General features: G+C 66.2%; 109 protein-coding genes and 3 pseudogenes (2 of these 112 cut by a window edge). 57 read left to right on the top strand and 55 right to left on the bottom strand.

The genetic code is table 11. The features are described from left to right. On the bottom strand, positions 1-392 hold the beginning of the coding sequence (locus tag ISO16_RS20180) for an ADP-ribosylglycohydrolase family protein (RefSeq protein WP_072634143.1). It extends 607 nt beyond the left edge of the window; the window shows 392 of its 999 coding nt (coding positions 1-392); the start codon lies at positions 390-392; the stop codon falls past the left edge of the window. A gap of 76 nt (positions 393-468) precedes the next feature. On the opposite strand from ISO16_RS20180, the gene ISO16_RS20175 reads away from it, so the two are divergent. Beyond that, entirely contained in the window at positions 469-1149 is a 681-nt protein-coding gene (locus ISO16_RS20175; protein ID WP_043802267.1) for an NUDIX hydrolase, read from the top strand. Between the two features lie 18 nt (positions 1150-1167). Here the strand turns inward: ISO16_RS20175 and ISO16_RS20170 are convergent, their stop codons facing one another. The 3 genes from ISO16_RS20170 to ISO16_RS20160 all read right to left on the bottom strand — a co-directional run bounded on the left by ISO16_RS20170 (position 1168) and on the right by ISO16_RS20160 (position 3577). Beyond that, positions 1168-1575, bottom strand: a complete 408-nt coding sequence (locus tag ISO16_RS20170; protein WP_072634142.1) for a hypothetical protein — start codon at positions 1573-1575, stop codon at positions 1168-1170. 80 nt (positions 1576-1655) lie between these two features. Then, positions 1656-2204: a GNAT family N-acetyltransferase gene (locus ISO16_RS20165; RefSeq protein ID WP_230304404.1), complete on the bottom strand. Its 549-nt coding sequence runs from the start codon at positions 2202-2204 to the stop codon at positions 1656-1658. A gap of 131 nt (positions 2205-2335) precedes the next feature. After that, positions 2336-3577, bottom strand: coding sequence for an oxygenase MpaB family protein (locus tag ISO16_RS20160; protein WP_072634140.1), 1242 nt, complete (start codon positions 3575-3577; stop codon positions 2336-2338). Positions 3578-3627: 50 nt separating this feature from the next. Here ISO16_RS20160 and ISO16_RS20155 point away from each other — a divergent pair, with 50 nt between their 5' ends. Then, entirely contained in the window at positions 3628-4257 is a 630-nt protein-coding gene (locus ISO16_RS20155; protein WP_230304403.1) for a TetR/AcrR family transcriptional regulator, read from the top strand. A 92-nt stretch (positions 4258-4349) separates the two neighbouring features. Here ISO16_RS20155 and ISO16_RS20150 read toward each other — a convergent pair whose 3' ends face one another. Together ISO16_RS20150 and ISO16_RS20145 are read right to left on the bottom strand one after the other, a co-directional pair. Next, the gene (locus tag ISO16_RS20150) at positions 4350-5015 is read right to left on the bottom strand and encodes a GAP family protein (RefSeq protein ID WP_072634139.1); all 666 of its coding nucleotides are present in this window, start codon (positions 5013-5015) and stop codon (positions 4350-4352) included. Positions 5016-5246: 231 nt separating this feature from the next. Beyond that, positions 5247-5858 carry a DUF6578 domain-containing protein gene (locus ISO16_RS20145; RefSeq protein WP_230304402.1) on the bottom strand — a complete coding sequence of 204 codons (612 nt, stop codon included), beginning with the start codon at positions 5856-5858 and terminating at the stop codon, positions 5247-5249. Between the two features lie 115 nt (positions 5859-5973). On the opposite strand from ISO16_RS20145, the gene ISO16_RS20140 reads away from it, so the two are divergent. Both ISO16_RS20140 and ISO16_RS20135 read left to right on the top strand, forming a co-directional pair. Then, positions 5974-6618 carry a dihydrofolate reductase family protein gene (locus tag ISO16_RS20140; RefSeq protein ID WP_050034487.1) on the top strand — a complete coding sequence of 215 codons (645 nt, stop codon included), beginning with the start codon at positions 5974-5976 and terminating at the stop codon, positions 6616-6618. A 124-nt stretch (positions 6619-6742) separates the two neighbouring features. Beyond that, positions 6743-7072 (top strand): hypothetical protein, encoded by a 330-nt coding sequence (locus tag ISO16_RS20135; RefSeq protein WP_072634138.1) that lies wholly within the window; start codon positions 6743-6745, stop codon positions 7070-7072. 89 nt (positions 7073-7161) lie between these two features. Here ISO16_RS20135 and ISO16_RS20130 read toward each other — a convergent pair whose 3' ends face one another. Together ISO16_RS20130 and ISO16_RS20125 are read right to left on the bottom strand one after the other, a co-directional pair. Further along, the gene (locus tag ISO16_RS20130) at positions 7162-8394 is read right to left on the bottom strand and encodes an SLC13 family permease (RefSeq protein ID WP_139310938.1); all 1233 of its coding nucleotides are present in this window, start codon (positions 8392-8394) and stop codon (positions 7162-7164) included. A 396-nt stretch (positions 8395-8790) separates the two neighbouring features. Next, the gene (locus tag ISO16_RS20125) at positions 8791-10239 is read right to left on the bottom strand and encodes an amidase (RefSeq protein WP_202917691.1); all 1449 of its coding nucleotides are present in this window, start codon (positions 10237-10239) and stop codon (positions 8791-8793) included. A gap of 124 nt (positions 10240-10363) precedes the next feature. Here ISO16_RS20125 and ISO16_RS20120 point away from each other — a divergent pair, with 124 nt between their 5' ends. After that, positions 10364-11386, top strand: coding sequence for a helix-turn-helix transcriptional regulator (locus tag ISO16_RS20120; RefSeq protein WP_170914018.1), 1023 nt, complete (start codon positions 10364-10366; stop codon positions 11384-11386). Positions 11387-11578: 192 nt separating this feature from the next. Here the strand turns inward: ISO16_RS20120 and ISO16_RS20115 are convergent, their stop codons facing one another. Then, positions 11579-12631 (bottom strand): substrate-binding domain-containing protein, encoded by a 1053-nt coding sequence (locus tag ISO16_RS20115; protein ID WP_072634136.1) that lies wholly within the window; start codon positions 12629-12631, stop codon positions 11579-11581. 86 nt (positions 12632-12717) lie between these two features. Here ISO16_RS20115 and ISO16_RS20110 point away from each other — a divergent pair, with 86 nt between their 5' ends. The 3 genes from ISO16_RS20110 to ISO16_RS20100 all read left to right on the top strand — a co-directional run bounded on the left by ISO16_RS20110 (position 12718) and on the right by ISO16_RS20100 (position 15256). Then, positions 12718-13149 carry a MarR family winged helix-turn-helix transcriptional regulator gene (locus ISO16_RS20110; RefSeq protein WP_006932669.1) on the top strand — a complete coding sequence of 144 codons (432 nt, stop codon included), beginning with the start codon at positions 12718-12720 and terminating at the stop codon, positions 13147-13149. Positions 13150-13263: 114 nt separating this feature from the next. Next, a complete protein-coding gene (locus tag ISO16_RS20105) occupies positions 13264-14565 on the top strand; it encodes an acetamidase/formamidase family protein (RefSeq protein ID WP_230304401.1) in 1302 nt (433 codons plus the stop codon). A gap of 73 nt (positions 14566-14638) precedes the next feature. Then, entirely contained in the window at positions 14639-15256 is a 618-nt protein-coding gene (locus tag ISO16_RS20100; protein WP_072634135.1) for an AmiS/UreI family transporter, read from the top strand. 39 nt (positions 15257-15295) lie between these two features. Here ISO16_RS20100 and ISO16_RS20095 read toward each other — a convergent pair whose 3' ends face one another. Continuing rightward, the gene (locus ISO16_RS20095; RefSeq protein WP_072634134.1) at positions 15296-15745 is read right to left on the bottom strand and encodes a MarR family winged helix-turn-helix transcriptional regulator; all 450 of its coding nucleotides are present in this window, start codon (positions 15743-15745) and stop codon (positions 15296-15298) included. 115 nt (positions 15746-15860) lie between these two features. On the opposite strand from ISO16_RS20095, the gene couN reads away from it, so the two are divergent. The 3 genes from couN to couM are packed head-to-tail and all read left to right on the top strand — an operon-like array spanning position 15861 to position 18168. Continuing rightward, positions 15861-16772, top strand: a complete 912-nt coding sequence (gene couN / locus ISO16_RS20090) for a 4-hydroxyphenyl-beta-hydroxyacyl-CoA dehydrogenase (RefSeq protein WP_029547165.1) — start codon at positions 15861-15863, stop codon at positions 16770-16772. Then, positions 16769-17659 carry a 4-hydroxyphenyl-beta-ketoacyl-CoA hydrolase gene (couO, locus tag ISO16_RS20085; protein WP_072634133.1) on the top strand — a complete coding sequence of 297 codons (891 nt, stop codon included), beginning with the start codon at positions 16769-16771 and terminating at the stop codon, positions 17657-17659. Before couN ends, couO begins: the two co-directional genes overlap by 4 nt. Before the next feature lie 29 nt (positions 17660-17688). Then, positions 17689-18168 (top strand): p-hydroxycinnamoyl-CoA hydratase, encoded by a 480-nt coding sequence (couM, locus tag ISO16_RS20080; protein ID WP_072634132.1) that lies wholly within the window; start codon positions 17689-17691, stop codon positions 18166-18168. A gap of 82 nt (positions 18169-18250) precedes the next feature. Here couM and ISO16_RS20075 read toward each other — a convergent pair whose 3' ends face one another. Beyond that, positions 18251-18808 carry a TetR/AcrR family transcriptional regulator gene (locus ISO16_RS20075; RefSeq protein ID WP_072634131.1) on the bottom strand — a complete coding sequence of 186 codons (558 nt, stop codon included), beginning with the start codon at positions 18806-18808 and terminating at the stop codon, positions 18251-18253. A 101-nt stretch (positions 18809-18909) separates the two neighbouring features. Between ISO16_RS20075 and ISO16_RS20070 the strand changes: the two genes are divergently transcribed. Beyond that, the gene (locus ISO16_RS20070) at positions 18910-19302 is read left to right on the top strand and encodes an SPW repeat domain-containing protein (protein ID WP_072634130.1); all 393 of its coding nucleotides are present in this window, start codon (positions 18910-18912) and stop codon (positions 19300-19302) included. On the opposite strand, the gene ISO16_RS20065 is transcribed toward ISO16_RS20070, so the two are convergent. The 6 genes from ISO16_RS20065 to ISO16_RS20040 all read right to left on the bottom strand — a co-directional run bounded on the left by ISO16_RS20065 (position 19271) and on the right by ISO16_RS20040 (position 25630). After that, positions 19271-21034, bottom strand: coding sequence for an FAD-dependent monooxygenase (locus tag ISO16_RS20065; RefSeq protein ID WP_083662385.1), 1764 nt, complete (start codon positions 21032-21034; stop codon positions 19271-19273). The genes ISO16_RS20070 and ISO16_RS20065 overlap by 32 nt on opposite strands. A gap of 143 nt (positions 21035-21177) precedes the next feature. After that, positions 21178-21567, bottom strand: coding sequence for a nuclear transport factor 2 family protein (locus tag ISO16_RS20060; RefSeq protein WP_072634129.1), 390 nt, complete (start codon positions 21565-21567; stop codon positions 21178-21180). Positions 21568-21644: 77 nt separating this feature from the next. Further along, entirely contained in the window at positions 21645-22808 is a 1164-nt protein-coding gene (locus tag ISO16_RS20055) for an acyl-CoA dehydrogenase family protein (protein WP_072634128.1), read from the bottom strand. A gap of 122 nt (positions 22809-22930) precedes the next feature. Then, on the bottom strand, positions 22931-23572 hold the full coding sequence (locus ISO16_RS20050; protein ID WP_072634127.1) for a 3,4-dihydroxy-2-butanone-4-phosphate synthase: 642 nt from the start codon (positions 23570-23572) through the stop codon (positions 22931-22933). A 78-nt stretch (positions 23573-23650) separates the two neighbouring features. Continuing rightward, a complete protein-coding gene (locus ISO16_RS20045; RefSeq protein ID WP_072634197.1) occupies positions 23651-24103 on the bottom strand; it encodes a flavin reductase family protein in 453 nt (150 codons plus the stop codon). Between the two features lie 252 nt (positions 24104-24355). Then, entirely contained in the window at positions 24356-25630 is a 1275-nt protein-coding gene (locus ISO16_RS20040) for a PucR family transcriptional regulator (protein WP_072634126.1), read from the bottom strand. A 306-nt stretch (positions 25631-25936) separates the two neighbouring features. Here ISO16_RS20040 and ISO16_RS20035 point away from each other — a divergent pair, with 306 nt between their 5' ends. From ISO16_RS20035 to ISO16_RS20015, 5 genes are all read left to right on the top strand, one after another. Beyond that, on the top strand, positions 25937-26509 hold the full coding sequence (locus ISO16_RS20035; RefSeq protein WP_029547159.1) for a VOC family protein: 573 nt from the start codon (positions 25937-25939) through the stop codon (positions 26507-26509). A gap of 55 nt (positions 26510-26564) precedes the next feature. Beyond that, positions 26565-27455, top strand: coding sequence for a fumarylacetoacetate hydrolase family protein (locus tag ISO16_RS20030; RefSeq protein WP_072634125.1), 891 nt, complete (start codon positions 26565-26567; stop codon positions 27453-27455). Further along, positions 27448-29214 (top strand): FAD-dependent oxidoreductase, encoded by a 1767-nt coding sequence (locus ISO16_RS20025; protein WP_072634124.1) that lies wholly within the window; start codon positions 27448-27450, stop codon positions 29212-29214. The genes ISO16_RS20030 and ISO16_RS20025 overlap by 8 nt, the downstream gene beginning before the upstream one ends. 100 nt (positions 29215-29314) lie before the next feature. Continuing rightward, positions 29315-31303: an acetoacetate--CoA ligase gene (locus ISO16_RS20020; protein WP_072634123.1), complete on the top strand. Its 1989-nt coding sequence runs from the start codon at positions 29315-29317 to the stop codon at positions 31301-31303. Between the two features lie 8 nt (positions 31304-31311). Next, positions 31312-31938 (top strand): malonic semialdehyde reductase, encoded by a 627-nt coding sequence (locus ISO16_RS20015; protein WP_006932624.1) that lies wholly within the window; start codon positions 31312-31314, stop codon positions 31936-31938. Between the two features lie 11 nt (positions 31939-31949). On the opposite strand, the gene ISO16_RS20010 is transcribed toward ISO16_RS20015, so the two are convergent. After that, complete coding sequence (locus tag ISO16_RS20010; protein WP_072634196.1) at positions 31950-32426, bottom strand: Lrp/AsnC family transcriptional regulator; 477 nt, start codon at positions 32424-32426, stop codon at positions 31950-31952. A gap of 265 nt (positions 32427-32691) precedes the next feature. On the opposite strand from ISO16_RS20010, the gene ISO16_RS20005 reads away from it, so the two are divergent. The 5 genes and pseudogenes from ISO16_RS20005 (at position 32692) to ISO16_RS29100 (ending at position 37971) form a co-directional block, all read left to right on the top strand. After that, positions 32692-35043 carry a transketolase-like TK C-terminal-containing protein gene (locus tag ISO16_RS20005; protein WP_072634122.1) on the top strand — a complete coding sequence of 784 codons (2352 nt, stop codon included), beginning with the start codon at positions 32692-32694 and terminating at the stop codon, positions 35041-35043. 42 nt (positions 35044-35085) lie between these two features. Next, a complete protein-coding gene (locus tag ISO16_RS20000; protein ID WP_072634121.1) occupies positions 35086-36240 on the top strand; it encodes a 2-oxo acid dehydrogenase subunit E2 in 1155 nt (384 codons plus the stop codon). Positions 36241-36558: 318 nt separating this feature from the next. Beyond that, positions 36559-37044 (top strand): hypothetical protein, encoded by a 486-nt coding sequence (locus ISO16_RS29110; protein WP_072634120.1) that lies wholly within the window; start codon positions 36559-36561, stop codon positions 37042-37044. A 206-nt stretch (positions 37045-37250) separates the two neighbouring features. After that, positions 37251-37394, top strand: a pseudogene (locus ISO16_RS29105) (thiamine pyrophosphate-dependent enzyme); the annotation flags it as partial. Positions 37395-37491: 97 nt separating this feature from the next. After that, on the top strand, positions 37492-37971 hold the full coding sequence (locus tag ISO16_RS29100) for a hypothetical protein (RefSeq protein ID WP_442800802.1): 480 nt from the start codon (positions 37492-37494) through the stop codon (positions 37969-37971). Here the strand turns inward: ISO16_RS29100 and ISO16_RS19990 are convergent. Then, positions 37947-38978 (bottom strand): aspartate-semialdehyde dehydrogenase, encoded by a 1032-nt coding sequence (locus tag ISO16_RS19990; RefSeq protein WP_072634118.1) that lies wholly within the window; start codon positions 38976-38978, stop codon positions 37947-37949. The two genes, ISO16_RS29100 and ISO16_RS19990, sit on opposite strands and share 25 nt — an antisense overlap. A 5-nt stretch (positions 38979-38983) precedes the next feature. Further along, a complete protein-coding gene (locus ISO16_RS19985; RefSeq protein ID WP_006932606.1) occupies positions 38984-40249 on the bottom strand; it encodes an aspartate kinase in 1266 nt (421 codons plus the stop codon). Between the two features lie 175 nt (positions 40250-40424). On the opposite strand from ISO16_RS19985, the gene ISO16_RS19980 reads away from it, so the two are divergent. Beyond that, entirely contained in the window at positions 40425-41627 is a 1203-nt protein-coding gene (locus ISO16_RS19980; RefSeq protein ID WP_072634195.1) for a low temperature requirement protein A, read from the top strand. A gap of 15 nt (positions 41628-41642) precedes the next feature. On the opposite strand, the gene ISO16_RS19975 is transcribed toward ISO16_RS19980, so the two are convergent. Next, positions 41643-42860: a DUF4185 domain-containing protein gene (locus ISO16_RS19975; protein ID WP_072634117.1), complete on the bottom strand. Its 1218-nt coding sequence runs from the start codon at positions 42858-42860 to the stop codon at positions 41643-41645. A 355-nt stretch (positions 42861-43215) separates the two neighbouring features. Between ISO16_RS19975 and leuA the strand changes: the two genes are divergently transcribed. From leuA to ISO16_RS28760, 5 genes and pseudogenes are all read left to right on the top strand, one after another. Continuing rightward, positions 43216-45024 carry a 2-isopropylmalate synthase gene (gene leuA, locus ISO16_RS19970; protein WP_050034480.1) on the top strand — a complete coding sequence of 603 codons (1809 nt, stop codon included), beginning with the start codon at positions 43216-43218 and terminating at the stop codon, positions 45022-45024. Positions 45025-45179: 155 nt separating this feature from the next. Next, entirely contained in the window at positions 45180-45554 is a 375-nt protein-coding gene (locus tag ISO16_RS19965) for an SHOCT domain-containing protein (protein WP_072634116.1), read from the top strand. A 25-nt stretch (positions 45555-45579) separates the two neighbouring features. After that, positions 45580-46362 (top strand): crotonase/enoyl-CoA hydratase family protein, encoded by a 783-nt coding sequence (locus ISO16_RS19960; RefSeq protein WP_072634115.1) that lies wholly within the window; start codon positions 45580-45582, stop codon positions 46360-46362. A gap of 561 nt (positions 46363-46923) precedes the next feature. Next, positions 46924-48030: an ABC transporter substrate-binding protein gene (locus tag ISO16_RS19955; RefSeq protein WP_083662384.1), complete on the top strand. Its 1107-nt coding sequence runs from the start codon at positions 46924-46926 to the stop codon at positions 48028-48030. A 493-nt stretch (positions 48031-48523) separates the two neighbouring features. After that, positions 48524-48691: pseudogene (locus ISO16_RS28760) on the top strand (integrase core domain-containing protein); the annotation flags it as partial. On the opposite strand, the gene ISO16_RS19945 reads toward ISO16_RS28760, so the two are convergent. Together ISO16_RS19945 and ISO16_RS19940 are read right to left on the bottom strand one after the other, a co-directional pair. Then, complete coding sequence (locus ISO16_RS19945) at positions 48688-49209, bottom strand: DUF488 domain-containing protein (RefSeq protein ID WP_072634112.1); 522 nt, start codon at positions 49207-49209, stop codon at positions 48688-48690. The pseudogene ISO16_RS28760 and the gene ISO16_RS19945 sit on opposite strands and share 4 nt — an antisense overlap. An 86-nt stretch (positions 49210-49295) precedes the next feature. Further along, on the bottom strand, positions 49296-50669 hold the full coding sequence (locus ISO16_RS19940) for a potassium channel family protein (RefSeq protein ID WP_072634194.1): 1374 nt from the start codon (positions 50667-50669) through the stop codon (positions 49296-49298). 156 nt (positions 50670-50825) lie between these two features. Here ISO16_RS19940 and ISO16_RS19935 point away from each other — a divergent pair, with 156 nt between their 5' ends. Both ISO16_RS19935 and ISO16_RS19930 read left to right on the top strand, forming a co-directional pair. Beyond that, on the top strand, positions 50826-52079 hold the full coding sequence (locus tag ISO16_RS19935; protein WP_072634111.1) for a Mur ligase family protein: 1254 nt from the start codon (positions 50826-50828) through the stop codon (positions 52077-52079). Then, the gene (locus ISO16_RS19930) at positions 52072-52779 is read left to right on the top strand and encodes a type 1 glutamine amidotransferase (protein ID WP_072634110.1); all 708 of its coding nucleotides are present in this window, start codon (positions 52072-52074) and stop codon (positions 52777-52779) included. The genes ISO16_RS19935 and ISO16_RS19930 overlap by 8 nt, the downstream gene beginning before the upstream one ends. A 260-nt stretch (positions 52780-53039) precedes the next feature. Here ISO16_RS19930 and ISO16_RS19925 read toward each other — a convergent pair whose 3' ends face one another. From ISO16_RS19925 to ISO16_RS19895, 7 genes are all read right to left on the bottom strand, one after another. After that, positions 53040-54464 (bottom strand): IS110 family transposase, encoded by a 1425-nt coding sequence (locus tag ISO16_RS19925; RefSeq protein ID WP_442800833.1) that lies wholly within the window; start codon positions 54462-54464, stop codon positions 53040-53042. A gap of 855 nt (positions 54465-55319) precedes the next feature. Then, positions 55320-56402, bottom strand: a complete 1083-nt coding sequence (locus tag ISO16_RS19920; protein WP_083662381.1) for a porin PorA family protein — start codon at positions 56400-56402, stop codon at positions 55320-55322. 500 nt (positions 56403-56902) lie between these two features. Continuing rightward, the gene (locus tag ISO16_RS19915) at positions 56903-59359 is read right to left on the bottom strand and encodes a bifunctional acetate--CoA ligase family protein/GNAT family N-acetyltransferase (protein ID WP_072634108.1); all 2457 of its coding nucleotides are present in this window, start codon (positions 59357-59359) and stop codon (positions 56903-56905) included. A gap of 69 nt (positions 59360-59428) precedes the next feature. Continuing rightward, positions 59429-60118: a hypothetical protein gene (locus tag ISO16_RS19910; RefSeq protein WP_072634107.1), complete on the bottom strand. Its 690-nt coding sequence runs from the start codon at positions 60116-60118 to the stop codon at positions 59429-59431. Beyond that, complete coding sequence (locus ISO16_RS19905) at positions 60115-61458, bottom strand: phenylacetate--CoA ligase family protein (protein ID WP_230304399.1); 1344 nt, start codon at positions 61456-61458, stop codon at positions 60115-60117. Before ISO16_RS19905 ends, ISO16_RS19910 begins: the two co-directional genes overlap by 4 nt. A gap of 387 nt (positions 61459-61845) precedes the next feature. After that, positions 61846-62247 (bottom strand): PaaI family thioesterase, encoded by a 402-nt coding sequence (locus tag ISO16_RS19900; protein ID WP_230304398.1) that lies wholly within the window; start codon positions 62245-62247, stop codon positions 61846-61848. Between the two features lie 270 nt (positions 62248-62517). Continuing rightward, the gene (locus ISO16_RS19895; RefSeq protein WP_072634105.1) at positions 62518-63609 is read right to left on the bottom strand and encodes an amidohydrolase family protein; all 1092 of its coding nucleotides are present in this window, start codon (positions 63607-63609) and stop codon (positions 62518-62520) included. A 749-nt stretch (positions 63610-64358) separates the two neighbouring features. Here ISO16_RS19895 and ISO16_RS19890 point away from each other — a divergent pair. The 10 genes from ISO16_RS19890 (at position 64359) to ISO16_RS19845 (ending at position 73361) form a co-directional block, all read left to right on the top strand. Further along, the gene (locus tag ISO16_RS19890) at positions 64359-65087 is read left to right on the top strand and encodes an acyl-CoA dehydrogenase family protein (protein ID WP_195886172.1); all 729 of its coding nucleotides are present in this window, start codon (positions 64359-64361) and stop codon (positions 65085-65087) included. 67 nt (positions 65088-65154) lie between these two features. Next, a complete protein-coding gene (locus ISO16_RS19885) occupies positions 65155-65820 on the top strand; it encodes a TetR/AcrR family transcriptional regulator (RefSeq protein WP_230304397.1) in 666 nt (221 codons plus the stop codon). Between the two features lie 245 nt (positions 65821-66065). Continuing rightward, positions 66066-66698 (top strand): TetR/AcrR family transcriptional regulator, encoded by a 633-nt coding sequence (locus ISO16_RS19880; protein ID WP_139310937.1) that lies wholly within the window; start codon positions 66066-66068, stop codon positions 66696-66698. A gap of 45 nt (positions 66699-66743) precedes the next feature. Further along, entirely contained in the window at positions 66744-68279 is a 1536-nt protein-coding gene (locus ISO16_RS19875; RefSeq protein ID WP_072634103.1) for an AMP-binding protein, read from the top strand. Between the two features lie 40 nt (positions 68280-68319). Beyond that, the gene (locus ISO16_RS19870; protein ID WP_206003397.1) at positions 68320-68904 is read left to right on the top strand and encodes a Zn-ribbon domain-containing OB-fold protein; all 585 of its coding nucleotides are present in this window, start codon (positions 68320-68322) and stop codon (positions 68902-68904) included. 23 nt (positions 68905-68927) lie between these two features. Continuing rightward, a complete protein-coding gene (locus ISO16_RS19865) occupies positions 68928-70097 on the top strand; it encodes a thiolase family protein (RefSeq protein WP_072634101.1) in 1170 nt (389 codons plus the stop codon). A 94-nt stretch (positions 70098-70191) separates the two neighbouring features. Then, a complete protein-coding gene (locus ISO16_RS19860) occupies positions 70192-70968 on the top strand; it encodes an SDR family NAD(P)-dependent oxidoreductase (RefSeq protein WP_072634100.1) in 777 nt (258 codons plus the stop codon). A 79-nt stretch (positions 70969-71047) separates the two neighbouring features. Next, positions 71048-71821 carry an SDR family NAD(P)-dependent oxidoreductase gene (locus tag ISO16_RS19855; RefSeq protein WP_072634099.1) on the top strand — a complete coding sequence of 258 codons (774 nt, stop codon included), beginning with the start codon at positions 71048-71050 and terminating at the stop codon, positions 71819-71821. Further along, positions 71821-72396 carry a nuclear transport factor 2 family protein gene (locus ISO16_RS19850; RefSeq protein ID WP_072634098.1) on the top strand — a complete coding sequence of 192 codons (576 nt, stop codon included), beginning with the start codon at positions 71821-71823 and terminating at the stop codon, positions 72394-72396. The genes ISO16_RS19855 and ISO16_RS19850 overlap by 1 nt, the downstream gene beginning before the upstream one ends. Then, entirely contained in the window at positions 72393-73361 is a 969-nt protein-coding gene (locus ISO16_RS19845) for an LLM class flavin-dependent oxidoreductase (RefSeq protein ID WP_072634097.1), read from the top strand. The genes ISO16_RS19850 and ISO16_RS19845 overlap by 4 nt, the downstream gene beginning before the upstream one ends. 102 nt (positions 73362-73463) lie before the next feature. Here ISO16_RS19845 and ISO16_RS19840 read toward each other — a convergent pair whose 3' ends face one another. Both ISO16_RS19840 and ISO16_RS19835 read right to left on the bottom strand, forming a co-directional pair. After that, positions 73464-75155, bottom strand: coding sequence for an FAD-dependent oxidoreductase (locus ISO16_RS19840; RefSeq protein WP_072634096.1), 1692 nt, complete (start codon positions 75153-75155; stop codon positions 73464-73466). Between the two features lie 74 nt (positions 75156-75229). Further along, entirely contained in the window at positions 75230-76282 is a 1053-nt protein-coding gene (locus ISO16_RS19835) for a cytochrome P450 (protein WP_230304396.1), read from the bottom strand. Between the two features lie 248 nt (positions 76283-76530). Here ISO16_RS19835 and ISO16_RS19830 point away from each other — a divergent pair, with 248 nt between their 5' ends. Both ISO16_RS19830 and ISO16_RS19825 read left to right on the top strand, forming a co-directional pair. Next, positions 76531-77220, top strand: a complete 690-nt coding sequence (locus ISO16_RS19830) for a TetR/AcrR family transcriptional regulator (RefSeq protein WP_072634095.1) — start codon at positions 76531-76533, stop codon at positions 77218-77220. Between the two features lie 76 nt (positions 77221-77296). Continuing rightward, the gene (locus ISO16_RS19825) at positions 77297-78076 is read left to right on the top strand and encodes an SDR family oxidoreductase (protein ID WP_072634094.1); all 780 of its coding nucleotides are present in this window, start codon (positions 77297-77299) and stop codon (positions 78074-78076) included. 85 nt (positions 78077-78161) lie between these two features. Here the strand turns inward: ISO16_RS19825 and ISO16_RS19820 are convergent, their stop codons facing one another. Genes ISO16_RS19820 through ISO16_RS19810 form a run of 3 tightly spaced genes read right to left on the bottom strand, consistent with a single transcriptional unit; the run spans position 78162 to position 80697 of the window. Then, positions 78162-78962, bottom strand: coding sequence for an enoyl-CoA hydratase-related protein (locus ISO16_RS19820; protein ID WP_072634093.1), 801 nt, complete (start codon positions 78960-78962; stop codon positions 78162-78164). Continuing rightward, positions 78959-79798, bottom strand: coding sequence for an enoyl-CoA hydratase-related protein (locus ISO16_RS19815; protein WP_072634092.1), 840 nt, complete (start codon positions 79796-79798; stop codon positions 78959-78961). Before ISO16_RS19815 ends, ISO16_RS19820 begins: the two co-directional genes overlap by 4 nt. Continuing rightward, positions 79798-80697, bottom strand: coding sequence for an SDR family oxidoreductase (locus ISO16_RS19810; protein ID WP_072634091.1), 900 nt, complete (start codon positions 80695-80697; stop codon positions 79798-79800). Before ISO16_RS19810 ends, ISO16_RS19815 begins: the two co-directional genes overlap by 1 nt. A gap of 270 nt (positions 80698-80967) precedes the next feature. Between ISO16_RS19810 and ISO16_RS19805 the strand changes: the two genes are divergently transcribed. Continuing rightward, positions 80968-82080 carry an acyl-CoA dehydrogenase family protein gene (locus tag ISO16_RS19805; RefSeq protein WP_072634090.1) on the top strand — a complete coding sequence of 371 codons (1113 nt, stop codon included), beginning with the start codon at positions 80968-80970 and terminating at the stop codon, positions 82078-82080. Between the two features lie 101 nt (positions 82081-82181). On the opposite strand, the gene ISO16_RS19800 is transcribed toward ISO16_RS19805, so the two are convergent. Genes ISO16_RS19800 through ISO16_RS19790 form a run of 3 tightly spaced genes read right to left on the bottom strand, consistent with a single transcriptional unit; the run spans position 82182 to position 85087 of the window. Continuing rightward, a complete protein-coding gene (locus ISO16_RS19800; RefSeq protein WP_072634089.1) occupies positions 82182-83441 on the bottom strand; it encodes an acetyl-CoA C-acetyltransferase in 1260 nt (419 codons plus the stop codon). Positions 83442-83480: 39 nt separating this feature from the next. Further along, entirely contained in the window at positions 83481-84245 is a 765-nt protein-coding gene (locus tag ISO16_RS19795) for an SDR family NAD(P)-dependent oxidoreductase (protein ID WP_072634088.1), read from the bottom strand. A 38-nt stretch (positions 84246-84283) separates the two neighbouring features. Further along, a complete protein-coding gene (locus ISO16_RS19790) occupies positions 84284-85087 on the bottom strand; it encodes an enoyl-CoA hydratase/isomerase family protein (RefSeq protein WP_072634087.1) in 804 nt (267 codons plus the stop codon). A gap of 110 nt (positions 85088-85197) precedes the next feature. On the opposite strand from ISO16_RS19790, the gene ISO16_RS19785 reads away from it, so the two are divergent. Further along, complete coding sequence (locus tag ISO16_RS19785; RefSeq protein WP_072634086.1) at positions 85198-85965, top strand: crotonase/enoyl-CoA hydratase family protein; 768 nt, start codon at positions 85198-85200, stop codon at positions 85963-85965. Between the two features lie 93 nt (positions 85966-86058). Here ISO16_RS19785 and ISO16_RS19780 read toward each other — a convergent pair whose 3' ends face one another. From ISO16_RS19780 to ISO16_RS19770, 3 genes are all read right to left on the bottom strand, one after another. Then, positions 86059-87255: an acyl-CoA dehydrogenase family protein gene (locus tag ISO16_RS19780; protein ID WP_072634085.1), complete on the bottom strand. Its 1197-nt coding sequence runs from the start codon at positions 87253-87255 to the stop codon at positions 86059-86061. Positions 87256-87287: 32 nt separating this feature from the next. Then, positions 87288-88175 (bottom strand): amidohydrolase family protein, encoded by an 888-nt coding sequence (locus ISO16_RS19775; protein WP_072634084.1) that lies wholly within the window; start codon positions 88173-88175, stop codon positions 87288-87290. 62 nt (positions 88176-88237) lie between these two features. After that, positions 88238-89029: an enoyl-CoA hydratase/isomerase family protein gene (locus ISO16_RS19770; protein ID WP_072634083.1), complete on the bottom strand. Its 792-nt coding sequence runs from the start codon at positions 89027-89029 to the stop codon at positions 88238-88240. 89 nt (positions 89030-89118) lie between these two features. Between ISO16_RS19770 and ISO16_RS19765 the strand changes: the two genes are divergently transcribed. The 10 genes from ISO16_RS19765 (at position 89119) to ISO16_RS19720 (ending at position 100733) form a co-directional block, all read left to right on the top strand. After that, the gene (locus tag ISO16_RS19765; protein WP_072634082.1) at positions 89119-90354 is read left to right on the top strand and encodes an acyl-CoA dehydrogenase family protein; all 1236 of its coding nucleotides are present in this window, start codon (positions 89119-89121) and stop codon (positions 90352-90354) included. Next, a complete protein-coding gene (locus ISO16_RS19760) occupies positions 90351-91577 on the top strand; it encodes a CaiB/BaiF CoA transferase family protein (protein ID WP_230304394.1) in 1227 nt (408 codons plus the stop codon). Before ISO16_RS19765 ends, ISO16_RS19760 begins: the two co-directional genes overlap by 4 nt. Positions 91578-91625: 48 nt before the next feature. Beyond that, on the top strand, positions 91626-92660 hold the full coding sequence (locus ISO16_RS19755; protein ID WP_072634081.1) for a hypothetical protein: 1035 nt from the start codon (positions 91626-91628) through the stop codon (positions 92658-92660). Positions 92661-92693: 33 nt separating this feature from the next. Next, positions 92694-93590 carry an enoyl-CoA hydratase gene (locus ISO16_RS19750; RefSeq protein ID WP_072634080.1) on the top strand — a complete coding sequence of 299 codons (897 nt, stop codon included), beginning with the start codon at positions 92694-92696 and terminating at the stop codon, positions 93588-93590. Continuing rightward, the gene (locus tag ISO16_RS19745) at positions 93590-95038 is read left to right on the top strand and encodes a class I adenylate-forming enzyme family protein (protein WP_072634079.1); all 1449 of its coding nucleotides are present in this window, start codon (positions 93590-93592) and stop codon (positions 95036-95038) included. The genes ISO16_RS19750 and ISO16_RS19745 overlap by 1 nt, the downstream gene beginning before the upstream one ends. 144 nt (positions 95039-95182) lie before the next feature. After that, complete coding sequence (locus ISO16_RS19740; protein WP_072634078.1) at positions 95183-95773, top strand: TetR family transcriptional regulator; 591 nt, start codon at positions 95183-95185, stop codon at positions 95771-95773. Between the two features lie 113 nt (positions 95774-95886). Further along, positions 95887-97095 (top strand): amidohydrolase family protein, encoded by a 1209-nt coding sequence (locus ISO16_RS19735; RefSeq protein ID WP_072634077.1) that lies wholly within the window; start codon positions 95887-95889, stop codon positions 97093-97095. Between the two features lie 149 nt (positions 97096-97244). After that, positions 97245-98411: an acyl-CoA dehydrogenase family protein gene (locus ISO16_RS19730; protein WP_139310936.1), complete on the top strand. Its 1167-nt coding sequence runs from the start codon at positions 97245-97247 to the stop codon at positions 98409-98411. Further along, a complete protein-coding gene (locus ISO16_RS19725) occupies positions 98408-99466 on the top strand; it encodes an acyl-CoA dehydrogenase family protein (protein ID WP_072634075.1) in 1059 nt (352 codons plus the stop codon). The genes ISO16_RS19730 and ISO16_RS19725 overlap by 4 nt, the downstream gene beginning before the upstream one ends. 118 nt (positions 99467-99584) lie before the next feature. Further along, positions 99585-100733, top strand: coding sequence for an acyl-CoA dehydrogenase family protein (locus ISO16_RS19720; protein WP_072634074.1), 1149 nt, complete (start codon positions 99585-99587; stop codon positions 100731-100733). Between the two features lie 84 nt (positions 100734-100817). On the opposite strand, the gene ISO16_RS19715 is transcribed toward ISO16_RS19720, so the two are convergent. The 10 genes from ISO16_RS19715 to ISO16_RS19670 all read right to left on the bottom strand — a co-directional run bounded on the left by ISO16_RS19715 (position 100818) and on the right by ISO16_RS19670 (position 111598). After that, positions 100818-101672 carry an acyl-CoA thioesterase gene (locus tag ISO16_RS19715; RefSeq protein WP_072634073.1) on the bottom strand — a complete coding sequence of 285 codons (855 nt, stop codon included), beginning with the start codon at positions 101670-101672 and terminating at the stop codon, positions 100818-100820. 27 nt (positions 101673-101699) lie between these two features. After that, entirely contained in the window at positions 101700-102395 is a 696-nt protein-coding gene (locus ISO16_RS19710) for an SDR family NAD(P)-dependent oxidoreductase (protein WP_072634072.1), read from the bottom strand. A 41-nt stretch (positions 102396-102436) separates the two neighbouring features. Further along, positions 102437-102895: a MaoC family dehydratase gene (locus ISO16_RS19705; RefSeq protein ID WP_072634187.1), complete on the bottom strand. Its 459-nt coding sequence runs from the start codon at positions 102893-102895 to the stop codon at positions 102437-102439. Between the two features lie 81 nt (positions 102896-102976). Further along, on the bottom strand, positions 102977-104473 hold the full coding sequence (locus ISO16_RS19700) for an AMP-binding protein (RefSeq protein ID WP_139310935.1): 1497 nt from the start codon (positions 104471-104473) through the stop codon (positions 102977-102979). A gap of 5 nt (positions 104474-104478) precedes the next feature. Then, positions 104479-105624 carry a thiolase family protein gene (locus tag ISO16_RS19695; protein ID WP_072634070.1) on the bottom strand — a complete coding sequence of 382 codons (1146 nt, stop codon included), beginning with the start codon at positions 105622-105624 and terminating at the stop codon, positions 104479-104481. Further along, positions 105624-106022 (bottom strand): Zn-ribbon domain-containing OB-fold protein, encoded by a 399-nt coding sequence (locus ISO16_RS19690; protein ID WP_072634069.1) that lies wholly within the window; start codon positions 106020-106022, stop codon positions 105624-105626. Before ISO16_RS19690 ends, ISO16_RS19695 begins: the two co-directional genes overlap by 1 nt. A gap of 174 nt (positions 106023-106196) precedes the next feature. Next, entirely contained in the window at positions 106197-107369 is a 1173-nt protein-coding gene (locus ISO16_RS19685; RefSeq protein ID WP_072634068.1) for a thiolase family protein, read from the bottom strand. A 51-nt stretch (positions 107370-107420) separates the two neighbouring features. Beyond that, positions 107421-109040, bottom strand: coding sequence for a class I adenylate-forming enzyme family protein (locus ISO16_RS19680; protein ID WP_170914017.1), 1620 nt, complete (start codon positions 109038-109040; stop codon positions 107421-107423). Positions 109041-109205: 165 nt separating this feature from the next. Next, positions 109206-109949, bottom strand: a complete 744-nt coding sequence (locus ISO16_RS19675; RefSeq protein ID WP_072634067.1) for a FadR/GntR family transcriptional regulator — start codon at positions 109947-109949, stop codon at positions 109206-109208. A 932-nt stretch (positions 109950-110881) separates the two neighbouring features. Continuing rightward, complete coding sequence (locus ISO16_RS19670; RefSeq protein ID WP_072634065.1) at positions 110882-111598, bottom strand: GAF and ANTAR domain-containing protein; 717 nt, start codon at positions 111596-111598, stop codon at positions 110882-110884. 255 nt (positions 111599-111853) lie between these two features. Between ISO16_RS19670 and ISO16_RS19665 the strand changes: the two genes are divergently transcribed. Continuing rightward, positions 111854-112087 carry a hypothetical protein gene (locus ISO16_RS19665; RefSeq protein WP_072634064.1) on the top strand — a complete coding sequence of 78 codons (234 nt, stop codon included), beginning with the start codon at positions 111854-111856 and terminating at the stop codon, positions 112085-112087. Positions 112088-112300: 213 nt separating this feature from the next. After that, positions 112301-112441, top strand: a complete 141-nt coding sequence (locus ISO16_RS19660; RefSeq protein WP_170914016.1) for a hypothetical protein — start codon at positions 112301-112303, stop codon at positions 112439-112441. A gap of 44 nt (positions 112442-112485) precedes the next feature. Here ISO16_RS19660 and ISO16_RS19655 read toward each other — a convergent pair whose 3' ends face one another. The 3 genes from ISO16_RS19655 to ISO16_RS19645 all read right to left on the bottom strand — a co-directional run bounded on the left by ISO16_RS19655 (position 112486) and on the right by ISO16_RS19645 (position 114407). Beyond that, positions 112486-112893 carry a hypothetical protein gene (locus tag ISO16_RS19655; protein WP_072634063.1) on the bottom strand — a complete coding sequence of 136 codons (408 nt, stop codon included), beginning with the start codon at positions 112891-112893 and terminating at the stop codon, positions 112486-112488. A gap of 19 nt (positions 112894-112912) precedes the next feature. Then, positions 112913-113083, bottom strand: coding sequence for a hypothetical protein (locus tag ISO16_RS19650; protein WP_170913967.1), 171 nt, complete (start codon positions 113081-113083; stop codon positions 112913-112915). 130 nt (positions 113084-113213) lie between these two features. Beyond that, a complete protein-coding gene (locus tag ISO16_RS19645; protein ID WP_072634185.1) occupies positions 113214-114407 on the bottom strand; it encodes an RNA-guided endonuclease InsQ/TnpB family protein in 1194 nt (397 codons plus the stop codon). Between the two features lie 25 nt (positions 114408-114432). Here ISO16_RS19645 and tnpA point away from each other — a divergent pair, with 25 nt between their 5' ends. Further along, entirely contained in the window at positions 114433-114903 is a 471-nt protein-coding gene (gene tnpA / locus ISO16_RS19640) for an IS200/IS605 family transposase (protein WP_072634062.1), read from the top strand. Positions 114904-114929: 26 nt separating this feature from the next. Here the strand turns inward: tnpA and ISO16_RS19635 are convergent. Then, positions 114930-115343, bottom strand: a pseudogene (locus tag ISO16_RS19635) (MlaE family ABC transporter permease) (its annotated part continues 108 nt past the right edge of the window); the annotation flags it as partial.

The raw sequence follows: 115343 nt of genomic DNA, 5'->3' as shown, positions 1-115343 counted from the left end.
CCGTTGCCGCCCTTGCGACCGGTCAGCGCGCGCGCGCGGGCCTGCATCGCCGCGGCGCCGGCGGGGCGATGCGAGAGCACGGCGCGGGTCTGGTTGCCGATGTCCTTCGGGCCGGAGTCGAACCACCGCACGAACTGCGCGGCCACCGCGTCGAGACCTGCTGCGCCGCCGAGGTCGACGCCGGTGGCCGCGACCTCGGCGACGGCGACGGCCATCGCGGTGTCGTCGGTCCACTCCCCCGGTTCCCAGCCGAACACGCCCCCGCCGATCATGTCGATCACCGCGTCGGCGGCGGGATGAGTGAACTCGTAGCCGGCACCGAGGGCGTCCCCCGCCGCCGTCGCGAGAAGCACCCCCACCGCCCGGTCACACTGCTGCGCCGTCAACGCCATTTCCCGCTCCCTCCGCCGACCATTTCGATCAAATCTGCGCTATCAACTTAGATCAAAATCACGCTAAAGTGCAACCGTGAGCGACTGGACGGACGGGGCGGGCCGGAAGCTGGCCGAGTACCCGCACCCCTCGACCGCGGTGGACATCGCCGTGCTGACCTACTCCGACGGCGAACTGCGAGTGCTGGTGGTCGAGCACAGTCTCGGAGACCTGGCCCTGCCCGGCACCTTCCTCCACGAACGCGAACGCGCCGCCGACGCCGCCCGACGTGCACTGCGTGACAAGACGAGCCTCACCGGCATCCGGTTCCATCAGATCGGCGTGTTCGACGCTCCCGACCGGGACCCGCGCGGATGGGTGATCTCGATCGCCCACGCCGCGGCGTTGCCTCGCAAGGACCTTCCGGGCGACGCCCACCTCGTGTGCGTGCGCGACGGAAAGGCCGAGCAGCCGTTGGCCTTCGACCATGCCGAGATGGTGGCGGCGGCCGTCGCGGATCTGCGAACCCGCTACGCGCAGCGCGTGGATCCCGACGGACTGCTCGGCGACGAGTTCACCGTCCTCGAGCTGCGGCGGTTGTACGAGGTGATATTCGGCGTTCCGCTGCAGAAGGATTCGTTCCGCCGCCACGTGGTCGACGCTCTCGTCAGCACCGGGCGCATGTCGAGTCCGGGCGCCGGCCGGCCGGCGGAACTGTTCCGCCGCAAGGACGGCGCGCGGTTGCCGGCTCAGGCAGCGGTGTTGTTCACCGGCTGATATGCCCGCGGTGCGGATTCAGAGGATCGGGTAGACGAAGTGTCCCGGCCCGCCGCCCGGCAGACTCGAACCCGTGACGTTCGGCAGATTAGCCGGCAGCCGGATCAGCTTGTGCGGCTGCCCGTTCTGATCGGCCTGCCAGCAGTCGGTGGTCACGCCGTGGAATCCGACGCAGACGATCCGGGTGCCGGTGCCGAACGGTGACGTGAGCCGATTCCGGTTCACCAGCGGATTCCAGTAGTCGAGGTCCGCCGGGGTGAGGAAGTCCTTGGTCTCGAACGGCACCATCGGTGTCGGATAGGACGGAATCTGGGGCCACTCGTCCTGGGCCGCTGCCGGACCGGACGCACCGAGGACGGCCGCGGCCGTCAACAGCAGCGTGGCTCCCGCGCGCCGGGCATGGCGGCCGATACGGATGCTCGTCATCTCGCCTCCTCGCGGAACTCGTCCGACCATGGAAGCACGTCGCCGCCGCCCGCGCCGGGCGCCACGCGGAGACGGACCGGTCAGCCGAGCCGCTTGTGGTAGACGACGACGTCGCACGGGACCGCGAGCAGCGGGACCAGTTCGGGGTACATGACCTCGGGCCCGTCCGTCCGCACCGGCACGTACCCCATTCGCGGATACCACTGCGACAGGAACACCTTCGACGCGTGCTCGAAGTCTCTCGGCTGGATGACCTCGAGCTGCATGATCTCGCTCCCGAGCCGTGCCGCGTGGGCCTCGGCGAACCGCACGAGGGCACGGCCGATGCCGGCGCCCCGCACCTCCGGATCGGCAGCGAGCATCCCGAACTCGGCGACGCGGGCGTCGAGCTGCACCACCTTCACGCAGCCCACGATCCGGTCGCCGAGCGAGGCGACGAAGAGCCGGCCGGCACGGGCCAATTCGGCGATCTCGCTCGCCGAGGTCCGGGTGGCTCCCTCCGGCCACATGCCTTCCTCCGCGACCGCATAGACGGCATTGACGAGGTCGGCGACCACCTTGGCCGTGTCGTCACTGCCGTCGGACGGGCGCACAAGGGGCCCGATGCTCAGCTCTCCGGAGTCCGTCAACGTCCTTCACCCGCTCCACTCGACGACCGCCGCCCGCAGCTCCTGTAGACCGGCGGTCCGGCTTGCCGGGACAAGCCTAGCGACCGGGACGACGCGACCGCTCCGGCCCCCGGCGGGCGGCCGGGAAAAGCTCAGCCGGGCAGCGCGCCGACGGCGGGCCTCGACGCCCCGAACTTCGAGGCGAGTTCGCGCCGTGCGGCCCGGTCGCCGAGCCGCTCGAGGAACCGCCTCCCGGTGCGCGTGCGTGCGACCACTGTGGAGAAGACGACGTTCTTGACCACCACCGGCGGAACCGCCCATGCCGGGGTGACGGGCAGACCCAGCTCCCGCAGGCTCTGCGCGCCGAGGAAGTACCGGAGCATGCTCAGCAGGCGCTGCCGCTCGTACCGGCCGCGCACATCGCCGAACCGGTCGTAGTCGAGGGTGCGCTGGCCCTCCACGAGGGCCCCGGACAGCGCGGCCCCCGCGGGCGTGACGTCGTCCTGCACCAACAGCACGTGGTAGTTGAACACGTGCTGCTCGCGTTCGGTGTCGAACAGCCAGTCCTCGTCGATGCCCATGAGCCATCCGACGTATTTCCACAGGTGCATCACCGCCCGGGACTCCTCACGGGTGACGAAGTAGCCGAGCGCCCGCATGCCGAGCAGCAGCGTGCCGTTGAACAGCCCCAGGGTTGCCGCCTGGTCGGTCTGGTTGATCGGCAGCCCCCAGCGTTCGATGTCCCATCGACCGTTGGTCTCGAACTGGTGGTTGATCAGCGCGTGCATGGCGCGCACGTGCACGGTGAGCTTGAATCCCTCACCGTCCCGGCGCATCCCACCGGGCTCGCCGACCGCCGTACCCCACTTCTGGGTTTCGCCGAGGCGTCGCATCGCGGTCGAACCGGTCAGGCCCCCGGTCTCGACCAGCAGATCCGGCGGCCCACCGAACCGGTAACCGCCGATGAGCGACAGCTGGAGCAGCACGTCGATGCGGCTGCGGCCCATCCGGCGGAAGGCCCGGGCACCCTTCTCCACCAGGTCGAAGTCCACCCATTCGGGGACGTGATCGACCACGGCGAAGAACCGTCGCAGTGCGTCCGGCGCGTCCGGTACCGCGTCGATGCCGTGCTCGAGCGCCCGATGGAACTGCGCCATGGTCACCCGCTCGGCGTTCGTCCGGGGGCGGCGCATCGCGCGCACCAGGTCCGCGCCCACCTCGTCGCGGGCGACCATCCGGCGGCCGATCCGGTCGAGCAGTTCCTCGTCGACGGCACCGATCCGCGCGTAGGCGCGCAGGGGCCGCCCGATGCGCTCGTTTCTGGGTCGGATGCCGGCGTATCGGTGCGGGTAACGCCCCGCCTGCGCGTCCTGTCGAATCTCCTGTGCCACCATGGGCCGATGCTTACACGAGCAATTACTCGCGTTCAATTCGCATCCGGACGGTGCCGGTGAGACCGGCGGAGCAGGGCCGGATGCGCCGCGTACCGCAGCAGCGCCGCTCGCAGGAGATGGTCGAACGCATCGTCGCCGCCGGCCGGGAGGTCCTGCTCGCCGACGGATACGAGGGCGCCTCCACCAATCGGATCGCCGCCGCGGCGGGCATCAGCCCCGGATCGCTGTACCAGTACTTCCCCGGCAAGGACGCCATCGTGGCCGAAGTCGTCGACCGCTGGACCGAGGAGGTGCAAGCTCGCATTTCGCACGTGTTCACCGGTGCGCTCGACGCCCCCACCTGGACCGAATCGGTGCGAACCAACATGCGGGTGCTGCTCGAGGCACTCGGCGAGAACCCCCGCCTGCTGCGCGTGCTCATCGAGCAACTCCCCCGCACGCCGGACAGCCGGCTGGTCGCGTTCGAACACCGCATCGACGCGCTGCTGGCCATGTGGCTGCGCTTCAATCCCGGCCGGCGCCCGATCGAGCATCCCGAGGCCATCGCATGGATGCTCGTCCGCACCGTCGAGAACGTCGCGGTCGGCTACGTGCTCGATCAGCCGCCCATCGAGCCGGACGTCATCGCGGACCAGCTGACGGCCATGATCACCGCCTATCTCAAAGAAATGCTGGACTGACACTCCACACTCGCGTGTCGCTTTCCGGACTCATGTCGCTCGTATCGGGATCGGGAATGTTCCTGAGGTCCCGAGGAACCAAGGTCGGCGGCTCACAGCCCAGCTATCCCGTTGCCGATCAGAACCAGGCCCAGGACCAGAAGGACTGTCGCCATGATCGCCGCGTGGTGCCGGGTCATCCACTCATCGGCCACGGCGAGCGCGCGATCAGCGCGGTCGGTGAACACGCCCCGAACCACGGCCGGGGCGGCCACGCCCAGGCTCGCCACGACCGTGAAGACAACCAGCGCCACGACCTGCTCGAGCACCCGCGCAGTCGCGTCCGCGATGACCGCTGCGCCCGCCGCGACCAGGGCGAGGTTCTTCGGATTCGCCGCCGCAAACAGAAACCCCAGACGCAGAGCCCGTCGAGCGGTCATGGTCTGTGCGGCCGCCATCCACCCTGGCACGGTGGACTCCTCTCCGGCCTGCGGCCGCGCCCGCCACTTCCGGACAGCCATCAGGACCAGCACGATCCCGAGCGCGAGTTTCACAGCACCGGCCCACCAGGTGGGCTCGTCGGCCAGCATGATCACATCCGCCACCGCGAGCACCACGGCGCCCACGACGAGCAGGCCCGCAACCCAGCCACCGACGAAGGCGTACGACACGCTCACCGGCCGCTTGGTGACCAGGAGCACCGACAGCATCACCATCGGCATCGCGGCCAGCAGCAGGCCGACCGCGATCGGTAGGGACTGCCCGATCGCGCCTGTCACGAGTCACTCCTCGGAGTACCGATCATCGACGAAGGGTAGTCGCCTCAGCTATCCGGTGGGGACGGCACAGGCACGAGATCTTCTCCGGTCCCTGAGGAAAGGGGGTTGTGCGCAGGTGCAGCCACCAGGCCCGTACCGGGACGGCTGCCCTTCCAACGACGTATCGAGCACGCCTCGCCCTCGTTCGGCCATCCCTGCGCATCGGTTCGCCCATTCGGCGGTGCGCAGCGCTCAACCGGATCGCTGCGAGTCGGTTGCCCATCGGCGCGGCACCGCCACCTCCATCAGCACACCGGTCTCGATCCGTCCCGTGGTGTCGAGGTCGCGGGTGAACCACGTCGGGCTGCGATGAGTGCGCCGAAGGATCCGGGTGCCGGGGACCGGCTGCCACATCCCGACTGTCCGCCGGTACTCCATGCCCTCCAAGTACAGACCGAGCACGTGTCCGGTGGTGGGGCTGATCCCGCCGGGCACGATTCCGCCGTGGCATGTCGCCGAGAAGTACCCTCGCGCGCTGACAGTCCGTGAGTTCTCGGGGTTGGGCCAGTACGCCTCAACACCGCCGGCGGTGGCAATCTTGCTGTCGCGGTTCCAGCGGGCACCGGCCGGCAACGCTCTACCTCGATCGGAGTTCGTCTCGACGAACGTCAGCGTCCACGTCGCGTCGTCTCCGACGACGGGAGCGGTGCCGCAGCATTCGATCTCCCAGTCTTCGACGAACACGACGATGATGTCGACACTGCTGGGGGCGGGGGTCGGTTCGGTGAACCTGTGCATCTCATGCCCCGAGTACTCGACGAACCGCGGCACGACGGCCAGGGACCCGGGGTCCCCTGCGATCACTCATCTCTCGAGGTGATCCGCATTTCGGATGATTGCCATTCCCACCGATGAGTTTCTCCGCCCCGTGGAGTCTCAATCTCCGTATCATCCTCATCGAGAGTGCGGGAGGAACCGAGTGAATCAGCTGCTGAGAGTCCAGAACTTCACCGTCTCGTGTGACGGCTTCGGGGCCGGTGTACACCAGAGCCTCGAGAGGCCGTTCGGACACGCCGACCCTGGCGAGATGTTCGCGTGGGCCGGCGCGACGGCGAGCTGGCCCATGCGCACAGACCCTGGCGGCAGCCGTGGCCTCGACGACTACTTCACGCGGGACTACGCCCGCAATATCGGTGCCGAGATCATGGGCCGCAACAAGTTCGGTCCCCAACGCGGGCCTTGGCACGACCACGAGTGGCGCGGATGGTGGGGCGACGAACCCCCGTTCCGCACCCCGGTCTTCGTGCTGACCCACCACCCGCGCCCGTCGTTCACCCTCTCCGACACCACCTTCCACTTCGTCGACGGCGACCCGGCCACGGTCCTCGAGCGGGCGCGGGAGGCGGCGCGGGGCAAGGATGTCCGGCTCGGTGGCGGGGCTACCACCATCCGGCAGTTTCTCGAGGCCGACCTCGTCGACACCATGCACGTGGCAGTCTCGCAGGTGCAGCTCGGATCCGGAGTACGACTCTGGGAGTCACCCGATGAGCTACTCGACCGGTTCCATCTCGAGGTCGTGCCCAGCCCGAGCGGCGTGACGCACCACCTGTTCTGGCGAAGGTGACGCCCGGGCACGGAATTCTCGCATCGAAGTCACCTCAGCCCAGTGCGGTATGCGGCGTTCCATATCCGGGGGTTCCGAAAAAATCTACTATCCGGGGATAGTTCGTCGTTGTTACCGTCGGCGGATGGCTGTCCGCTACCACGTCACCTCCGTGCTCAACCGTGCTTCCATCTCACGATACGGTCTGGACTGGAATCGGATGGATGCCGCGCCCGGTATCGCCGGTAGCCGACGGCCCGAGCAGCAGGGCTGCTTCCTCTGCGCCGGCGAGTGGGAGCGGGACTGGTTCGTGCAGATGAACAACACCGGCGGCGCGGTCGACGTGTGGGAGGTCCACGGGATCGATGCCGAGGATCTGGTCGAGTCTCCGGAGGGCCACTACTACTTTCCCGGGGTCATTCCCGCCGCCCATCTGCGGCTGGAGCAACGGGACGTGCCGCCGGTTCACCGCTGAGGGCGGGTCGCCGGAGCCGGGACGCTGCACCGTGCAACGGGGTCGACCCGGAGGTTGCGCCGAGGTGGTCGGTCAGGTCCGACGCGGAGTCAGGTGACGATCCACAGCGCCAGAACCGCGACGACCAGGGTGAGAGGCGTCGTGATCACGCCGAGCCGGGTGTAGGTGTAAAGGTCCGGACGGCCGGCGGAGCCTTCGAGCAGACGTCGCCACAGCATCGTGGCGAGGGAACCGACGTAGGTGAGATTCGGACCGAGGTTTACACCGAGCAGCGCAGCAAGGATCAGAGCGGGCGGGGCCCCGGGGCCCAGAGCGGTGAGGAGCATCAACGTCGCGGGAATGTTGTTGACGACGTTGGCGGCCACCGCGGCTGCGGCCGCCACCCCGAGCAGCGCCCCGAGGCTCGGCTCGGTGGGCAGCACGTTCGCCAACGCGTCGCCGACGGGGCCGGACGAGACGCCGGCGACAACGACGGCCAGCGCGAAGACGAACACGCAGAACCACAGATCGGCGGCGGCGAGAACTCGCCGAGGGGTGGTGCGATGCCGCCGCAGGGCCGGGACGGCAAGGGCCGCCGCGCCCATCGCCGCCGCCCACACGGGTTCGATCCCCAGCGGCCCCGTCGCCGCGAATCCGACGAGGGTGGCGGCGACGATCCCGAGCGCGTAACGCGGCGCGTGCACGGGCGGTATCGGGTCGGGTTGCAGCGGTGGCAACGAGGCGAGGTCGCGCGCGAAGAACCACCGGAAGACGAGACCCTCGACGAGCACCACCGCGAGCCACGGCAGCGTCATGAGGACGGTGAAGTGCAGGAATGTGAGTCCGGTAGCGGTGAAGGCCAGCAGGTTCGTCAGGTTGGAGACGGGCATCAGCAGCGACGCCGAGTTCGCCAGGTGCCCGGTGGCGTAGACGTGCGGTCGGGGCGACATCCGCAGCGCCGTCGCGGCCCGCAGGACGATCGGCGTCAGCAGGACCACGGTGGCGTCGAGACTGAGCACGGCGGTCACGACGGCGCTGGTGACGAACACGGCGTTGAGCAGACGTCGCGGGTCGTGATTCGCGCGCCGGACGAGAACCGACGCCACCCACGCGAATACGCCGAGCGCGTCGGCGAGATGGCCGAGCACGAGTATGACGGCGAGGAACGCAACGGTCGGGAACAGCGTGCGCAGCTGCTGCTCTACTTCGTGCGGGGTTACGACGCCGAATGCGACGACTGCGGCCGCGGCCGGCAGTGCCACGAACACCTCCGGCAGTCCCCACGGACGCATCACGGCGAAGACGAGCACCCCGGCGAGCATCGCCACCGCTACAGCAACCACAAGGTCGATAGTGCCAGCGCACGAAATGCTCGGGCACCGAACTCCGAGCACGCGATGAACGTCCAGAAGCGGCGCGCCGACAGGAGCAAGCCGGCATGTTCCCTGCCGGAGGTCCTGCTCGCCTCGGCAGCGGCACAAGCGGTCTCGCTGCGCCTTGCACCTTCGCCCCGCCCTGCCCATTTCACCAACGAGCCGGGGTCAGCGCTGGTGCGCCGTCAGGGCATGCCCGAACGGCGCACCCACGACTATGTGGCCACGGGCGGATCGAGGGCGGTTCACCGAAAGAGACGCGTGGAACCGGCCCGGCACCGTCGCACCCAGGTCTTTCGCCGGCTCGGACTCGCGGCGTGCGAGCGGCGGCCCCGGTTCGCGCCTCGACGCCGGGGCCGCCGCCGGTCAGGCGTGGACGCGAGGACGGCGATGCGCCCACGGCATCGCCCGCTCCATCGTGCCCGCCAGTTGCAGCAGGGTCGCCTCGTCTCCGTAGCGCCCGGCGAACTGCACCCCGACCGGCCACCCCTCGGCGGACTGCCCGAGCGGCAGCGAGATCGCCGGATGCCCAGTGGTGTTGAACACCGAGGTGAACGCTCCGTAGTCGAAGATGCGGTCGTACCATCCGCGCGCGTCCAGCTCCGGGTTGTCGGCGTCGAGGTGCCCGAGCGGGACGGTCGGTTGCGCGGTCGTCGGTGTGAGGAGCACGTCGTACTCGCCGAGGAAGCGTGCCACCTCGCGGCGCACCGTGTTGAACACCCGGTCGGCGGCGTACAGATCGCGCGCGGTGAGCATCGCGCCGTACCGGGCGCACTCGAGCGTCGTCGCCTCCAGGTGCTCGCGACTGGGTGTGACGCCCAGCAGTTCTGCGGTTGCGTAGACGCCGTCGGCGAGGAAGCTGCACCAGGCGGTGAAGTTCGCGTCGTCGAAGGTCTGCGCGTCGATACGCGGGGCCGCCTCTTCGACGTGGTGGCCGAGTCGCTCGAGTACTGCCGCCACCTCCTGCACCGTGGCGACGGACTGCGGGTCGACCGCGCGGGACGGGTCATACGGGGTGGTGCACACCGCGATCCGCAACGGCCGCACGTCCTGCCCGACCAGCTCGGCGAACGGGCGCTCGGGCGCCGGGAGCAGATACCGATCGCCCGGCTCACTGCCGTGCACCGCGTCGAGCAGCCCGGCACTGTCGCGGACGGTGCGCGTCACCGCGAATTCGATGCCCAGGCCCATGAGCGGGTCGGCGTATTCGGGTCCGGGGGTGGTGCGGCCCTGGGTCGGCTTCAGGCCTACCAGCCCGCACGCGGCGGCGGGGATCCGGATCGACCCGCCCCCGTCATTGGCGTGCGCCATCGGTAGTGCACCCGCCGCCACCAGCGCCGCCGACCCGCCGCTCGACCCGCCCGGGCTGCGGTCGGTGTCCCACGGGTTGCGAGTGGGGCGCCCGTACGCGGCGGCCGCCTCCGTCGACGCGTTGAACCCCAGCTCCGGCGTGGTGGTCACGGCCATGGTGGCCAGGCCCGCGCGGCGGAAACGCGCCATCAGATAGGTGTCCTCCGCGGGCACGAGACCGTCGCCGAACAGCCGGCTTCCGTTGCGCTGCGGGACGCCGGCCGCGTGCGCGATGAGGTCCTTGATCGCGAACGGTACGCCCGCGAACGGGCCGTCGCTGCTGTGGTCGAGTGGGGTGGCGAACCGTTCGCCGGCGACTGCGCCGAGAACCGGATCGACGGCGTCTATCGCCCGCGCCGCGACGTCGTGCACCTCGGCCGGGCTCACCTGCCTGTCAGCAATGAGGCGGGCCAGGCCGGTTGCGTCGTGCGCGGTGTAGTCGTTGATGTCCACGGTGATCTCCATTCGGGGGAACGAACGGCCCGACAGTAGGGTGACGCCCGTAACACAACATCGGCCGAACGACCGATGCGCGAACGCCGAAACGATGCCCCTGGCCAACGCGCGACGCGCCGGGGATGATCACCTCATGTCCCGCGCCGACACGGAACGCCTCGCGGCCGCGCTGGCACTGAGTGCACGCCTCGCCCGCGACGACAGCCCGCCCGACCCAGCTCGCGTCCTGTTCGAGCTGTCCGCGTGCGTGCCGTTCGCGCATGGCGCCATCTCTCGCTGGGACGCGGCGCGCGGGTGCCACCGCACCGCCTCCAGCCTCGGCTACCCGCGGCCGATCGTCGACGCGATCAATCGCTTTCTGCCCCGCCACCCGCTGTTCGACGACATGCTCGGCCGGCGCCTGCCGCAGCAGCTGTGCACGGTGCCCCCGCGGCTGCGCCACGGTCCCGTCTTCGACGAGGTCATCGTGCCGCAGCAGTACACCGACGGACTCAGCCAATGCCTGTTTGCCCCCGACGGGCGCTATGTGGGGATGTTGAACCTGAGCGCTGCCGGTGGACGGGTGTTCGATCGGGAAGACCTGGTCATGGTGGCGCTGCTCGCCGCCGACCTCGCCTGCGTCGTCGACCCGGCTGCCGCGCCCGGCCCCGCTGACCGAGATCCGGGGCGCGGGATCGTGCTCGTTGTCGCCGCATCCGGCGCGATCGACCGCCCCCTCGACGCGCCCCCGGAGCCCGCCGCCGCCGCGCTCGTAGCCGCGGGCGACGGGCTGCGTGCGGTCGCGGCCGAGGTGCGTCGCCGCGGGCGCGCCGCCGACTACCTGCTCATCGCCACCGGCATTGTCTACGACGCCCACCTAGCGCCCGCCCGCGGCGGAGGGGTCCTCGTGCGGGCGCGCGTCGTGCCACCGCCCGACGGTCTGACCGTGCGGGAACTGCAGGTGCTCGGCCTGGTGCGTGACGGCGCGTCGAATACCGCTATCGGTCGGGAGCTGGGAATCCGCCCGTCGACGGTGTCCACCCACTTGGAGCACGTGCTGCGCAAGACCGGCGCCGCCAACCGCACGGTTGCAGCCGTGCGTGCTGCCGAGTGGAAGCTGCGGCTCGTCGACCGCGCCGCGCCGCCAGTCCTCGCCGGCAACGCGCCGGCGTCGTGACCACGGCCCATGGCCTCGCTGAGTCCGATCCTCGCCGAGGCGCCGTGGGACCGGCCGGTGTGTTCCTGCTCCGCCCGGGATCCCCGCGGAAATGCATGTGCTTCCAGTCCTGTTCGAACCGAGGCATGGCATCTGTCCGGCTGGTCTCCTGTGCTGATGACCATCGGGAGTCCTGCGCCCGGAGCAGGAGCGTCAGAGCGTGGCCACGACGTCGAATTCGTACCCGTCGGCCACGGCCATGTGCACGTCCTGGTGCATCAACCCGGCGCTGGCGTGCACCGACCCGCGGGGGCCGTCGTAGCTCAATGTGCCCGAGTGACGGAGGATCTCGTCGATCGTGTTGGATCCGGCCGCGGCGGTGAGCGCGGCGAGAGTGGCCACGCCCTCGTAACACGATTCGGCGGCGTTGTTCAGCGGTGGTGCGCCCGGACCGAACCGACGGACATAGGCGGACATGAAATCCTGCGCACACGCGGTGACGAGTGATGTGAAGTAGCTCGCGGCGACGAACAGGTTTTCGGTAGCGTCCGCCCCGCTTGCCAGTAGCATGTTCTCCTCCATCAGCGGACTGAACCGCAACAGCCGCTGATGCAGACCCCGTCCGCAGAACGCCCGGTTGAACGCGACTGCGTCACGACCCACGAGCAACATGACGGTGCCCTCGGCGCCGCTCTTTTCGATACGCGGCAGCACCCGGGAGAAGTCGGTGGTGCCGTAGTCGACGTAGATCTCCTCGACGACCTGCAGATCGAGCTCGTGACAGTAGGCGCGAATGGCGGGGACGGTCCGTCGCGGCCACACGTAGTTGGCGCCGACGACCGTCCAGCGCCGGATGCCGGCGTGCTCCCGCAGCCATCGCAACGCGGGACCGATTTGCAGGCCCGGGGTTTCACCGGAACAGATGATGCCCGGACGCGACTCGCCGCCCTCGTAGAGGGAGGTGTACACGTACGGGATCCGGTGGGCCAGGACCGAGGAGAGCTGCTCGCGTACCGTCGAGATGTGCCAGCCGGTCACCGCGTGGATGCGGTCTGCGGCCAGCAGTCGAGCGATCTCGGCGCGAAGCTCCGGCGCGGGCAGGCTCGCGTCGATCACCTCGATTTCCACCTCGCGGGCGAGGATGCCGCCGTTGTCGTTGAGGGTCGCGGCGGCGAGGTTCGCGACGGCCTCACACGACGGACCGTAGATTCCGCCCGGCCCGCGCAGTGGAATGACCAGTCCGATGCGATAGCTCCTCGACATCATCGAGCCTCCTTGCGGCCGCTGCACGCGCGGTGGAATATTCATCTGGAAGTATTGCGTTCGGAACGATGTCTCAGCAAGGGGTGCCCATGGTGCAGGCTGATCGGGACGACGCGGTCATGGTGGATACGCTGGCGGTCGATCGGGCGGCCGCCCTGGTCCGCGCGGCCGTGCGGGGCGCCCTCACCGGGTCGGATCTCACCCTCGACCAGTGGCGGGTGGTCGACCACCTCGCCTCCGTGGAAGAGGCCACGATGAGTGCGATCTCCGCCGTCACCCTCATCCCGGGGCCGAGCCTGACCCGGACGGTCGATCGGCTCGTCGACGCCGCGCTGGCGTACCGGACCTTGGATTCCTACGATCGGCGACGCATGATGGTCCGCCTCAGTGCCCGCGGCATCGCTCGTCATCGTGCACTCGCCCCGGCGGTGACCGCCGCGCTCGCGGACGCGTTCGCCCCGCTCGCGCCTGCGGAGCTGCGTGAACTGGGAACGCTTCTGGAGAAGCTCACCACTCGCTGACCGTCGCCCCCGTGTGACTCACGGATGCTGCCGCGTGCCGCGCGGCAGCTTTCCTCGCGCGCCACGCACCCCTGCGCACGGAGGTAGCGGCGTCCGCTCCGAGATTATTTCCACTTGACACAGTTCCAAATGGAAGTAAATTGTGAGCCGCACCACGCACATCCCCCATTGGAGGTCGGACAGATGTCAAGCGATGTTGCTCTCCCCCGTTCGCTCGGAGCCGACGTGGACTTCACGCGCTCGGGCGTATCCCGTTTCCCCAACCGCGATCTCGGCGTTCCGAGATTCTGCTGCGAGGTGGGCGTTCCCCTTGCCGAGCAGAAGGAGCTCGGGCACAACCGCTGGCATCCCGACATTCCGCCGCTGCACGAACTGGATCCGGGTGACGAGGTGATCCTCGAAACCCCCGGCTACGACGACTACCAGCTCCAGGATGCCGACGAGGACCAGGACATCCGGGATCTGGACCTGACCCGTACCCATCCGATCGCCGGACCGGTCTACGTCAACGGCGCCGAGCCCGGCGACCTACTGGTGGTCGATGTTCTGGACGTGCAGCCGCTCTCGGGTATCGGATACTCGAACATCCTGCCCGGAATGGGCGGACCACTGGCGAGCTGGTTCCCTCGAGGCTTCAAGACGGTGTGGGACCTGCACGGTCTGTTCGCGACGAGCCGGCAGATCCCGGGCGTGGAGATCCCCGCGATCAGCCACCCCGGTGTGATCGGCGTGGCGCCGTCGCACGAGCTGCTGCAGATCTGGAACGAGCGGGAGGATCCGCTGATCGCCGACGGCCTGGCCGGCCCGCGGGAGGACGCGATCGCGACGTCGGTGCTGCGCACCCTGGAGGGCGACGAATGGGCGCGGGTCGCCGCCACGGCGGCGCGCACGGTGCCGCCCCGAGAGAACGGCGGCAACCTCGACATCAAGAACCTCTCCCGCGGCTCGCGGGTGTACTTCCCGGTTTTCGTCGAGGGGGCGCTCTTCTCGTGCGGCGACCTTCACTTCGCCGAGGGCGATGGTGAAATCACCTGGAACGCCATCGAAATGGATGGGTCCACGTGGCTGCGGTTCAACCTGATCAAGGGTGGCATGGCGAAGTACGGGGTGCGGAACCCGATGCTGCGACCCTCTCCTGTCGACCCGAACTTCGGTACCCGGTACCTGTCGTTCACCGGTTTGTCCGCGCGCGGCCGGGAGCAGAAGTACATCGATACCACTATGGCCGCGGTCGACGCCGTCGAACAGGCGATCGACTACCTCGGTAAGTTCGGTTACGCGCCCGAGCAGGCGTACACGATCATCAGCGTCGCACCGTGCGAGATGCACGTCGGCGGCATCGTCGACATTCCGAACGCGGCTGTCACGCTGAAGATTCCGCTCGACATCTTCGATAAGGACATCCTCCCCCAGTAAGTCGACGGGTCCGCGGTGCCGGGATGCTCGGACGCCCCGGCACCGCGGGCGCCTCGGCGGAAAGCGACCGCAGATGACCGATGTCGGATTGTTCTACGTCGGTGCCGTCCTGATCGTGAACGGCATCATGCTTCTCGGGCGGATCTCCGCCCGCGCCGCTGCGCCGCTGAACCTGTGCGTCGGCACCCTCCAGGTGGTGATCCCGACCGTCCTGATCGTCACCACAGACGGTGGCGGCGCCGCAATCGCCGGGGCAGCCGGTCTCTATCTGTTCGGCTTCACGTACCTGTGGGTCGGGATCAACGCTGCGACGGGATGGCCTCCGGAAGGGTTGGGCTGGTTCTCCCTCTTCGTTGCGGTGGCCGCGGTCGGGTTTGCCGCCCGCACCTGGTACGACGGCGGCCGGCTCTTCGTCGTATTCTGGCTGGCCTGGGCCGGGCTTTGGTTGCTCTTCTTTCTGGTCCTGGCTCTCGGCCGCACCGAACTCACCCGCTTCACCGGTGCCGTGGCGATCACGGAGGGGGTGCTGACCGCGGCTGTTCCGGCAGGCCTCGCACTTGCCGGACTGTGGATCGATTCCGCCGCCGCCGCTCTTGCCGCGACCGCACTCGGAGGCACCGTAGTGGCGGCGCTGTGGCTGGTCACCCGTCCGGCGTCGATCGATGCGTCGGCTCCTGCCCGGCAGGGCTGACATGCACCCAGCGCCGTCGGCGAGGCGGCTCGCGGCCGTTCAGGAGACCGAGTTCACCGACTCGGGAAAAACCATGCGGCCGAGCACATTGCGCATTTCGGTGAGAAGAGCCGGGTCCACGCCGGCGAAGTGCCGGTCCGACACCTCCTCGCTGAGCCGGCGCGCCTCGTCGCACAGCTTTCGCCCCTCGTCGGTGGCGACGATGAGCTTGTTGCGCCGGTCGCCCGGATCCGCGGTGCGCGCGACGAGGCCGCGGCTCTCGAGTTCGTCGACGATCGCGACGATCTGACTGGGGTCCAGTCCCATGTCCGCGGCGATGCGGCGCTGCGCCACACCGGCGGGTTCGTCGCACGCGAGGGAGAGCACCGTGTACGGGCGCACCCGCAGCCCGAGCGGGGCGAGGGCCTCGTTCACCGATCGCACCACCATCGCGCTGGCACGCGTCAGCAGAAATCCCAGGTCGTCCTCGAGGACGCGTCGACGTTCCATTCCGACAGCCTTTCGTCGTGACCCTCAGGGTAACAGTTCCTCAATCGTTGACTTTTTCAATAATAGATGTTCCTATGTGATTGGGAGTACATCAGCTCGAGCAACGGAGGATCTCGTGGACCTCAGCAACAAAGTCGCCGTCGTCACCGGTAGCGGACAGGGCCTCGGCCTCGCCTACGCCACCGAGCTGGCCCGTCACGGCGCCGCGGTCGTGATCAACGACGTCGACCGGGCCACCGCCGATGCCGCCGTCGCGACGATCACCGCCGCGGGCGGACGCGCTGTCGCCGTGGTCGCCCCCGTCGGCCCCACAGAGACGGCGAGGAAGCTCGTCGCGGCCGCGGTCGAGCACTTCGGCCGCCTCGACGTGATGGTGACCAACGCCGGCATCCTGCGCGACAAGGTGCTGTGGAAGATGACCGACGACGACTTCGACGCCGTGATCGACGTGCACCTGCGCGGCACCTTCACGTGCGTGCGCGAGGCCGTGCTGCGCTTCCGCGAGCAGGGCGAGGGCGGGCGCATCATCGCCATCGGCTCCCCCGCCGGCCAGCGCGGCAACTTCGGCCAGACCAACTACGCCGGCGCCAAGGCCGCCGTCGTCGGCATGGTCCGCACCTGGGCGATGGAACTGCAGCGCGCCGGCATCACCGCCAACGCCGTGTGCCCCGTCGCCGTCACGGCGATGACCGAGACCGTGCCGATCTTCGCGCCCTACATCGAACAGATGAAGCAGACCGGCGAACTGCCGGCGGTCATCCGCCGCGAGGTCGGCATGGGCACCCCCGAGGACGTCGCGGGCCTGATCGCCTTCCTCGCCTCCGACGACGCCGCCGCCATCACCGGTCAGGCGTTCTCCGTCGGCGGGGATCGCCTCGCACTGTGGTCGCACCCGCAGCTGACCGCCACCGCCTTCCACGACGGCGGCTTCTCCGCCGACGACGTCGCCGCCCAGTGGCCCATCGTGTTCGCCGACCGCGTCGAGTCCGTCGGCGAGGAATTCCCCGAGGAGGTGCTCGCCAAGTGAGCCGTTACGAGTACGGCATCGACTTCGACAAGATCGACGCCCTCGATATCCACACCCACGTCGAGATCGACGGCTGCGGCCACCGGTCCATGGACGACGAACTGATGGCCGCGTCGGAGAAGTACTTCAAGTCCGGCGAGGAGCGCACCCCGACCATCAAGTCCATCGCCGAGCACTACCGCGAGCGGAACATGGCCGCGGTCGTGTTCACCGTCGATGCGCAGTCGGCCACCGGGCACGCCCCGAACTCGGTCGAGGAGATCGCCGAGTTCGCCGCCGAGAACAACGACGTGCTCATCCCGTTCGGCTCCGTCGACCCCCTGCAGGGCAAGGCTGCCGTCAAGCGGTTGCGCCGCCTGGTCGACGAGTACGGCGTCAAGGGCTTCAAGTTCCATCCGAGCATGCAGGGCTTCGAGCCCAACGACCGGCGCTTCTACCCGCTGTACGAGGCCCTCGTCGAGGCACAGGTGCCGGCCCTGTTCCACACCGGGCAGACCGGCATCGGCGCGGGGCTGCCCGGTGGGCACGGCATCAAGCTGCGCTACTCCGACCCGATGCTGCTCGACGACGTCGCCGCCGACTTCCCCGATCTGACCATCGTCATGGCCCACCCCGCTGTACCGTGGGTCGACGCGCAGATCTCCATCGCCACCCACAAGGCGAACGTCTACCTCGACCTGTCCGGCTGGTCGCCGAAGTACTTTCCGCCGCAACTGGTCAAGGCCGCGAACACGATGCTGCGCCGCAAGGTGCTGTTCGGATCCGACTTCCCGGTCATCCAAGTGGATCGATGGCGCAACGATTTCGCCACTCTCGACATCAAACCCGACGTAGCCCCGATGATCTTCAAGCAGAACGCGCTGCGCGTTCTCGGCATCGAGCGTTGACGTCGGTACCTGCGAACCGAGGAGTTCCCATGACCATTCCCGCCACCGCCACCACCCACGTCGCCACCCTGGACGATCTCGAGGCACTCATCGGGCAACCGCTCGGTGTCAGCTCGTGGCTGCCCGTCGAGCAGGACCGCATCCAGACCTTCGCCGACGCCACCGACGACCACCAGTGGATCCACCTCGACGTCGAACGGGCGAAGAAGGAAAGCCCCTTCGGCGGCCCCATCGCCCACGGCTACCTCACGCTCTCGCTGATCATCCCGATGTGGAGCGAGGTGCTGAAGGTCGACAGCGTGACCATGGCCGTCAACTACGGCCTGAACAAGGTCCGCTTCACCAACCCCGTTCCGGCCGGCGGCAAGGTCCGCCTCAACGCCACGCTGAAGTCGCTCGAGAAGCTGCCGAAGGGCGGCGTGCAGATCACGATCGACGGCATGATCGAGCTCGAGGGCAGCGAGCGGCCCGCCGTCGTCGTCGAGGCGGTCTACCGCATGTTCGATTAGCGGCCGCCGCCTGCAGCCGAGCGAATGTACCCTTCCGTCGATCTACAAGGGGGAAGGGTACATTCGCTCGTTCCAGGACGGCTCACGGTTGCGCGAACGCGGGCAGCAGCGTCTGCGAGACCCGTTCGTTCCAGTTGGCGTCGATGTCACCGCTCCGGGCCCGTTCCGCGAAGTAGGCACCGACGATGCAGTCCAGAAATGTTTCGACGTCGAGGTCGGCTCGCACCAGTCCCCGCGAGATGTGGTGTCGCACGACCTCGGTCAAGGTGCTGCGGTGGCGCACGAGCACCGAGCGGATGAGACCGGTGAACGCGGGATCCGCATCGGTCACCAGCGCGGCGAGGCCGCCGAAGCCGACGCCCCCGTCGACCGAACGGAGGGACTGCTCGGCCAGCCACGTCAGCACCTGCTGCGCGGTGGCATCCGGCGCGGGAGGCGACGGTTGCGCGATCGGCTCCATCACCGCAGTGAGCATCTCGTCCCGGTCGCGGTAGCGGCGGTAGATGGTGGTGCGGGCCATGCCCGTGTGTGCGGCCACGGCCTCGATCGTCACCGCCTTGGGCCCCTTGCGACGCAGCAGCTCGAGCACGGCGTCGGCGATGCGTTCCTCCGGCGTGGCAGTCCCCTCACCTTGCCGCATGCGCCCCCTCCTGTCCGCTGTCTCGACTTACGACAATCCTACAATAGCGCTACACTATATGTAGCTACGCAACATGTAGCGATTCGAAGAGAGGGACGCACATGAAGATCTCGAACTCACTCGCCGGAGCGATCGCCCTGATCCTGGGCATCGTCACCATGACCGCGTCGATCTGGTTCGACACCACCGCCGTCGGCTCCGGCGTCACCCTCGGCCTGGGCGCCATCGCCGCGATCTACGCCCTGTGGTCGCTGATCGCCCGGGATCCGACCAAGGACCACTGGTCCCTGTCCGTCGTCGGCCTGATCTTGTTCATCTCGCCGTGGATCGGGCAGTTCGCCGGCGACGGCGCGGCCTGGACCGCGTGGATCGCGGGCGCGCTCATCATGCTCGTCGGCAGCAGCGCCTACCTCGCCGACGAGTTCGCCGACGTCACGGCGTCGACCCAGGGACGGTCCCCGATCACGAAAACTGTGGTCCTCGAACAGAAGTAGTGGCCAAGCACGCGGATGTGTCGACTCGACCGGTGACCGACCCGATCAGCGCGGACACATCCTCGGGAATGCTGTTTCCGCGCCACGCCACGTGACCGTCCGGCCGCACGAGTACGAGATCGGCCTCGTAGACGGCGCGCACCGTGGCGTCGTCCACCGCGAGCACTCGAATGGGCGTGTTCGCCGCGGCTGCAGCATCGACCAGTTCCGTCGCGGCGTCCTTGCCGACGAAGCTGACGATCGTGAACGTGTCGCGGTAGGCGTCGAGCATGGACCGGCCGTCCGGCAGCCGCACGTGCGGTGCGCGTGCGCCGGGAAGAGTGGTGGGGATGTAGGTCGAACCGTCGTTGTCGGGGACAGGACTGTCGTCCCGGACGATCACCGGCGAGGCGTACACATACCCCATTTCCACGCCGAAGCTCTCGTGCTCACCGGTGTGGGAAGCGAAGTACTCCTCCAGGGCGTTCCGGTGCTCGTCTGCTTCGGCGGTGTCGGCTTCGACGAGTTCGCGGTCGACGAGCTGCTGGGCTTCGACGTGGACGCCGAGATGGCGGAACGACCAGTCCCGGGCCATGACCGCGACCGGTCGACGCTCGGTTTCGTAGCTGTCGAGAAGATCGTTGCCGCCGTATCCCTGGATGACTGCGGCGAGCTTCCATCCGAGGTTGACGGCATCGGCGATGCCGGTGTTCAGTCCGTATCCGCCGGTCGGGATGACCTCGTGGGCGGCGTCGCCTGCGACGAACAGCCGACCGAGGCGGTACCGGTCGGCGACGAGTACGTTCGCGTGCCACACACTGCTCTGCAGGACCTCGTCGACGTCGAGGTGCCGGCCGCAGACCGCGTCCAGCAGTTCCTGCTTGTCGATGTCTTCGGTCCGCACACCGTCGGTGATGGCGCTGGTCTGCAGCGTCCACGTGTCGCGTTCGTCCTGGGCGATGATCGCGCCGACTCCGCCGCCGACGAAGAAGGTGTGCCAGAACTGGCCGTGCACGTGCAGGGTTTCGAGATCCCGGGACTTGAAATGCACCTGGCAGAACGTGATGACGCCGCGCTCGCCCTCCATGGTCAGCCCCATGGCGCGGCGCACGACCGAGGCGGCGCCGTCACATCCGACGACGTAGTCCGCCGCGAGTGTGTGGACGGTGCCGTCGACCGGGGAGGTGATCTCGATCCGGACACCGCTGTCGTCCTGGGTGACGGCGGTAACGCGCCAGGGCCGGAGAACCTCGATGTTCTCGTCTGCGAGACAGCGGCGCATGAGCAGCTTTTCGACCTCGATCTGGGTGACCCGCTGCCAGGCGTGCGCCGGTGTGGTGCCGTCGTTCCTGGACGCGATCCACTCGGACATCTCGTCGACGCTGGGGTACTTCCAGCGGCCTACCTGCCGGCCTGCCATCGAGGTGCAGAAGACGACATCGTGCGAGTGCTCCGGGGCGACGCCGACCGACCGGATGTCGTCGACGAGACCGAGCCGGTCGAGAAGCTCCATGCTGCGCGCATTCGTCAGGTCCATCTTCGGAAAGCGGGTCGTCTGCGGAGCCTGTTCGACGAGGGCGCTGCGGATCCCGTGCAGGCTGAGTTCGAGCGCGAGAATCATCCCTACCGGGCCCGCGCCGGAAATCACCACCGGTCGCCGCGACGACACATCGATCGCCGTGGCGGCGTTCGTCGACGACGACTCGGGGCCGACCGAGTCCTGTTCCGGCTCGCGACTGGTGGGATGGTTCACGGTGGTTCCTTTCGAGATGTTCCACCCCGTACGCGATCGTGGAGTACGACGGGGCGTGGGGGATGCGCAGGGTGGGGCGATGTGGCGTCACCGAGTCGGGTGGCTGCCACCGGTAGGTCTGCGGCAGCAGCCGCCTCTCGGTGTCAGCGCGCGGCGACGACCGGGCTGGGATCCATGAAGATCAGATACTCGGTCACTTTCCCGTCCTCGATGCGGGTGCGGGTGACCGCGGGAAGGGTGAACGTGGTGCCGTCGTTCATCGTGTACGTGACGTCCACGCGCAGGGCGGTGACGTTCCCGTCGGACCATTCTTCGAGGATGACGTGCCGCATTCCGGCGACCGATCCCAGATAGGACGCCACCCACTGCTGGATCGCCTCGCTTCCTTCGACCGGGTCGTTGTTCCCCATGCGGAAGATGCAGTCCGTGGAGAAGTAACCGAAGAATCGCGCGATATCGGTGTCCGCAGCATGAAGAAGGTTGCGAGTGATCTCGAGGGCGGTGAGATCGTGGGAGGTCGTGTCCGATGTCATGGCGTTCACTTCCGTTGCGGTGAAGGTGCTCGTACGTCGCGCACCTGGAGGCGTGTGGGTGGACCGATTCGGGTGTGTCAGAGCAGCGGGTCGGCGACGGGGAGGTCGAGGGTGAAGCGACCCATCGTTTCCGATGCGGTGTCGATGTCGAGGAAGGCGTGTACCGCCAGGACATTGAGGTCGCGATGGAAGCGCTGGATCGGCGAGGCGGTGCGGAATCCGTCGCCGCCGATGCCGCGCACCATGTCGTTGAGTGCATTGCGGCACAGGTCGGTCATGTACGCCGCCTTCAGTTTCATTTCGGCCCGGTCCTGCGGATCCGACTGCTCGGGACGCTGTGCGGTGAGGCGTTCGAAGAAGGCGTGCAGGAGAGTCTCTGCGGCGTCCGCCGCGGCAAGGGCACGGCCGAGCCGCATCTGGGCGGCCTGCTTGCCGGCGGCCTTCTCCTGGCTCAAGGTTCCCTGCCGTTGACGGGTGCGGTCGACGAAGGCGTTCGTCGCCCCCCGCATGGCGCCGACGACGACGGGGGTCACCTCCGCCATCGCGAAGGGCAGGAACGGCAGGTGGTACATCGGGTTCTCGTGGATCAGCATGCCGGGGGCCGTGCCGGCGAGGGCGAGGTCGAACGGGCCGGTCCGGTAGTCGGGGACGAACACGTCCTCGACGGAGACGTCGTTGCTGGCGGTCCCGGCCATGCCGGAGATGTACCAGGTGTCGTGGATCTTGACCTCACTGCGAGGAACGAGGAACCACAAAGGCGCCGGCGGGCGCCCCTCCTCGATGGAAACTCCTGCGAAGGTGAACCATTCGGCGTGGGCGGAACCGGAGTTCCAGGCGGTCTGGCCGGTGATCCGGTAGCCGCCCTCGACCTTCTGCACTCCGCGCAGCGGGGCGGCAGTGCCGGCGGTGAGGGTGTAGGGCTTGTCCGCGAACATCTCCCGCTGTGCCTGCTCGGGGAAGATGTTCACGCGCCATGCCGCGCCGATGTAGAAGGAGGTGACCCACCCCGTCGACGGGCACACAGCGCTGATGGCACGAACGATGTCCGCTGCGACATCGAGACCGAGTTCGAGCCCGCCGTACGCTTTCGGTGCAAGCGTCGCCAGGATCCCCGAGTCGATCAGGTCGGTGATCGTCTCGTCGAGCGGCGCTCGGTTCTCCTCGGTTTTCTGGGCGCGTTCGGCCAAGACCGGCACCAGGTCGTTGACGCGGCTCATCAGTTGATCGGCGGTGATGTCCATGGTTTCCTCGCTTCGGGATGGGGGTGGTCGAACTGATCGCAGAGAGCTGACCCACGCCGGCACCGCACACCTCGGGTGCGCGACATCGGCTGGATCGGAAGAGATTCGGAAAAGGGTGGCGGTCAGCGGGAGCGTTCGTGATGCTCGTCGGGTGCTACGAGGGTGAGGTCGTAGCTGTCGGCCAGTGCCTCGGCGTCGTGGGGACCGGCGGTGTTCACCGGGTCGCTGATGCCGTCGAGTTCGGCGAAGACCGCACCGGAGTATTCCGGCCGTGCCAGATCGGTCAGCGCGAGCGCGCAGGCGGCGACTGTCTGTCGCTCGCACAGGACACGCGGATCGACCCGCACGGGGACGAGGTGCCCGGGCCTGCTGAGGTCGTCGACGCTCGAGCGGGGATCCGCGAGCACGCGGGCGGTGAGAGCCCGATCTGACCCGGAGATACCGGTGGTGACTCCGGCCGAAGCGTCGACGGCAACACATTGGCCGTATGCGCACACCGACGGTGCGCGCGAACTCGGAGTGGCTTCGGGCAGACCGAGCCGGTCGCAGTCCCGCTCGTGGAGGGCCACTTGGACGAATCCCGTGCTGTGTCGAATGACGAAGGCCATCTGCTCGGCGGTCACGGTGCCTGCACATCCGACGAGCACGAGACGAGCACCGTGCCGCAGGATGATCAGTTCGCCTCGTGCCAGGGCGCGCATGCCCTCGGCTGCAGTCGACCACGGTGTCCGCGGGAGAGCGGCATATGCAACGGAAGTGGTCATGACTTTCCTCTCTTCGAGGGTATTCGGCGCTGGGGAACAGGGCAGAAGCGATAGACGCTGCCGACCGGCACTGTCCGGTTACACCATTTCCAGCGCGCAGTGGGTGCCGAAGGTGCGGCGGTGATAGGTGAGGGGGTCGCTGTCGCGCTGCTCGGCGGCGACGACAGTGCCCAGCACGATCATGTGGTCGCCGCCTTCGAGGATCCGTTCGGCGGTGCAAGCTACCCATCCGGCCGCACCGGTGATCCGGGGCAGGTCGTGGTCGATGTCCCAGCGGACCCCGTGGAACTTGCCGAGGCCGTTCTTGGTGGCGAATTTCAGGGCGGCGCTGTGTTGGTCACTGGACAGGATGTTCAGGCCGAACTTGCGCGACTCGGTGACGAGTTCGAGGGTTTCGGACCCCCGGTCGAGGGAGACGAGGACCATCGGAGGGTTCATCGACAGCGAGAGGAAGGCGCTGACGGTGGTGCCGACAGGCAGCCCGCCGTCCATGGAGGTTGCGACGGCGACGGGGGTGGCTACGTGCGCCATCACGTTCTTGAATGTTTCCTGGAGCGAGGTCAACGGACGTGTCCTTCGATCGACCGCGGGACATGCCGCGGGTCTGGAGGATGGGGCGCCGGGACCCGCTTCGACTGCTCTCACCGCGGTGGCCGGCTGTGTTCTAGGACACAAGTAGACCGCACGGGTTGCGCCTTGCGCATTGGTGCGCAGCCTAAGGTTGCGCACCAACCTTGGTTTCCAGACCAACCTGCGGACGCAGGATGCCGGTACCGCCGAGCGCTATTCTCGGGCGAGCGGATCTCCTCGAAGCCACTCGTGAATGCGGAGCGCGGCACGCAGGTCGGTGGTCGTCTCCCCCGAATGACCACACAGATTCAACGCCTTGTGCACGCGATAGGTCACCGTGTTCTTCGAGATATGCTCTGCCGCAGCCACCTTGGACAGACTGTGATCCATGTCGAGATAGCGGCGCAGCGTCGACCGAAGCTCTGCCATGCGAGGTTCGCGCTGCGCGAGTGGGCCCAGCAGCCGCGATGCGAACTGTTCTGCCGCGTCCGGATCCGACAGGAGCAACACCTCGAGTGCGACGTGTTCGTGGGCCACGGTGCAGGGACCCTGACCCGGGCGAAGGCGGATCAGCCGTTCGACCGCCTTGGCTTCGGCATGGCTTCGACGGAAGCCCTCCACCCCGACGCCCGTCTCCCCTACCACGACGAACGCATCGTCGAACGTGGGTAGCGCATACCGGTGCGGCGAACTCCCGGAGGTCATGGTTCCCCATGCCCATACCGTCTGGAGCCCGACCGGTAGTACCAACGAGGCCGACGGGACGCCTCGCTGCCGCAGGACGGTGTCGACGACGGCACGCAGATCCCGGATGGAGTGCGGTCCGCTCCACGCGACGAGTGCAATGTGGGGGCCGGCGAGCGCATAGCCGAGAACCTTCTCGGCGTGGACCCGATCGACGTCCTCGGCGCCCAGGATCTGGTTCACCAGATCGAATCGGGCTGCAGACACCCCCGCCGCCCAGACACTCTGCTCCTCGATGAAGGCCGAGGCAGCCACGGCCGTGAAGTCGTCGTGCACCTCGAAGAGCAACACCGAGATCCGCCGAAGTTCGGCACTGCTCTCCGTGGGCGGAAGCACAAGGCGCGCCGCGTCGAGCAGGGCCGCGGCCAGCACGGCGTACCCCACGCGAATGGCACGCAGCAGATCGTCGAGGGCCATACCTCGACGAGCGAAGTCCCGGGCGATCTCGCCCACCTCGGCACTGGCCAGCGTGGCTTCGGGCTCGCCGAGACCGGCCACCAACATCAGTGCGCGCAGCGTGGTGGAGGTGGTGGCACGACGCACCGCCTCCATGACAGCCGCCGCGTCCGCCAGGGCCGGTATTTTCTGGGCAATCCTGGCGGCGATGTCCTGACCGACCTCGACCGCCCAGGTCACCGCCCCGCCCCCGAGAGCCTCCCTGACGCGCTCGGCATCCGGGCTCAGCCACTCGTCCTCGGCCTGGGGTGCACGTGCTCCCGAGAGCTCATATGTCCAATGCGGCACTTCGGCATCCTTCCGATCCGACCCCGGGCACGGTGAGTAGACGACTCTATTGGGCTCCAGACCAACTCTGTCCGGATTTCTTGGCTTCCAGCCCGTAGCCGCACAAGGCGACATCGGATGGAATTGTGCAACAGATCACACGACAGAGACCACATCAAGAATCCGTCCCGGCAGCGCCGTCGCTTCCACAGACAGCAGCGTTCCCGTCCGGAGCACGCTGTTGCCCGAGCGGCCCACGTGGAGGTCCGCCCGGATTCGCTCGAGGTCTCGCACCGACGACCACGTTCAGCTCCGAAGGAGACACCGATGACCTCCACCCCCAAGTTCGCTCACGTTGTGCTGCAGACCAGTCGTTTCGACGAGATGCGGGACTGGTACTGCACCGTCCTCGACGCTCACGTGGTCTACGAGGGCCACGGCCTGTGCTTCATCACCTTCGACGAGGAGCATCACCGCGTTGCTCTGCTCGGCGCCCCCGTCGAACTGGCGCCGCGCAACCCCGGAGCCGCCGGCATGCACCACACCGCCTACACCTTCGACACCCTGCAGGATCTGCTCGACCGGTACGACAGGCTCAAGGACAAGGGCATCGAACCGAAGGTGCCGATCCAGCACGGGGTGACCACGTCGCTGTACTACCAGGACCCGGACGGGAATTTCGTCGAACTGCAGATCGACAACTTCGCCACACCGGAGGAGGCGACCGAGTACATGCACGGGCCGGAATACGGCAACAACCCCGTCGGTGTGTCGTTCGTCCCCGAGTTGATGCGCGAGGCGCTCGCGATGGGCACCCCGGTCTCGGAGATCACCACCCATGCCTGGGCTCTCGAGACCAGCCCCCATCTGCCCGATCCGATGGTCGCGCTCACCAGCTGACCCGACGGCCTCTACCGATACCGACACTCGATCGTCTCTCGAAGGACTCGTTCTCATGCGTGTGGCAAATCAATCCGGCCGGCTCATCCTCGTCGCGGACGGACGCGGCGTCGACGTCGAAACCGCCAGCGCCGGGCGCTTCCCTGCGGATCCCCAGCAGATTTTCGAGCGCTGGGACGAGTTCGTCTCGTGGGCCCGGACAGTGGACTTCTCCAATGCTGCTTCGGTGATCGAATCGGAGCTGCACGCTCCGGTTCCCCGGCCGGGCCAGATCTTCGCCGTCGGCGTGAACTACGCCGATCACGTCGAAGAATCCGGTCTCGAATTGCCCGATGCGCCCTTCGTGTTCACGAAGTTCCCCGCCGCGATTGCCGGACCGTACGACACCATCGAACACCCCGGCGGCTCGGTGGACTTCGAGGTCGAACTCGTCGCGGTCATCGGCAAACACGCCCGCCACGTCCCCGTCTCGCAAGGCTGGGACCACGTCGCCGGCCTCACCCTCGGTCAGGACCTCTCCGAACGCGAGCTGCAGCTGTCCGGACCACCGCCGCAGCAGTTCGCCCTCGGCAAGTCCTTCACCGGCTTCGCGCCGATCGGACCCGTGCTGGTCACCCCCGACGAGTTCGCCGATCGTGACGACGTCGAGGTGAGCACCGTGCTCTCGGGTGAACTCATGCAGAAATCCCGCACCCGGCATCTGATCTTCCCGATCCCCGTCCTGGTGTCCTACCTGTCGTCGATCGTGCCGCTGCGTCCCGGCGATCTGATCTTCACCGGCACCCCCGCGGGCATCGGCTTCACCCGCGAGCCCAAACGCCTCATCGGCACCGACGACGAACTCGTCAGCCGGGCCGAGGGCATCGGCGAGATGCGCCACCGCTTCGTCGCCACCAGCCGCCCCCACCCCCTCACCACCGTTTCCAGGAGCACGCACCATGTCTGACATCACCGTTCCCGTACTCGTCGTCGGCGGCGGCGGCTGCGGCCTGACCACCTCGATCCTGCTCTCCGAGCACGGCATCGACCACCATCTCGTCGAGCGGCACACCGGCACCTCGCCGCTGCCGAAGGCCCACTACCTCAACCAGCGCACCATGGAGGTGCTCCGGCAGTACGGCGTCGCGGACTCGATCTACGAGGTCGGCACGCCGCCGAAGAACATGGGCAAGACCCGCTGGGTGACCTCCCTGGGCGGCGACGGCGAACTCGACGGCCGCACCCTGTTCACCCTCGACTCCTTCGGAGGCGGCGGCCTCGAGAACAAGTACGCCGACGACAGCCCGTGCCTGTCGAGCAACTACCCGCAGGTGCGGCTCGAGCCGCTGCTGCGCGCGCACGCCGAGCAGCGCGCACCGGGCTCGATCCACTTCCACCGGGAACTGGTCTCGTTCACCCAGGACGACGACGGCGTCGATGCGGTCATCCTCGACCGGGACACGCAGCAGACCTACACCGTCCACGCCCAGTACCTGGTCGCCGCCGACGGCGGCAAGACCGTCGGCCCCGAACTGGGGGTGACGCTGGAAGGCCCGACCGGGATCCTGGACATGGTCAGCACCCATTTCACCGCGGATCTGTCGCAGTACTGGGAAGACGACGTGCTGATCACCTGGCTGGTCAACCCGGAAGGGGCCGGATCGTGGCACAGCGGCGCCATGGCCGCGATGGGACCGACCTGGGGCAAGCATTCGGAAGAGTTCGTCATCCACTTCACCTTCCGCCCGGACGACCCCAACCGCTTCGACGAAGAGGCCATCGTTCCCCGGCTGCGGGAACTGCTCAAGCTGCCCGACCTCGAACCGAAGGTGCACAAGGTCAGCCACTGGATCCTCGAAGGGGTACTCGCCGACAAGTACCAGGTCGGGCGGATCTTCCTCGCCGGGGACGCCGCCCACCGGCACCCCCCGACCACCGGTCTCGGGCTCAACACCGCGATCCAGGACGCCCACAACCTGGTGTGGAAACTCGCCGCCGTCCTGCGGGGGGACGCCTCGCCCGCACTGCTCGACACCTACGAGCCGGAACGGCGCCTGGTGGGCATGCGCAACGTCGACTGGGCCATGTTCACCTTCCTCAACCACATGGTCATCGACGCCGGCCTCGGCCTGAGCCCCGATCAGCCCCTCGAGCTTCGCACCCAGGTGTTCCGCGACTTCTTCTCCGACACCCCCATGGGCGAAACCCGCCGGTCGCGGGCGTTCGAGGTCGCCAACACCCAGCGCACCGAGTTCCAGGCGCACGACCTCGAGATCGGCTTCGCCTACCAGGACGGCGCCCTGGTGCCCGACGGCAGCGACGCTCCGCCGCGGGACCCGATGGGCAGCGTGTACTTCCCCACCACCCGTCCCGGACACCGCCTCCCCCACGCCTGGATCGAACACCACGGCCGGCGGATCTCCACCCACGATCTCACCGGAACCGATACCGCCTTCGTGCTCGTCACCGGTGCCCAGAGCGAGGCATGGGTGACCGCCGCCGACACGGTCGAAGAGAAGTTCGGGATCCGCATCAAGGTCGTCACGATCGCCGACGGCGCCGACTACACCGATCCCACCGGCCGGTGGAACGAACTGCGCGAGATCGCAGAAGACGGGGCGATCCTGGTCCGCCCCGACAACCACGTCGCCTGGCGCAGCGCCGGGCGCGCCGCCGCTCCGGCCGACGAGCTCGCCCGCGCCGTCGGCACCCTCCTGTCCCGCTGAATCGACGCCGTCCCGGCGACCGACGACCGACACCTGTGCGCTTACCAGCGCATACCTCGGTCGCCGGGGTGGCATACCAGCCGAAAGGAAACACCCACCGATGTCCGGTCCCGAGCCCGAACTGTTGTGGTCTCCCGCTGCCGAGCGGGTCGCCTCCTGCCGGATGTCGCAGTACCAGCGCTGGCTCGCCACCGAAAAGAACGTGAGCACCACCGATTACCGGTCGCTGTGGCAATGGTCGGTGACCGATCCGGAGGGATTCTGGTCCTCGATCTGGGAGTACTTCGACGTCCTCGCCTCGGTTCCCGCTTCCACCGCGCTGGCCGCAGACAAGATGCCCGGGGCGCAGTGGTTCCCCGGGGCGCGGCTGAACTGGGCGGAGAACCTGCTACGGCACATCGACGCCGACGGCCCGGCAATCATTTCGCTCGACGAGGACGGCCACCGATCCGAGATCGGGCGGGCGCAGCTGGTGTCCCAGGTCGCCAGTCTCGCCGCACAGTTCCGCGCCATGGGGGTGCGCCCCGGCGACCGGATCGCGGCGGTGCTGCCGAACATCGCGCCGACCGTGGTCGCGGTGCTTGCCGCGGCCAGCGTCGGCGCGGTGTGGTCCTGCTGCGCACCGGACTTCGGTCTCAAGGGACTGCTGGACCGGTTCACCCAGATCGAACCGACCGTGCTCATCGGCGTCGACGGCTACCGGTTCAACCACAAGACCGTCGACCGCCGCGCCCTGCTCGCCGAGCTGCAGGCCCACCTGCCCACCGTCGAAAACACCATCATGGTCCGCCACCTCGACAGCACGGCACCGCTTCCCGTCGGTGTCCTCGATTTCGCCGAGCTGATCACCGGTGACGCCGAACCTCGGTACGAGCAGGTGCCGTTCGACCATCCCCTGTGGATCCTCTACAGCTCCGGCACCACCGGACTGCCCAAGGGCATCGTGCACTCCCACGGCGGCATCCTGCTCGAATCCCTCAAGGCCAACGCCCTGCACTACGACCTCGGCCCCACCGATCGGGTGTTCATCGCCGCCAGCACCGCATGGGTGGTGTGGAACATGCTCGTCGACGCCATGGTCACCGGCGCGACCATCGTCACCTACGACGGCAGCCCCACCGCCGACGGCCCCGACACCCTGTTCCGTATCTGCGGTAAGGAACGCGTCACCCGTTTCGGCACCGGAGCCGCCTACCTGACCCTGTGCGAAAAGGCCGGCGCCACAACGGGTGAGGACTTCGACCTCGGCTCCCTGCGGTCGATCATGAGCACCGGCTCCCCGCTGCCCGACTCCACCTGGGCCTGGGTCTACCGAGAGATCGCACCGGATGTGCATCTCGGATCCGACAGCGGCGGCACCGATGTGGCCACCGCATTCGTCGGCGCCAATCCCCTCCAGCCGGTGTACACGGGCGAGCTGCAGGGACCGTGCCTCGGCGTCGCCGTCGAGGCCTGGGATGCCGAGGGACACCCGGTGATCGACGAGGTCGGGGAGATGGTGATCACCGCGCCGATGCCGTCGATGCCGATCTACTTCTGGAACGACCCCGACGGTCACCGCTACCACGACGCGTACTTCGACACCTTTCCCGGAGTGTGGCGGCACGGCGACTGGATCACCGTCACCGGCCGCGGCAGCTGCCTGATCCACGGCCGCTCCGATTCGACCATCAACCGCGGCGGTGTGCGGATGGGCTCGGCCGACATCTACCAGGCCGTCGAAGCCCTCCCCGAGATCGCCGATGCCCTGGTCATCGGCGCCGAACTCCCCGACGGCGGCTACCACATGCCTCTGTTCGTGGTACTCCACCCCGGATACGACCTCGACGACGCTCTCGTCGACACGATCCGCACCACCATCCGCACCGAGGTCTCCCCCCGCCACGTGCCCGACGAGATCGTCGACGTCCCGGCCGTACCCACCACCCGCACCGGCAAGCGCCTCGAGGTGCCGATCAAGAAGCTCATCCAAGGGGCCCCGCCGGAGACTGCACTGAACCGGGCCACCGTCGCCGATACCGACGCTCTGGACTGGTACATCGACTATGCCAACGCCTTTCACCGCTCTCGCCAGACACAAGATCAGTGAGGACTGCCGTGACCGACACCGTCGAGAACCCTGCACCCCACCGGCTCGAGCCTGTCGAAGACCGGGCGCTCGAGGCGTTGTTCACCGCGGCGCGGACCGCGAACACCTTCGCACCCATCCCGGTGTCCGACGAACACCTCACCGAGATCTGGGAGCTGGCACGCTGGGCACCGACCGGGGCCAATACTCAGCCGCTGCGAGTGGTGTTCGTACGCACCGAGTCCGGGCGTCATCGTCTGGTCGCCCACATGAACGACGGCAACAAGGCCAAGACCGCTTCGGCTCCGGCCGCTGCGATCCTGGCCGTCGACACCCGGTTCCACGACCATATGGGCACGCTGCTGCCGTTCAAGCCCGAACTCGGGCCGCTCTACGAATCGAACGAGGCAGTCCGGTCGGCCACCGCCCAGCTGAACGCGGCGCTGCAGGCCGGCTACTTCATCCTCGCCGTCCGGGCCCGCGGTCTGGCGGCCGGGCCGATGAGCGGCTTCGACGCCGCCGCACTCGATGCCGACTTCTTCCCCGACGGGCAGTGGCGGTCGCTGCTGGTCGTCAACATCGGCTACCCGGGGCAGAATCCGTGGTTCGAGCGGCTTCCGCGCCTCGAGCACACCGAGTGCCTCCGCTGGGAGTGATCGTGGGTTACTTACTCCGCGAGCGTGTCGAGCAGTGGTCGGACCCGGTAGTCCACCATTTCGCGCATCACCAAGGCCGTCGTGGTGCGTTTGACGCCCTTGATATTCAGGATGTCCCCGGCGACGCGGTACAGATCGTCCGCGTCCCGGGCTGCGACGTGGACGAGCAGATCGGCGACGCCGCTGAGGCCGTGCACTTCCAGAACTTCGGGTATCGCGTCGAGTGCGGCCCCGACCCGGTCGAGTTTGCGCTGGGTGACGTTGGTGAGCACATACGCCTGCAGCGGATACCCGAGGATTGCCGGGTCGATGCGGCGTTCGAACGAGCGCAGCGCCCCCGCCTCGTCGAGCTTGCTCAAACGTGCTTGAACGGTGTTGCGGGACAGACCTGTTCGCTCGGCCACCGCCAGGACGGTGGCGCGGGGGTCGTCGGACAGGACGGTCAGGATTCGCGCGTCGATCCGGTCGGCTCGGTGTGTGCTTGGCACAGTGCCCACCTCCCTTTCGTCCACACCCGCCAGCGGGGTGCATAATGCTCAATTTTCGGTTCCAGTATTGCGCAAACAGACACCCGCTGGTGGACTGTTGTAACACCCCGCAGGTCGGGCAGCCTCCCAGACACAATCCGGTGGGCATCCCCATTCCTTCGCCGCTCGGCCGCGTCTCATCCGTCGCCGGCCGAGCCGGCTCCCCTCGGCACCTGATGCAGTAGTCCTGCCCGGTTCCGCGTTGTTGTCTTCAAGGAGAATTCCGATGTCCCTGCCCGTGTCCCTCGACTCCGTGACCCCGCACCCCACCGACCACACCGGTGCGTCCGAGGACCTTGCCGCCCTCGAGGCGATCCGGCAGCGGGTGTTGTGGCTGTCGACCTCGATGATCCACCACGCGAACCGGGTCCGCCCCAACCCCACCGGCCTGAAAGTCGGTGGCCATCAAGCGTCCTGCGCGTCGATGGTCTCGATCATGACCACCCTGTGGTTCGAGCACCTGCAGCCCGGGGACCGGGTCTCGGTCAAACCCCACGCCTCCCCGGTGCTGCACAGCATCAACTATCTGCTCGGCGAACTGGACGAGAAGTACCTGACCACCCTGCGCGAGTTCGGGGGCCTGCAGTCGTATCCGAGCCGGTCGAAGGACCCGGACACGGTCGACTACTCCACCGGGTCGGTCGGGATCGGCGCCACCGCCCCGATCTGGGGTGCGATGGCCCGCCGCTACGTCGACACCCACCTCGGCGACACCGGCCGGGGCCGGCAGTACTCACTGGTCGGCGACGCCGAACTCGACGAGGGCGCGGTCTGGGAGGCCATCCTCGATCCCGGTATCACCGACCTCGGTGAGGTGGTGTGGATCGTCGATCTGAACCGCCAGTCCCTGGACCGGGTGGTGCCCAACATCGCCGCCCGCCGCCTGGAGAAGATGTTCGACGCCGCCGGCTGGCAGGTCGTCACCGTCAAATTCGGCACGCTGCTCGAAGAACTGTTCGCCCGACCCGGCGGGGATGCGCTGCGCACCCGCATCCTGGACATGCCGAATCCGGAATACCAGCGGCTGCTGCGCTGCACCCCGGCCGAGGTCCGCGACCGGCTGCCCGGCGACGGCCCCGGCAGCACGCAGATCGCCGAGCTGATCGCCACCCTCGACGATGCGACACTCACCGCCGCGGTCCGCAACCTCGGCGGACACGATCTTCGAGCCCTCTCGGAGGCGTACCGGCAGATCGACGACACCCGCCCCACGGTGATCATCGCCTACACCATCAAGGGCTACGGCCTGCCCACCGAAGGCCACCCGCAGAACCACTCCGCGCTGCTGACCGTCGACGAATACACCCAACTGGCCTCGACCCTGGGAATGGACCCGCAGCACCCGTGGGGCCGGTTCACGGCCGACACCTCAGCAGGACAGCTGTGCCAGAGCACCGCCGATCGGCTGCGGCGCGACGCGACCCCGGCGCTGCCGAACCTGACGATTCCCACCGATATCGGCCGCACCCCCAAGGGCACCGCCACCACCCAAGCCGCCCTCGGCCGGGTCCTGCTGGACCTGACCCGCGAAGCCCCCGACGCCGCCGGGCGGGTGGTCACCGTCAGCCCCGACGTCAGCTCCACCACCAACCTCGGCGGCTGGGTCAACAAGGTCGGGGTCTGGTCGGCGGCCGAACGGCACAACTGGTTCGCCGACGACGCCGAAACGATCATGCACTGGAACGAACGCCCCACCGGCCAGCACATGGAACTCGGCATCGCCGAAACCAACCTGGTCGGACTGATCGGCGAACTCGGCGCCACCTGGAGCCGCTGGGGCCAGCCGCTGCTGCCCATCGGGGTGCTCTACGACCCGTTCGTCGAACGCGCCCTCGAGCCCTGGTCGTACGGCATCTACGCCGGCGGACAGTCCATCCTCGTCGGCACCCCCTCCGGCGTCACCCTCGCCGCCGAAGGCGGCGCCCACCAGTCCATCAAGACCCCCTCGATCGGACTCGAACAACCCGGCTGCATCAGCTACGAACCGGCCTTCGCGCTCGACGTCGAATGGACCCTGCTCGCCTCCCTCGCCCGGCTCGGCCGCCCCGACGGCACCTCCGCGTACCTGCGGCTGTCCACCCGCCCGGTCGAGCAGACCCTCGCCGCCGTGCCCACCGACCCGGCCGCCCGCGAACGCCGCCGCCGCCAGGTCGTCGCCGGTGGCTACCCGATCCGGCGCCGCGACAACGCGCAGGTCACCATCGTGGCGATGGGCGCGATGATCACCGAAGCGCTCGCCGCCGCGGACCGGCTCGAGGCCTCCGGTGCGCCGGCCGACGTGCTGTGCCTCACCAGCCCCGGACTGCTGTTCGAGGCCTGGCAGGCCCGCCAGGGTCGCGGCTCCGGGGAAAGCTGGATCCTCGATCAGCTCTTCCCCGCCGACCGCGCCACCCCGATGGTCACCGTCCTCGACGGCCACCCCCACACCCTCGCCTTCCTCGCCGGCATCAACCGGGTGCGCAGCACCTGCCTCGGCGTCAGCAAGTTCGGGCAGGTCGGCGGCCTCGACGACGTCTACCGCTACCACGGCATCGACACCGACAGCATCGTCGCCGCCGCCCTCGACCTCCTCCCCTGACCCGGCACCGTTCACACATCACCGGAAACAGAAGAGACCCCCATGACCACCGGACAACTCACCGGCACCACCGTGCGCATGCCGGCCCTCGGCGACAGCGTCGACGAAGGCACCGTCACCCGCTGGCTCAAACAACCCGGCGACCACGTCACCGCCGAAGAACCGTTGCTCGAGGTCGCCACCGACAAGGTCGACACCGAGATCCCCTCCCCCGTCACCGGTGTCCTGCAACGCATCCTCGCCGAGGAGAACGACGTCGTCGCCGTGGGCGCCGACCTGGCCGTCATCGCCGAACCGGACACCGGATCGGTGGATACACCCCCTGAGCCACCCATCCCGGCGCCTGCTGCGAATCCGGCACCCCCGGCCGCGGCGGCGCCGGTGGCGCCGGCGGCGGCGGCTCCTCCCCTGCGGCCGTCGCCCCCGGCACCGCCCCCCACACCGAAAGACGCTGCCCCACAACCGAAGGACCCCGGGACCGGCGACACCACAGTGGAAAAGCTGCCCCGCATCCGCCGCACCATCGCCCGGCGAATGGTCGAGTCGCTACAAACCGCCGCCCAGCTGACTACGGTGTTCGAGGTGGACGTCACCGCCATCGCCCGGTTGCGCACCACCCACAAGGACGAGTTCTACGACCGCACCGGCATCAAGCTCTCGTTCCTGCCGTTCTTCGCCAAGGCCGCCGTCGACGCGCTCGCGCAGCACCGGATTCTGAACGCTTCGCTGAACAGCGAGGTCACCGAGGTGACCTATTTCGACCATTGCCACCTGGGCATCGCCGTCGACAGCGACAAAGGGCTGATGGTGCCGGTCATCCGGGATGCCCAGAATCTCGGGATCGAAGGGCTCGCCCGGGCCATCGCCGACAAGGCCGAACGCGTCCGCACCGGCACCATCTCCCCGGACGAACTGACCGGCGGCACCTTCACCCTCACCAACACAGGAAGCCGCGGCGCCCTGTTCGACACCCCGATCCTCAACCAGCCCCAGACCGGCATCCTCGGCGTCGGTGCCGTCGTCGAACGACTGATCCCCATCCGAGCCGACGGTGAACTCCGCATCGACGTGCGCTCGATGGCCTACCTGTCGATCACCTACGACCACCGCATCGTCGACGGCGCCGACGCCGCCCGCTTCCTCACCACAGTCAAGAACATCCTCGAATGCGGCTTCACCACAACCGACCTGACCTGACCGCCCACCACAGCCGGAAGGAGCAAGCGTGAGCCCGGACGATCGCACCCTGCTGGCATTCGCCGTCAAATGGTCCCCCTTCGGCGGAGGAGACGAGTACATCCTTCCCGAATTCGGCCTCACCCCCGCGGTGTTCTACCAACGCCTTCTGGCGATGGTGACCACCACTCCGATCGATGAAGTGGATTTCGCGACCCGTACGTTCCTACGACAGTTCTGCGTCTCGAAGCTGTCCCGAACGTCCTGCTCACCGACCCGGCCGAGATCCCCCGAGCCCTCGCCGACGCCTTCCACATCGCCTCCAGCGGCCGACCCGGCGTGGTGCTCGTCGACATTCCCAAGGACGTCCTGCAAGCCCGCACCACCTTCACCTGGCCCCCGGAACGACAGCTACCGGGGCACCACGTCATCACGCAACCCCACGACAAGCAGCTCCGGGCCGCAGCCGACCTGATCGCCACAGCCGAACGCCCGGTGCTCTACGTCCGCGGCGGAGTGATCAAAGCCGACGCCTCGAACGAACTGCGTGAACTCGCCGAGCTGACCGGCATCCCCGTCGGTGACCACCCACATGGCCCGCGGCGCGTTCCCGACAATCACCGACTGCACTACGGCATGCCCTGCATGCACGGCACCGTCGCCGCCGTCGCCGCCCTGCAACGCAGTGACCTGCTGATCGCACTCGACGCACGGTTCGACGACCGGGTCATCCACGTCGATATATCGACCCGGCCGAGATCGGCAAGCACCGCTTCGCCGACGTACCGATCGTCGGCGACTGCAAGACAACGATCAGCTCCCTGATACGCCACATCCGCGCCCGCCCAGCCTGCCCTCCCGCACCCGATCCGACCGGCTGGTACGCCGATCTGGACCGACTACGCGACACCTTCCCCCTCGGCTACACCCGCCCGCCCACCGGCGCACTGGCGCCCGAACGCGTCATCGATGCGATCGGACGCACGGCGGGCCCGGACGCGATCTACCTCTCCGGAGTCGGACAGCACCAGATGTGGGCCGCACACTTCATCACCTACGACAAGCCCCGCACCTGGCTCAACTCCGGCGGCCTCGGCACCATGGGCTACACCGTTCCCGCCGCACTCGGCGCCAGACTCGGCACCCCGGATCGGGAGGTCTGGGCGATCGACGGTGACGGATGTTTCCAGATGACCAACCAGGAAACTGGCCACCGCCGCCGTCGAAGGCATCCCCGCCAAGGTCGCGATCATCAACAACGGCAACCTCGGCATGGTCCGGCAACTCCAGCAAATCCACTACCAGGGCCGCTATTCGAGCGTCGACCTCGCCACCCATTCGCGGCGCATCCCGGACTTAGCCCTCCTCGCCGAAGCGCTCGGCTGCATTGCGAACACGAGGCGGATCTCGAGGAGACCATCGCGCACGCGCCATCGAAGACCGTCCCGTCGTCGTCGACCTCATCGTCGACGACACCGCCCTGGTCTGGCCGATGATCGCAGCGGGCGCCAGCAACGACCACCTCATGCTCGCTCAGGGGAACCGGCCGTCGTTCGACGAATCCGATCATCCGGTCTCGTCAGAGGACACACACGCGTCCCGATCGTCTCTGCCGGCGAAATCGGCACGAGTAACGCCGCGCCCATGCGTCGACGCCCCACCGAGAACGACGAGGGGGAGGTTGCCGGCGACGTGTCGCGGCAACCTCCCCCTCGGGGGCGAAGAACCTACACCAGCAGCTCGGCGATCTGAATGGTGTTGAGGGCGGCGCCCTTCCGGAGGTTGTCCCCCGAGACGAACAGCGCGAGACCGCGGCCCTCCGGCACACCCGGATCCTGACGGACCCGGCCCACCAGCGACGGATCCTGGCCCGCGGCCTGCAGCGGCGTCGGAACGTCCACGAGCCGCACGCCGGGGGCGTTCGCGAGCAGTTCCTTCGCGCGCTCCACCGACAGCGGACGTTCGAACTCGGCGTTGATCGACAGCGAGTGGCCGGTGATCACCGGCACGCGCACGCAGGTACCCGACACCAGCAGGTCCGGCAGTCCGAGGATCTTGCGGGACTCGTTGCGCAGCTTCTGGTCCTCGTCGGTCTCGCCGCTGCCGTCGTCGACCAGGGAGCCGGCCAGCGGCAGCACGTTGAACGCGATGGGCGCGACGTACTTGTCCGGGGCCGGGAAGTCGACGGCGCTGCCGTCGTGCACCAGCTTCTCGGCGTCGCCGATGACGGCGCGCGCCTGGCCGAGCAGTTCGTCGACGCCGGCGATGCCGCTGCCGGAGACGGCCTGGTAGCTCGAGACGATCAGCCGCTGCAGTCCGGCCTCGTCGTGCAGGACCTTGAGCACCGGCATCGCGGCCATGGTGGTGCAGTTCGGGTTGGCGATGATGCCCTTGGGCGGGTTCTTCGCCTCCTGCGGGTTCACCTCGCTCACGACCAGGGGAACCTCGGGATCCTTGCGCCAGGCCGAGGAGTTGTCGACGACGGTCGCGCCGGCGGCGGCGAACCGCGGCGCCTGCGCGCGCGAGAGGGTCGCTCCGGCCGAGAACAGGGCGATGTCGATGCCCTTCAGATCCTCGTCGGAGGTCGCCGCTGCGTCCTCCACGACGATCTCCTCACCGCGGAACGGCAGCTTCTTGCCGGCGGAGCGGGCAGATGCGAAGAACCGCACCCGGTCGGCGGGGAAGTTGCGCTCTTCGAGCAGGGTGCGCATGACGATGCCGACCTGTCCGGTGGCACCGACGACAGCGAGAGTGGTCACAGCGATTACCGTCCCGTTCCGGCGTGGACGACGGCTTCTTCCTCGCCGCCGAGTTCGAACGCGGCGTGCAGGGCGCGCACCGCGTCGTCGAGTTCCGTGTCGTCGACGAGGACCGAGATACGGATCTCCGACGTGGAGATGAGGTCGATGTTGATGCCCGCACCCGCGAGGGCCTCGCAGAACTTCGCCGTGACGCCCGGGTGGCTCTTCATGCCGGCGCCGACGAGCGAGACCTTGCCGATGTGGTCGTCGAACAGCACCTGGGTGAAGCCGATCTCCTCCTGCTGCTTGCTCAGCAGCTCCACGGCGCGCGGGCCGTCGCCCTTGGGCAGGGTGAAGGTGATGTCGGTCTTGCCCGTCTCCACCTTGGAGATGTTCTGCAACACCATGTCGATGTTGATCTCGGCGTCGGCGACGGCGCGGAACACCTTCGCGGCGTAACCGGGGGTATCGGGCAGGCCGACGACGGTGACCTTGGCCTCGCCGCGATCGTGCGCGACGCCGGTGATCAGAGCCTCTTCCACGGGGATGTCCTCCATCGATCCGGACACGATGGTGCCGGGCTTGGTGGTGTACGACGAACGAACGTGCACGGGCACGTTGTAGCGGCGGGCGTACTCGACGCAGCGCAGCATGAGCACCTTCGCGCCGCACGCCGCGAGCTCGAGCATCTCCTCGAAGGAGACCTTCTCGAGCCGCTGCGCGTCCTTGACGATGCGCGGGTCGGCGGTGAAGACGCCGTCGACGTCGGTGTAGATCTCGCAGACATCGGCGTTCAGCGCCGCGGCCAGGGCGACGGCGGTCGTGTCGGAGCCGCCGCGGCCGAGGGTGGTGATGTCCTTGCTGTCCTGGCTCACGCCCTGGAAGCCGGCGACGAGGACGATACTGCCCTCGTCCAGCGCGGCCCGGACGCGGCCGGGGGTGACGTCGATGATCTTCGCGTTGCCGTGGCTGCTCGTGGTGATCACGCCGGCCTGCGAGCCGGTGAACGACCGCGCCTCGGCACCGAGCGAGTGGATCGCCATCGCGACCAGGGCGTTGGAGATCCGCTCACCGGAGGTGAGGAGCATGTCCATCTCCCGCGCCGGCGGCGCCGGGCACACCTGCTGGGCGAGGTCGAGCAGCTCGTCGGTGGTGTCGCCCATCGCCGAGACCACGACGACGACGTCGTTGCCCGCCTTCTTGGTCTCGACGATCCGTTCAGCGACGCGCCGGATCCGCTCGGCCGTCGCGACCGAGGATCCTCCGTACTTCTGGACGACGAGTGCCACGCTGGCGAACCTCCGGGGTCTTGGGTGCAAGTCCAGGGGATCAGCTTACCGATGCGGCCTGGAGGGACGGGGCTCGACCTGCCCCGGCACCCGGCAGCCGTCCGCTCCCGGCCTGCGGCGAGGGCCGGAACCGTCGGGCGTGACAGCGGTCTCGGGTGGTGACAGCATCTCCGGCGTGAGCATCGGCAGACGCCTGCAGGTCCGAGCGGTGGACGAACGTTCCTCCGCCTCCCCCATCGAGTTGTTCTTCGATCTCGTGTTCGTCTTCGCCCTGACCCGGGTCACCGACCTCATGGCGGTGGACACCAGCGGCGTCGACGTGCTGCGCGCCGCCCTCGTCATGGCGGTGCTGTGGTGGGTGTGGGTCGGCTACTCGTGGCTGGGCAATCTCGCCCGCGCCGACGAGGGCCTCATGCGAGTGGTGATGTTCGCCGCGATGGGGGCCGTGTTCGTCGTCGCCCTGACGATTCCCGAGGCGTTCGACGACATGCCGGGTGGCCTCGACGGACCGGTGATCTTCGCGGTCGGCTACTTCACCGTGCGCCTGATCCACCTGTCGACGTTCCTCGTCCTGAGCCGGGACGATCCGCAGCTGCGGCGGCAGGTGCTCCGATTCCTTCCGAGCATGCTGGCGGGAACGGCGTTCCTGCTGATCGCCTCGCAGCTGTCCGGACCCGCGCAGACGGTGCTGTGGATCCTCGCCCTGGCGGGCGACTACCTCGGCACCCTGGCTGGGGGCACCGGGTGGCGGCTCCGCTCGGTGAGCCACTTCGCGGAGCGGCACGGACTCATGGTGATCGTCGCCCTCGGTGAGTCGATCGTCTCGATCGGGATCGGCGTCGCGGCGCTGCCGATCTCCTGGGCGATCATCGTCGCGTCACTGCTGGGTCTGTCCGTCTCGGCGCTGCTGTGGTGGGCGTATTTCGACGTCACGTCCCTGGCCGTCGAGAAGGTCTTCGACGCGGCGACCGGGACCCGGCTGATCCGGATCGCCCAGCGTTGCTACAGCTACGCCCACCTGCCGATGGTGATCGGAATCGTCATGCTCTCGCTGGGCCTGAAGAAGATCCTCGCCTACGTCGGGGACGGGAACCATCATCGGCTCACCGATCCCCTCCAGGGCTGGCCGCTGGCCGGCCTGTACGGCGGGGCCGCGCTCTATCTCCTCGCCCTGGTGTTCTTCCGCGCCTACGCGACCGGTCGCGTCGAGGTTCCCCGGGCGACGACGGCGGTCGTCCTGCTCGCACTCCTTCCCGTGGTGGGGCACGTCCCGGCGCTGGCGACCCTCGGCATCCTGGTGGCGGTGCTGCTCGTCCTCATCGGGTACGAGACCGTCCGTTATGCCGAGCCGCGCGAGACGATCCGTCACGGGGGCTGAGCCCGGACGGGCGGCTCATCCCGCGACGGTCGTGCGCAGCAGCATGACGTTGTAGTCGCTCCAGCGTGACGCGACGAAGTACAGGTCGTCGCCGCTGGACCACGGGTGGATGTACGGCGCGTACAGGCCGCCGATCTGCGCGCTGGTGACGACCGCCCGCGGCGCGCTCCACGGCCCCTCCGGCCGCGCGCTCGTGCGCATCTCGATCTGCCCGCGTTCCTCGTTGCCGTAGAGCATGACGAAGGTGCTGCCGGTCCAGTGCACCGACATCTCGCCGACCGGGGCGTCGACGACGGGGACCGCCGCATCGATCCCGCCGAGGATCCAGTGGGTGCCGGTCCAGAACTCGTAGGCGGTGAGGTCGCGGATCTGCGCCTCGGGCACGCGCGAGCCGTGGGCCGGACCGAAGCGCCCGTTGGGCGTGCCGAAGTCGTAGACGTAGCCCTCGTGCTTCACGTACGCGTGCTGTTGGAAGTTGCTGTTGCCCGTCGCCAGTTGCTGGACGCCGGGGACCTCGACGGGGGTGTTCACCCGCGCGGTGGCCGGGTCGACGGTCCATGTCTCACCGTTGTCGGTCGAGTACGCGACGGCCGAGGCGTTGGTCCGCCATTCGCCCGGTTCGCCCCAGGCGCGCACCGACATGAAGTTGATGTACTGCGTGCCGCCGACCGAGATGCCGGCGGTGGGCACGACGGTGGTCTCGACCCTGTCGATGCCGACGCTGCCGAGGACCTCGCGGGCGAAGTTCGGGTCGGAGGAGAGCACCGGCGCCCCGGAGTAGCGATCCCCGGGTCGGGGGTCGGGCACGGCGATGCCGTCCGACAGCTCGGTGTCGCCGCTGCGCATGAGGATGTTGCGGCGCCATTCGTCGCCCTCGACCGAGCAGTCACCGAAGGTGTCTCCGAAGGCCGCGAGCACCTGCCGGCCTGGGCCGGTCCCGCCGTTGTCCCACATGATTCCCAGGTCGGTGCCCGAGACGGAGAAGCGGGTGTCGGTCCGGTTCGGGCTGCGCGGTCCCGTGACCCAGGCGACGGTGCGGGTGGGCCCGGAGGTGATCGTAGGCAGCGGTCCCTGCGGCGTCCCGGCACCGGGGTTGCTGCTGCCGAAGCCGCTGCTTCCGGACCCGGAGCCCCCGCACGGTTCCGCTTGAGCGGTGGCGGCAAATGGCACCGCGCAGCCGAGCGCGAGCAGCAGCGCTGAGGAGAACGTCGTTGCCGACCGGACCACCCTCATGAGCTCTCCTCCCGGCCGGGTGACCGAAACGCGTCTTCCCTGATACTCCTGTGATCAATGGTGTCTGCGTGACAAATGAGGTCAACGTATTGGATCGGCGGGGCTCGCGACAGCGCCCTCCGTATCGATCGGGTCACGTTCGTACGGCCTGCTCCGCCCGGCCCCGGCAGCGAAATCCCCGCATCCCGGGTGGGCTCCGGCGGGGGCGAGCGAGTACACTGCCTGGCATGCAGCGCGCGCTTCTCCTCGGCCGCCGCGGCGGGATCTGACCAGACCGGCTTCCCGTCGCGGGGTGTGGTCGCGCCGGTCGTATCCTCATCCGGACTCACCGGTCCCCTTTTTTTGGAGTTACGTCATGTCACCCGCCGACGCATTCACCTCCGGCTCGCGCACTATCACGCCGCCGAGCAAGCCCGCCCCCGCCGATCAGCCGGCGTGGAACACGCAGAAGAACTCCTCGATGCCGACCTACCGGTACCGGCCGTTCGCCGAGGAGGTCGAGCCGGTCACGCTGCCGGACCGCACCTGGCCGGACAAGGTCATCGACCGGGCCCCCGCCTGGTGCGCCGTGGACCTGCGTGACGGCAACCAGGCGCTCATCGACCCCATGAGCCCCGCCCGCAAGCGGCGCATGTTCGACCTGCTGGTACGCATGGGCTACAAGGAGATCGAGGTCGGCTTCCCGTCGGCAAGCCAGACCGATTTCGACTTCGTCCGAGAGATCATCGAGGACAACGCGATTCCCGACGACGTCACCATCCAGGTGCTGACGCAGGCCCGCCCCGAGCTGATCAAACGCACCTTCGAGGCGTGCGCCGGGGCCCACACGGCCATCGTCCACTTCTACAACTCGACGTCGATCCTGCAGCGCCGCGTGGTGTTCAAGGCGGACAAGGACACGGTCAAGAAGATCGCCACCGACGCGGCCGAACTGGTACTCGAGGAGGCGAAGAACCACCCCGACACGAACTGGCGGTGGGAGTACTCCCCCGAGTCGTACACCGGCACGGAACTGTCGTACGCCAAGGAGGTGTGCGACGCGGTCGTCGACACCCTGGGCGCGACCCCCGAGAACCCCGTGATCATCAACCTGCCGGCGACGGTCGAGATGGCCACGCCGAACGTGTACGCCGACTCGATCGAGTGGATGCACCGCAACCTGGCCAAGCGCGACTCGATCATCCTGTCGCTGCACCCGCACAACGACCGCGGCACCGGCGTCGCGGCGGCCGAACTGGGCTACCAGGCCGGCGCCGACCGCATCGAGGGCTGCCTGTTCGGCAACGGCGAGCGCACCGGCAACGTGTGCCTGGTCACCCTCGGCCTGAACATGTTCAGCCGCGGCGTGGACCCGCAGATCGACTTCTCCAACATCGACGAGATCCGCCGCACCGTCGAGTACTGCAACCAGCTGCCCGTGCCCGAGCGGCACCCCTACGGCGGCGACCTGGTGTACACGGCCTTCTCGGGCAGCCACCAGGACGCCATCAACAAGGGCATGGACATGATGAAGGCCGACGCCGACGCGGCGGGCACCGACGTCGACGACCTGACCTGGGCGGTTCCGTACCTGCCGATCGACCCGAAGGACGTCGGCCGCAGCTACGAGGCCGTGATCCGGGTGAACTCGCAGTCCGGCAAGGGCGGCGTGGCGTACATCATGAAGCACGACCACGGCCTGAACCTGCCGCGGCGGCTGCAGATCGAGTTCTCGCAGGCGGTGCAGCGCGTCACCGACGGTGAGGGCGGCGAGGTCAGCCCCAAGGAGATGTGGGACATCTTCCACGAGGAGTACCTGACCCCGATCACCCCGCTCGAACGGATCCGGCAGAAGGTCGCCGCGGCCGAGACCGACGACGGCACCGACACCGTCACCGCGGTCGTGAAATACCACGGCAAGGAACAGGAGATCACCGGGTCCGGCAACGGCCCGCTCGCCGCCTTCGTCGACGCCCTGGAGACCCTGGGCTACCAGGTGGCGGTCCGCGGCTACGCCGAGCACGCCATGTCGGCCGGTGACGACGCCCTCGCGGCCGCGTACGTCGAGGCGGACGTGACCCGGCCCGACGGGGTTTCGGCCCTGGTCTGGGGTGTCGGAATCGCGCCGTCCATCACGACGGCGTCGCTGCGCGCGGTGGTCTCGGCGGTGAACCGGGCCCACTGAGCCCTCCGGTCCCGCGAACACCGCGGCAAACGGCGCGAATTCGGACGAACGCGGCGGTACTCTTTCGCAGGAGTGCCGCCGCGTGTCCGTTTGTCGGCCGGGCGAATCTCGGTTCGGATCCGTCTCCGCACGTGCCCCACGAAAGGGAGCGTCACATGGATTTCTGGGACATCATCTGGTTCATCATCATCAGCTTCGCGTTCATTGCGTACCTGATGGTGCTCTTCTCCATCATCGGGGACCTGTTCCGCAACCACCAGCAGTCCGGCTGGATCAAGGCGATCTGGATCGTCTTCCTGATCTTCCTGCCGTTCCTGACCGCCCTGATCTATCTGATCGTCAACGGCAAGGGCATGGCCGAGCGCTCCGCGCGGGAGTACGCCCAGGTCAAGCAGGCCCAGGACAGTTACATCCGCGAGGTCGCCGGCAAGTCCCCCGCCGAGCACATCGCCGACGCCAAGGCCCTGCTCGACGCGGGCACCATCACCGAGGCCGAATACCAGGCCCTCAAGGCCAAGGCGCTGGCCTGACGCCGCCCCCGGGGGGATCACGACGATGACGTCCGATCCGCTTCGGGTCCGCCGCGACGGGCCCGTCACCACCATCGGGATCAACCGTCCCGAGGTCCGCAACGCGGTCGACCGGGAGACGGCGCAGGCGCTCGCCGACGCCTTCCGAGCCTTCGACGCCGACGACGAGGCGGCGGTCGCCATCCTGCACGGCGAGGGGGGCACCTTCTGCTCCGGCGCTGACCTGAAGGCGATCAGCGAGGGACGCGCGAACCGGGTCGCCCCGGACGGTGACGGGCCGATGGGCGTGTCGCGGATGCGGCTGTCCAAGCCCGTCATCGCCGCCATCTCGGGCCACGCCGTCGCGGGCGGGCTCGAGCTGGCGCTGTGGGCCGATCTGCGCGTCGCCGAGGAGGGGGCGGTGCTGGGCGTGTTCTGCCGCCGCTGGGGTGTGCCGCTGATCGACGGCGGCACGGTGCGGCTGCCGCGGCTCATCGGCGAGAGCCGCGCGATGGACCTCGTCCTGACCGGCCGCGCCGTCGACGCCGACGAGGCACTGCGCATTGGGCTGGTCAACCGGCTCGTCCCCGCCGGTCGGGCACTCACCGCGGCCCGGGCGCTCGCGGCCGAGATCGCCGCCTTCCCGCAGACCTGCCTGCGCCGGGACCGCCTCTCGCTGCTCGAGCAGCACGCGCTCGACGAGGACCAGGCCCTGCTCAACGAGTTCCGGCACGGCGCGGTCTCCCTGGCGCACGACACGCTCGAGGGCGCGTCCCGGTTCGCCGGCGGTGCCGGGCGGCACGGCAGTTTCGGTGAGCCCGGTACCTAGTCGGTATGGGCGACTGCTGGCGTTGAGCCGGGGGTTGCGGGGCCGTTCTCACCCATGTTCGTGGGTTACCGAACAGGAAGCCTCCCTGCCCGGTCTATCCGAGGGTGGCAGGAGGCCCAGGTGTCTGCCGCTCGTAGGACTGGACATGCACGCACGTTAGGTCGCGGCAGCGGTCATCGACAGCGTCACCGGCGAGGTGTCCCAGACGCGGTTGACCACCACATCCGGCCCTGGATCACCGATCTGCCGGGGCCGGTGACGGTCGTGCACAAGGCCGGACCAACCGCTTTCGGGTCGAATCGGGATCTGTCCGCGACCGGGGTCCGGTGTGAGGTCGCTGCCAGTCGAAGCTACAGAAACCGGCCGGGCCTCACCCTGCCCGCTTGACAAGCCTCGACAGCTAGGGTTCTTCTGATCGGAACCGGCATGCGAAATCGACGACTCGCCGGTGGTAGGACTCTGCCGCAGAGTTCAGCGAGACGTTGTGGCCCGATCCTTCGATGATGCATGTCTCCAGCGGCGCCCGCACCAGGCTCCGGGCGGCGTCAATGACATCCGAGCCTGGCGCCGTGGTCCATTCGAACTCAGCCTCGGCGAGCTGGATCGGGACTTCGACGGCCGCGAGGAGTCTCGGCAGCAGTTCCGGAGCACGTCTGGCCTCTTCGAACTCTGACCAGATATGCGGCGGGATCCGGTGGGTGGATCTGGGACGCGTCCGCTCACCAGGAGGGGCGACTGCACGTGTTCCGCGCGAACCCCGACTACTGGAACCCCACCGCAGTCAACGCGGACGAGGTCGTCGTGAACGTGATGTCCGACGACGCCGCCCGGATGAACGCGGCGCAGAGCGGACAGATCGACATCGGGACGATCCCCCCCGACCAGGTCGACGCCATCACCGACTCGGGGCTGTCCGTCATCAGCGAGCTCACCTCCCAGTGGGATCTCGGGATCTTGGACCGCTCGGGCAAGCTGGTACCCGAACTCGCCGATCCCCGAGCACGGGAGGCCATCGGCCTGCTCCTCGATCGCGAGGGGTTCAATCAGAGCGTGTTCCAGGGCAGAGCATCGAGCACGATCGGCGGGTTCGCCTCCGATGTGTCGCGCTGGCACGACCCCACGCTCGAATCCCATCCCCCGAACGTGGAGCGCGCCAAGGAACTGCTGGCCGATGCCGGCCTTCCGAACGGTTTCTCGATGCCCATGCCGAGCATGCCGCCGGTGCGGGTCCAGCTCGAGGCCGTCGCGCAGATGCTCGCCGCGGGCGGCATCGTCGTGCAGCCGGTCGACGTCCAACCCCAGCAGTACTACGCGTCGATCCGGCGCGGCGAGTTCCCGGCGGCCCTCTTCCCTCTGACTGCGGTGGATCTCGATCAGTGGTACTCGTCGTCGGTGTCGAACAAGGGCACGCTCAATCCGTTCGGTCTGACCGACCTCGAAGACCTGGACGCACAGTACAAGTCGAGCCTCACCGCGCCGTTCGAGGAACGGAAACCCGTCATGGACGAGATCCAGAGCGAAGTCCTGGCTCGTGGTGTGATGTATCCGGTGATCGTGTACCCGCGCGCCACCGCTGTGGCGCAGTCGGTCCGAGCATCGGACGAGCTGTCATTCAATCCCGATGATCTGTTGCCACGTCCGTATTACCTATGGGTCGAATCTGCCTGATTCTTCCCCCGTCGAACCACGATGTCGGCCTCCACACGAGTGGCGGATTCTCACAATCCCCGCAACACCCTGAATTTCAGGGAGTTGCGGGGATCGTGGTTTCTGCAGCGTTGACGGACTGGTTCTCCGAAGCACTGGACCGCACGAAGGGCAATGTTACGGTGGCTGCTCACAGCGTCCGATCCAAACGGATCACCGCCTACGGCTGGACTCGTCGAGCTGGGATACGTGCCGGCACGTTTGAGACACCGCTCCTCACAATCTGTCCGGGCGGTTCCGGCCAGAACACTCGGCGTCGTTTCGCTTCGATGCGAAGCTGCCGTGGCGGTCCCCGCCGTGGTGCGCATCGGCCAGACGAATCTGACCTGACATCGCCTCTGTGTGTCAAACGGCGGTAGGCGGGTTGTGTAACTACTGCTGGCTGCGGTGAAGACCTCGCCCCGTGATCTCGCATCCGCGACGAAGCCGCCTTCGCAGAGCTCTGCGGCGTTGCACCCTAGCCGACGAATGGGTCGACGCCCACCACTACCGCAGCGACATCGAACGATGCGAAGCTTTCACCACCTGGCTCCACTTCTACAATCACCACCGTGCCCACTCCGCACTCGGCGGCCATCCACCGATCAGCCGGCTGACCAACGTGCCTGGACATCACACCTAGCCGTCCCACACCACCTGCCCGTCCGCCCGCATGCGGGCACCCGGCGCCGCCTCGTGCGCCAGGAGGCGGCCGTCGTGCAGGAGGTGCTCGACGTCGCGGCCGAAACGCAGCACGACGACGTCGGCGACGAGGCGGCGGTGGCATCGCCACCACACGCTCTCGCTGCACATCATCGCGGTCCGGCGCCGCGCGGACTCCTCGAGCAGCCCGTCGAGCGCGTCGGCGAACTCCTCCGTGCGGGTGTGGGCGGCGTAGGCGGCGAACTGCTCGACCCGCCACCACGAGTCCTCGGGCGTCGTCCCGGCGGGGAGCCGTCGCCGGCCGCCGAGCCGCCGCTCGAGCCGGTAGTCGATGCCGGCATCGGCCAGCCATTGCGTCATCGCGTCGCTCGACAGGTCCGGGTTGCGCCGGCTGCCCGGGAAGCGCCGGACGTCGACCAGCGACTCGACGCCGGCGGAATGCAGCAGCTCGGCCAGCTGCGTCCGGTCGAGCTGTCCGTGGCCCACGGAGAGCAGCATCGCGACGATCCCTCCCTCGGGTCGGTTTCCCTCCGGCGTACCCACCCCCGCCGGCACACCCACCCTTCCGACATACCCACTGTCGGCTATCGCATGCCCGTCCCCACGCCCGTGACCGGCGCGTGCCGGCAGCCACCCGGCGACGCGATCGGCAGTTCCTCGAACTTGCCGTCCGTGAGACGCAGGTGCACATGCACCGCCCCGGCGACCACCCCGAGCGGCTCGCGACCGAGCAGGCGCGCGAGCACGTAGGTCGCGCTCAGGCTGGTCACGTCGCGGATCACGCCCAGCGGCAGCAGCGAGCCCGTCTCGGCGAGCACCTCGCGCTCCCCGGCGCGCAACACCAGCCGCAGGCCCGGTGCGATGTCCTGGACGGCGAGCGAGACCGCGACGTTGTCCCGGTCGTCGGACCCCACCGCGGCGAGCGCGACCGCCCGACGGACCCCGACCCGCTCGAGCAGCCGGCGGTCGCCGCCGTCGCCGACCACGGCGGGGATGTTCAGGTCGCGCACCAGCCGCAGATTGCGCGCATTGGTGTCCCGCTCGACGCCCACGACCGGGATACCGAGGTCCCGCAGCTCCCGGCACAGTCGCAGACCCACCTGCCCGAGGCCCACGACGATCACGTGCCCGGAGCGGGGCAGCGAACGAGGGCCGAGCAGCGCGGTCAGGCGCGGGCCCAGCAGCCGGTCCACGACCCCGGCGGTGAACATGGCGGTGAACACGATCGTCGCCAGCATCGCGGTGGACGCGATCGCGGCGTAGGCCTCGTTGCCGTGCGGGTCGGCCGCCGGTCCGACCGTGGTGACCACGCGGACTGCCTCGTGGAACGCGTCGATCGTTCCCTTGCCCTCCCCGAAGGTCAGCCACGCCCAGTCGCCGAGCAGCACCGCCGCCAGCCCGAGCAGCCCGGCCAGCAGGATGCGCGTGCCGGTCTCGTGCGTGCGCAGCACCGCGGTGAGCTGACCGGCCCACCGCTGCCACACCATGCGGCGCGGCACCGCCACCGGCACCTCGTCGAGCACGTCACCGGCCGCGCGGATGCCGCGCGGTTCGCGGGTGGAGGTCACGGCCAGCAGGTCGGGTGCCACGCACGGCCCGGCCAGGGACGCGGCGGCAAGGTCGGCCGGCGACGTCACGTCGCACTGCGGCAGGAACCGCGCGAGCTGATCGCCGATCGTGCGGTCGAAGATCGTCGCGACCATCGGTGCGTCCGGCTGCAGATGCGCCGCGGCGAGCGCATACCGCAGGGCGACCACGTCGTCCTGCAGGAGCACCGCGATCCCGGCGACCGGCGGCTGGTCCAGCAGGGCCCGCAGCTCCTCGTCGTCGGGCCGCGGCGCGTGCCGCACGGCGCAGCCCAGGGCGACGAGCGAGGCGCAGACTCGCCGCGCGACCGTGGTGTCGCCCACCACGACGTAGGTACCCGTGCTCCCGCTGGTTGTGTCCGCATCCGCCACGGCGACCACCTCCCCGCCCCAGGGGACCACGCCACCTGGGGGGACGCATCCGGCACCGCCGGTCCTGTGAGCGATTCGCACCGGCGCAGCGGCGTGTGACGGCGCGGACACGGCGGCGCTGCGGCGATGCCGGCGCCGCTGTGGAAAACTCGCGACGTGGGTACAAGCACTCGAATCACCGGGCGCGGGCGGCTGGCGCTGCGCGCAGCGAAGGCCGCCTCGTGGGCGTCGCTGAAGGCCGGGCGCGGCAAGGGGTCGATGATCGGCGGTCTCGTCGCGCTGAAGATCGATCCGCGGCTGATGGAGCAGCTCGGCCGGGGCCGTCGCACCGTCCTGGTCACCGGCACCAACGGCAAGTCCACCACCACCCGGATGACGGCGGCGGCCCTGGAGACGATGGACTCCGTCGCCACCCAGGCCGACGGGGCGAACATGGACGCCGGCATCGTCGCGGCGCTGGTCGCCCACCAGGAGGCGCCGCTCGCGGCGATCGAGGTCGACGAGTTGCACACCCCGCACGTCGCGGACGCCCTCGACCCCGAAGCGATCGTGCTGCTCAACCTGAGCCGCGATCAGCTCGATCGGGTGGGCGAGATCAACATGATCGAACGCAAGCTGCGGGCCGGTCTCGAACGGCACCCGGACGCGGTGGTCGTCGCGAACTGCGACGACGTGCTCGTCACCTCCGTCGCCTACGACCATCCGAACGTGGTGTGGGTGGCGGCGGGCGCCGGGTGGGCGGGCGACTCGGTCAGCTGCCCCCGCACCGGCGAGCCGATCCTGTGGGAGGACGGACACTGGCGCAGCACGGGCTCGGAGTTCGCGCGACCCGAACCGGATTGGTGGGTCGACGACGAGAATCTCTACGGCCCGGACGGGCTGGTGCTGCCGATGACGCTGACCCTGCCCGGCCGCGCCAACCGGGGCAACGCCGCGCAGGCGGTGGCCGCGGCCGTCGCCCTCGGCGCGGATCCGGCCGCGGCCGTCGCCGCCGCGGGTGTCGTCGAGGAGGTCGCCGGCCGGTACAAGACCGTGCAGGTGGGTCCGCATTCGGTGCACATGCTGCTGGCGAAGAACCCGGCCGGCTGGCAGGAGGCCCTGTCGATGATCGACCCGACGGTCGACGGTCTGGTCATCGCGGTCAACGGGCAGGTGCCCGACGGGGAGGACCTGTCGTGGCTGTGGGACGTGCGGTTCGAGCACTTCGAGGGCGTGCAGGTGGTGGCGTCCGGCGAACGCGGTACCGATCTGGCCGTGCGGCTGACCTACGCCGGGGTCGAGCACACGCTGGTGGCGGACCCGGTCCGGGCCATTGCGTCGTGCCCACCCGGACGGGTCGAGGTCCTGGCCAACTACACCGCGTTCCGGGATCTGAACACCGCCCTGGCGAAGGGAGCCGCGCATGTCTGAGTCCACCGTGCGGATCGGGCTCGTGCTGCCCGACGTGATGGGCACCTACGGCGACGGCGGCAATGCGCTGGTCCTGCGGCAGCGCCTGCGGATGCGCGGCCACGACGCCGAGGTCGTGTCGATCAACCTGACCGACCCGGTCCCCGACTCCCTGGACCTGTACACCCTCGGCGGGGCCGAGGACTCGGCGCAACGCCTCGCCACGCGGCATCTGCAGCGGCATCCGGGTCTGCAACGGGCAGCCGAACGGGGGGCTCCGGTCCTGGCGATCTGCGCGGCGATCCAGGTGCTCGGCAACTGGTACCAGACGTCGGCGGGCGAGCGCGTCGACGGCGTCGGCCTGCTCGACGTGACCACCGCGCCGCAGCAGACTCGCGCCATCGGCGAGGTGGTGACCACGCCCCTCGCCGAGGGGTTGCACCTGCCGCTGACGGGATTCGAGAACCATCGCGGCGGAACGACTCTGGGGCCGGATGCCCGCGCCCTGGGCCGGGTCACCCGGGGCGTCGGCAACGGTGTGGGCGACGGCGTTGAGGGCGCGGTGCAGGGTTCGGTGATCGGCACCTACATGCACGGACCGGTCCTGGCCCGCAATCCCGAGCTGGCGGATCTGCTGCTGGCACGCGCGCTCGGAGTGGACTCGCTACCGCCGCTGGAGCTGCCGGAGGTCGAGCAGTTGCGGCGCGAGCGGCTCGCCTGACCCGCCGCCCGGACGAAACCGCCCCCGGACAGGGGTTCGGCCCGGGAATCGCTTTCGCAACCTCCGGGCCGGATCTCTGCTTCACGAGCCTCTGTCGTCCTCGGACGTCTGCTCGATTCGCACTACCGATGTTATCTGCATCACACACCGAATGCAAGGGCCCGCGTTGACTGACCGGAAAATGCCATCGGTGAGCGGGCAGGCGACAGCACCCGGCGGAGCTTGCGGAGCCGGGTTGGGTTGTGGCGGTCGGAATTGGTTCAGGCGGCGGGTTCTAGCGTGACGTGGTAGTCGAGCGCGGTGAGTTGGGCGACGGGGTTGCGGATCTTGCGTTCGCTGTGGCGCCGGATGGTGTGGTAGTCGGGCCCGAGGTCGTGGAAGCGGGCGCTGGGATCGGCGAGCAGATGCCAGACGATGACGAGGATCGAGCGGGCAACGGCAACGAGAGCCTTGAGCTTGCCGCGCCGCTTGACGATGCGCCGGTAGCGTTCGCCGAGGAATGTGCCGGTCTTGGCGGCAGCGCTGGCTGCCTCGCCGAGTGCGCCTTTCAGGTAGGGGTTGCCTTTGCCTGATTTGCCGGCGTGCTGTGTGGCTCCGGACTCGATGGTGCGGGGGCACAGTTTCGCCCAGGACACCAGGTGTGCGGCGGTGGGAAACCGGGTCATGTCGAGGCCGATCTCGGCGACGATGACCTGTGCTGTCCGCGGTCCGACGCCGGGGATCTCGTCGAGGCGTTCGACCGTGCTGAACTCGGCACATTCGGCCATGGGTGCGGCACTGCGCTCGACCGAGGATGTGCATCCAGGGTCGGCGGCCACCTCGGATCGGGTCCCGCTCGCACCGGATTCTTCCGGCGGACCGACGGACCGGTGGTCCGAGGCTTGACACTCGGGCAGGTCCGCCAGGAGCTGCTCGATGCGAGTGGTGAGTACGCCGATCTGTGCGGTCACCACGTCGATCTGGTCGAGCAGCATTCGTGCGAGCTCGGCATGATGGTCATCGAATCGGCCGGTCAACGCTTCGACCAGGGAGGCGTACTTGGGTCGCATCTTGCCGCGGGCCAGCCCGGCGAGTCGTCGAGGATCGCGTTCGCCGGCGATGAGCGCCTCGAGCATCTCGCGTACCGCTGGGTGTCCATCGTCGAGCGTCGAGGCGACGGACGACACCTTGACCAGGGCGTCCTCGAGCAGCTTTTCGAGCCGCTGCCAGTGCCGGGCGCGTTCCCCGGCCAAGTCGATTCGGAGCCGGGTGTAGTCGCGCAGCCTGCGGATCGGAGCCGGCGGCACAAACGATGGCCGCAGCAGACCCTTCTCGGTCAGCTTGGCCAGCCACACCGCGTCGAGCTTGTCCGTTTTCGGACGTCCCGGCACGTTCTTCGCGTCCCGCGCGTTGACCAACTGCACGTTCAGCCCGGCGGCTTCGAGCAGGTAGTACCAGCTCCGCCAGTAGTCGGAGGTGGACTCGACGGTGACCTTCTCGATCCGCAGATCGACCAGCTGGTCGGCCAGCTCGGTGACCGCGTCGGTCATCGCCGATACGTCCCACACCTTGCTGACCCGTCGACGACTCCCCGGTGTTCGCACGCATACCTTGCCCGACACCTTGGCCACGTCGATCGCGCACACCCGCTCGATGACCAACTCATACTCGGCGTCGGGGATCTCTTCCGGCGCTGATCCGTGAATCTGCTTCACTTGCCTTCCTCCCATCGAGTCCACATGCACAGCGGGCCGTCCGGGGGCCTCGGTCGAGGGAACTGAAATTCTGACCGGCGTGCTCGAAGCAACAGTGCGTGACCCTTCCAGGTCGGGCCCCGGCACCAGGCTCATCCGCGGATTCGGAGATTCACGTCAACGACGGCGTCGGCAGGCGACCCGACCCCATTTTCACGCCTGCGAGGCGTCCACGGAAGGACAGGAGGCTCATCCAAAATGCGCGCGTAGAGGTAGTAGTTGCCTCAACTGAGAATGCGCGCGTGCGGTGCGCCTGCCGTGTCCGGCTCGGGCCGGGCGGTAGGCCCGGATGATGGGGCTGTCGATGAGTGGGCGCAAGGCCGTGACCAAGACGATCGCGACGCGGTACGCCCGGGCCGACAAGACCGCCAAGGGTGTCATCCTCGACGAATTGTGTGCCACGACCGGCCGGCATCGCAATCACGCCCGTAAGGCGTTGACGCAGGCGTTGCACCCCACCACGGTCAGGCGACGCACCCCGAGACCACCGAAGTACGGCTCCGACGTGATTGCGGCACTACGATTCTGCTGGGCGGTGCTCGGTGCGCCGGCCGGCAAGCGGCCGGCCCCGGTGCTGCCGAGTTGGTGCCGCCGTTCCGCCACTTCGGGGATTTGGACAGGTGTCCACCGAGGGGAAGCCTCAGGTCCGAGACGGTCGTCTCGATCACGGGCGCGAGTCTGTATCGCAGAATACGTACCTTGGGACGCCGCATCGTCCACCACCACTCGGTACCAGGTCCGGGACTCGGATGACGTCAGCAGGCACTCTGGCTGTCCGCAGTGTCTACACCCACACGACCCGCAAGATCAACCGCGTGCGTCTGCCGTCTGTTCATCCGATTCGCGAGCATCCCCGCCGGAGCCGCTGGTGGCCTCCTCGCCGTGATGTTCGGGCTTCCGGCGAAGGATCGCGACCGCAATCAGGACCAGACCCGACAGTGCTGACGCCAGCGGGACCCAAACTCCCACAATGTTCAACTTCCGCTCATTCGTAGCAAACTTCGCCGCTGAGGCTTGGATCGATGCTTCGGAGGTCGCGATCTGAAGCTGCGAAAGGTCCACGAGGGGAACGGCCGCATCTTCGGACTGGATACCGAGCACCGTGGTCCGATTCTGTGCCGAGTTGAGCGGTGAGCCGAATCGGGTGTCGACAGCAAGGGTCAGTTCGTTCACCGAAGTGAAAGCCAGTGGTACCTGGTCCGGAGCAGTCTGGAGAGCCTGCTGCACCGCTGCCGCTCGGTCCGCGGGAAGGGCAGGAATCATGGCCTGCAGCATTGCCTTGGGGACGGTGGAGCCATCTCCGCTTCGAGTGAGGGCAACGATCCCCGCCTGGAGAGAGGTGAGGACGGCAGGATCAGCGACCGGAGCAGTGCTGGTTCCCTTGAACACGTACACCTCGCGACCTGCCAGAGTGTCGGTGCCGGTGTAACTCACGGGTTGCGCGGTTCGAGTGACCGAGTCGTAGACGAGTGCATCGTCAGTGCTCGGATTCATCGGGAACGACAGTGTTACTCCCCCGCGTTGGTCTTCGACCGGCACTGCATTCGGAGGCTCGGCCTGACTGTAGTCCACACGGTTGATGGCGTAGGTATGAGTATCGGTAGCGTCACCACTCGGAAGGTGGGAGACGGCCGTGGTGGTCACGACCGCCGTATCCCCCTCCACCTGGTCGACCGCCATCGTGCGGTCCACGGATACCGGGATGCCTGTTCCGAGACCGAACGTCGCGGGATCGAGTCGACGAAGTGTCCCCTCGAATGCCGATGTTCCGTTGGCGTCCTCGGGAAGCTTGGATAATTGAGGCACGACAAGGTATTTGATCGCTGCTGCCGATGCGATCAGCAGAAAGCCGATGATGAGCAATGCAGTAGACGAACGACGTATAGCCATATGGCTCTCCTCGGATAGCAAGCGGAGTCGCGCTTGACGATTGATCGGGCCGACGACTTCTCGACGACCGGTGAGTTGCTTCTGCCCCCGACAGAGCTGCAGATCGGATTCTGCCGCAATCGAACTCGTTCGGGCCGACGAAGGCCTTCGCGTGAAGACTATTCCATCGGACCGAGTGAGACAAGACACATTCTCCGCGCAACCTCTAAGTCTGCTGCACCGACCGAAGACATTGCACACCAACGCAACGTGCGTATCCGTACGATCTTCTCGCCGTTCCGAACCTCACGCGAGAAGCCCATCTCGGACATTGAATGAATTTGTTTCCAAACAAGTTTCACAGCGGAACGAAATCCGATCGCGACTCGCCCAGCTCCGGACTATACGACATGGCGATCCGAGATGTTCTCGCCCTCATGGATTCTGGCATGTCGCAGACCGGCGAGACATCCGAATCCGTGTCACAGGCAAACGTGTCCGGGACGTCGTATCGCACGCCGTCACAGCGTCTGGACCCTCGACTCGCCGTGTCTGCGATCGGGCGCGGATTTCTCGAGAACCAGCGTCGCGCTCCTGACAGCGACACCCGCGCCGGCTTCGCCGACTACGACCGGCGCCAATCGCAACTCGGTCAGTTCCGGCAGCTCCTCGACCAGCCACGCCACCCGCAGGATCAGGTCGGTGAGCGCGTCCAGATCACGCTCGGCCACGAGCGGAAACGCCCGCACCGAGCGGATCATGCGCATGGCGTCGAGATCACTGACCGGCGTGATGTGGAATGCGACATCGCCGAAGAGTGTGATCGGATCACCGAGCACACCGAAGGCGAGCAAGGGTCCGAAGACCGGTTCGTCGACCACCGACACCATGACGTCGCGCCCGTCGCCGGCGTCCGGCCGTACCGCAATTCCGGCCGCTGTCAGCAATTCGACGGCGCCGGCTCCACCGAGCACGCCGAACCCCACGCGATCGGCGACAGCACGGACGCGCTCGGCGGAGACTCCGCTGGGCGGTCGCACCACGCCGGCAGGCTGCCGCCGCCACGCTCCGTATGCCGCCGCCCAGCCCAGTGCGGCGGCGGCAGCTTCCGGGAAGGTGTAGCTCGGCACCGCACGAGCATCGATGTCGGGTGCCGAAAGCATGCCCTCGGCGCCGTCGAAACTGGCGACCAGTGCCTTACTCGGCGCGGAGGAACCCGCCCGTACGAGTGCGGCCGTTATGTCCTCTCGGCTCTGCGCCAACGGGGGCGTGAACAGCGCGACGACGGAGTCGACTCCGTCGTCCGCGAGTAGGGCACGTAATGCCGCCTCGTAGCGCGCAGAGTCGGCGCGGGGCGTCAGGTCGACGACGTCGACCGGGTCGCCGGGTACGAGATCGCGCAGGACGGCCAAGGTGGGTTCGCTCAGCGTTGCGGTGCGCAATCCCGCAGCACGGCACGCTGCCGCGGTCAGCACCCCGGGCTGACTGGCATTGGTAACCACTGCTACCCGATCACCGCCGGGTACCGGTTGATTGGCGAACAACCTTGCTACGTCGAACATTTCGGATAGTGTTCGAGTGGCTACTATGCCCGTCTGAGAGAACAGCTCGTCGGTGACCGCACCGCGGTCGACATGCTCTGTACCGGCAATTCCGTTGAGCGCGGTCCGCATTGCACTGGTGACGGTGATGATCGGTTTGCGTGCACTCACCCTCCGCGTCAGACGGGCGAATTTCCGCGGATTACCGAAGCGTTCGAGGTCGAGCAGAATCACGGAGGTAGCCGGGTCCTCCTCCCACCACTGCAGCAGATCGTTCGGCGAGACGTCGACCGAACTGCCGAGCGACGCGAAGCCGGAGAATCCGAGCCCGATCCGACGGGCATATTCGAGCACCGCCAGCCCGAGCGTGCCGGACTGGCTGGCCAGCGCCACCACACCCGACGGTGGTAGCGACATCGAGAAGGTCGCGGCCAACCGAAGGGCACCCTGCTGCGCGAGGATACCCATACTGGCCGGACCGATCACCCGCATGTCCTGGGCACGTGCATAGCGGACCAACTCCAGCTCGGCGGCACGACCGGTCTCACCCGACTCGCCGAACCCGACCGACATTACGATCACCGCCGTGACCGAGGCCGCTGCGCAGTCGCGGATCACCTCCGGGACGAGATGCGCTGCGACCGCAACCACCACCAGGTCGACCGGCTCGCCGATCGAACTCACCGTGGGGTAGGTAGGCATCCCCATTACGGCAGATACGTGCGGATTGACAGCATAGACTCGGCCGGGAAAGCCTTGGGACACCATGTTCTTCACGACGGCCCGCCCGAGATTGTCCGGACTCAGGCCCGCGCCGACGACAGCCACCGTGCGAGCGTCGAAGATTCGCTGCATCGAAGAACGCACCGCTTGGCGTTCGCGCCGTTCCGAGCGAGCAACCACCTGCGCGCGCGGCCGAATAACGATGTCGGCGTGAAGTACCGAGGCGGGGGGACCGAACTCGACGGCGTAACCCGAGTTCTCCAGGGTGCGGATCATGGCCTGGTTCTCGGTGAGTACGTCTGCTTCGAGGACCGCGATCCCGCAATCCCGCGCTGCCACCGCGATGTGCTCGAGCAGCAGGCCACCCAGTCCGAGTGATTGAAACTCGTCGACGATGGTGAAAGTGACTTCCGCGCGATCCGGATGACCGTCCACGCGCACGAAATCGGCGACCCCTACTGCCCGGCCGTCGTGCACGGCGACGAGTGCCAGCTGCGTCTCCCGATCGAAGTTCATGAAACGGGCCAGACCCGCGCGGTCCAGGGTCACCACGGGCCCGAGCATGCGCATGGAGATGGTGCGGCGCGAGAGGTGGCGGCTGAAGTCGACGATGAGATCGAGATCGTCCGGCGTCAGGCGGCGCACGAGCACCGAACGGCCGTCTCGGAGCAATCCGGGAGTGCCGTCGTCGGAGTTCTGTTCGACACGCGTCACACGGCCACCACTCTGTCGGGAGGAATACGAGCGCCCACCCCGTTGGTGATGGGGTGGGCGCTCTGGCAATCAGGGCTCTACGAGGATCGTGTCGCCGTCCCGACTCACCCGGCCGGACAGTCCCGCCGGGAAATCGGCGATCCGTGCCCGTCGCACCGGGGTTGCCGACACGAGCAACCGCCCACCGGTTTCCCGGACCGCCCATTCTGCGCCGTTGATCCGCAGGACGCCCGGAGCATCCGGCGTTGCGAGACCGAGTGCCGGACCCAAGAAGGCCAGGAGAAGCGAGTCGACGTTCGCAGCAACCAGTTCGGCGTGTGCTTCCGGGCGGGCCCAGATGAGGCGCACTTTGTCGAACAATGCCGCCAGGTCCGGTTGTTGCGCCTTGGCCGCGCCGAGTGTGTCACCGCCCAAGCCGATGACGACCGTGATCGGCAGGCGCTCCAGCACCGACAGGAACCGGGTGACGTCCCAGTTGTAGGCCTCGGCCGGGGTGTAGGTCGCACCGATGAGACGCAAGGCCCGCACCACCGGGCTCAGCCACGGATTCTCATGATTGGGGGTGGTGATCAATACATGGTCGTCTGCAGTGACGCCGGCGGCGACCAGCTGCTCGTGTGCCCACGCAACGTCGCGTTCGAGATCCTCCCAGCCGATCTCGTAGTCGACGAAACCGCCACCGGAAGGGAGCACACCGATTCCGTAGATCGGGGACCGGGGCAGACGTCTCGCTGCTTCCAGCATGGTCTGACGTGTCATTTCTTCACCATCCTCGGGAACTTGGCGACGCTCGAGCTGTACTGCAGGATGTCTTCGAGAGTGAGCAGGGCGAGGTCGACATCGACACCCAGCTCCGCTTCGAGCAGGTCGGTCAGTCGACGCTCGAGATCGACCACATCCGACGTCCGTTCGGGTGCGTAACCGACTCGCAGCCTAAGGCGCGTCATCGACGCGTCCGTCCGAATGATCTGGAACATGCCGTCCGACAGCTCCGGCAGCGACTCCACCAGACGCCACACGTCACCGACCACGATGGCCTTGCCGTCGATCACGGCTTCGTCGCCCCGCCGACCCGAGAACCACATGCGGGCGTGTGTCCGCCCGCTCTGCGTGGGACGGCGGGTGACCCGCACCAGATCGCCGGATCGGAACCTGATGTAGGGGGCGACCCTGTTGTCGAGGTCGGTGGCGATCAACTCACCGACCTCCATGTCGCCGACCGGTTGGTCGGTAACAGTGTCGAGCACCTCGGGGAACATCATGTCCTCCCATAGCTGGAAGCCGTCGAGCTCCGGTCCCTCCCAAGCGGTCCCGGTATCTCCTGCACTGGTGTAGGTGACAATCCGGACACCCCAGTCCTCGGTGACCTTGCGCTTGAGTGCCTCACCCATGGGCTGTCCGGCGAAGGAGAAGAACTTGACCGAGGCGAACGCCTCCCGTAGGTCGTACTTCTCCTCGAGTTTCTCGAACTCCATGATCGCCGGCAGATGCACCTGCATATAGGCCACCTTGTGCTCGCGGATCGCGCGCACAAGGCCCTCACCTTGCCCCAGCCAGCTGTCGGCGAACACCGGCGTCAGCCCGAGGGTCGTATAGAAATCGTCCCAGTAGTTACGGAACGCGCCTACGGGAACGATCACTCTGTCGCCCGGGCGTAATCCGTGTGCATAGAGATCACGGGTGCTGGCAGCGGGCAACGGCGGAGCATCGGTCCAGATCTCCGGCAGCAATTCGGGCGCCGAGGTGGTACCCGACGTCGTGGTCACCGAAGTCAGATCCTTCGGATCCACGCACAGCAATCCGCCGTAGGGGTCACCGGTGCGCGCCCGATAGGCCTGGATATCGGCCTTGGTGAGGGTCGGAATCTTGTTGGTGAAGTCGTCGAGAGTGCGGATGTCGTCAGGTGAAACCCCGGCCGCGCTCCAGTGCTCCCGATACAGCGGAGAGTTGGCCCACGCGTACCGGACCAGCTCCAGGACCGTAGCCTCTTGAGTGGCTCTGATGACCTCCCGGGGAGCAGTTTCCACTTCTGGTTCCAGAAATTCGCGGAGCTCGCCGTCGAGCGTCTCGCGGGGGTCTTCCCGCCCAGTGATTGTCACAGTCTCCTCCATCGCCGAGGTCAGAAGAATCCGGTGCATTAGGCGACACACCGACCGATTCGTATGATCTGCAGCACAGTCTATCGGCACAAATATCTACCTGTATAGACCCATGGACGGGAACGGTGTTCCACCGCTTTACGGCCGCCCGGACCACATGCATACATCGGTAACGAGTGCCCGGAAACGATTTCATGGTCGACGGTCGTGCAGGCCGCAGGTGTCGGTACGACAGGCCCGTACCGCCCTACCTCCCCGAGCAGGGTGGACAGAGAACCGTAATCCCTCACGACCCGGTCACTCGTAGGTCTCTGCTCGCGACCACACTTGCTCGAGGGAGCAACATCAGAGCAGTCCGACCGGGAAGCGGTACGGCAACTTCGTGATCTAGGTAGATGGGTTGCCCTGGCTTTCCAGCCATGCGTAGTGGGATTCGAAATGCGTCTCGGGCCGCTTGATCATGACTGCGTCCGCCTCGGCGACGATCGCTGCCGAACTCTCCAGCTCGAGCGTTGCCTGGACGAAGACCTTGCGGTTCTCCCGCCTGACGATCCAGGCGCGGCCGATCAGCGCCCAGTCGATCGGCACCGGCCGTACGAACTTGACAGTGAGCGTTCCCGTGACGCCGAACTCGTTGTTCATCATGAGGGTGTGGCCCACCAGTTCGTCCATCACGCCTGCCGTCCAGCCCCCATGGGCCACCTGCGGACCACCTTCTTCCTCGGGCCCGCACACCACTCGGCTCACCACCACGCCGTCACCGTCGAGGTGCTCGCTTTCGATGCCCAACCGGCATCGGTTCAAGCGCCGGCAACCGTGACACAACCGCACTCCCTGCGGCGATGTGGGTGCGTACAAAGGTGAGGACGGGTCGGTGCTGACCGTCGCGGTAGGCGTTGCGTTTCGGGCGAGGTCGTCGTTTCCGGTGTCGGTCACTGAAGCCCTTTCGGCAGGGAAAGCCCGTGGTCCAGGCAGATCCACGAGCAAGCAGCAAGGTCTCAACGCTATGGCTGCGACCCGCGGGCGCCGTGACTACGTGCCCGCGGGTGGCAGTCATCCTCAGAGAACCGGAAAGAGCTCCTCGAAGGCACCCTGAAGCACCCGATCGCGGATCTTCACATCGACGTCGTCGAAGACGGTGTGCAGCGTCTGCTGAGTGTGCCCGTAGGTACCCTCGAGGTGCGGGTAGTCATCGCCCCACAGCACATTGTCGTAGTTTGTGTCCTCGATCACCTGCACAGCGCTGATGTCGTGCTGGAACGAGGCGTACACCTGCTGGCGGATGATCTCGCTGGGCAGTCGCGAGAGCCTCGGCCGAACGAACATTCCGTGCTGGCGATAACCCTCGTCCATCCGGTCCCCGATGGCGGGCACCCAACCGGCGCCACCCTCGGCCACGAGTACCTTCAGATCAGGGTGCCGATCCAGCGCGCCGCCCGCCACCAGATGCGTGATCACCCGCATTCCCGGATAGGTAGTCTCCATGTAGTTGACCACCGCGCCGCCCGGGCCGCGGTAGACGATGTTGGCCGCACCGGTACCGATATGCCAGCACAGGGGAAGCTTCAGCTCCTCCGCCACGGTCCACAACGGCTCCCAGAGGTCGAGGCCCCACGCCCGGTCGTCATCGATCCCACACGGGAAGTAGAGGGCCCGGAACCCCATCTCGGCAGCGCGCTCGGCCTCGGCCACCGCGTCTTCCACCCTCTGCAGAGGCACGATGGCCGGGGCGAAGATCCGATCCTGCTTGCCCATGACGTCTTCCATGGCCCAGTCGTTCCAGGCGCGGGCAACCGCAACCTCGAGCTCGGGATCACGAATGTTGTTGACCCAGAATCCCATAGATGGGAACGCAAGCTGGTTGCGCACACCTTCCCGGTCCAGATCCTGCAGACGAATGTTCAGGTCCTTGAACCCCGGGGGACGCATGGCATCCATGAAGTCGTTCAGCTGACGGTCGATCTGCATTCCATCGATATAGACGATCTCGTACTTCTCACCGCGCTCCGAGCGCGGCGCGCGGTCCGCCAAGCGCTTGGGCAGGCGGGAGGTCCACAGATCCTCCGGCTCCATCAGATGGGAGTCTCCGGAATGCGCCCAGATCTTCTCCTCTTCCTGCTGATCCTGAACTGCTGAAATCGCCTTGGTCATGGGTCCCTCCTCGGATCGAGTGACTTCGGGGCCGCGCCGCTGTGAGCATCGACCCACTACATACTTTACAGCGTAACGAAAATAAGTCATTCTGTGAAGAGAGAACGTACGAGATGCCCGGGAGGCGCGATGGAACCGACAATCGGTAACAAGGCTCTTACTCGCGAACAGCGCGACAAGTACCTCGAAAGCCTCAACGAAGAGACCTTGTCCGCGCTGATGCGATCCACCTGGACCTGGGACGATCGAGCACTACGGCGCACGCTCGGCGAACTGGTCACCGGACTCACCGCCGTGCGCGAATTGCGGGTCGGCGAAGTCGGCTGCCCCGCCCCGGTCCTGGAAGCAGCCGAGTCCCGAGTGCTCGCGGCCACCGGCGAGTTCGTCGCCGAGGTCCTCGGCCCACGACTGCTGGTCGATGCCGACAACGCTTTCCGTGACTCGCTACTCCCGCTGGTGGAGGCAACCGACGCACTCACCGCCGAAGCCTCTCGCGCACTGGACACCCTCGCCGTCGACGTCACCGGCCAAGTGATCGAGCGCAACGAATCACTGTCGGCGGTCCTGCCGGAGGACAGGTGGGAAGAAAAAGCGTTCAGCGGATCAGCCGCCGGCCTCGCCCGAGTGGGTTACTCCGCCGGTTACACCCTCGCCGACCGCGACTATTTCGCCGCCGCCGGCCTCGGTGCCCAGGCATACACCATCGCGGGCTCCCGATCGACGACAGCGTCGACGTGCACCGGTCCACGTTGGCGGCGGCAGAGAAGACGGGCTCCTGGGATCCGGCACTGGTGCGAACCCGAGCAAAGGCCGCCGACGGCGGCTGGCAACTCACCGGTGAGAAGTGGTACGTCCCCAGCGCCGATACCGCGGGCACCCTCTTCGTGGTCGCCCGCACTGTCGGCGGACCCTCGCTGTACCTGGTGCAACACGATGCCCCCGGCATCACGATCGAGTCCCTCGACTCCATCGACCCGACGCGCCCTCTTGCACGGGTCGGCTTCGAGGACACGCCCGCTACCCTGATCGGCCGCGAGGGCGCGGGAGGCCTGATCATGAACCGCACAGTCGACAGAGCAGCGACCGTACTCGCAGCCGAACAGATGGGCCTCGTGGACCGAGCCCTCAAATGCCTCTCCGAGGTCCTGCCCGCAGCCACCGACAGCGAGTCATGGCGCGGATACACCCGCAAGCTGGCAGAACTCGAACTGCTCCGGGCCTGCGCGACGGCACTGTGGTACCGCGCAGTGAAGCATCAGGGCGGGGACGACCCGAATGCCGCCTCCGTGGCCGCGGCGATGGCGCACATCGGCTGTTCGAACGCCGTCCGCCAGGTAGCACTGCGACTCACCTCGGTCGCTCCCGATCTCGACGCTACCGTGGTCGACACCATCACGACGCGCGCACGATACACCGACCTACTCCTCGGGGGCCCTGCGCTGTCGCACGAGCGACTCCTGGAGCGGCTGGGCGTATGAAGGCGAGGGAAGACGCCCCGGGGAGTACCCGACTCTTTCGAACGGTGGCATGCGTATGATCTTCCAGGTGGGTTCGAACGACCATCCGGCCGCTGACGGGTCCGCAACTCCGCCTCGAAAAGGCCGGGGTCGTCCTCCCTCCCTTACCGAAGACCAGATCGTGGATGCCGCCCTGGAAGTCATCAGAGCCGAGGGGCTGGACGCGCTTTCGATGCGACGTCTCTCCCAGCAACTCGGCCGCTCCCAGATGGCCGCCTACTCCTACGTCGCAGACAAGCGGGAGCTACTCGACCTGGTCGCCCGCCGCACGCTGGCCGACGTTCGGATTCCGGACGAGGCTGCCGGCTCATGGGACGCGAGATTGCGCCTGCTCATCGACGGCATCGATTCCCAGCTACGACGGAATCCCGGTATCGCCGGCCTGCTGCTGCAGCGCATGTTGCATGCCGATCGCAGGCTGCTCGACGCCTTCATGTCCATCCTGCTGAGCGCCGGCCTGCGAGAACCGCAGGTGCTGTTGTCATACGCAATGATCCACACCTACCTCTTCGGTCGATACCAGGTCGCAACGGCCGATGTCCCACACGATACCGCCGACCTACCGCCGGCTCTCGCGCAGGTGACACCGCACCTGGCAGGTTTGCACGGCGCCGATTACTACACCTTCGGTATCGAAACTCTCATCGACGGCCTGCGCGCCAGGGTCGCCGAAAACGCACCCGAAGATCACTGACGGACACTCGTCGCAAGCACAAAAGTAATTACAGGACAACGAAACCGGATCGTTGCCCGCACGAGCGCGCAGATCGGACGCCCCGCTTCGTCTCGCACACGATCGTCACGAGTGTGCCTGCACCGACAGCGTTCACGTCCTCGGTCTTCCATCGCAGCATCCTCCGCCGGAAACCGCATTCGGATCGACACTCGCGCACCTCCACCCTCATGCAGTAGAATTATTAAGTGAATTAAGAGTTGGGCATGCTTGACGAGCAGGAGTTCGAAGTGCAGCAGTCCGCCACCATGTGCGACCTCCCGCGGCCGATCCGTGATCCTGAGACTCGACGCATCCTCGACGCCGCCTGGTGGGTACTCGAACGCTCCCACTTCCGCTCCCTGAAAGTGCGGCAGGTTCTGACCGCGTCCAACACCTCGGCGAGCAACTTCTATCGGCGTTTCCCCAGCAAGGCACACCTGCTCTTGGCCCTATTGGAGGACGAAGTCCAACTCGTCGAAACTCAGCTTCGAGACCGAATCGACCCCGACGCATCGGCCGCGGAGCAACTGGAAATCTGGTTGCGATACAACATCGGTATCCTCTACCACCAGCGTCGCGCTCAACGCGCCCGCCTGTTCCTCGACCAGACCCTGATGGAGCTACTGCCGGATCAGGTCACCGCGCTCTACGGAGCCGGCGATCGATACTTGTCCGAGATCATCCGACACGGCATGAACCGAGGTGAACTCCGCGATGGTGATCCTCTACGAGCGGCGATGCTCGTCGGCAATCTGATCCGGGGCCTACTCACCGGCGGCAGCGCATCACAGAGCTCCGAGGACGACCTTGTCTCTCAGGTACACGACTTCGTCCTGAGCGCACTCGAACCTGTATGACCGTTCCGACCCACCCCGATCGCCTATCCACGCAAGGAGAAGACGGTGACCCCCACCACGTTCGGCGACATCTCACGCGAACATCGCCGTAGCTACCCCTCCGGCACTGCCATTGTCGACGACCGGAACCGGCTGACCTGGCCGGAATTCGACGACCGGATCAATCAGGCGGCTCATGCCCTGCACGCGGCTGGAGTCGCGGAAGGCGATCGGGTGCTCTGGCTCGGGCAGACCTCGTTCCGTGTTTTCGAACTGCTCGGTGCCTGCGCGAAGCTCGGTGCGATGCTGTGCCCCGCGAACTGGCGACAGTCGGACGAGGAATTCGCCTTTGTGATCGACGACTTCGATCCGAAAGTCGTCGTATGGCAGGACGAAGAGATCGGTGATGCCGTGCGCGCAGCATCCAAACTGACACAGCGCGATCCGGTGTGGTGGCAACACGATACCGAAGGGAAGGACAGCTACGAGAGCGCGCTCACCGCTCAGGGCGCCGACGACCCGTGGGGGCCGGTGGATGTCGACCTGCCACTGCTGGTGATCTACACCGCCGCCATCGGCGGCAGGCCGAACGGCTCCATGCTGACTCACCGAAACCTACTGGCGATGGCGCACGAGTCGTCCTATCTGACCCGATCCGATTCCGATTCGGTGTTCCTCAACTCCGGACCGCTGTTCCACATCGGAAATTTCCAGTGGGACGCCTTGGCGGTCTATCTGCAGGGTGGCACCAATGTCTTTATCCCGAGAATCGAAGCCGAAGCGGTACTGGAGATCATCACCCGCGAGGGCGTGACATCCGCCTTCTTGATGCCGCCCACCATCGTGCAGATGATGCAACTGTACGACCCCGACAAGCACGACGTGTCCAGGCTGCGCGGCGGACCGTTCACTCCTCTGTGGAACGGCCTGCTGGCCGAGGACACGACGCCGTGGGGTTCCACTCCCGGTGGGTTCGGCCAGACCGAAGTCAGTGGTCTGGCTGTGGTGAACGGCCACGGCGGACGCGGTCAGGGCAACTCCGGCCGTCCTTCCCCGCTTGCCCGCGTCCGCATCGTGGACGGCGAAGGACATGAACAACCGGTCGGCGGAGCCGGGGAGATCGTGGTCGCAGGCGACGTCGTGCACGCCGGCTACTGGAATCGCCCGGAGATCAATGCCCAGCGAATGCGCGACGGCTGGTGGCACACGACCGATCTGGGCAGGCGTGAGGCCGACGGCAGCATACACTTCCTCGGCACCATGACTCGGATGATCAAGTCCGCGGCGGAGAACATCTATCCGGTCGAGGTCGAGAACTGCCTCGAGCAGCACCCCGCGGTACGTGAAGCCGCACTGATCGGCGTACCCGATCCGCAGTTCACCCAGTCGGTGAAGGCAGTCGTGGCGCTTGTCGAGGGATCTGCGGTCACCGCGGAGGAATTGATCGAGCACTGCCGCGAACGTATCGCCTCCTACAAGAAGCCACGCACGGTGGAGTTCGTGAGCGAGATACCCAAGCGCGACGGTGTCAAAGACTACGAGGCGCTCGACGGGATGTTCGGTGGCGGCGGCTACCCGGGTGGGGACAACGTCCGCGCCTGATACACACTCCGGGCCGGCTCAGACAGCGAACCAGCCCTCAATGGCCGCAGCGGTCATCGACACCGCGCATGCACGCCAGGTGGCCGATCGACAACGCCTTCAACGAGAATCAGGAACACGAATGGCCGCTGAACCCACACCAGCCGGCGACTCCGCCAAGGTCGTCGAGGGGAACGACGAAAACCCTACGACAGAGACCGTCTTCGAACGCTTTCCGCGGATCCGACTGGATCAGAGCAATATCGAGTACTACCGGGGCCTGTTGCTGCAGGAACTGCGCGCCGGTTGGTGCCCACAGTGCGAACAGTGGCACACCCCGTTACGGCCGATCTGTCCGTCCTGCTGGTCGAGCGAGGTCGTAGTCCGCCCCGTACAGGGCAGCGGAACCATTCACCTGCTGACCCGGCTGTATCAAGGTCCGCCCGTCGTGGACTACACCACCCCCTGGCCGCTCGCCGCGATCGAGCTGACAGAACAACCAGGCCTGCGGATCGTGGCTCCGCTGGTCGACTCACCGGAAACCCTGCAGCGAATCGGACAGCCCGTGGAACTCACGTGGATCGAGCGCGACGGCGCACCGTGGCCCGCTTTCCGTACGGTCACGGAGAAGGAGAACGCCCGATGAATATCCTTCCGCAACGTAATCCGATGAAGGATCGCGTCGCTGTCACCGGACTCGGACGCTCCCCCTACGCCCGCGACCGGAACGTCACCGAACTGACGATGGTTCTGGAGGCAGCCACCCGCGCCATCCGAGATGCCGGGCTGACAGCGGATCAGATCGACGGCGTAGTCGGTGGTGGGCTCCACACCGGTGGCATCGATCCCGCGATCGTGGCCTCGGCCCTCGGGCTACCCAGCGTCACCTATTGGACCACCGCGAGACCACCGATCGGTAACCACCTCACCGCCGCCGTGAACGCGGTGTGGTCGGGAACCGCCAACGCAGTCCTGGTCTACCACTCGGTGTACCGGCTCGGCCGCGGAGCATTCCGCGAACGTGCCGCCGTCGGTCTTGCCGACGGGCGGGCGATGCTCGGAGACGGCCACACCGAATCCGAGCCGTACGGCATGTTCGGCCCCACCGGTTACGCCGCCTGGGCCGAGCGCTATCTCGCTACCTACGACCGCAAGCGGCAGGACTTCGGTCTGGTCGCACTGAACGGGCGCGCGAACGCCGCGGACAACCCCGAGGCGGTCATGCGCGACCCGCTCACCATGGACGGTTACCTCGCCGGCCGGATGATCCGGGAGCCACTGTGCGTCTACGACATGGACGTCCCGATCGACGGCGCCGACGCATTCGTGGTGACCACGGCCGAACGTGCCGCCGACGGCCCCAACCGTCCGGTGACCATTCACGCGCTGTCCATGGGATTGACTGCACACCCGGAGGAACACCTCACCGTGAGCCTGGAGCATACCGGGCAGAGCATCTCCGCGAACGCACTTCTGGCCCGTAGCGACCTCGGCATCAACGACTTCGACGTACTGTTCCCCTACGATGGGTTTTCCCTCATCACCCTGCACTGCCTGGAATCCTATGGATTCTGCAAGCCGGGCGAGGCCGGGGACTTCCTGCGTGAACACTGGGACGACAGTCGCGGCCGGGTCCTGATCGACGGCAAGGTACCGATCAATCCGCACGGCGGCAGCCTTTCCGAAGGCGGAACCCAGGGCGCCGGTCACCTGCGCGAAGCGGTACTGCAACTTCGCGGCGAATCCGGGAAGCGACAGGCGCCCCACGCTGCTTCCGCTCTGCTGACGCCAGGCGGATTGTTCTTCAATGCTCAGGGAATCGCGTTGCGCGCGAACTGAACTACCACCGAAGAACACTGAACGGCCGACGTCCGCCTATTCCCGCGTTCGAGCAACAAGCCGACCGCCAGTCGATTGACAGGAGTGAGATCACGTGGAGCACGAATTCATCGACCAGGTCGCACTGATCACGGGGGCAGGCTCCGGAATCGGCAAGGCAACCGCCGCACTGCTGGCCGCGAAAGGCGCGGTGGTCGTGATCAACGACATCTCGGCCGACCACGCCGAGGCCACCGCCCAGGAGATCGGGGAGCGCGGCGGCCGAGCGCATGTGATCGTCGGCGACGTCACCGAACCAGGATTCGTCGACTCGATGTTCGACCGAGTGGCCGACGATCACGGACGACTCGACATCGCGCACAACAATGTGGGATTCGGCGGAAACCGATCCATCATCGATACCGAGGACAGTGCCTGGCAGCACGGCCTGGACGGAAACCTCGGTGCAACCTTTCGCGGCGTCCGCGCAGCGCTGCGGATCATGGTTCCGAAACGACGCGGGGTCATCATCAATACGGCCTCGGCCGCCGGCGTGCGCAAGGTCGCCGGAGTTGCCCCCTACTACGGGACCGCCAAAGCCGGAGTCATCCACCTGACCCGGGAAGCCGCGGTCGAGGCCGGCGAATTCGGTATCCGAGTCAACGCGATCGTTCCCGGCGCCGTGCACACACCGGCGTTCGAGGCGTACCTCGGCGCCGATCGGTTCAGGCAGTACATGGCGCAACTACCGCTGCGCCGGATGGCCGAGGCCGAGGATGTCGCGGAGGCCGTCGCCTTCCTGGCTTCCCCTCGGGCCGCCGCCATCACGGGGATTGCGCTCCCCATCGACTCGGGCGTCGGTGCCGTCATGTACCAACCCACCATGAACTGATGCCGGCGGGTGTCGGTCCGCTGTGTGGCCACGGCACTGTCGACGCATCGGGGGCACATCGTAATGCGAGAGGATTTTCGTGGAAACGAATCACACCAACGACCGGGTAGGTCGTCTGTCAGGAAAGGCCGTGCTGGTCACCGGTGCCGGTCAGGGCATCGGTCGCGGCATCGCGCTTGCCCTCGCCCGTGAGGGCGCCTCGGTGGCACTGGCAGGCCGCACGCTGTCGAAGTGCGACGCCGTCGCCGCAGAGATCGGCGAATTCGGCGGCACGGCCATCAGCCTGGAGTGCGATGTCACCGACAAGGATCGGATCACACGCACGGTAGACGCCACCGCTACACGGTTCGGTGGATTGGATGCGCTGATCAACAACGCCCAGTCCATGACGAAAGGGCCGTTGGCCGACGTCACCCTCGAAGATGTCGAGACCTCATGGCGCAGCGGCCCACTCGCGACTCTCTGGGCGATGCAGGCAGCGCTGCCGCTGCTGCGTGAGCGCGGAGGCGGCTCCATCGTGAACTTCGGGTCCAGTTCGGCTGTCCACGGCGCACCGATGTTCGGCGCCTATGCCATCGCCAAGGAAGGCATCCGGGGGCTCTCCCGCGTCGCTGCCCGAGAATGGGGTCGCTACGGAATCCGGGTCAACGTTGTCGTTCCCACGGCCCTGTCACCTTCCGCTGTCCAGTTCCGTGACGAACAACCGGAACGATTCGAACAGCATCTCAAGCAACTCCCACTCCGTCGGATGGGCGATCCGGAAACCGATATCGGGCGCGCCGTGGTCGCACTGGTCAGCGACGACCTGGCATATCTGACGGGTGACACACTGATGCTGACCGGAGGCGAGTGATGGATTCGGCGAATTCGGCCCGATTGGCCCGAGCGGAAGCACGCTTCGAGATCAGCCAGTTGCCGATCCGCTATGCCCTCGCAGTCGACCAACGAGACGTCGACGCGTGGGTCTCCCTGTTCGTCGAGGACGTGCAACTCGGCCGGCACGGAGCAGGACGGGACGCGTTACGCGATCTCATCGATGCCCAGTTGCGCTGGTTCTACAGATCGATCCATTTCATCGGCGGGCATCGGATCGAACTGGGACCGGACGTCGGCGACGACGGTCCGGAGACTGCGACCGGCCACGTCTACTGCCGAGCCGAACACGAGGTGGACGATCGGTGGATTGTCATGGCTATTCGGTACGACGACACCTATCGCCGCGTCGGTGAGGAATGGTTGTTCGAGCGGAGAATCGAACACCACTGGTATGCAGCAGATGTGAACGAGCACCCACAGGAAGTCGATTTCGACAGCTGGCGAGTGGGAGGCCCACCTGCCCTGCCGGGACGAGAAGCGTCGTGGTCGGCCTTCTGGCCTGCGAACGTCACCGGTCCGACATCCAAGCCTGCTCACGGGAGGACACCATGACCGAGGTCGGTCTGTATTTCGATCTGCGCAACCCACCTCACCGAAACGGGTCCGCGGCGCGGCTGCACGGGTTCACCCTCGAGATGTGCGAAGAAGCCGACCGTCTCGGTGCCGACTCGCTGTGGTTCACCGAACATCACCTGTTCGACGACGGTTATCTGACCCAGCCACTGACCTTCGCTGCCGCAGCAGCGGCGCGCACTCGCCGTGCCCGGCTCGGTACCGCGATCCTGGTTGCGCCACTGCACTCTCCCGTCGAAGTCGCAGAGCAGGCAGCCTTGGTCGATTTGATCTCCGACGGACGGCTCGACCTCGGCATCGGAGCGGGATATCGCAAACCGGAATACGAGCTGTACGGCGCGTCCGACCGGGCGCGCTACGGCCGAACCGACGATATGGTCCGGCAGCTACGGAAACTCTGGTCGGAGGGCGGTGTCACCCCCGGGCCCGTTCAGGACCCCCTCCCTGTGTGGCTGGGCTATCACGGCCCGCAGGGAGCCCGCCGGGCGGGGCTCCTCGGCGCTCCGCTCCTCTCCCCGCATCCTGAGAGTTGGGCCCCTTACCAGGCGGGACTGGTCGAAGCGGGGCACGATCCGTCGATCGGCCGGATGGGTGGGGGCATACAAGGCTGGGTCACCGAGGATCCGGAGCGGGACTGGCCGCTCGTGGCTCCCTATATCGCTTACCAGGTGGATTCCTATCGCCGTCACATGGTGGAGGGAACCGGTGAACCGCTGCCGAAACCGGTCGACCCCGCTCGTCTGGTGTCCCGGGAACCGCGCGGCCCACTCTCCTACTTCTGGTTCGGCACACCGGAAGATATCGCCGAGCGAATTCGACTGCTCACGAAGGACGCTCCCGTCGAGACCGTCTACCTGTGGGCTTCGGTCGGAGGCATGCCCGAGGAGATGGTTGCCGAGCATGTCCGGGTGGTCACCACCCGCCTCGCCCCACTGTTGCGCTGACGGTCTGTCTCCATCAGGAGCCCGACGAAAAGCAAGGGAAGGGTGACCGCAGTCGCGGTCACCCTTCCCTTGCTGTCACACAGCTGGACGGTCGGCGTCTTCCTACGCGCTGCCGACCATCGCCGACCTCGAGGCTGCGAGCATTTCCTCGATCGACACGTACTTCAGCCGCGAACGTCCCGCCGCCGACCCGCGGGCCTTCTCCTGCTTGTCGATCTGCAACCAACCCCGATAATCGACATACTCCGGGCGCCGCTCGGCGACCAACGTCGCCAGCTTCTCCCGATCCGCGACCGGCTCGGGCAGCCTGCCGGCGACGAAATCGTCGAGGATCTTCTCCACCGTCTCGGCCGAGCACTGCTTGTTGGTGCCGATCACCCCACTCGGCCCCCGCTTGATCCAGCCCGCGGTGTAGACACCGGGCACCGGCGCCCCGGTCTCGGGATCGATCACCCGACCGCCCTCGTTCGGGATGACCCCGCGCCGCTCGTCGAAGGGCAGACCCGCCGGCGCGGTCCCCCGATACCCGATCGACCGCAACACCAGACCGGCCGCGATCGTCTCGGTGTCGCCCGTCGGACGGGCCTCGAGACGCCCGTCGACCTCGACGAGTTCGTTGCGTTCGAGGGTGACGGATTCGACGGCCCCGTCGCCGGAGATCTCCACCGGCGACGCGAGGAACCGCAGCACGATGCGCTTGTTGCCCTCGATGGGGGTGCGCTGGGCGAACCCCTCGACCTGCCGGACCTTCAGTGCCAGGCGGGGTTCGACCTCCGGATCGTCGATCAACGCGCGGCTGACCGGATCGAGCTGCACCTCGACCGGGTCGACGACCACATCGACCCCGGGCAGCTGCCCGAGCGCGAGCAGTTCCGGGTTGGTGTAGGCGGCCTGCGCCGGGCCGCGCCGGCCCACCACCACCACCTCACGGATGTTCGAGGCCCGCAACGCGGCGAGCGCATGCTCGGCGATATCGGTGCGGGCGAGATCCTCGGGATCCACCACCAGCGCTCGCGCCACATCCAGCGCCACGTTGCCGTTGCCGATGATCACCGCCCGTTGGGCCGACAGGTCGAAGGTGCGGTCGGCGAAATCCGGATGGCCGTTGTACCAGGCGACGAATTCGGTCGCGGCGTGCGAACCGGCCAGATCCTCCCCCGGGACACCCAGCCGGCGATCGCTCGCGGCACCGACGGCGTAGATCACCGCGTGGTGGTGGGCGAGCAGCTCCTCGTGGGTGATGTGGGTGCCCACCTCGACGTTGAAATAGCACGCGGTGTTCTTGTGGCCGATGGCGCTGCGGAACACATCCCCGACACCTTTGGTGCTCTGATGATCGGGGGCCACCCCGGCCCGGACGAGCCCGTAGGGGGTGGGCAGACGGTCGAAGATGTCGACCTGCACGGCCGAGTGCGTCACCAGATCCATCGCCGCGTAACACGCCGCCGGCCCGGATCCGACGATCGCCGCGCGCAAGGTGCCCGCCTCGGCGGGGAGCTTGCGGCGGGTCCGCAGTTCGGGCCAGTCCGGTCCGATCGGATAGCGGCGGTAGTACTCGGCATTGATCTCCAGATACGGTTCCTGCGCCGGCGTGAGCTCGTTGTCCGCCGCGATCGCGTCCACCGGGCACTCGTCGACACAGGCCCCGCAGTCGATGCACGTGTCGGGATCGATGTAGAGCATCTCCGTCGTCGCGAACGGCGCTTCGTCGGGTGTCGGGTGGATGCAGTTGACCGGGCAGACCTCGACACACGAGACGTCGTTGCAACACGCCTGAGTGATCACATAAGCCACAGTGCTACCTGCCCGATATCCGACTGCGAGACGGCTTCACGTTGCAGACTCATCGTCTTCGTTCCTTGTCTGCTCTACCAGGTGACGGGGAGAGTCTTGCGTCCCCAGAAATTGAACGGTTCGATTCGCTCCGATTCGCCGTCCAACCGCAGTCCTTCGAACTTGTCGAGTAGTGCGTTCAGGGCGATCCGCGCTTCCAGCCGGGACAGCGCCGCACCGGGGCAAGCATGTGCGCCCTTACCGAAGGCGATGTGACGCCGCAGTTCGTCCCGCGGGCGGCCGAGACGGAATTCGTCGGGCTCGGAGAACATTTCGGGATCACGGTTTGCGGATCCGTAGGTTGCCATGACCCGGGTCTTCTCCGGAATTTCGGTCCCGCTCAATTCCGTCTGCTGCACGCTCGTTCGGAACATCCCGAGCACCGGCGGGTCGAAACGCAGGCTTTCTTCGATAGCAACGTCGACCAGGTCCCTGTCCGCGACAACGGCGGCCCACCGTTCGGGCTTCTCCAGCAATCGCCAGACCACGTTGGTGAGCAACGAGATCGTGGTCTCGTTGCCTGCGAGGAGAAGGTTCATCAAGGAGTTCGACACCTCGTAGTCCGTGAGCTGTCGTCCGTCCTCCCCGCGAATCACGAGCAGCATGGACATGAGGTCGTCCGGCACAACATCGCCCAGGTGCTCGGGTCCCGGGTTCTCGACCTTCGCGAGTGCTTCCTTGCGCGGCGCGAGTTGCCCCTCCCAGTAGGCGTCGAGCTCTTCGAGGATTCGAAGGAATTCGGCAGGATCATTGCTGTTCATCCCTTCCGCCATCAGCGCGTCGGAAAGGTCCTTGAAGCGCCCCACGTCACCCTCGATTCCGAGGAGGCGAGCGGCCACGAGGACGGGCAGCGGTCCGGCGAACAGCTCGTGGAAGTCACCCGGTCCGTGGGCTTCCATCCGGGTAAGCAAGTCGTCGGCCAGTTCCTTGATGACCGGTTCGAGTGCTTTCACCTGCTTGACGCCCAGGCCTGCCATCACTGCGCGACGGAATTTCATGTGCTCCGGGCCGTCGGTGTTGAATCCGACGCCCCGCTGGAAACGTGGTCCGATGCCGTACTTCGCGGTCCACTCGGACTGGTCGGTCACGATACGAACCACATCCGCGTATCGGAGAGCTACGAAGAAGCCGGGTTCGTGATTCTCGACGTGCGGAACCGGGCATGCCCCACGCGTTTCGGCGTACGCCGTGAAGGGATCCTCGAGGACATCGGCAGAGAACGGGTCGAAAGCGGGGCAAGAACTCACCGGAAGACTCCTAGAATTAGGGTACCATGTTGGTACCCTAATGCTCGCTCGCTTTGGTTCTGATGTCAACAGGTGCCATGCTCAGGTTTGTGAGCACGCCCGCAACGTCGAACCCCAAGCGCCCCGGGCGCCGCCGAGACGAGTCACTCACAGTCCGAATTCTCGAAGCCGCGCGCGAAGAGATCGCGACGGTCGGAGCGGCCGACTTCAGCATCCGCCAGGTGGCACGGCGCGCCGAGGTTTCCAGGAAAACCATCACGGCTCGGTGGCAGAACGCCGACGAACTCCTCCTCGCAGCGATCGGCGCAATCGATCTGGTCGAGTTCGAACCCACCGGAGATCTGGAGAGTGACCTGTTCACTCTGGGAGCGATGTTCGTCGACGGCCTTCGGTCCGACACCCTCGAACTCCAACTACGACTCACCGCCGATGCCGGCAAGCACCCCGAGGCGTATTCCCTCTTGCAACGACATGTTCTGGAACCGCGGTCACGCGCTCTCGCTGCCGCACTTCGAGCCGCCCAGAAAACGGGCCAGATCCGCGACGGCGAAGTGACCTGGCTCGTTCGAGCGTTCTTCGGAGCGCTGCTGTCCTGCACCTTCCAGCACCCGAACCGATCGTCACCTTCGGCCGACGAGCTTCGCGAATTGATCGCCCAGATGAAGTCATGGGCAGCACCCGAACCGTCCCGATCGGACCCTTCATCGCGCCGACGCCGGAACACGGCGTCACCCGAACAGGCATCCACATCCTTGACGAGTTCGCCGCGAACACGTTAAATGATTAAGCTATTAAGTCTTGGGTGGTTCACCCATCGGTAAACCTTCCCCTTCGGCGATCGACAGGAGAACACATATGTCCCCCACCAACCTGAGTGGAACATCCGCTATCGTCACCGGCGGCGCGGGCGGTTTGGGTGAGGCCGTGGTTCGCGGGCTGCACGCCGCCGGCGCGTCGGTCGTCATCGCCGACCTTGCGGACGACAAAGCCAAGTTGCTCGCAGACGAGCTCGGCGAATCGGTCGTGTACTCCCGCACCGACGTGACCGATTCGGACAGTGTTGCGGCCACGGTCGAAACGGCAAGCCGGCTCGGTACGCTCCGCTACGCCGTGATCACCCACGGCGGGTGGGGCGTCGCCGAGCGAATCGTCAACCGCGACGGCAGCCCGGCGAGCCTCGAAGGATTCGCCAAGACACTCGATCTGTACCTCACCGGCACCTACAACGTGCTGCGCCTGGTGAGCGCCGAGATCGCCAAGAACGAACCGAATGCGGACGGCGAACGTGGAGCGGTCGTGCAGACCGCGTCCATCGCCGGTTACGAGGGCCAGATCGGCCAGAGCGCGTACGCTGCCGCGAAGGCCGGTGTCATCGGCCTGACGATCGCTGGCGCACGCGACCTGAGCTCGGTGGGTATCCGCCTCAACACCATCGCCCCGGGAACGATGCACACGGCGATGATGGAGTCCGTCGGAGAAGAAGCACTCCAGAAGTTCTGCACGAATGTGCCCTTCCCGAAGCGACTCGGCAAGCCGGAAGAATTCGCAGATCTCGCGCTGACGCTGCTGACCAACGGCTACATCAACGGTGAGGTTGTACGACTCGACGGAGCACAACGCTTCGCACCCCGCTGACGAGCAATCACGTGAATGGCCGGTCCGCACCGAAAGGGCGGGCCGGCCATTCACGTAAAGTCGTACTCGATCCCGGAACAGAGGCTCAGAACACGGTCGGAGTATAGGGGTCGAATCGGGGATTGCGCTTCTCGACCAACGCATCTACACCCTCGCGGAAGTCCGGGCGTCCCTTCGCCAGTGTCAGCAGATGCTGAGCCCTTATCCTGGCCTGCTCCATCGTCGACTCGGTGTCGCGCCACACCTGCGACTTCATCATCGCCATCGATACCGGCGACACATTCGCTGCGATGGAACGCGCATACTCGACCGCATCCTCGAGCACTGATCCCGGTTCACTGAGGCGTTGCACCACACCGAGATCCAGCGCTTCCTCGGCCAGAAACACCCGGCCGGATACCACCAGGTCCATCGCGTGAGCCGGGCCGACAAGCCGGCCGAGGATCCACGCAGATGCGTCCTCGGCCGGCAGTCCCCGCTTCGAGAATGCAGTCGTGAACTTCGCGCCACGGACGGCGAATCGGTAGTCGAAACACAAGGCCTGGGCCAACCCGATCCCGGCACAAGAACCGTTGATGGCGCCGATGATCATCTTGGGGATGGTGGTGGCGTACGTCTGCGGCAGCCGGTTCGTCGCATAGGTCGATCCCCCCTTGATCCCGTCCAGCACGCGGGGATCCAGGCCCGGACAGAACGTGGATCCGGCGCCGGTCACCACGATGACACGAACATCCTGATCCTCGACAGCGCGATCGAGCGCCGAGTAGAACGCCGTCTCCATCTCCAGCGACCACAGATTCTTGCGCTCGGGCCGGTTGAGCGTGAGTACCAGGACGCCGTCATCGTCCACTTCGTAGAGTACCGGTTCGTTGTCCGACACTGTCATCCCTCCCATTCGCTCGATGCAGCAACGTCCACCGCGTAACGCTTGTCGAGTGTGAAATGAGCGGGTCGCTTCTCGATGAATGCCGCGACCCCCTCTGTCGCGTCCGACTCTCGTCCGATCGCCCGGAAGTTCTCCCATTCGAGATGGAAGGCCGCCTCTCGGTCGGTTTCCTCGAGCAGCGAGTACACCAGTTCCTTCGTCAGGCCGACGGCAGCCGCGCTGGTGTTGTCGGCAATCTCGTTTGCAATCGTCAGGGCAGTGTCGAGCACCTGGTCACCAGGAACTGCCCGCGCGGCGATTCCGAGTTCCCGCGCTTCCGCGCCACTGAACAATCGCCCGGTCAGGAGAAGTTCGACCGCGGTGGACAGGCCTACGAGTTTCGGAAGCAGCCACAAGGAGTTCTGCTCGGGAATGAGTCCGCGGCGTGAGAAGACGAAACCGTACTTCGCGCTCTCGTTGACCACCCGGATGTCCCATTGGAGCGCGAAGGTCAACCCCAGTCCCACCGCGGATCCGTTCATCGCCGCGATGACAGGGGTTCTCAGCTTCCAGGGTCGAGGACGGTCGCGCATCATTTTTCGAGCGCGTGCGGTTTGTTCGGCGTCGAACGCGAAGTTCGCTCCGCCCGGTTCCATGTCCGCGCCGGTGGAGAAGAACCGGCCCCGCCCGGTGACCACGATCGCTCGGACCTCGTCGTCGGAGTCGAGTGCAGCCAACTGCTCGTGCAGCTCGACCTGCATATCCGAGATGAATCCGTTCCCGCGGTCCGGTCGGTCGAGCCAGACGACGGCTACCGAGTCGCGCCGTTCGACACTGATTCCGTTGGCCGGTGTCATCACGCCCCCTGGCGTGGTTGTCCCGAACCGTCGGAGTTGGGCCGGGCCTCCGCGACGAGACGAGGAATTACCTCACCGAGTTCGGCCGGATCCCACTTCGCGTACTTCTCCTCGGAAGGTCCGGCCACCCATGTTTCCGCGACTCCGATGCGCCCGCCCTTGACGTTGAAGACCCGTCCCGTGATCTGCGAGGCTTCGGGCGAAGCCAACCACACGACCGGAGGGGCGATATTGGCCGGTGAGCCGTAGTCGAATCCGGTCTTCTCCTTGATTTCCTCGAGCTTCGCGACGTAGGCGTCGAGACCGGCCGTCATCTGCGTGAGTGCGCTGGGCGCGATCGCGTTCACCGTGACACCCAAGCGCGACAGTTCGTCCGCGAGGATGACGGTGAAGGAAGCGATGGCGGCCTTGGCCGCTCCGTAGTTCGACTGGCCGACGTTTCCGTAGAGGCCGGACGGTGAGGACGTGTTCACGATGCGAGGATGCGAAACAGGTTCACCGGCCTTGCGCTTCGACCGCCAGTAGTCCACTGCGTGACGCGTGGGGCAGAAGGTTCCCCGCAGGTGCACGCGCATGACGTCGTCCCACATGCCCACGTCCATGTTGACGAACATCTTGTCGCGGAGGATGCCCGCGTTGTTCACCAGTACGTGCAGGTCACCGAAGGTGTCGATCGCCGATGCGACGAGCCTGCCGGCGGCGTCCCAGTCCGACACGTCGTCCTTGCTGGCGATCGCTTCGCCGCCCATCGCCTTGATCTCCGCAACGGTGTCGTCGGTCGAGCCGAGATCGTTGACCACGACTTTCGCACCCTGTCGCGCAAATTCCAGTGCATGTTCGCGGCCGATGCCCTGCCCGGCACCGGTCACGATCACGACCCGATCGTCATGCAAGCCCATGTCGCCTCCTGGTAGTTCGTGGACGGCTCGTCGACCGGCGCGTGTTGCGTTCCTGTGCGCAACCCGGCATTGCCTGCACCCGCAGCCGACAAACCCAGTCCAATTAGTTAGTTATTTGTACTCTATTTCGATGACCGCGCCAAGCCCTCGGCTCCCGCGCGCCGACCGGCAGTCCCAGCCACCTTTAGGCGGGACGGACTGCCCTCCCGTTGTCGAATAAGTTATCTTATTATACTCTTTGAGTGAGATGCATCCCGACTTAGGAGAGCAATGTTAATCTCAACTCCCGAGCAGGACGAGCTACGCTCCGTCGTGCGGCGACTGCTCGACACTCATTCATCCGAGCAACACGTACGCTCCTTCTTGGATCAGTCCAGCGGCTTCGACGTCACCTCGTGGAAACTGATGGCCGACCAGATCGGCGTCCAAGCACTTGCCATCCCCGAGGAGTACGGGGGCGCCGGCTTCGGTTTCGCCGAACTCGCGATAGTTCTGGAAGAGAGTGGCCGGGCCCTTCTCTGTGCACCGTTGCTGTCGACGTGCGTCCTGGCGACGTACGCGTTGCTGCTCGCCGAAGACTCTGATGCTGCCGCCGAACACCTTCCTGGAATCGCAGCCGGCGACACGATCGCAACCCTGGCAGCCACCGAAGGTGGCGCCGCTGCGTCGGAAGAGGACGTCCGAGCGCGAGCCGAGCTCCACGACGGGTCCTATCGCGTCACCGGAGTCAAGTCGTACGTTCTCGACGGGGCGGACGCAGATCTCCTGATCGTCGCTGCTCGTACGGATCGGGGGGTCTCCCTGTTCACGGTCGACGCACACGCCGAGGGCGTCACGACGGAACCACTGTCGACCCTCGACCGGACACGCAATCTCGCCACTATCACACTGGACAGTGCACCGGCGTCCCTACTGGGGACCAACGGACACGGTTGGACCATCGTCACCGAGGTCCTCGAGGTCGGTGCAGCAGCACTCGCGGCCGAACAGGTGGGCGGCGCCGCTCGGGTCCTCGAGTCCACCGTCGAATATGCCAAGATGCGTCAGCAGTTCGGACGCCCCATCGGCTCCTTCCAGGCCATCAAGCACCAGCTCGCAGACATGCTTGTCGAACTCGAATCTGCTCGGTCGGCGGCGTACTACGCAACCGGTGCTGTCCAGGCGGGTTCCGACGATCGATCACTCGCGTCGTCCATCGCGAAGACGTACTGCTCGGACGCCTACTATCACATCGCCGCCCAGAGCATCCAGATCCATGGGGGCATCGGGTTCACCTGGGAACACCCCGCACACCTCTACTTCAAACGGGCACGCGGATCCCAGACACTCCTCGGATCCCCCGGACTACACCGCAATCGCATCGCGGACCTCGTAGGGCTCTGAATCCCTGAAAGACGTACGTGGGTGGTTCGATTCCGTGAAATCGAACCACCCACGTGCATTTGGAGAACGTGCCTCACCGGCACCCGCTTCACCGTGAAACGTCAGGACAGACGTTCCAGGATCATCGCCATGCCCTGGCCGCCTCCGACGCACATCGTTTCCAGACCGAACTGCTTGTCATGGGTCGCCATCGAGTTCAGGAGAGTGGTTGCGATCCGGGCGCCTGTCATACCGAAGGGGTGTCCTGCCGCGATACCGCCGCCGTTGACATTCAACTTGTCGAGCGGGATACCGAGTTCCTTGTACGAGGGGATGACCTGAGCCGCGAAAGCCTCGTTGATCTCGAACAGGTCGATGTCGGCGATGCCGAGTCCGGCATTCGCCAGAGCGTCGCGAGTGGCCTCGACAGGTCCGAGCCCCATGATTTCCGGCGACAGTGCAGAGACACCCGTGGCCACGACGCGCGCCAGAGGGGTGATCCCCAATTCGGCGGCCTTGCGATCCGACATGACAACCAGCGCTGCTGCGCCGTCGTTGAGGGGGCACGCGTTGCCTGCTGTGACGGTCCCGTCGGGACGGAAGACCGGCGCCAGCGCCGCCAGTTTTTCGAGAGTGGTACCGGCGCGCGGACTTTCGTCGTGATCCAGCACGGTTCCGTCGGGGAGGGTCAGGGGTGTGATCTCACGCTTCCAGAACCCGGACGCGAGTGACTGTTGGTACAGCTCCTGCGAACGAAGAGAAAATTCGTCCTGCTCCTCCCGCGAGACACGGCACATCTGAGCGACGTTCTCGGCCGTCTGTCCCATCGCGATATAGACGTCCGGCAACTCACCTGCCGAACGCGGGTCGGTCCATTCCGCGGCCTGCCCGGAACTCCGTTCGCGCGTCCTCGACTGCGCCGGCGCGAAACGCGGATTCGTCCAGGGATTCGCCGCGCGATCGCGCGGATCGGCGTCATCCGCGACCGGTGGAGTATCGGCGTGTCCTCGGCGACCCCGGCTGATTGCCTCGACACCCGCTGCGATGAAGACGTCACCTTCACCGGCGCGAATGGCATGCATCGCCATCCTGGTCGTCTGCACGCTCGACGCGCAATACCGCGTGACCGTCGTGCCCGGTACGGAATCCCATCCGAGTAGGGTCGACACGACCCGACCCATATTGAAACCCTGTTCGCCGCCGGGTGCGCCGCAGCCCACCATCAGGTCGCGCACCGATGACGGATCCAGTTGCGGCACTTGGTCGACGGCGGCTCGTACTGCGTGCGCAGCGAGTTCGTCTGGCCGCATGTCCTTCAGCCCGCCCTTGTAGGCCCGGCCGATCGGGGTACGGGCGGCCGCAACGATCACAGCTTCCGGCATGATTCTCCTTCTCTCGTTCGGGTGCGGTTTCTGAACCGCTCAGTAACGCATGTGGGTTCCGGCAGCGACGTTCACTGTTTCACCGGTGATGTTCTTCGCCCTGTCGGAGATGAGGAACGCCGCCGCCTCGACGATGTCGTCGACGTGGGACAACCGTCCCAGTGGGGACCTTTCCCGTTCGCGGGCTTGCATATCGGAGTGCAGGGCATCCGTGAATCGAGTACCGGTGACCATCCCCATCGACAATGTGTTGGCTCGAATCCCGTAGGGACCACCTTCGTGCGCGCAACTGCGTGTCAGCACATTCAGCCCACCCTTGCTGACCGCGTACGGGGCTTCGATGCCCTCGCCGCCCACATCGGGTGCGTAGGTCGAAACGTTCAGGATGACACCCGGGATGCCGGCGTCCCGCATCTGTCTCATCACCTGGCGCGAAAGCATCCACGGGCCGGTGAGATTCACCTTCAGCACGCGATCCCAATCCGCTGGGTCGTAGTCGAATATCGGCCCCATCACATTGAGCGCCGCGTTGTTGACCAGAATCGTAATCGGACCGATCTCCGCGAGAACGGCGTCGGTGACCGCCACGATGCGGTCGCGGTCACCCACGTCGAGAACGTGCCCGACCACATTGCCGCGGGTGTTTTCTCGAATCTCCGCTACAGCAGCCTCGAGGCGCCGCTCATGCGAGTCGGTGACCACCACCGTAGCGCCGTCGGCGGCCAGGCGAGTTGCGATCGCCTTGCCGATTCCGGCCCCCGCAGCGCCCGTGACCAGCGCCACGCGCCCGTCCAGTCCCGACATCGCAGAATTCCCTTCTTTCGGTGTGATCGACATGGATGTCAACTCGTCCGATTCTGCCGGGCAGAGGCAGCATCGACGAGGGCTCGGGACAGGTCCCGGTGTTCCGCAGAGTTGACACTTGCGCGTTCTGCCGCCAGCGCGTCGTCGAGCAGGCCGGCGAGGGCACGCGAGGTATGCGTACTCATCAGTCGCTTCGTCTGCCGAAGGGCGTCATGAGGTACCGCGGCCAACTTGTGCGCGAGCTCCATCACCGCCGGCATGAGATCCTCGTGCTCCACCACGCGATTGACCAGGCCGAGATCCTTCGCGATCGGCGCAGTGATGCGCTCCCCGGTGAAGACGTACTCCTTGGCCCTCAGAGTCCCCATGATCAGAGGCCACAGTAGAGCAGCCCCGTCTGCCGGCACCAGGCCGACACCGAGATGCGGGTCGGCAAGGAAGGCGCGGTCCGAGGCAATTACCAAGTCGCACAACGAGATGAGACTCGCGCCCAAGCCCACGGCCGCGCCGTTGACTGCGGCGATCAACGGCTGCGGCAAGGCCATCATGCCCTGCACGGTCCGCCTCGCCTCCGAGAAGACCTCGTCCTGGATCGTGGGGTCTTCCTGAGTCGCAACCATTCGAGGCAGGTCGCCCCCGGCGCTGAACGCCTTGCCCGCCCCGGTCAGGACAACCACGCGACATCCCGGATCGACCGCCAGAAGATCCCAGATCTCCGCGAGTTCACGGTGCATGACCGCGTCGGCGGCATTGCGAGCGTCCGGACGGTTCATCGTGACGATCCTCACCGGGCCGTCTGCCGTCACCTTCAGCGTTTCGAGCCGACTCGACCAATCCGTCACGACATTCTCCTTGCTTCGCGTCGACCGCTTTCACGGTAGTTGTAGTTTAATTATTGCACCTTTAACGTCCGATCGACAGCCCGATCCCCCCATCGAGAACGGAGTACAGAATGTCTACCGATTCAGCTGTGACAGTCGAACAGCACGAACGCATCCTGCTCGTCACCATCGACCGCCCCGAAGCCCGGAACGCCATCAACCGAGAAGTCAGCTTCGCCTTGTCGGACGCCATGGATCGACTCGACCAAGATCCGTCGCTCTCGGTTGCCGTCCTCACCGGTGCCGGCGGCAACTTCTGCGCAGGGATGGACCTCAAGGCATTCGTTCGCGGCGAGGACCCTTCCGTCCCCGGACGGGGACTCGGATTCACCGAGGCTCCTCCACGCAAACCCGTGATTGCTGCCGTCGAGGGATTCGCACTGGCCGGAGGCACCGAACTCGCACTCGCCACCGACCTCATCGTGGCGTCCAGAACCGCGATGTTCGGGATTCCCGAGACGAAGCGCGGCCTCGTCGCCGGAGGAGGTGGTCTCATTCGGCTCCCTCAGCGCATTCCCTATCAGCTCGCGATGGAACTTGCGTTGACCGGCGACAACCTCCCTGCCACACGGGCTCACGAGCTGGGCCTGGTCAATCGCCTCACCGAGCCGGGCGAGGCAATGGAGGCAGCGATGGAACTTGCACGGAAGATCACCGCCAACGGCCCGCTCGCGGTCGCGGTCACGAAGGAAGTCATCACGCAATCACGCGATTGGCCCGCCGCCGAAGCCTTCGACAGACAGCGTACGATGATCGATCCTGTGTTCACCTCCGCCGACGCCAAGGAGGGCGCACTCGCTTTCGCCGAGAAACGAGCACCCGTCTGGTCCGGCCGGTAGACCGCACCTTCACCCGAATACGAACCGCCGCCCGTCTCCCCGTCAGGCGGCGGTTCGTTCTTCCCTCCTCGGCCCGGCTGCCGGGCCTCAGCTCTACCGAGGGAGCCCGAGGACCCGTTCCGCGGCGATGTTCCGCTGGATCTCCGATGTTCCGCCGTAGATGGTTTCGGCACGAGAAGACAGGAAGAGCTTCTGAACGGTGGAGGCGTCGTCGAAGTCGTCACCGGTCTCGACCATCGACGCAGCTCCGACGATGTCCATGGCCAGCTCACCCATCTTCTGGTGATGAGTCGAGGCGAACAGCTTCGTCGTCATCGCCGCTGCAGCCGTCGCGGCGCCGGGATCCGGAGAATCCTCGTTCAGCAAGTCGGCGACCACGCGCAGGTTGGTCGACCGCATGAGCTTGATACCGATGTAGGCATCGACGAGTCTGCATCGGATATCGGGGTCGTCGAGCGAGCCGTTCCGACGTGCAATGTCGATGATGCTGCCCAATTCCCGCTCCATGCCCAGTTGAACCGGCATCAGCGCACTGCCACGTTCGAGTCCCAAGGTGGTCATCACCACCGACCATCCTCCGTCGATCTCACCGACCGTGAGATCGACCGTGCTCCGGGCGTCGTTGAAGAAGCACTCGCTGAACTCCGTCGAGCGGTTGATGTTCTCGATGGGCCGGACATCCACACCCTCTTGATGTGCATCGACGAGCAGCAGCGACAACCCCTTGTGCCTGAGCGAGGCGTCGGGGTTGGTCCGGCACAGGACGTACAGCCAATCCGCGTGGTGACCGAACGTCGTCCAGATCTTCTGCCCGTCGATATGCCAGACTCCGTCGTCACCGAGGACGGCTCGGGTGCGAACACCGGCGAGATCGGAACCCGCACCGGGTTCACTGAACCCCTGCCCCCACATCTCCTCGACTTTCAGGATCTTCGGAAGAAAGCGCAGTTTCTGCTCGTGTGTGCCGCAGGCGAGCAGGGTCGGACCCAGGAGCTCGAGCGCCTGGGTGTTGACACGAGCAGGCGCAGCGGCTCGCGCGTACTCGTACTCGAACACGATCTCCTCAGCGAGCCCGAGACCCCGACCGCCGTATTCCTCCGGCCAGGTCAGACCCAGCCAGCGCCCCTGGGAAAGTTCACGTTCCCATTCCACACGGAGGTCCCATGCCGTGTCGTCGGTGGGACTGCCGACGCCACGATGCGCCGCGAATTCACCGACGATGTGCTCGGCGAACCAGGTGCGGACTTCCTCGCGGAAGTCCTCGAGTCCAGGGGCAAGGTCAAGTTCCATTATCGAGTCCTATGTGTGGAAGGATTCCAGGGTCAGCTCGGCAGACCGAAGACCCTGCGGGCGTTGCCACCGAGATACCCCTCACGTGCACGACCGGTCAGGGACAGGGCCCGACCTTCGGTGATGGTTCTCTCGATGGGCAGAATCGGGTAATCCGACGCCCACATGAGCTTCTCGGGATTACGACGTTGCGCGAATGTGAGGATCTCCTCCGGCACATACTTGGGAGCCCAGCCGGCGGTCATCGCGAACACGTTGGGATGCTTGATGAGCATGGCCACGGTCTCACTGATCCACGGATCGCCGAGATGACTCATCACCAGCTTCAACTCGGGGAATGCGAGGGCGACCTCATCGATGAGAATCGTTCGCTGAAGCTTCGCGGGCTTCATCGGCCCCGGAACACCGACGTTGATCGACACTACGGCACCCTCGTCACAGGCCGCGGTGTAGGCGGGGTAGGCAAGCTTGTCGTCGATGGCGATACCGGTGAACATCGGAATGATCCGGATGCACTTGATACCATACTCGCGCACAGCAATTCGCACGTGCTTCGCAGCCTCGTATCCCAGGCGCGGATCGATTCCCACCGACGTGACGAATCGTCCCGGATGGTCCATCTGGATCTGTGCGAGCCGCTCACAGGTCTCGCGCAGAACCTTCTCGCCGGTCTTGGTGCCGTGCACGTATGCAGGGGTGATGTCGCGCGGTACCTTCGTGAGCACACCCGCGGCGATACCCATACGATCCATCTCCGCTACCACGTCGGCGATCGTCTCTCCGCCTTCGTACGCACTGTTGCCGCGCTTGAATCGCGCGACCACCGCCGGATCGGGTGTGACCTCACCCGGCAGGTAAGGCAGGTTGATCCATGCGTCGAAGACGTCCGACTCCGTAGACGCTTCCACTTGCTCCGACATCCGGTTTCTCCTTCGGTATTTGCCGTACGGATGCAGCCTCCGCCTGCAGCAGGCGTATCGGTCTACCTTCCGCGATACACGGGTTCACGCTTTTCTTTCATGGCCGACAACGCCTCGGCCGAGTCTTCGGTGGCTGCGACCACTGCAAAGTGAGAAGAGGCCAGGTCGAGCGCAGTACGCAGATCCGCATCGGCGGACTGGTATGTAATTCGCTTGATCATTCGAACGGTGACGGGGGCATGGGCAGCAATCGATTCTGCGAACTTCTGCGTTTCCTCCGCGAACGATTCTGCCGGAGCGACACGGTTGACCAGGCCTATCCGGTGAGCTTCGGCGGCGTCGACGAAGTCGCCGGTCAGCAGCAATTCGAGCGCCTTCGACGTCCCGACGAGACGCGGAAGGTAGTAGGCTCCGCCGTCCCCGGGCGTGAGTCCCACGCGGACGTATCCCTCCGAGAGCTTCGCGGTGGAGGACATGATGCGCATGTCGCACATCAATGCCATGTCCAGCCCGGCGCCCACCGCAACACCGTTGATCGCCGCAATGAGCGGCTTGTCGAGAGCCTCCACAGCGCGCGCAACGCGATGGATCTCCTCGTACAGCTGGCTCTTGCGTTCGAGAGGCGTCAGGGTGCGATCGGCGTTGGATATCGACCCGAGGTCCACCCCGGAACAGAAGGCACGGTCGCCGGCCCCCGTCAGCACAACGACGCGAACGCGTTCGTCCTCGCGAGCCTCACGGAGCATGCGCTCCCATTCTCGAACCATCGAGAAAGTGAAGGCATTGCGTGCCTGAGGTCGATTGAGGGTGATGGTTCCGATTCCCCCCGACAGCGACCACGAGATCTCGTCCACCTAGGGCTCCTCCAGTCCTGAAGCCTCCCCGATCAGCGATTCACACGGAAGGGTCTGGCTAATTCTCTAACTGATTGTACTATAGGGGCATGGGTTCTTCAGAGGACAGTTTCGGCGAGCTGCCGTTGTCGGATGCCGACCGGGAGTTCCGCGACGAGGTGCGAACGTGGTTGCACGAGCACCTCACGGAGGAGTTCTCCGGTCAGGCCGATCGCGGCGGCCCGGATGACGATGACAACTGGGAATTACGCCGGGCATGGGAGCGTGAACTCGGGGCCGGGAACTGGCTGGGCCTGTCCTGGCCACGGGAGTACGGGGGCCGCGGAGCGACCATGACCCAAGAGATCGTCTTCGCCATGGAATACGCACGCGCCGGCGCTCCTCCACGGGCGGCATTCCACGGAGAAACGCTCATGGCTCCGACCGCGCTGGCGTACGGAACCGAGGAGCAGAAGCGGCGACTCCTGCTCCCGATGTCGAAAGCGGAAGTAGTCTGGTGCCAGGGATATTCGGAACCCGGCGCGGGCTCCGATCTCGCCAACGTAGCCACCAGGGCACACCTCGACGGCGACGAGTGGGTGATCAACGGCCAGAAGATCTGGACCACATTCGCTCAACACGCGGACTGGATCTTCGCGATCGTCCGCACCGACCCGACATCCAGCCGACATGCCGGCCTGTCCTACATGCTCGTGCCTCTCGACCAACCCGGGGTCACCATCCGTCCCATACGCACCATGCTCGGGGACAGCGGATTCAACGAAGTGTTCTTCGACGACGCCCGAACCTCGATCGACAATGTCCTGGGCGGGACAGGTGAGGGATGGAACGCCGCAATGACCACTCTCGGTCACGAGCGAGCGACGTCGGTCCTGAATTACCAGTTCTCCTTCGTCCGCGAGATGGAACACCTCAAGGACCTCTCGAAACGACGTGCACCCCTTGGCGATCCGACGCTCCGGAACCGGATCATCGATTCCTACATCGGCCTGCAGATCATGGCCTACAACAACCTCCGAACATTATCCACCGCACTGCGAGACGGCGAGTTCGGTCCCGAAGCGTCCATCGGCAAGTACTACTGGTCTCGCTGGCACCAGAACTTCACCGAGGTTGCCATGGACGTGCTGGGTGAAGAGTCCCTGCTGGGAACCGACTGGGCGGTCGACGACACGTCAGGCGCCGCCGTCGTCGACGAGTCCACCGCGCTGCGGCGTGCCTTCGTCCGCGCGCGAGCGGAAACGATCTACGCCGGCGCGAGCGAGATCCAGAAGAACATCATCAGCGAACGAGTGCTGAAGTTGCCCAAGGAGCCCCGAAGGTGAACGACAAGATCGAAACCACAGGCCCGTTGGGGGGCATACACATTCTCGACCTGAGTCGCATCCTTGCCGCACCGCTCGCCACTCAGCTCCTGGGCGACCTCGGCGCCGAGGTGATCAAGGTCGAACGTCCCGGCGTCGGCGACGACTCGAGACAGTACGGTCCCCCTTTCTTCGGTGAACCGTCCGACCGCAACTCGGGTTTCTATCTCAGCGCGAACCGGAACAAACAGTCCATCACGGTCGATCATTCCGACCCGCGAGGCGCCGCCCTGATCCGTGAACTGGCAGGCAGTTCCGACGTCCTGGTCGAGAACTTCCGGACCGGCGTGCTGGCGAAGTACGGATTGGACTTCGAGTCGCTTCGTCAGCACAACCCGAAGCTGGTCTACTGCTCCGTGACGGGATTCGGCCAGGACGGACCGTACGCGATGCGAGCGGGCTACGACGGTGTGTTCCAGGCGATGAGCGGCATGATGAGCGTCTCGGGCATTCCCGACGGTGAACCGGGAGCCGGACCCATGAAGGTGGGCGTCTCGATGGTCGACGTCCTCGCGGGTCTGTATACGTCCACAGCGATACTCGCGGCACTTCGACATCGCGACCGAACCGGCGAAGGACAACATATCGACGTGTCCCTGCTCGACTGCGGTGTGGCGTCCCTGTCACATTACGTCCAGAACTATCTGGTTTCAGGCGTCCAAGCACCCCGCCGGGGCAACGGAGGGTTCGGCGGCATCCCCTCCCAGGCTTTCCGATGCAGCGACGGCAACGACATATTCGTCGTCGCAAGCACACCGAAGCAGTTCTCCGGTCTGGCTGCAGCACTGGGCAGACCCGAACTGGTCGACGATCCACGATTCGCCACCGTGTCCACCAGAATCGAGAATCGGGATTTCGTCCTGGAGGTTCTGTCGAAGATCTTCGTCACCGAACCGGTCGACTACTGGGTCGAGAAACTCGAAGCGGCCGATGTGCCGTGCAGCCCGGTCAATTCCATGAAGGAAGTCTTCGACAATCCTCAGGTGCAACACCGACAACTACTCAGACGAACCGAAGAGGATGGCCTGACCCTCGTGGGCAACCCCATTCGATTCTCCGACAGTCCGATCACGACGTACCGGGTTCCTCCTCGACTGGGTGAGCACACGGATACTGTTCTCCGAGAGACTCTTTCCATGTCCCAGGACGAAATCACCGCACTCCGGTCCGACGAAGTCATCTGATCACCACGTTCGCTATTCGCTCCCGAACTCGACGAAAGGCAAGTCCTCGTGACCGCTACATTCTCGAAGCTCTCCCCCACCGGATCGTTCAACCATGCTGCACTGTGCAGCGGGCGCCACTTCGATCCCACAGCCGTACTCTCCCGCGAGAAGCCCATCCACGGACTCACCCCGGAGGCCGGCTACATCTGGGGAACCCTCCGCGACGACGAGGGCGCGATGTACACGATCATGCGACGCATCTCGGCAGTCACGGATCGACAGGAATCGGACGGTGAAGTCAAATCCCTGGGAGGGAAGCTGTTGCTGGTCTCCAGCGACGGCAAGGACGGTCAGATGAATCTCCGGCGCGAACCCCGGTTCGCTCCGGACAGCAACGACCTCGAACGACGGATCCTGGATTCCTCGTCCATCGAGCTCAGCACTCCGACGAACGAACACGGCCGTCGCACCTCCCTGACGCTCACGGAGAACTCGATGAAGTATGTCGAGACCGATGTGATCGACGTGAGCGGCACCCTGGTCGCCCCGCCCCTGCAGTGGTTCCTCCCGGGTCCCGACTCGTCCCTGCTGTACCTCACCCAGACATGGCTGGTCGAAGGTGACGTGGCCGGTCGACGTGTCCGTGGCTTCCTCTTCTGGGAAGAGGCCTGGATGCCTGAGGACGCGCGTCTGTACGTGAGCAAGGATCCACTCCACGACGCCGAATACACCACCTGGTATTCGTGGGCGAACCACTGGGAGGACGGGACTGCCGAGGTGGGGCACTTCCTGTACGGAAACGGAGACTTCCAGGTAGCCATCGTTGCGCACAGCGACGGCACCGTCACCGTCGGACGTCACATGGAGGCCGAGGTGCGGCGCGCGGCCGACGGCTACTGGCACGACGGCATCGACTACGTGATCGACGGCGAGAAGTGGGTCTGCGAAGCCGACCCGCACGGCCGCATGGAAGGCTTGGGCAAGGTGCCCAACCCCCAGCAGGAAGGCCGCATGCATCGAGTGTCCGACACGCGGACGCCGGATGTGTGGATGGCATGGGGTGAAACCGTGCCGGGTAATGGGGATCGTCGCAAGTGGTGATCATCCACCTGTTCGAGGAAAGGTAGCATCGACATGACGGAAAGCTTCGTCACCTACGAGACGGTCGGAGCCGGCAACATCGCCCGCATCGGTCTCAATCGCCCGGAGGCGAGGAACGCTCAGAACCGCGGTCTACTCGTCGAACTCGACGAGGCTTTCCGTCGCGCCGAGCAGGACGACACCATCGACATCATCATCCTCTTCGGTCACGGCCCCAGTTTCTCGGCAGGCCACGATATGGGATCCGAGATCGCAGCGAGGGAGGAGTTGCCGGGCCCCGAGCAGCACCCGACCTTCCGCATCGACGGCGGCACTGCGCAGTCGCATGTGGAGCGGCGAATGCTGCAGGAGTGGCACTACTACTTCGACTGCACACGGCGCTGGCGCGACCTTCGCAAGATCACGATTGCTCAGGTGCACGGCAAGGTCATTTCTGCCGGCCTCATGCTGATGTGGGCGTGCGACCTCATCGTCGCTTCCGAGGACACGTTGTTCGCGGACGTGGTCGCCACTCGACTCGGCATGCCGGGCGTCGAATATCTCGCCCACCCATTCGAATTCGGTCCTCGTAAGGCGAAGGAACTGCTTCTCACCGGAGATGCCATCGACGCCGAGGAGGGGCACCGACTCGGCATGGTGTCGAAGATCTTCCCTGCGGACGAGTTGGCGGACAGCACGGTGGAGTTCGCATCCAGAATCGCGAAGCGCCCTGCCATGGCGCGGCTGTTGATCAAGGATTCGGTCAACGGTGCAGTCGACGCGATGGGCTTCCAGGAGTCCTTGAAGAACAGCTTCGCGCTGCACCAGCTCGGGCATGCCCATTGGACTGCACTTCACGACGACAAGTTCCCTGCAGCGAAGCCCGGACCCGACATCGAGGACTGGCGTTCGGCAGGTCCGCTGCGCACCGCCGATCCGCGTGTCCCCTGATGACAGAGATTTCGGACTACGCCTCGCTCCCGGAGCGGGCAGCGCAGACGTGGCCTGATCGGATCGCGCTCCGGTTCCAGGGACAGTCCTGGACCTACAGAGACTTTGCGGAATCCGTGGCCCGAGCCGAAATGTCCCTCCGGAGAGTCGGAGTGGAAACAGGTACGCGCACGGCGTTGCTGGTCGAGAACCGACCGGACTATGTCATCGCGCAGTTCGCGCTCGCCCGGATCGGTGCCGTCTTTGTCACGCCCAACCCCTATTGGACAGACCACGAGATCCGGGCAGCCCTGGACGGAGCACGTGTCACGGCCGCTGTGTATTCACAGCGGCACCGGACTGTCGCCGAAGAACTGGCGGTACGACTCCCGGTCGAGGATCTCGTTTCCCCGGTGGAAGAGCGAACGCCTCCCGAACCCGCCGAACGCATGCGGTCGTGCGAACACCAGGACCTGTTCATTCCGTTCTCGTCGGGCACGACCGGACACCCCAAAGGCGTCATCCATACGCACGCCGGCCTCTCGGGAGGGGTGCATCAACTCGTCACCCATCTGGGTCTCGGTGAGACGGATGTCCTCCAGATTTCGTTACCGCTGTGCCACATCTTCGGCACCTCGATGATGGGTGCCGCTCTCGCAGTGGGAGCACAGGTCACCCTGTTCGAACGCTTCGACCTCGACATCTGTCTCCGGCACATCCGGGACGATGCGGTCACCGTATGGCCCCTGGCCGGCACCGTCGCTCATCAACTGCTCGACATCCCACATCTGGGGCCGGCCGATTTTCCCGGATTGCGTTACTTCATGTGGGGTGGCAGCGCGGTTCCTGCCGGAGTTGCCAAAGCTCTCACGGCCAGGACCGGTGTCGGCTTCCTCTGCTCCTACGGGATGACCGAGGCGATGACCGTCGCCTTCAATCCGGTGCACGATCCTGCGGACTGGCGTCTCGATTCGCCCGGATACGCGACGGAAGGAACCGAGATCCGGCTGGGACCCGACGACGAGATCGAGGTCCGGGGCGTGTCGGTGGCGCGGGGATACACCAAGCCTGAAGCGAATGCTGCGTTCACCGCCGACGGATGGTTCCGCACAGGAGACGTGGGCCGCATCGAGCCGAGCGGGCGGATTCGGATCGTGGATCGCCGCAAGGACATGATCAAGGTCTCCGGATTCCAGGTCGCACCGACGGAGGTCGAGCAGGAACTCTCACGTCATCCGGCAGTGGACGACGTAGCCGTTGTCGGCCGACCGGACGATCGGCACGGCGAGCGAGTAGTCGCATATGTCGTTGCTTCGTCGGATGTCCCCGTCGATGACCTCCGACGCTTCCTCGGCGAGCGTCTCGCCACATACAAGATTCCGCGTGAGTTCTCATTTGTCGAGGTCCTGCCCAGGACGGCGTCCGGCAAACTGCAGCGATCGCGCCTGCGCACCGACGGACCTCACTGAGTGAGCTCGGTCTTGCGAGGGTGTCCCTGCGTCCGCTGCCTGGCGGATCTGCCGATGCGTGGCCCACCGTAGGACCGATCGACCGTTGCTATCGTCTGCGTCACGGGGCATCAGCCGCTGACGACGACCGAAGGAAGAACAATCATGGCGTCCTTGCGTGAACGGAACCGGACCAGGACGCGGCTCGAGATCGAGAACGCCGCTCTCGAACTGTTCGAGCGGCAAGGTTATGACCGGACGAGTGTCGAGGAGATCGCCGATCAAGCAGGCGTCTCACGCGCAACGTTCTTTCGCTACTACCCGTCGAAGGAAGAACTCCTTTTCACCAACGAGTCCGAAGCAGTCGACGAAATGGTGAAACACGTTGCACAACGTGAGGATTCCGACTGGACGCTCGTGTCGCTCGCCGCACCGATGGCCCGGTTCGGCCACCACCTCCTCGACGACGATTCCTCGGAAGGGCAGAGACTGACCAGACTCGTGATGACGACCCGCGAACTCGAAGCCCGCAGCATGCGCATGCGCCTCAGGTGGGAGCGCGCACTCGCCCGTCAACTGGCACACGAACGCGGGTCGGAAACACCCGAGTCCTCCGACGTGCTCCTGGCCAATCTGGCGGTCGGATGCTTGGCTGCGGCGCTGTGGGAGTGGCAGGCAGTTTCGGAACCGATATCGATAGACCGGATCATCATGTCCATGTTCGCCCAGGCCCAGTCCATGATTGCCGCCGACTGAACTCCCCTCCACTCAGATATTGTGCGACGCCGTCTCAGTTTGATACCGTGGCTCATATCGGAGGCCCAGCGAAGCTACGCGAGCGGCCCCGAATCCCCGACACGGAGGCGAGCATGGCGCTGATCAAGAACTCGGTGGGAACCCTCCCGTACCTGATGGCCGACTTCGATCAACATTCCTACGAGGCACCGGACGCGTTCACGCGTTTCATGCCCAAGAACAAGCTTCATACGGCAGTGCGACCGATCGAGGCACCGGGTTACGACCGCAAGGTCCTGCTGGCAAACGACCGAATCGTGACAGCACTCGAGGCCGACCTCGATCAGGCATACGTCCCGGGGTCGCTGGTCGAGATGCTCAAGCAGCGCGCCTCCGGCAATGCCACCGATGCCGAGAGGTTCTACGAGCCGATCCAGGCCGAATACCTCGACAAGGACAAGCGGCTGATCCAACTGCAGGAGCAGCAGATCGAAAAGACCGTCATGTACCCCGGCGGCTGGGGACTGCTGGCCGAGGCATACCTGGACGGCATCGATCCCCTGTACGACAACCTCGAGTCCTTCAACCGATGGATCGACGAGGACTGGGGATTCGCATACAAGGACACCATCTATGCTCCGGCGATGCTGTCGCTGCGGGACCTCGACCGGGCGTGTGCCGAGCTGGACCGCGTTCTGGACAAGGGCGCCAGGTTCATCATGTTGCCGGCAGGGCCGGCCTACGGACGCTCTCCGGGCGACCCCTACTTCGATCCCTTCTGGGCACGAATCAACGAAGCGAAAGCTGTGGTTTCCTACCACATCTCGGAGTTCCATTATCAAGCAAACGTTGCCTCCCACTGGGGATGGAACCTCGTACCGCCGTTCCAGTTCTCTGCTTGGCAATGGCAGAACACTTACGGTGAACGTCCCATCACCGATACGCTGTCGGCACTCATCTTCGACAACCTCTTCGGTCGCTTCCCCAACATCAAGGTCCTCGTCAGCGAATTCGGCGCCGAGTGGATTCCCCACTTCATCCGCCACATGGACAAGAGTCGCGGCATGGCCCGGAACGGACGATGGCTCGGCGGCCAGCTCACGGAGCGCCCCAGCACCATCTTCAAGAACCACATCCGTGTCGTTCCGTACCCGGAAGACGATACGGTCGGCATGGTCGAGAAGCTCGGGACCGTGGACTGCCTCGTCATGGGATCGGACTGGCCGCACGCCGAAGGACTCCGCGAACCGGCCGACTTCTTCGAACGGGTCGAGGGACTCGGTGACGAGAAGCGCAAGCGCTTCATCCGCCAGAACGGAATGGACCTGATCGCGGGAACGTAGTTCCGAGAGGCACATTCGACGGCGCCTGCCGATAAGGACAACCATCGGCAGGCGCCGGTCCACTCCGCTGATCCGACCGAACCACACGATTCACTCGCAAGCTATTCCCGCCTGCTCGTGCACGAGCACAGCCGAGAGGTCCTCCGATCATGATCGGGCTAGTTCCAGAAGTAATCCCCCTCCCACCGGAAACTGCAGAGTTGCGCGCCGCGGTCCGCGACTTCCTCGCGGCGGACCGCCATCGCCACGGGTGGGAGCCACGCGTCGATTCATGGATCTCCTCGTGGGATCCGGACTTCAGCCGTCGCCTCGCACAACAGGGCTGGCTCGGGATGACCATCCCCACCGAACACGGTGGACAGGGCAGAAGTCACCTCGAACGTTTCGTCGTCACCGAAGAACTTCTTGCGCACGGCGCACCGGTCGCGGCGCACTGGGTGTCCGACCGGCAGGTAGGGCCGGCCCTGCTCAAACACGGCTCGGCAGCCCAGCGAGAACGCTATCTTCCTCGGATTGCCTCCGGTGAATGCTATTTCGCGATCGGGATGAGCGAACCCGAAGCAGGCTCCGACCTCGCTTCGGTGCGCACGCGCGGTGTTCGCGTCGACGGCGGATGGGAAGTGACCGGCACCAAGGTGTGGACTTCGGGTGCACACCACAGCGAAGCGTTCTTCGTCCTCGCCCGGACCGAGGACCTCGATCCCAAACACCGGCACGAGGGACTGAGCCAGTTCCTCATCACCCTCGACTCTCCGGGCATCGACATCCGCCCCATCAAATTGCTCACCGGTCAACATCACTTCAACGAAGTGGTGCTCGATCGTGTCTTCGTTCCGGACGACATGGTGGTCGGCACCCCCGGAGAAGGATGGAAGCAGGTGGGGTCGGAACTGAGCTTCGAGCGCAGCGGTCCCGAACGCATCCTTTCCCCGCAACCACTTCTCGACGCGGTGGGCGCGCAGTTGGCAGCCGGTAGCGAGCACGTGGACGACCATTCGCTGGTGACCTTCGGCAACCTCGTCGCAGATCTCACGACCCTTCGTCATCTTTCGAGCTCCGTGGCCCGAGCACTGTCGAACGACGAGCCCGCCGACCTCGCCGCGGCACTCGTCAAGGAGATCGGTACGAGTTTCGAGCAACGCGTCGTCAGCGACTGTGCGGAGTTGGCCGCACACGCTCACACCGATCTCGAATCGTCCGACACGCTCGGCCGATTGATTGCCGAGGCCCTTTTGCATGCACCAGGTTTCACACTCCGAGGTGGAACGAGCGAAGTGTTGCGCGGAGTCATCGCGCGCGGATTGGGATTGAGATGACCTCGACTGTTCACGGTTCGACCACGGCAGAACTGGATGCATTGCGCGAACTCACCGACGACCTGTTCGGTTCGATCACGCGTCCCCACCTGCACAGTCCGCAGACGACACTGCCCTATTCCTCCGAAGCCTGGGACCTCCTGGGCGAATCGGGACTGACCCTCCTCACGACACCCGAAAGTGCCGGCGGCAGCGGCGGCGGGATTCCCGAAGCCGCTCTCATGCTGGACCGCAGTGGCTACCACGCACTCCCCGCACCCCTGTTCGAAACAGACCTCCTCGCGTCGTGGCTGCTCGGCCTACACGGAACCGACGCATCTTCGGCCCCGATGACCGCCGTCCAGGTCGACTGGTCGCCCGAGGAGCTTCGAGCAGGGGAAATCGTTCTCAACCGTGTTCCCTGGGGACAGATCGCGAGCGACATACTCGTTGCAGGTGACCGCTTCGTCGGCCGCATCCGCACAGATGACGCCAGGATCGAACCCGTAGGCGATCTCGTCGGAGAACACTATGCCGATGTGTCCGTTCCGGTCGAAGCTCTGAACGTGGCTCCCACGTCGACGGACACGCGCAGCGAGTACCTGACCCGAGGCGCATGGGCACGGTCGGAACAAATCTGCGGCGCCCTGGAACGCGTTCTCGATCTGGGGATCGCCCACGTGACCGAACGCCATCAGTTCGGTCGGCCGATCGGGAAATTCCAAGCAGTCCAGGAGTTGATCTCCCGGTCTGCCGGGCTCGTCACCACCGCAAAGGCCTCGACCGCCCATGCCACCGCAGTGATCGCCCAGGAAGGCTTCGACGCCGACAGTTCACGCACCGCGGTCTCGATAGCGAAGATTCAAGCCGGCCGGGCAGCGACTGTCGTCAGCCGTGATATCCACCAGGCACATGGCGCGATCGGCTTCACGCTGGACCACCAACTCAGGCACTTCACCACGCGTGCACTTGCGTGGAACCGCAGCTTCGGAACGCCGACGCAATGGTCCAATGAACTCGGCCGCAAGGTCCTCGCCTCGCGGATGTCGGTCTGGGAGTTCGCCGTTGCACACTGAACGGCGACGGACACCGAGGTCGAAACCAGACCTTTCGCAACCCACCGAATAGTCAGTATATTTAACTCATTGGCGTCACGAAGGCGCCGCCCTCCTAGCCCTGACGGAGTGACAGAAAATGCGACGCAAAATTTTCGAACCCGAACACGACGAGTTCCGGGCCACAGCACGATCGTTCTTCGAAACAGCGTGTGTCCCGCATTCCGAGGAATGGGAGGAACGCGGCTACGTCGATCGTGACGTATGGCTCGAGGCCGGAAAGCTCGGACTCATCGGCTGGGAGATGCCGGAGGAGTACGGTGGCGCCGACATCAAGGACTTCCGCTTCAACGCCATCCTCAACGAGGAATACCACGCCACCGGCGCGGTCGGCATCGGCCTCGGCGTGCAGAACGACATCCTGTCCGGCTACTTCCGCGATCTCACCACCGACGAACAGAAGAAGCGCTGGCTGGCCAAGTACGTCAGCGGCGAATACATCACCGCTATCGCCATGTCCGAACCCGGCGCCGGATCCGACCTCGCCAACGTGAAGACGTCGGCTCGGCGCGACGGTGACCACTACGTGGTCAACGGCGCCAAGACCTTCATCTCCAACGGCCTGCTCGCCGACCTCGTCGTCGTCGTATGCCGGACCGATCCCGACGCCGAGAAGCCGCACAAGGGCATCAGCCTGCTGGTAGTGGAGACCGGCATGGAGGGCTTCACCCGCGGCCGCAAACTCGACAAGATCGGCCAGAAATCCGCCGACACTGCCGAACTGTTCTTCGACAACGTTCGAGTGCCGGTCGAGAACCTCCTCGGCGAGGAGAACCGCGGCTTCTACCACCTGATGGGCAACCTGCCGGCCGAGCGGCTCGGCATTGCCATCCATGCGGTCGCCCAGGCACGCCGCGCCGTCGACCTGGCGACCGACTATGCCCACGAGCGAAAGGCCTTCGGCCAGGAAATCGGCAAGTTCCAGGTCAATCGTCACGCCCTCGCGCAGATGCGGGTGGAAGTCGATGTCATGCAGACCTATGTGGACCAGTGCGTTCTCGGCGTCAATTCCGGCGATCTCACGGCAGAGGAAGCCGCCGGCGCCAAGTGGTGGGCGACGGAAACCCAGTGGAAGATCGTCGACCGATGCCTTCAGCTGCACGGTGGCTACGGCTACATGAACGAGTACGAGATCGCTCGGCTGTGGCGCGACGCCCGCGTTCAGCGCATCTACGGCGGCACGAACGAGATCATGCTCGACATCGTCGGACGTAGCCTGGGCTTCTGACAGAGACGCGGCTGCAGCCACACACCGAAAAGGGGCGGTCCTACATCGAGTAGGTCCGCCCCTTTTCGCGCGAAACACCGATCATCAGATAGGTCTGATGAGTCCCTCCTGGACGACGCTCGCGACATGGACACCATCGGAATCGAAGAACTCACCACGGCAGAAGCCCAGTCCGCCGTGCGCGGACGGCGACATATGGTCGTACAGCAACCACTCGTCGACTCGGAAATCACGATGAAACCAGACGCAGTGGTCGAGAGATGCCGTCTGGACACCCGGATGGGACGACGGTACGCCGTGGGGCCGAACCGACTCCGGAAGGATCAACAGGTCCGAGATGCACGCCAGCAGCGCCCGGTGCATATAGGCCTCACCGCCGGCTATCTTGTTCGCCCGCATCCACGTCAGGCCGCGCGACCCGACCCCGGTCGAAGTCGGGATCGCAGGCACGTCCGCGTCCGGCACGATCCGAATCTCGAGCGGCCCCCATTCCAGATAGAACTCCGGCCACAGGCCGGGTTCCGCGTGGTACAGATCGACGACCGACGGGACCGTATCGGGTGCCGGGGCCGCGGGGGCAGGCATCTGATGGTCGAAACCGTGCTCGTCGCGATGAAAGGATGCGCGTGCCGTGAAGATGAGTTTGTCGCTCTGATACGCGTCGATCGACCTGCTGGCGAAGGATGCACCGTCCCGGGTCCGAGTGACGACGAACCTGATGACCTGGCCCGCACGTCCCGGCCTGAGGAATTGGGACTGAACCGAGTGAATGGACCAGTCCGTCGGGACGGTACGTGCACTCGCAGCGACGGCGAGTCCGACCACCTGACCTCCGAAGACCCGCGGTAGCGGGTAGTCGGCCGGAAGGGACTCGAATATCAGTTCGTCGACCTGCTCGAGTTTCAGCAGGGCAGTCAGGTCGGTCAATCCGGCGGTCATGCGCCGTTCCTCTCGTGATGAAGCAACTCAGCCGACACCCGGTACCGGGACCTGTGCACCCGTCACCGCCGACGCTGCATCCGATACCAGGAAGGCTACGGTCGAAGCGATCTGCGCCGGGGAGACCCACCCGTCCCTGCTCGAATTCGGTTGTGTCGAGCGGTTACCCGGAGTATCTATTACGGAGGGCAGTATCGTGTTGGCCCGGATTCCGTCTCGCGAGTACTCGGCCGCGACGGCACCGAGGAATGCGCAGACAGCGGCCTTCGAGGTGATGTAACCCGAGGCGCCGCTGAAGGGGGCGAACGCCGCCTTCGCCGAAACGCCGACGATCGAACCGCCGCCGGCTCGGACCAACGCGGGCAGAGCGTGTTGTGTGAGGAGATAGAGAGGATGCAGGTTCAGACGCAGCAACCGGTCGAATTCGCTGATCGGTGTGTCTGCAACCCGCTCTCCCATCGCGAAGCCGCCGACGAGGTTGACCACGGCCCCGAGCGGACGGTCGTCATGTCGGGCCGCTTCGGCCACCACGGCGCGTACCTGCTCCTCGTCGAACAGGTCGGCCTCGATCAGCGTGAGGCGGTCCGACTGCGGAAGCCGGCTCAGTTCTTCCTCGACAACCCACGGTACGACGACGTGCCATCCTCCGGTGAGGAGTTCACCGACGACCGCGGTGCCCAGCCCACCGGTTCCACCGGAGACGATGATTGTCCGCTCAGACATACAATTGCCTTTCTACAAGGGCCGCTGGAATGCATTCATTTTCAGAACGCAACCCGGCTCACCGTTTCCGCCACCAATGCCGGCTTCTCCTGCCCTTCGATTTCCATCGACTGGCCGACGATCATCTGCACAGATCCGTTCGGCAGGGATTCCGCCGATACCAACGTCGAGTGCAGACGCACGCGAGACCCGACCGGAACGGGTTTGACGAACCGGACCTTGTTGGAACCGTAGTTGATTCCCATCTTCGAGCCTTCGATCCGGTAGATCTGCCACCCCAGCATCGGGAGCAGCGACAGAGTCAGATATCCGTGAGCGATCGGCTTCCCGTACGGGCTCTCGGAAGTCGCGCGTTCGACATCGACGTGAATCCACTGATGATCACCCGTCGCTTCGGCGAACGTGTCGATCCGCTCCTGGGTGATCTCCACCCACTCCGAGACACCCAGCTTCTCACCTGCTGCACCGACTATCTCGTCGGCCGAGCTGAAAACACGCATGTGCTTCTCCATATCATTCTTCCGGCAGGAGGCCGAGGAACTGTTCGACAGCCTCGCGCAGATGCTTTGTCCTTCGAACCGTCACCGTGGCAGCAGTTCATGCTTGCGTAGTTTCCCGGTGGGTGTGCGCGGCAGTTCGTCGACGAATCGGAATTCACGCGGGATCTTGAATTTCGCCAGGGAGTCCGTGCAGAACTCGGTCAGGGCAAGCGGCAGTGAATCGACCGGAACCGTCGCGTCCGGGCGCGGTTGCACGAATGCCACCACTCGATGACCCATCTCCTCGTCCGGAAGCCCGACCACTGCAACGTCGAGCACATCCGGATGAAGAATCAGCGCGTCCTCGATCTCCCTCGGATAGACGTTGACTCCACCCGAGATGATGAGATCGGCCCGTCGATCTGCCAGATAGAGGTAGCCGTCCTCGTCCATCCAGCCCAGATCGCCGACGGTTGCGCGCCCCTCCGCATCGTGCGCTTCTGCGGTCTTGGCAGCGTCACCGTGATACCGGAAATTGCTACCGCCCGAGAACCAGATGGTTCCCACCACACCGGTGTCCACCGGCCGATGGTCGTCGTCCAAGATCTCGATCTTCCCTATCAACGGCCGCCCCACCGATCCCGGCTTGCGCAGCCAGTCGTCGGAGAAGATGCTGGTGGCCCCTACGCCCTCGGTGGAGGAGTAGAACTCGAAGAGGATCGGTCCCCACCAGTCGATCATCTGCCGCTTCACCTCGATCGGGCAGGCCGCGGCCGCATGAACGGCGACGCGATGACTCGTCAGATCGAAGCGATTACGAACTTCCGGATCGAGTTTGAGCATTCGCACGAACATGGTCGGCACCCACTGGCTGTGGGTGACGCGATGTCTCTCGATCAGTTCGAGGGCAAGGGGTGCATCGAACCTTTCCATGACGACGGCCGTGGCACCCTGGCGGAGGGCGCCCATCGTCCATGCCAGAGGCGCCGCGTGGTAGAGCGGAGCGGGTGTCAGGTAGACGTCTCCCGGCACCAGACCGAGCAGTCCCGACAGCCACTTGCCCGGGATGTCCGGGTAGCTTCCGAATTCTCCTCCGGTCAGGGGCCGTTCGATGCCTTTGGGCCGCCCTGTCGTACCTGAGGAGTACAAGAGGAAGTCGCCCTCGGCCTGGTCCGCCACAGGGTCGACCGGGTACGGCGCGAGGTCGAGAAGATGCCACCCTTCCGTCTCCACCGGGTCCACGGAGAATCCTCGGATCTCGCGTTCCGTGACAGCGAGGTGACATCGTGAGGAGGACACCACCAGGGAGGCTCCACAGTCGTCGACGATGTAGTCGATCTCCGCCGGTGTCAGATGGGTGTTGACAGCCGCGTAGTACAGGCCGCATCGCTGCGCTGCGAAAGCCAGGACGAGCAGCTCGATCCGGTTCTCCAGGAGAAGGGCGACCGTGTCACCGATCCGGAGGCCCTGCTCGCGAAAGAAGTGTGCTGCGCGGTTCGAGCGTTCCTCGAGTTCCGCGAACGTGACGGTCTCGCCGGTCGGCTCGACGACGAGCGCGGTGCGCTGCGCCCGGTCCGGGGGGAAAACGGCGTCGGTCACCTCGCTCACCTGACCAGGATGCTGACCGCGCCGGTGCCGGGTGATCCGTACAGGTGGGTGTATCCCACCGAGGGCACTTTCTCGATCTGGCGAGCGCCGGCCTCGCCCCGCATCTGGAGAACCACTTCGTGGATCTGCCTGAGCCCCGACGCGCCGATCGGCTCTCCGTTCGCGATGAGTCCACCATCAGTGTTGACCGGCAGAGCGCCGGTAATCTCGGTGTACCCCTCGGCAATCAGCTTCTCCTGATCACCGTCTGCGCAGAATCCGTTCTCGGCCATGTGCATGATCTCCGAACCTGCGTCCGTGTCCTGCAGTTGGGCTACACCGACGTCGGCCGGTTCGACACCGGCGATCTCGAAGGCAGCACGGGAGGCGTCGACGGTCGGGCTGGGTGCCCCGGTCAGCGGGAGGGAAGGGCTCTGCATCTCGAAGGCGCCTTCGCGGCGCGTACGTAGAACCGACGCCTTCAGTTGGATCGGCACGGACCGGTACTGCTTGGCCTTGTCGGCGCGGCACAGCACCACTGCTGCAGCTCCCTCGTCGGGTGCGCAATACATGTACTGGGTCAGAGGGAAATTGAGGTAGGGAGCCTCGAGAATCTCGTCCTCGGACATGGGCTTTCGCCGCCACGCAAGTTCGTTGCGTGCACCGTTCCGGAGATTCTTGGCTGCGACGCGCGCAAGGCTTCGGGAAGTGATCCCGTAGTCGTGCATATAACGGTTGATCTTCATTCCGAAGAAGTGCGTGGTCAGGAACAGGCCCGTTTCCGCGTACCAACCGGGAAGCCCGATCACCGACGGGTCGGCCGCGAAGGCGCCCTTGGGATGCTTGTCGAATCCTACTGCGACCGCAATATCCGCCTCGCCGTGCTCGATGGCCTTGGCGGCCATCGACAGTGACGTATTGGCAGTGGCACATCCGTTGAACACGCCGTACACCGGGATGCCTGTGAGGCCGACCTTTCCGATCACGGAATCGGGATTGGACACCTCCAAGCTGCCGGCGAACCCGATCTGCACATCGGACCACCCGATTCCAGCGTCGGCGAGCGCCGTCTGCAAAGCCTCCGCGCCCATATCGAGCGCCGACTTTCCGGGAAATCGGCCGAACGGATGCATGCCCACGCCGATGATCGACACGTCTACCATTACTGTCCCCTGTCCGACTCGTCGGCCTTGATCGGTTCGAATGCGAAGGTCTCTCCCCCGGCGAACGGGATGGTGACCACCTTCATGCGGCCGCCTATCGGGAGCTCGCTCGGATCGCAGGACGTCAGTCGTCCTTCTACGAGCAGACCCTCCGGGAACTCGACGTACCCGACACCGTACGAACGGAACTCTCCGTCTTTCAGGGCCGGCGGGGAGGGGGGAGGGAATTCCTGGCTCGTCCAGGTGTAGAGCGTCCCCTCGGAGCTCAGTTCGACCACCGAACGATCCGGTTCCGCCGGGAAGACAAGATGTTGCGAGGTCGACGAAGTCGACGCCAACAGATGAACATTTTCGCCGTCAACCCGGAAGAGGTCGGGGGGCGACACGAACTCGGCCATGGCTAAAGAGTAACACATTTATACTTATTGTATGGATTAAATTTTGCGGCCGGACCGGCAGCGCCCGTGTGTCCACCACGGACGAAACGGCCCGGCCTCCCCCTGGGGAGACCGGGCCGCCGAGGCGAATTCACCACTCTATTCGCCATCGAAACCTTCGGAATCTACCGGCAGTTACTGAAGATTCTCGTAGATGGTGGCGTTCGCAGTGCCTCCGCCTTCACACATCGTCTGCAGGCCGAATCGACCACCGGTACGGCGAAGGTGGCTGAGGAGGGTGACAGCGAGACGAGCACCGGATCCACCGAGCGGATGGCCCAGCGCGATTGCGCCGCCGACGGGATTGAGAGCTTCGTCGGAAGCACCCGTCTCCGCCTGCCATGCGAGCGGGACGGACGCGAAGGCCTCGTTGACCTCGAAAGCGTCGATGTCGCCGATCGACAGCCCTGCTCGCTTCAGCGCCAGATGCGTCGCGGGGATCGGACCGGTGAGCATCTTGACCGGATCATCACCGGTGACTACGGCAGTGTGGACACGCGCGATCGGCTTCAGCCCCAGCGCGGCAGCCTTCTCCGAGGTCATGATGAGGACCGCGGCAGCACCGTCGGAGATCTGCGAAGCATTTCCGGCCGTGATGCAACCGTTTTCGAGGAACGGCGTCTTCAGAGTGGCCAGCTTCTCCACCGTCGAGCCACGACGGATTCCGTCATCCGAGGACACGTCGCCGTGGGGCGTTCGAATCGCGATGATCTCGTCGTCGAAGTAGCCGTTGTCCTGCGCGTATGCCGCTCGCTCGTGCGAGCGCACCGAGTACTCGTCGAGCCGCGTGCGTGAAAGGTTCCACTCTCGGGCGATGAGCTCTGCACCCGCACCTTGATTGAATCGGCCACCGAATCCGGGGGCGGTCAAGGCATCGGCGTACCTCTCGACCGCCGGGCCACCCATCTCGCCGGTTCCTTCGACCGTCGCAGCACCCATCGGTACCTGCGACATCATCTCCACCCCTCCGGCGACGATGATGTCGGCATGGCCGGCTATCACCGTGGCCGCTGCAGTGGAGATCGCCTGTTGCGACGAACCGCACTGCCGGTCCACCGTGAAGCCGGGAACGCTCTCGGGCCAGCCCGCCGCCAGGACGGCCATGCGTCCGATATTCCCGGATTGCTGACCGATACTGATCACGTTCCCCCAGTGAACGTCATCGACGAGGGACGGGTCGAGGCCGGCCCGCTCGACGAGTCCGTTGAGTACCTGGGCCGACGCATCGACCGCATGCACCTCTGCGAGCGCACCCCCGCGCCTGCCGATCGGTGTACGAGCCAGTGCCACGATGACTGCGTCCCGCATTGTTTCTCCTCAATGTCTACGATCGGGCTCCGACCCAACCTTTCCGTATAATCAGTTAACTATATCTGGCACGGGTGGCGTTCCGTCAACCACGCGAGGTGCAAGTCGGTCCGCCAGTTCCGCCTTCCGCACCTTGCCGGTCGACGTCCGAGGGAAGTCGTCGACGAGAAACCATTCGGAGGGGCGCTTCCTACGAGGAAGTCGCTCCGCCACGAACCGGTCGAGATCGACGAGATCGGGAGTCCGGTCCGGGCCGCACAGTACGGCTACCGCGAGCCGCTCCCCCAAGCGAACGTCCGGAATCCCGAATGCCGCAGCCTCTTGCACTCCGGGATATTCGAGCACAACCGACTCGATCTCGACCGGATAGAGATTCTCTCCACCACGGATCACGACGTCGCGAACCCTGGAGTGGAACCTGACGATTCCGTCGCTCATGGAGCAGAGATCACCGGTTCGCATCCATCCGTTCTCGTCCACTACTCGAGTGATGCTCCCGTCCTCAGCGAGATAGCCGGACATGATCAACGGACCACGCACACAGAGCTCCCCGACCTGCCCCTCCCGAGCAACAACGCCGTCGACCGCAATGCAGTAGTCCCTGCCCGGCAACGGCCGGCCGATCGTGCGGGTGCGCAGTATCGCAGGATCATCGACTCCGCTGACCGTCAGACACGGCGCTTCGCTCTGGCCGTAACCGACCAGGAAACGAATACCGAGTTCGGCCTCCACCCGGTCGATCAGCGCTGGGTCCACGCTGGCCGCACCCCCGACGATCGACGATACCGAGACGAAATCCGTCGGTTGCACCGCGCCGCGATTCAGGAGATCGACGAGCATCGTCGGAACGAGGCCGACAACACTCGGTGCGGTCGTCCGTACAACTTCGGCGATGTTCCCGGCGTCGAAGCGATCCACGGCCACATATGCGCCGTCGATAGCGAGGGTTCCGAGAAGACCCGCGACCGATCCCCCGACATGCTCGAGAGGCAGCGGGTTGAACATCGCGTCGCCGTCGGATGCGCCCGTAGCGTGTGCGTAGCCTGCGGCCGCTCCGAGCACCGCTCGATGCGAGAGCACAGCCACTTTCGGCGTCCCGGTGGTTCCTGAGGTGAATTGGTAGAGAAACGGGTCGTCGGGATTCGCCCCGTTCACATTCGGCCGGTACGCCACCGCGCCCAGGTCCGACAGGCCACCGATCGGCACCACGCGTACGTTCTCCACGTCCTCCGGGCGAACTCCCACGTTGTCGGTTGTCAGGACCAGATCGACCCCGACTGCACCGCAGTACCGAGCCAAGCTGTCCGCCCCCTCGTCCGGCAACGGGACCACACCGTACCCGGCGCACGCAGCACCGTAGAAAGCATGAATCCATTGCAGGCGATTACGCCCGAGGACACCCACCCTGGCATTCGAGGGAAGCATGCGCTGAAGGTGGCCACCGATTGCCGAGGCCCGCCGATGGAGATCACCCCAGCTGACTGCACAGACCTCCATGTTGTCGATCCATACGATGGCACTCCTGGTCGGGTGACGTCGAGCAGCAAGCGCCACCCGTTGGCCGACAGTGATGTCGTCTTCATCCGTCCAGGGCACAACGACGCTGAGCGGGGCGTACGACCATCCGGGCCTCGCGTCCTCGTTGAGGGCCGGCAGCTGAGAACCATGCATTGCGCACCACATCGCTCGAATGACGGGGCGCGACGCCGATCCGTTGCGCCTGAACAGCTTGACGATACAGCTCTACAGAAAGGTCGGCTTCGAAGTCTCATCTCCGAAAATACAGCGGACGCAAGACTTGTCGCCTTGCGTCCGCTGTGGACCGAGCTGGAGCTGTCAGGAAAGCACCTCGACCAATGTCGGCGCAGAATCGTTGAGCATGTGTGCTTCCACCTTGCGTAGATGTCGACGCCAATGCGCGACAGCGCCCTCCTGGTCTCCCGCAGACAGCAGATTCAGCAACCTGCGATACGAACGCAACGCGACCTCGTCGATCGCGCGTTCGTGATCAGCCCCCCTGATCGAAATGAAGAGCGTGTTGTGAGCGTCCAGAATTCGAAGCAACATACCCATCATGATCGACATTGTTTGTGAGCCGGCCAGGTCCACGATGGCCTGATGAACACGGGTATCGATCTTGGCAAATGCAACCGGATCACCGATCGCCCCAGCGGCCTCTGTGACGAGATCACCGAGTTCTGTCAGATCCGAATCTGCCGAGGCGCGTAAGGCTGCGACCTCGATCTCCGCCCGGGCACGATAGACGTCTGCGAGCGCTACACCTTTGTATTGCAGCAGCAGTCCCATATGACGCGCAGCTACCGATTCGTCAGGTGCAAGAACGCGCGCCCCGCCGTGTGCGCCACGGAGCACGACGATGATCGATTCCGACTCCAGGATGCGGAACGCCTCACGCATCGTCGGGCGTGACACGCCATAGCGCTCCATCAGGGCCGTCTCACCGGGGAGAGGATCGCCCGCCTTCAGCTCGCCTGTAACGATCTGTCGCCGCAGCTGAGCTGCAACCAGCTCCCCCGCTTTCGGAACGCGTACCAGCGATGATTCCGTTCCAACCGACATAACGCCCTCCCACGAAACCCCGTCAATCAACCTAATTGTGTAACTATAGCGGGCTGACGCGCGAAGCAGCGTCGCGTCGGCAGGTCGGGTCCGACCGACACGCGGCATGCGGGTTTCCACACCCGCCATTCGGACTCTCACCTGATGTTGTAGCCCGCGTCCACCGAAAGGGTGACCCCAGACACGAATCGACCCTCGTCTGCTGATGTCTTCCGGTTCGACCATCGGAACCGGCACGGCATTCTGCATCGGGAACCGGCACGGCATTCTGCATCGGGGTTCCAGGTCGATATCAGGACCAAGACCGAGGTGTCCCGCGAGGTCGGCGCGTGGAGGTGGCTCCACCGCCTGGGTCACCTTCTCAATGGTGCGGCCTGGCTCGCCGGCGACTACAGCGAGCAGGCACAGCAGGACGTGCGGGGACAGGACCAGTCGAGTCGGCTCTGCTCCGTCCTCGCGCCGTCGGCCACCACCAAGCGAGTCGACGGCGGCTTCGTCGTCACGGGGAGCTGGGGGCACGCAAGCGGTTCATACCACGCGCAGTGGACCCCGCTGGACAGTCCTGTCGCCGACGAGGCTGGGGAACCGATCCAGTCGACCGGGATCAAGTACACCTCGGTGACCACCCGCACCCTGGGCATCTGGGGCAGAACGTTCCTCGAAGCACTCCTCACCGGGGAGAGAAGCCCGCTCGTCCGAACTGACGCGAGGACGGCTGAAGAACAAGACCGACCAACTCCGGCACGCGCTCGACGGGAACTTCACCAGCCATCACGACCAACTGGTCGGGCTCTACCTCGACCGCCTCGACGTCCTCGACTGACACATCACCGCACTGACCGGGATGATCGACACCCTGGTCACCGACCACGACCTCGGCTGGGCGCGAGAGCTGCTCGCGGTGTCAGGCAACGGGGGCGAGGTCCCGGGGTTCAGCTGCGCCTCTTCGTCTCGTGGTGATGCTGGTCGACGACGGTGCGGGCCAGTTCCGCGACCTTGACGTTGAGCTGTTGCGACGTCCGGCGGAGCAACTCGAACGCCTCGACGTCGGAGCTCTTGTTCAGCGCCATCAGGAGACCGACAGCCTTGCCGATCTCCCGATTGCTCTCGATGCCGTTGCGCAGTGACGCAATGTCCTCACCCCGGGACGTGGCGGCGACGGCGACGGCCGCGAAGGCGGCCAGGACGCTGCCGCGGGTGGCGGACGCGAGGTCGAAGGCCCCCGGTGTATCGGAGAACAGGTTCAGCGACCCGACCTTGCGGTCGTCGACCCGCAACCGGAATCCCATCGCCCCGCGCACGGGCGTCTGTCTCACGACCCCGGGAGTCAGGTGCGGCCACTGCTCGGAGACACTCAGATCCGGCTCGATCTGGGCGGCCTCTTCCTCGATCGCGTCCACGCACGGCCCCTCACCGGTCGCGCGCTCGAGATCGTCGACGTGCCGCGCGACGTCGTCGGAGGCACCGACGGTGACGTACGCCTTACCTTCCCGCAGCATGAGACTGGCGTGGTCGCAGCCGGGCACCAGCATCGTGGCGGCCACGCAGATCGCCGTATACGTCTCCGCAGGGCCCGCGCCGCGGTAGACGATCTCGGCGAGTGCGGTGAACACCGTCGCCGGATCGGCCGCGGACTGACCGTTCTGCATGTGCGCTCCTCGACCTCGTCGCCGCGCCTTCGACGCGGGGCTCGGATCGCCATTCAACCAGACACGCCGGAACGGCCGGCGCGCCGCGGGGAGCGCGGATCCGCCTCCTACGTGCGGATCGCGGGCGGTCACGCGGCTCCCCGAACTCAGTTGGACATCCGCTCGAGTAGCGATTGTCGCTGTGATGGGGTACAACACATCAGCATTGGTTTTGTGAACCAGGTCACGAATTGCTTGCAGGGGGATAAACCGAATATGACAGGCACGGCAACGCGCCACCACACCGCACGCTACGAGGACGTCCGGAGCGCCCCGATGGTGCTCGTGTCCCACACCGGCTCGTCGACGCCAGGGTGGCGCGCCGCTCTCGGGCACACGCTCGGCACCGCCGTCTCCGTCGGCGCCGCGGCCCTCATGGTCACCGGCCTGACCGCGGTCGGTGCGACCACCACCGTCACGGGTCTCGTGTCCTTCCTCCGGACGAACTGATCGTCCCGGTCGACCGAGTCCCGTTCATTCCGACACACACCACAGACAGGAACACCACCACATATGCACACCTCCGCTGTCGCCGCGCCCCGTCGCTCCATGAGCACCGAGGAGATCAAGGCCCGCATCGAGGCCATGTTCGCGGACCGCGACCAGCAGGAGCGCCCGACGGCCGACTGACGGTCGGGCCGCACGTCGAGAGGAGAAACCGATATGAACGCGAACGTGGTCGAGCTACTGCTGCTGCTCGGTGCCGCACTGGGCGGCACCGCAGCCTTCAAGGCCTACCTGGTGCGATCGGATTCCGCGCATCCGCCCGTATCCGACGACCTGGTCCGCCCGCCCCGGTACTGACGACAGAGCACCCGTCCGGAAGACTGCCTTCCGGACGGGTTTTCTCATTCCGGACGGCCGAGCCCGCGGAGCACGGCGCCGACCGGTCCCGACGCGCGGTGCCACGCTCCGGACAGGACCGGCACTGTTCCCGGGGACCACCGGGACAGCTGCCCGCGGACCGCGGTGACGGGAGTGAGCAGCCAATCGGCGGTATCCACGATCCGCTCGATCTTGCGGAGGGTCAGGTCGACCCGGTCGATCGACGCGCCGAGCCGGTCCACAGCCACGGCGAAGTCGCCGAGCTGCTCGTCGAACCGGCCGAGCACGCGGTCGAAGTTCGCGAGCGAGACGCCGATCCCCTCGGCCGCCCCTTCAACCCGGGCGATCGTCGCGTCCGCGTTGAGCGCGGCCTGCGTGAGCCTCCTGATCCGGCCCGATGCTCCGTCGCCGGGCCCGGTCAGGTCCGCCACTTCGCCACCTCGCGGATCGTCATTTCGCGTCCGCCCCCTGCAGCAGCCACCGGTCGTCCACCCGGTCGAGGGTGATCAGGAACCGCGTCGCGTCGACCCGCCCGTCCGGCACCGCGACGTTTTTCACGTCCTGGTCGAGGAACACGAGCACCGTCGCGCGATCCGCGTCGAGTGTCTCGACCGGCCTCACGAAATCCGACAGCCGGCCGTACTCGGCCAGCGTGCGCAGAAGGCACCACCGGAGGCGTCGTCGTCGACGTAGATCTCGTACAGTTGACGTCCTCCCCGCCGTGAACAGCGGGGATTCCGGTCTGCGCCGCTCATGCGGTGCTCCCGGCGGGTTCTCGCTTCACGGCCGGGTGCGGGACCGGGGTCCCGGCTGACACCAGCTCCACGAGCGTTGGGCTGTCCGCGCGTCCCGCGGCCAGGATGTTCTTCGCGGCGTTCACATCTCGGTCGTGGACCGCGCCACACGGGCAGGTCCACGACCGGACGTGCAGGGGCTTGGCCTCCCCGATGGCCCCGCACACCGAGCACGCCCGCGTGGAGGGGAACCACCGGTCGACCCGGGCGAAGGTGCGCCCGTGCCGCCGTGCCTTGTACTCGATCATCGCCGTGAACGTCGACCACCCGGCGTCGTGCACCGAGCGGGCAAGCTTCGTCCGGGCCAGCCCGGACACGGCGAGGTCTTCCACGTACACCGCTTGGTTCTCGCGGACGATCGTGGAGGAGAGCTTGTGGAGCCAGTCCCGGCGGGTGTTCCCGACCCGGGCGTGGCAGCGCGCCACCTTTCGGCGCGCACGCTCCCGGCGGGCTGAGCCCTTCTGCCGCCGGGCGAGTTCCTTCTGCGCGGTCCGCAGCTTGGCCTGCGCCTTGCGTGCAATGCGGGGGGCGTCGACCTTCGTGCCGTCCGACAGTACCGCGAAGTGTGTCAGCCCCAGGTCGATCCCCACCTCGTGCGGCACGGGGGGCAACGGCTGGTCGGGGACGTCGACGACGAACGAGGCGTGGTACCGCCCGGCCGCGTCCACCGTCACCGTCACGCTCGACGGCTCCGAGGGCAGGTCGCGCGACCAGCGCACCGGGACGTCCCCGACCCCCGGAAGCCGCAGCCGCCCGCTCGGGAGCACCCGGAACCGGGCGGCCTTGGTGAACCGGATCGACTGTGCCCGGTCCGCCCGTGACCGGAACCGGGGCGCGCCGAGCTTGCGACCCTTCCGGGTGCCGTTGATGGAGGCGAAGAAGTTCCGGTAGGCGGCGCAGGCGTCTGCGAGGGCCTGTTGCAGGACGACGGCGGACACCTCGGCCAGCCATGCCCGTTCCGGGGTCCGTTTCGCCGCGGTCAGCGCCTTCGACAGCGCCGCGTCGGTCGGGAACGGCGCTCCCGCCTCGTGCGCCGCCCGCCGAGCGACGATGGCGTCGTTGAATACCACCCGGGCACAGCCGAACACCCGCGCCAACACCCGACGCTGGGCCGGGGTCGGGTCGAGACGGTAGGCGTACCTGAGCTGCACAAAGACCACTGTACCGTATTGGTTTATGGGCGATGACGACAACATCCGCACTGGCAGACACTGCATGTTCCTCATGCATGTGCACTTGGTTTTCGTCACGAAGTACCGGCACCAGGTGTTCGGTGACCGGCACCTGAACCGCATGGAAGAGATCATGCGCGCGGTGTGCACGGACTTCGAGGCCGAGCTGGTCGAGTTCAACGGTGAGGCCACCCACGTACACCTGCTGGTCAACTACCCGCCCAAGGTCGCCGTCACGAAGCTGGTCAACAGCCTGAAAGGCGTCTCCTCCCGCCGTCTGCGCCAGGAGTTCCCCGACCTGGTCCGGCACTACTGGCGCGCGCAACGGCTGTGGTCCGGGTCCTACTTCGCCGGGTCCGTCGGCGGCGCGCCGCTGAGCATCGTGCGCCAGTACATCGAGCAGCAGAACCGTCCCGTCCAGGGCACGGCTCGGCCCCGGCGGGCCTTCCCGCGCGGGCCTTCACCACCGCCGTGAACGGCGGCGCACTGGCCCACATCCCGGTAGCAGCCGCCGACACCCACGAGCGTGACGAGCGCGCAGAGCATCACCGACACGAGAACGGAGGCGAGCAGCCGCGGCACGACGAGCCGCTCGACCACGTTCAGCCCCATCACCTCCATCGCCTCGATCTCCTCGCGGATCGTGCGGGAACCCAGGTCGGCGCAGATCGCGGAACCGCCGACACCGGCGAGCATCAGCGCGCACACCAGCGCCGCTGCCTGACCCACCACGACGAACGCGACGATCGCGCCGGAGTACGCGCCGGCGCCGAGCTGGCCGGCGAGGGAGCCGACGGAGACCGCGATGAGCACGCCGACGGGCAGCATCAGCAGCAGCGCCGGGCCGCTGCACACCTTCGCGATGAACAGCGCCTGCGTGATCGTCTCGCGGAGCGCGAGACGACGGCCGGCGAC

Origin of the sequence: Rhodococcus sp. M8 (assembly GCF_015654185.1) — a bacterium.
Taxonomy (GTDB): Bacteria; Actinomycetota; Actinomycetes; order Mycobacteriales; family Mycobacteriaceae; genus Rhodococcus; species Rhodococcus aetherivorans.
The sequence above is the reverse complement of the archived record's forward strand: the minus strand, read 5'-3'. Positions and strand labels throughout refer to the sequence as shown.

Bases quoted from the DNA above. Each gene is read 5' to 3' on its own strand.
- ISO16_RS19810 (WP_072634091.1), bottom strand. From the start codon at position 80,697: ATGGGCTTGCATGACGATCGGGTCGTGATCGTGACCGGTGCCGGGCAG.
- ISO16_RS20035 (WP_029547159.1), top strand. From the start codon at position 25,937: ATGACCTCCACCCCCAAGTTCGCTCACGTTGTGCTGCAGACCAGTCGT.
- ISO16_RS19795 (WP_072634088.1), bottom strand. From the start codon at position 84,245: ATGTCGGGACTGGACGGGCGCGTGGCGCTGGTCACGGGCGCTGCGGGG.
- ISO16_RS19740 (WP_072634078.1), top strand. From the start codon at position 95,183: ATGGCGTCCTTGCGTGAACGGAACCGGACCAGGACGCGGCTCGAGATC.
- ISO16_RS19975 (WP_072634117.1), bottom strand. From the start codon at position 42,860: ATGAGGGTGGTCCGGTCGGCAACGACGTTCTCCTCAGCGCTGCTGCTC.
- ISO16_RS20045 (WP_072634197.1), bottom strand. From the start codon at position 24,103: ATGGCGCACGTAGCCACCCCCGTCGCCGTCGCAACCTCCATGGACGGC.
- ISO16_RS19720 (WP_072634074.1), top strand. From the start codon at position 99,585: ATGCGACGCAAAATTTTCGAACCCGAACACGACGAGTTCCGGGCCACA.
- ISO16_RS19800 (WP_072634089.1), bottom strand. From the start codon at position 83,441: ATGCCGGAAGCTGTGATCGTTGCGGCCGCCCGTACCCCGATCGGCCGG.
- ISO16_RS19805 (WP_072634090.1), top strand. From the start codon at position 80,968: ATGTTAATCTCAACTCCCGAGCAGGACGAGCTACGCTCCGTCGTGCGG.
- ISO16_RS20160 (WP_072634140.1), bottom strand. From the start codon at position 3,577: ATGGTGGCACAGGAGATTCGACAGGACGCGCAGGCGGGGCGTTACCCG.
- ISO16_RS19870 (WP_206003397.1), top strand. From the start codon at position 68,320: ATGGCCGCAGCGGTCATCGACACCGCGCATGCACGCCAGGTGGCCGAT.
- ISO16_RS19765 (WP_072634082.1), top strand. From the start codon at position 89,119: ATGGGTTCTTCAGAGGACAGTTTCGGCGAGCTGCCGTTGTCGGATGCC.
- ISO16_RS20005 (WP_072634122.1), top strand. From the start codon at position 32,692: ATGTCCCTGCCCGTGTCCCTCGACTCCGTGACCCCGCACCCCACCGAC.
- ISO16_RS19960 (WP_072634115.1), top strand. From the start codon at position 45,580: ATGACGTCCGATCCGCTTCGGGTCCGCCGCGACGGGCCCGTCACCACC.
- ISO16_RS20125 (WP_202917691.1), bottom strand. From the start codon at position 10,239: ATGGAGATCACCGTGGACATCAACGACTACACCGCGCACGACGCAACC.
- ISO16_RS19670 (WP_072634065.1), bottom strand. From the start codon at position 111,598: ATGCAGAACGGTCAGTCCGCGGCCGATCCGGCGACGGTGTTCACCGCA.
- ISO16_RS19965 (WP_072634116.1), top strand. From the start codon at position 45,180: ATGGATTTCTGGGACATCATCTGGTTCATCATCATCAGCTTCGCGTTC.
- ISO16_RS20095 (WP_072634134.1), bottom strand. From the start codon at position 15,745: ATGGAACGTCGACGCGTCCTCGAGGACGACCTGGGATTTCTGCTGACG.
- ISO16_RS19705 (WP_072634187.1), bottom strand. From the start codon at position 102,895: ATGCGTGTTTTCAGCTCGGCCGACGAGATAGTCGGTGCAGCAGGTGAG.
- ISO16_RS19825 (WP_072634094.1), top strand. From the start codon at position 77,297: ATGTCCCCCACCAACCTGAGTGGAACATCCGCTATCGTCACCGGCGGC.
- ISO16_RS20100 (WP_072634135.1), top strand. From the start codon at position 14,639: ATGACCGATGTCGGATTGTTCTACGTCGGTGCCGTCCTGATCGTGAAC.
- ISO16_RS19660 (WP_170914016.1), top strand. From the start codon at position 112,301: ATGAACGCGAACGTGGTCGAGCTACTGCTGCTGCTCGGTGCCGCACTG.
- ISO16_RS19845 (WP_072634097.1), top strand. From the start codon at position 72,393: ATGACCGAGGTCGGTCTGTATTTCGATCTGCGCAACCCACCTCACCGA.
- ISO16_RS20000 (WP_072634121.1), top strand. From the start codon at position 35,086: ATGACCACCGGACAACTCACCGGCACCACCGTGCGCATGCCGGCCCTC.
- ISO16_RS20075 (WP_072634131.1), bottom strand. From the start codon at position 18,808: ATGCGGCAAGGTGAGGGGACTGCCACGCCGGAGGAACGCATCGCCGAC.
- ISO16_RS20025 (WP_072634124.1), top strand. From the start codon at position 27,448: ATGTCTGACATCACCGTTCCCGTACTCGTCGTCGGCGGCGGCGGCTGC.
- ISO16_RS19715 (WP_072634073.1), bottom strand. From the start codon at position 101,672: ATGACCGCCGGATTGACCGACCTGACTGCCCTGCTGAAACTCGAGCAG.
- ISO16_RS20070 (WP_072634130.1), top strand. From the start codon at position 18,910: ATGAAGATCTCGAACTCACTCGCCGGAGCGATCGCCCTGATCCTGGGC.
- ISO16_RS19920 (WP_083662381.1), bottom strand. From the start codon at position 56,402: ATGGCTATACGTCGTTCGTCTACTGCATTGCTCATCATCGGCTTTCTG.
- ISO16_RS20030 (WP_072634125.1), top strand. From the start codon at position 26,565: ATGCGTGTGGCAAATCAATCCGGCCGGCTCATCCTCGTCGCGGACGGA.
- ISO16_RS19820 (WP_072634093.1), bottom strand. From the start codon at position 78,962: ATGACAGTGTCGGACAACGAACCGGTACTCTACGAAGTGGACGATGAC.
- ISO16_RS20020 (WP_072634123.1), top strand. From the start codon at position 29,315: ATGTCCGGTCCCGAGCCCGAACTGTTGTGGTCTCCCGCTGCCGAGCGG.
- ISO16_RS19685 (WP_072634068.1), bottom strand. From the start codon at position 107,369: ATGCGGGACGCAGTCATCGTGGCACTGGCTCGTACACCGATCGGCAGG.
- ISO16_RS19675 (WP_072634067.1), bottom strand. From the start codon at position 109,949: ATGTCGGTTGGAACGGAATCATCGCTGGTACGCGTTCCGAAAGCGGGG.
- ISO16_RS19880 (WP_139310937.1), top strand. From the start codon at position 66,066: ATGCTTGACGAGCAGGAGTTCGAAGTGCAGCAGTCCGCCACCATGTGC.
- ISO16_RS20055 (WP_072634128.1), bottom strand. From the start codon at position 22,808: ATGGACATCACCGCCGATCAACTGATGAGCCGCGTCAACGACCTGGTG.
- ISO16_RS20120 (WP_170914018.1), top strand. From the start codon at position 10,364: ATGTCCCGCGCCGACACGGAACGCCTCGCGGCCGCGCTGGCACTGAGT.
- ISO16_RS29100 (WP_442800802.1), top strand. From the start codon at position 37,492: ATGGTCCGGCAACTCCAGCAAATCCACTACCAGGGCCGCTATTCGAGC.
- ISO16_RS19725 (WP_072634075.1), top strand. From the start codon at position 98,408: ATGACCTCGACTGTTCACGGTTCGACCACGGCAGAACTGGATGCATTG.
- ISO16_RS19775 (WP_072634084.1), bottom strand. From the start codon at position 88,175: ATGTCGGAGCAAGTGGAAGCGTCTACGGAGTCGGACGTCTTCGACGCA.
- ISO16_RS19780 (WP_072634085.1), bottom strand. From the start codon at position 87,255: ATGGAACTTGACCTTGCCCCTGGACTCGAGGACTTCCGCGAGGAAGTC.
- ISO16_RS19665 (WP_072634064.1), top strand. From the start codon at position 111,854: ATGACAGGCACGGCAACGCGCCACCACACCGCACGCTACGAGGACGTC.
- ISO16_RS19735 (WP_072634077.1), top strand. From the start codon at position 95,887: ATGGCGCTGATCAAGAACTCGGTGGGAACCCTCCCGTACCTGATGGCC.
- ISO16_RS19815 (WP_072634092.1), bottom strand. From the start codon at position 79,798: ATGACACCGGCCAACGGAATCAGTGTCGAACGGCGCGACTCGGTAGCC.
- ISO16_RS19865 (WP_072634101.1), top strand. From the start codon at position 68,928: ATGAAGGATCGCGTCGCTGTCACCGGACTCGGACGCTCCCCCTACGCC.
- ISO16_RS19750 (WP_072634080.1), top strand. From the start codon at position 92,694: ATGACGGAAAGCTTCGTCACCTACGAGACGGTCGGAGCCGGCAACATC.
- ISO16_RS19690 (WP_072634069.1), bottom strand. From the start codon at position 106,022: ATGGCCGAGTTCGTGTCGCCCCCCGACCTCTTCCGGGTTGACGGCGAA.
- ISO16_RS19730 (WP_139310936.1), top strand. From the start codon at position 97,245: ATGATCGGGCTAGTTCCAGAAGTAATCCCCCTCCCACCGGAAACTGCA.
- ISO16_RS19695 (WP_072634070.1), bottom strand. From the start codon at position 105,624: ATGGTAGACGTGTCGATCATCGGCGTGGGCATGCATCCGTTCGGCCGA.
- ISO16_RS19785 (WP_072634086.1), top strand. From the start codon at position 85,198: ATGTCTACCGATTCAGCTGTGACAGTCGAACAGCACGAACGCATCCTG.
- ISO16_RS19910 (WP_072634107.1), bottom strand. From the start codon at position 60,118: ATGACACGTCAGACCATGCTGGAAGCAGCGAGACGTCTGCCCCGGTCC.
- ISO16_RS19895 (WP_072634105.1), bottom strand. From the start codon at position 63,609: ATGACCAAGGCGATTTCAGCAGTTCAGGATCAGCAGGAAGAGGAGAAG.
- ISO16_RS20110 (WP_006932669.1), top strand. From the start codon at position 12,718: ATGGTGCAGGCTGATCGGGACGACGCGGTCATGGTGGATACGCTGGCG.
- ISO16_RS19745 (WP_072634079.1), top strand. From the start codon at position 93,590: ATGACAGAGATTTCGGACTACGCCTCGCTCCCGGAGCGGGCAGCGCAG.
- leuA (WP_050034480.1), top strand. From the start codon at position 43,216: ATGTCACCCGCCGACGCATTCACCTCCGGCTCGCGCACTATCACGCCG.
- tnpA (WP_072634062.1), top strand. From the start codon at position 114,433: ATGGGCGATGACGACAACATCCGCACTGGCAGACACTGCATGTTCCTC.
- ISO16_RS20050 (WP_072634127.1), bottom strand. From the start codon at position 23,572: ATGACCACTTCCGTTGCATATGCCGCTCTCCCGCGGACACCGTGGTCG.
- ISO16_RS19680 (WP_170914017.1), bottom strand. From the start codon at position 109,040: ATGCATGGTTCTCAGCTGCCGGCCCTCAACGAGGACGCGAGGCCCGGA.
- ISO16_RS20115 (WP_072634136.1), bottom strand. From the start codon at position 12,631: ATGATGTCGAGGAGCTATCGCATCGGACTGGTCATTCCACTGCGCGGG.
- ISO16_RS19930 (WP_072634110.1), top strand. From the start codon at position 52,072: ATGTCTGAGTCCACCGTGCGGATCGGGCTCGTGCTGCCCGACGTGATG.
- couM (WP_072634132.1), top strand. From the start codon at position 17,689: ATGACCATTCCCGCCACCGCCACCACCCACGTCGCCACCCTGGACGAT.
- ISO16_RS19850 (WP_072634098.1), top strand. From the start codon at position 71,821: ATGGATTCGGCGAATTCGGCCCGATTGGCCCGAGCGGAAGCACGCTTC.
- ISO16_RS20170 (WP_072634142.1), bottom strand. From the start codon at position 1,575: ATGACGAGCATCCGTATCGGCCGCCATGCCCGGCGCGCGGGAGCCACG.
- ISO16_RS20135 (WP_072634138.1), top strand. From the start codon at position 6,743: ATGGCTGTCCGCTACCACGTCACCTCCGTGCTCAACCGTGCTTCCATC.
- ISO16_RS20060 (WP_072634129.1), bottom strand. From the start codon at position 21,567: ATGACATCGGACACGACCTCCCACGATCTCACCGCCCTCGAGATCACT.
- ISO16_RS19945 (WP_072634112.1), bottom strand. From the start codon at position 49,209: ATGCTGCTCTCCGTGGGCCACGGACAGCTCGACCGGACGCAGCTGGCC.
- ISO16_RS19710 (WP_072634072.1), bottom strand. From the start codon at position 102,395: ATGTCTGAGCGGACAATCATCGTCTCCGGTGGAACCGGTGGGCTGGGC.